Origin of the sequence: Microbacterium sp. NPDC086615, from assembly GCF_040686055.1 — a bacterium.
Lineage (GTDB): Bacteria > Actinomycetota > Actinomycetes > Actinomycetales > Microbacteriaceae > Microbacterium.
The window spans coordinates 54782-167005 of sequence record NZ_JBFBJJ010000009.1 but is presented as its reverse complement, the minus strand read 5'-3'; the positions used below and the strand labels follow the sequence as shown (position 1 = coordinate 167005).

Genomic DNA, 112224 nt, shown 5'->3' with positions numbered 1-112224 from the left:
AAGCAATTCACCCGCTGGAGCGTCAGACAACTCCCCGACGGAATCCTCGAATGGACCAGCCCCACCGGCCGCACCTACCGCGACGAACCCCTCCCATACTCACCCGCCGTGAGATTCCTCCCCGACGACCCACCCCCACCCGACCACGACCACGCCCCGTTCTAACCCAACTCCCGGCGGGGCGGTTGACCGCGCACCATCCCTCAACCCGACCTGGAGCACGGCCGCCAGGGACCCGCGCGCACGCACCCGCGGCGCCCACGCCTACTTGCGCCGCGCGCCCACGCCTACTCGTGCGGTGCACCACCCTGCGTCCGCGCCGGAAGCTCGCGCCCAGCCCGCCCGAACCGCAAAGCCTACGGCCCCACCGCCAGCCCGCGCCTAGGGTGTGTCTGACAGTGGGAGCACGCAGGTGTACGAACCGCGTCCGTCTGACGTCAGTCCTCCGCCCACCGAGCCGATCAGCGTCGCGATCTCTCAGCCGAGCGCCGAGCCAGCCCGGAACACCGCCTCACATCCGGGGCGGCGGACACGACAATCGTCGACTCCAGGCAATCACGCCGTGATTTACCGTGCTGCGATTGTCCTCAACGGGGTCGTCTCCTGGATTCACTTTCTCGAGGCTCGGCGCGGATCAGGCGAACAGAAAGTAGAACGACAGATGCAGCGCGAGGATCAGGTGCAAGGTCTTCAGCCCGACCCGCAGCGAAGCGAGCGTGACGCCGAGCGCAAGGATCGCCATACTCGGAAGCCAGTTTCCGAGTCCAAACCGTTCAGGGATGAACAGAACGTGTCCGAGCCAGAAGATCGCAGCGCTCAGCACGATCGCCGTCCAGGCGGGCAGTCGCTCACCCAGGTAGCTCTGCAGGAGTCCGAACGTCAGATAGTCCTGCCAGAACACGGACACCATCATCCACACCATGTACAGCAGCACGGGAAGGATCAGGTCGTAGTGGAACGGCAACGCGATCGCCAGCACCACCGGAAGTGCATACAGCCATAGCGACCACGACCGCGCGAACAGCACGCTATTGAAACGCCTGTGCGTGAGCAGGAGAGCAGCGACTACCGCCAGCGCCACCCCGGTTTCGATAGCGATGGCTCCGGCCAGATTGTCGGTGATGAGGTGACCGATCCCATTGCTCAGTAGTCCGGGAGTCAGCGCCCACAACCCGAACCAGGCAGCGATAGCTACCCCGACGTTCCACCACGGTCGACGAACACCCCCGTCAGCCGGTTCACGAGCTGACGACGGCGGAAGGTGCTGCGAGATACTCACTGGGAAAGTCTGGCATCGACGGACCCTTCGTCAGGCAGGCCCTAGTACCCCGCGCCGAAACGCCCAGCGCGCCCCTACCGCAACGCCCACAGCCACGGCCACGGCCACGGCCACGGCGCGTACGAGCACGCACCGCCGCGCTCGTACGCGCACCTGTATGCACGCGCGTGCCACCTTCTGTGGGGCACTCCCACGTCCGGCGCAGGACACGCCCCGCTCACTGAGCAATCGGCCGCACCGGCGGCCCCAGACGGCCACCCCCACCCTCATCACCCAGGCGATGCCGTAGCACGAACCTGCAGGCGATCGCCCAACGACGGACTCCGCATCGACGCCCATCGCTTCACCGCATGGTTTCGAGTCACCCGCCCGCGCGGCGCCTTCGAGACGCGCTGTTCGAGCGCCCGGCGCTCAGCCCGAGAGCCCTCGACGCTCGAGCAGAGGCTGGATCTCGGCATCCCGGCCCCGGAAGTCGCGGTAGGCGGCGAGCGGATCGGTCGAGCCGCCGACACCGAGGAGACGCTCGCGGAAGCGGTCGCCGTTCGCGCGTGACAGGCCACCGTTCTCGCGGAACCACTCGACCGTGTCGGCGTCGAGAACCTCGCTCCAGATGTACGAGTAGTACCCCGCGCTGTATCCGCCCGAGAACACGTGTGCGAAGTAGGTCGAGGCGTAGCGGGTGGGGACGGCGGGGTTGTCGAGGCCGATATCGGCGAGCGCCTCGGCTTCGAACGTCCGGACGTCGATCTCGGACGCCGCCTCTTCGACCGAGAGGCCGTGCCACGCCTGGTCGATCCAGGATGCCGCGAGGTACTCGCTCGTCGCGAAGCCCTGGTTGAAGGCTTCCGACGCGTGCAGCCGCTCGACGACGTCCGGGGGCAGAGGCTCATCGGTGTCGATGTGACGGGCGTAGTTCGTGAGGATCTCGGGCCAGAGGATCCACATCTCGTTGACCTGGCTCGGGAACTCGACGAAGTCGCGGTGGACCGCGGTGCCGGCGAAGTGCGGGTAGGTGACCGTGGCGAACAGCCCGTGCAGGGCGTGACCGAACTCGTGGAAGAGCGTCGTGACCTCATCGAGCGTCAGCAGAGTGGGCGTGCCCGGCGCCGGCTTGTTGACGTTCAGGTTGTTGACGACGACCGGAGCCGTTCCCCGCAGAGCCGACTGCGTCACGATCGAGTTCATCCAGGCACCGCCGCGCTTGGAATCCCGCGTGTACAGGTCGAGCAGGAACAGTCCGAGCTCGCTGCCGTCGGCGTTGTGCACCTCGAACACGCGGACGTCGGGGTGGTAGCCCTGCAGATCGTGACGTTCGGTGATCGTCACCCCGTACAGCTGCTCGGCCGCGAAGAAGACGCCGTCGCGGAGCACGCGCTCGGCCTCGAACCAGGGGCGCAGGGCCTCGCGATCGAGGTCGTACTCGGCCGCGCGCACCTTCTCGGTATAGAAGGCCCAGTCGTGGGCTTCGATCCGGATGCCGTCGGCGTCGGCGATGCGCTGGAGCGCCGCTTGCTCCGACCGAGCGTTCGCCGCGGCGGGCACGGCGAGGCGACGGAGGAGATCGTGCACGGCTTCAGGGGACCCGGCTGTCTGGTCGGCAAGGATCGCCGCCGCGTGAGACGGGTAGCCCAGGAGGGCGGCGCGCTCGGCGCGGAGGCGCACGATCTCGCGGAGGACCTCGCGGTTGTCGTGCGCGTTGCCACGCGTACCGCGGGCGCGCGAGGCTTCGAGGAGACGACGCCGGCTCTCGCGATTGGCGAGGGAGGCGAGGTACGGGTGACCGGTGTAAAGGGTGAGGGTGACGACATACCGACCGTCGAGCCCGCGAGCGGTGGCGGCCTGCGCAGCGGCCGACAGCTCGCCCTCGCTGAGACCGTCGAGCTCGGCGACATCGTCGAACACGACGGCGAGGTCGTTCGTGTCGGCGAGGAGGTTCTTCTCGAACGTCGTCGTGAGGACCGAGAGACGCTGGTTGAGGTCGGTGAGCCGTGCTTTCTGCGCGTCGTCGAGACCGGCACCCGCCAGGGACATCTCGCGGTGGTGACGCTCGACGAGGTAGCGGCTCTCGGCATCCAGACCCAGCTCGTCGAGCTGCGCGTGGAGGGCCGAGATGCGGGCGAAGAGGGTCGCGTCCAGCTGGATGGCGTCACTGTGGGCGGCCATGAGCGGCGCGAGCTCTTCCTCGACGGCCTGGATCTCGGCCGTGCCGTCCGCCGACGACACCGTGTAGAACGTGCGGGCGATGCGGTCGAGCAGCGCGCCGCTGCGCTCGAGGGCGACGAGAGTGTTCTCGAACGTCGGGGCGTCCTCCTGCGAGGTGATCGCCTCCACTTCGCGCCGATGCTCGGCGAAAGCCTCGCGGAACGCGGGCAGGTAGTGCTCGACGCGGATGCTACCGTACGGCGGCAGGTCGTAGGGGAGAGCGGGCGGTGAGAGGAGGGGATTGGTCACGGCATCCGTCATCCGTCCAGCGTAGTCACCCGCCTCGCGCGCGGATGCAAAGAAATGTTTGCATCGATAAAGTTGCAAAGGTATCTTTGCAGTATGAGCCCGGAGACACCCCGCGAACGCGTCCTCGACGCCTGCGCGCTGCGCGCCCTCGCCCACCCCCTGCGGGTGCGTCTGTTCGATCTGCTGAGCCAGTACGGCGCTCAGACGGCGAGCGGACTGGCCGCGCTCACGGGGGAGTCCACGGGGGCCACGAGCTACCACCTGCGCGCGCTCGCGCGTCACGACCTCATCCGCGAGGTCGAGGGGCGAGGGACGGCGCGCGAGCGGTGGTGGGAGCGGCCCGCAGGCTCCGTCACGTTGTCGGACCCCGAACTCGCGAAGACCCCCGCGGGTCGAGCCGTGCAGGAGGCCGTCGCGAGCGAGACGTTGACGCTGCGACAGGAGCAGCTCATGCAGTTCGTGCGCCACGGGTGGGAGGAGCCCTCGGAATGGCGGGACGCCACCCTGATCTCCACCGCCAGCGCGAGACTGACAGCCGAACAGATGGCCGAGCTCAGCGCTCGGCTGCAGACCGTGATCGACGAGACGATCGCCCAGTACCGAGACCAGACCGGAGAGGACGTCCGCGTGGTGTCGATGCGCGCCGACGTCTTCCCCCTGCCCGCTCAAGGAGCCGCATCATGACCACCCTGACGACCTCCCTGCCCACCACGCCCCGCGCGCTCGCGCCGACCGCTCTCGACCGCACGCTCATCGCGCTCTCGCGGGCGCTCGCACGAACGGCCGAGAACCGCATGCGGGCGCGCGAGGACCGAGCTGTCGCGGCTTGCGCACGCGACACCGCCCGTGATCGAGGGCGCTCGCTGACCGCGGAGGCGGAGTTCACGCTCCGCATCCGCTGACGTCGGCTCAGGCGAACTCGTCGCCCTCGTCGTAGCGCACGACGACCTCGCCGGCGGCATCCTGCGTCACGATGACGCCGGTGTCGAGCTCGGCGACCGGACGGCCTTCAAGGAAGGTCAGCGTCCACCGCGGCGCGGGGGCGCTGAGCCCGTCGGGGTTGAGAGCTTCCTCGACCGCGGCGATCTGCGCGTGGAGCACCTCGGGAACAGCCTTCGGCGGCTCTTCGCGGGCGGTCCAACGGGTTCCGAGCTGCATCAGTCCTCCTGGGGTGCGAACACGATGTCGGTGACGGCGGTGGTCTCACCTTCGGCGAAGGCGATCGTCTCGATGCGGCCCACCGCGCGCAGGTCGCCTTCGGCGAGGCGCAGGGCTTCGACGTGCGGGCCCGACACGGTCAGCGACGTCACCGGCGTCTTCTGCGAGGCCTTCGCCTCGGTCTTGGCGCGACGGATGCCGATGAGTGCAGCGCTCACAGCGGTCAGCACGGCCGGGTCGCCCTCGATGCCGAGCGGTTCGGGCCATGCGGCGGTGTGCACCGACCCCTCCTCGAACCACGACCACACCTCTTCGGACGCGAACGACAGCACGGGCGCGAACAGGCGCACGAGCGTCGACAGGGCCGTGCGCAGCGCGAGAGCCGCGGAGGCCTGCCCCACGTCGGTCTGGTCGTAGGCGCGCTCCTTCACGAGCTCGAGGTAGTCGTCGCAGAACGTCCAGAAGAACGACTCGGTGATCTCGAGAGCCCGCGCGTGGTCGTACGCTTCGAAGGCGGCGGTCGCGTCGCGCACCACGGTATCCAGGGTCGCGAGCATCGACGCGTCGAGCGCGTGCGTCACCTGAGCGCCCTCGGGCACGGGGAACGACAGCACGAACTTCGCCGCGTTCAGCAGCTTGATCGCGAGGCGACGGCCGATCTTCACCTGCGTCGGGTTCTGCGGGTCGAAGGCCGCGTCGGTGCCGAGGCGGCTGGATGCCGACCAGTAGCGCACGGCGTCGGAGCCGTGCTGCTTCAGGATGTCGGCGGGCGTGACCACGTTGCCCTTCGACTTCGACATCTTCTTGCGGTCGGGATCGACGATGAAGCCCGAGATCGCGGCATCCGTCCACGGGGCGCGGTCGTCTTCCAGGGCGCTGCGCAGCATCGTGGAGAAGAGCCACGTGCGGATGATGTCCTGACCCTGCGGGCGAAGGTCGAACGGCGCCACGAGGTTCCACAGCTCCTCGTCGCGCTGCCAGCCACCGGCCAGCTGCGGGGTCAGCGACGAGGTCGCCCACGTGTCGAGAATGTCGCGCTCGGCGTCGAAACCGCCCGGAACGCCGCGCTGGTCTTCGGTGTAGCCCGGGGGCACGTCGGTCGTCGGGTCGACGGGGAGCGAGGCGAGGTCGGGCGTCAGCACGCGCGCGTAGTCGCGCTCTCCGTTCTCGTCGAGGCCATACCAGACCGGGATCGGCACGCCGAAGAAGCGCTGGCGCGACACGAGCCAGTCGCCGGTGAGCCCGTTGGTCCAGTTCTCGAAGCGCACGCGCATGAAGTCCGGATGCCACGACATCTCGCGACCGAGAGAGATCAGACGCTCGCGCAGCTCGGCATCCCGAGCCCCGTTGCGGATGTACCACTGCCGCGTCGACACGATCTCGAGGGGCCGGTCGCCCTTCTCGAAGAACTTCACGGGGTGCGTGAAGGGCTTCGGGGCGCCCTCCATGGCGCCGGACTCCTGCAGCAGCTCGACGATGCGCTTCTTGGCGCTGAACACCGTCTTGCCCGCGAGCTCGTCGTAAGCCGCCTTCGCGGCATCCGTCACGATCACATCCGGAGCGTCGGCGACGATCCGGCCATCCTTGCCGATGATCGTGCGGTTGGGGAGGTCGAGCTCGCGCCACCAGATGATGTCGGTCACGTCGCCGAAGGTGCAGATCATGGCGATGCCCGACCCCTTGTCCTTCTGCGCGAGCGGGTGGGCGAGCACGGGCACCTCGACGTCGAACAGAGGGGTGCGCACGGTCGTGCCGAAGAGCGGCTGGTAGCGCTCGTCGTCGGGGTTGGCCACCAGCGCCACGCAGGCGGGGAGCAGCTCGGGGCGGGTGGTCTCGATGAACACGTCGCCCGAGCCGTCGGTCTTGGCGAAGCCCACGCGGTGGTAGGCGGCGGGCTGGTCGCGGTCCTCGAGCTCGGCCTGGGCGATCGCGGAGCGGAAGTCCACGTCCCACAGCGTCGGGGCGAGCGCCTGGTAGGCCTCGCCGCGCTCGATGTTGCGCAGGAACGCGAGCTGACTCGTGCGGATCGAGTCGTCGGAGATCGTGCGGTAGGTCTGCGTCCAGTCGACGCTCAGACCCAGTTCGCGGAAGAGGTCTTCGAACTGCTTCTCGTCTTCGACCGTCAGCTGCTCGCACAGCTCGATGAAGTTGCGGCGGCTGATGGGCACCTGGTCGGCGGCCTTGCTGCTCTTGTTGTCGCCGCCCGCGAACGGGGGCGTGAAGTCGGGGTCGTAGGGCAGCGAGGGGTCGCAGCGCACGCCGTAGTAGTTCTGCACGCGGCGCTCGGTGGGAAGGCCGTTGTCGTCCCAGCCCATCGGGTAGAACACAGTCTTGCCGCGCATGCGCTCGAAGCGCACCTTCACATCGGTGTGCGTGAACGAGAACACGTGGCCGATGTGGAGGCTTCCGGATGCCGTCGGCGGCGGGGTGTCGACCGAGTACACGCCCTGCCGGCCGAGTTCGGAGGCGCGGAGACGATCGAAAACGTACGTGCCGCGCTCATTCCATGCGGCGTCCCACTTCTGCTCGAGGCCTTCCAGGGCGGGCTTGTCAGGGATCGTGGCCATGGGGGTACTCCTCGAGCGATATGGGCGGCACTGTGTGAGCGTGCCTGATGGGTGTGGCATCCAGGATACCGGGGGTGTTCCACCGCCGCGCGCCGTGTCGCACGTTCGCAGAATCGGACGAGAGCGACGGATTCGGATGCCGAGGGGCTCGCCGCCCGATTCTGGTGCGCCGGTCCGAATCCGTTCGCCACCGGGGCGCTGCCCGTCCGCCGTCGGGGCGTGCGCAGTCGCCCGTACCGGGATTTCCGGCCCCGGTACAGGAACCCCGGTAAGCTGAAAGCCTTCCCACCAGAGATTCCGAGGTTTCTGCATGCCCTCTTCGCTCACGCGTCGCGTGCTCTCGGCCGTGGCCGTCGCCGCGGTCGCCGCTCTCTCCCTGTCGTCGTGCGCCGCATCGGACCCCGAGGCGTCCGGCGACGGCGAGCTCGTCTGGGCGATCGAGGGAGCCAACCTCTCGGCCGGGCACATGGACCCGCAGACCAGCCAGCTCGACGTGTCGGCGATGGTCCAGCGCGCGGTCCTCGACTCGCTCGTGTTCCAGGAGGCCGACGGGTCGTTCTCGCCGTGGCTCGCGACCTCGTGGGACGTCGAGGACGGCGGTGCGACCTACGTCTTCCACCTCCGTGACGACGTGACCTTCCACGACGGCACGCCGTTCGACGCCGCCGCGGTGAAGGCGAACTTCGATCGCATCGTCGACCCCGCGACCGCGTCGGCGCAGGCGGCCTCGATGCTGGGCGGCGACCTGTACGCGGGCACCGATGTCGTCGACGAGCACACCGTCCGCGTGCGCTTCTCGCAGCCCTACGCACCCTTCCTGCAGGCTGCGAGCACGGCTCTGCTCGGGTTCTACTCGCCCGCGGTGCTTTCGGCGAAGGCCGACCAGCTCAAGGCGGGCGGTCCCGGGGTGAACGTCGGCACCGGTCCCTTCGAGCTGACCGAGTACACGCCCGATCAGGACATCGTCTACACCCGCAACGACGACTACACGTGGGGCCCCGACGGCGGCGGAAAGCCGGCGTTCAAGACGCTCCGCGTCGACATCCTCCCCGAGGCCTCGGTGCGCCTCGGCGCGCTGTCGAGCGGCCAGGCCGACGTCGTCACGAACCTCCCGCCGAACCTCGTGTCGCAGGTTCCGGGCGATGACACCGTCGAGTCGATCGCCTACCCGGGCCTGCCGTACTCGCTGTACCTGAACGAGAAGTACGGCGTGTTCGCCGACCAGAACGTGCGCCAGGCCTTCAGCCGCGCGATCGACGTCGACACCGCCGTGCAGGAGATCTTCTTCGGGCAGTACCCGCGCGCCTGGAGCATCCTCGGCGCCACGACGCCCGGTTACGACGCGAGCCTCGAGAACTCCTGGCCCTTCGACCCCGCCGAGGCGAACGCGCTTCTGGACGCCTCCGGATGGACGGGACGGGATGCCGACGGCATCCGCACGAAGGACGGTCAGCGTCTCACCGCCCGGTGGATCGCGTGGACTCCGGTCCCGGACGACCGCGCGGCGCTCGCGAACGCGATCCAGAGCGACCTCAAGGCGGTCGGTTTCGACCTGCAGCGCGAGGTGCTGGAACCCGGCGCGTACAACGAGCAGTACGGTCCGAAGACGTTCGACCTGACCGATTGGGGCTTCTCGGGCGTCGACCCCGATCTGCTGCGGAGCCACCTCGCCACCGACGGTTTCCAGAACGCCTCGCAGGTCAGCGATCCCGCGCTCGACGCCCTGCTCGAGGAGGGCGCCTCGACGACCGATCAGGCCGCGCGGAACGCCATCTACGCGCAGGTGCAGCAGTGGAACGCGCAGCACGCCGCGATCGTCCCGCTGTACAGCCCCGCCCTGATCAGCGCCGTCACCCCGAAGGTGTCCGGCCTGACCTTCGACCTCTACGGTCGCCCGCTGTTCGCGACCGCCTCCGTCGGCTGATCGCCCGCACACCACGGACCACGGATGCCACGCCCTCGCTCGCGCGCGATCCTCTCGCGCCTCGCCGGGATCGTGGCATCCGTCGTCGTGGTGCTGTGGGGGGCGGCCACCGTCGCGTTCGTCGCGTTCCGGATCATCCCCGGCGATCCGGTCGAGGTCATGCTCGGCCCGCAGGCGCAGGTCAGCGACGCGGTCAAGGACGGCATCCGCACGGAGCTCGGACTCGACCGCCCGGTGCTCGAGCAGTACGGCGCGTTCCTCGGTCGACTCGCGCGCGGTGACCTGGGGGAGTCGTACCAGTTGCGACTGCCCGTGAGCGAGGTGATCGGTCGTCAGCTCGGCCCCACGCTGCAGCTCTCGGCCCTCGCGCTGGCCATCGCCGTGGTTCTCGCGCTGGCGTCGGTCCTCCTCGTGCGCGGACGGACCGGCCGGGCGGTGGCATCCGGGATCGAGCTCGTCGTGTTGTCGTCGCCGGTGTTCTGGACGGGACTGGTGCTGCTGAGCATCTTCTCGTTCCAGCTCGGCTGGTTCCCGGTGTCGGGCGCGCGCGATCCGTCGGCGATCGTGCTGCCGGCGGTGACGCTGGCCCTGCCGGTCGCGGCTCTGCTCGCGCAGGTTCTGCGCGACGGGGTGCAGGCGGCGGAACGCGAACCGTTCCTCGTCACCGTGCGAGCACGTGGAGCCTCCCCCCTTCGCGAGAGCGTGCACCACACCCTGCGTCACGCGAGCGTGGGCGCCGTGACGCTCGCGGCGTACCTCGTCGGCTCGCTCCTCGGGGGCGCCGTCCTCGTCGAGACGGTCTTCGCCCGACCGGGCATCGGGCGTGTGACGCTCACGGCGATCACCGACCGCGACCTGCCCGTCATCACGGGCGTGATCCTGCTGAGCGCTCTCGTCTTCGTGATCGTGAACACGGTCGTCGATCTCGTCGTGCCGCTGCTCGACCCCCGGCTCCGGGGCGCGTCCGCGGCGATCCGGGTGCGGGCGGGGGTGCCCGCATGACGGTGGTGGATGCGCCGAAGCGCACGCGTTCCGGCGGGCGGACCCTCGCGCTCGGCCTCGCCGGCGGGGTGCTCGCTGTCATCGCGTTCGCGGCTGTCGCCCCCGGCCTGCTCGCGACGCACGACCCGTTGGTCACCGACGTCCGTGCGGCTCTGCAGCCGCCGAGTGCGGCGCACTGGTTCGGCACGGATCAGAGCGGGCGCGATGTGTACTCGCGCGTCGTCTACGGGACGGGCCGTTCGGTCGGTACGGGTCTCCTCGCGACCGCGCTCGCTTTCGTCGTCGGGATCGTGGCCGGGTCCCTCGCCGCCGTCTCGCCGAGGATCGTGGATGCCGCCGCCATGCGCGTCGTCGATGTGCTGCTCGCGTTCCCCGAGTTCCTCGTCGCGCTCCTCGTCGTCGCGGTCCTGGGGCCGGGCCCGGTCAACGTCGCGGTGGCCGTGACGATCGCCGCCATTCCGGTCTACATCCGCCTCGCGCGCGCGCAGACGCGCACGCTCGCGGCCGCCGAGCACGTCGAGGCCGCACGGATCGTCGGCGTCTCCGCCGTCGTCGTGCACATCCGCCACGTGCTGCCTGGCGTCCTGGGCGCCGTGAGCGTGCTGGCCACGATCGGCATCGGCACGAGCATCCTCGCCGCGGCGGGGCTGAGCTTCCTCGGGCTGGGGCCGACCGAACCCACGCCGGAATGGGGGTTGATGCTCTCGGCCGGACGCAACCTGCTGCTGCAGGCGCCCTGGGTCGCCGTGTTCCCCGGGCTGGCGATCACCACGACCGTCATCAGCGTCAGCGTGATCGGGCGCATCCTGCGGGCCGGGGCCGAGGAGCGGGGCGCATGAGTGGGCTGAGGGTGCGTGACCTCCGGATCGCCGCGGGGCGAACGCCGCTCGTCCGTGGGCTCGACCTCGACGTGGTGCCGGGGGAGTGCCTGGCGATCGTCGGCGAATCCGGCACCGGCAAGTCGCTGACCGCCGCGGCGCTGCTCGGTCTGCTGCCGCGGACCCTGTCGTGGAGCGCCGCCGCCCTCGAGGTCGATGGTGTCGACGCACGCGGCCTCGACGAACGGCGGTGGCGCAGGCTCCGCGGGCGCCGGATCGCCCTCGTCTCGCAGGACGCCCTCGTCTCGCTCGACCCGCTGCGGCGCATCGGCGCCGAGGTGGCCGAGCCCCTGCGCATCCATGAACCCGCCGTCCGCGGGGAGGCGCTCCGCACGCGCGTCCGCGGGGTGCTGGAGCGCGTGGCGCTGCCCGAGCCCGACCGGCGCGCACGTCAGTATCCCCACGAGCTTTCGGGCGGACTTCGCCAGCGCGCGCTCCTCGCCTCGGCTCTCGCCGCCGACCCCGCGATCCTCATCGCCGACGAACCGACGACGGCCTTGGATGCCACGGTCCAGGCGCGCGTGCTCGACCAGTTGCGGCGTATTGCCGACGCCGGTGTCGCGGTGGTGTTCATCAGTCACGACCTCGCGGCCGTCCGCCGCGTGGCCGATCGCGTGATCGTCCTGCATGACGGTCGCGTGGTCGAGACCGGCGAGACTGCCCGGGTGCTCTCCGCCCCGCGCGATCCGCAGACCCGCGCGCTCGTCGAGGCGACGCACCACGAGCTCCTGCACCGTGCCCCGCGATTCGACGCACCGCTGATGGCCGGCAAGGGACTGCGCAAGAGCTTCGGCGACCGCGTCGCGGTCGACGACGTCAGCTTCACGCTGCACCGAGGACGGACCCTCGCGATCGTCGGCGAATCGGGATCGGGCAAGACGACGCTCGCCCGACTCATCGTCGGAGTGAGCGCCCCGGATGCCGGAAGCCTCACGTTCGACGGACGCCCCTGGTCGCCCCACGCGGCACGCGGTGCTGCTCGGCGCCGCGTACAACTCGTGCAGCAGAACCCCTGGGGTGCGCTCGATCCGCGCTGGAGCGTCGCCCGCACGGTGGGGGAGGCGGTCGCTGCGGCCGGGGTCCCACGTCCGCGCCGCCGCGCCGAGGTCGATGCGCTGCTGCACGAGGTCGGTCTGGGGGCCGGCTTCGGGCGACGACTGCCGGCGCAGCTGTCGGGCGGACAACGGCAGCGGGTCGCGATCGCTCGCGCGCTGGCGACGGATCCCGACCTCCTCGTCCTCGACGAGCCGGTCTCGGCGCTCGACGCCACCGTCCGCGCGCGTATCCTCGACCGCCTTCGAGTTCTCCAGCGTGAGCGCGATCTCGCGATGGTGTTCATCACGCATGACCTCGACGTCGTGGCGGGCATCGCCGACGACGTGCTCGTGATGAAGGACGGCCGCGTGGTCGAGTCGGGCCCCGTGCCGTGCGTCTTCGCCGAGCCCCGGCATCCCTTCACCCAAGAGCTCCTCGCCGCCTCCTCGTCCGCACCCGCCGCCCCGCCGACCGGGCGTTGAGTGTCCAGGAAACGCCGCAACTCTCTCCGGCATAACGGCGTTTCCTGGACACTCGACGGGGGCGCGGCGGGGCGCAGCGGGGAGCGGGACGAGCGCGTAGAATGGGGGGATCAGCACCGATCCGGCCATCACCGGGGAGCTCGCGGAAGAAACGGGTCATGGCCCGGACTAGAACCGCGCGGGGCAGGCCCGTCACAGCCGCAGTGAGAGCGGTGTCGGTCCCTGAGCCTGTCGAAGGGGGTCCCTGAGCCTGTCGAAGGGTCCGACACAACGCAGGGTGGTACCGCGGTCCCGACGGATCGTCCCGGCGAGGAGACCTCGACCCGCGGAGAGACATGACCTACCCTCGCCCCTCATCCTTCGGCCCCGCAGCTGACGCCAGCGCCGCGGGCACGGCATCCGTCGTTCCCAGCCCGCGCTTCCCGGACATCGAGCGCGACACCCTCGCGTTCTGGGCGGCCGACGACACCTTCCGCGCCTCGATCGCGAACCGCGAGGGCGCCGAGGAGTGGGTCTTCTACGACGGCCCGCCCTTCGCCAACGGCCTCCCGCACTACGGGCACCTGCTCACCGGGTACGCCAAGGACGTCTTCCCGCGCTTCCAGACGATGCGCGGCAAGAAGGTCGACCGCGTCTTCGGCTGGGACACCCACGGCCTCCCGGCCGAGCTCGAGGCCATGAAGCAGCTCGGGATCACCGAGAAGGACGAGATCGAGCGCATGGGCGTCGCGACCTTCAACGCGAAGGCCCGCGAGTCAGTGCTCGAGTACACGCGCGAGTGGCAGGACTATGTCACCCGTCAGGCCCGGTGGGTCGACTTCGAGCGCGGCTACAAGACGCTCGACACGACCTACATGGAGAGCGTCCTGTGGGCCTTCAAGACCCTGCACGACAAGGGCCTCGCGTACGAGGGGTACCGCGTGCTGCCGTATTGCTGGCGCGACGAGACGCCCCTGTCGACGCACGAGCTGCGCATGGACGACGACGTCTACAAGATGCGGCAGGACCCCTCCGTCACCGTGACGTTCCCGCTCGTCGGAGCGAAGGCCGAGGCGCTGGGTCTCACCGGCGTCCGTGCCCTCGCGTGGACGACGACCCCGTGGACCCTCCCGACGAACCTTGCCCTCGCGGTGGGTCCCGGCATCCGGTATGCCGTCATCGAGGGCGGCCCGAACGGCGCGGCCGACGTGCACACGACCCCCGACGGCACCCCCGACGAGGCGTTCGAGGCCGTCGCGCACCGCTACCTGCTCGCCGAGGATCTGCTGCCGAACTACGCGAAGGATCTCGGGTACGAGAGTGCGGATGCCGCCCGCGCGGCCGTGCAGACGACGGTCCTGGGCGCTGAGCTCGAGGGCGTCTCGTACGACCGCCTCTTCGACTACTACGCCGACGCGTCGGTGTGGGGCACGCAGGACGCCTGGAGAATCCTCGTCGACGACTACGTCACCGTCAGCGACGGCACGGGCATCGTGCACCAGGCTCCCGCCTACGGTGAGGACGACAAGCGCCTCGCGGATGCCGCGGGCCTGCCGACGATCATCTCGCTCGACGACGGCGGCCGGTTCCTGTCGGCCGTGACCGACGTCGCGGGGGAGCTGTGGATGGAGGCCAACCGGCCGCTCATCCGCCTGCTGAAGCAGGGTGGCCGCCTCTTGCGCGAGGCGTCGTACGAGCACTCGTACCCGCACTGCTGGCGCTGCCGGAACCCCCTCATCTACAAGGCCGTGTCGAGCTGGTTCGTGCGCGTGACCGAGTTCAAAGACGATCTGCTGGCGAACAACCAGCGCATCACCTGGGTGCCCGAGAACGTCAAGGAGGGCCAGTTCGGCAAGTGGCTCGAGGGGGCCCGCGACTGGTCCATCAGCCGCAACCGCTACTGGGGCTCGCCGATCCCGGTGTGGAAGAGCGACGACCCGAACTACCCGCGCGTCGACGTCTACGGCTCGCTCGCCGAGATGGAGGCCGACTTCGGCCGCCTGCCGGTGAACGCCGACGGCGAGGTCGACCTTCACCGTCCCTACATCGACGACCTCACGCGCCCGAACCCCGACGACCCGACGGGTAAGTCCACGATGCGCCGCATCGAGGACGTGCTCGACGTGTGGTTCGACTCGGGCTCGATGCCGTTCGCGCAGGTGCACTACCCGTTCGAGAACCACGAGTGGTTCGACGAGCACGCCCCCGCCGACTTCATCGTCGAGTACATCGGGCAGACCCGCGGTTGGTTCTACGTCATGCACGTGCTCTCGACCGCACTGTTCGACCGCCCGGCGTACACGGGCGTGTCGTGCCATGGCATCGTGCTCGGCAACGACGGGCAGAAGATGTCGAAGTCGCTGCGCAACTACCCCGACGTGCGCGAGGTCTTCGATCGCGACGGCTCGGACGCGATGCGGTGGTTCCTGATGTCTTCGAGCGTGTTGCGGGGTGGCAACCTCGTCGTGACCGAGGAGGGAATCCGCTCGGGCGTGCGTGAGTTCCTGCTGCCGCTGTGGAACGCGTGGTACTTCTTCGCGACCTACGCGAACGCTTCGACAGGCTCAGCGGGGGCTGCGTCAGCGGCGCCGGTGGCTGAGCCTGTCGAAGCCTCCGGCCCCGGGGCCGCGGGGGTACCGGGCCCTTCGACAAGCTCAGGGACCTCGGCCGTTGGCTACACCGCCGAGTGGCGCACCGACTCGACCGACGTGCTCGACCGGTACATCCTCGCGCTCACGGGCGACCTCGTGAAGAACGTGGCCGCCGACCTCGAAGGCCTCGACTCCACGACCGCGGCCGAGCGTCTACGCGACTTCGCGGAGGTGCTGACCAACTGGTACATCCGCCGCTCGCGCGACCGCTTCTGGGTGGGCGTGACCGACGACCCGACCAGCCGCGAGGCCTTCGACACGCTGTACACGGTGCTCGAGACCCTCACGCGCGTTGCCGCTCCGCTCATCCCGCTCGTCTCCGAGCGCGTCTGGCAGGGACTGACGGGCGGACGCAGCGTCCACCTGACCGACTGGCCCGACGCCTCGGCGTTCCCCGCGGCGGAAGACATCCGCACCGCGATGGACACCGTCCGCGAGGTCTCGAGCGTCGCCAACGCCCTGCGCAAGAAGGAGGGCAAGCGCGTGCGCCTGCCGCTCCCGCGTCTGACGGTGGTGACCCCGGATGCCGCCGGCCTGGCGCAGTTCGACGACATCCTCCGCGAGGAACTGAACGTCAAGAGCGTCGAGCAGGTCGCCCTCCAGGACGGCACGGCCGCCGAGTACGGCATCACGCACCGTCTGTCGGTCAACGCACGCGCCGCCGGACCCCGCCTCGGCAAGCAGGTGCAGCAGGCGATCAAGGCCGCCCGCGAGGGCGACTGGAGCGAGGTCGACGGGCAGGTCGTCGCCGGCGGCATCCCGCTGGAGCCCACGGAGTACGACCTCGTCGTCGAGACCGCCGGGCGTCCGGAGGGTGAAGCGCTCGCGGTGCTGACCTCGGGCGGCTTCGTCCTCCTCGACACCGTCACCACGCCCGAGCTCGAGGCCGAGGGCCTGGCGCGCGACATGATCCGCGGCATCCAGGACACCCGCAAGGCCGCCGGCTTCGACGTGAGCGACCGGATCTTCCTGTCGCTGACCTTCGTGGAGGACGCCGATGCACGGGCCGTCGCCGAGGCGTTCGACGTCGCGGGCGTGGCATCCGAGACCCTCGCAGAGGCGGTCGTCCTCGCCGGACCTGCGGGGCGACTCGTCGAGCGCGGCTCCGCCCTGCCCGCCGAGTACGAGACGCAGATCGCCGCCAAGACCTACGCGAACGTCGGTGCCGTCACGGTCGCCGTCGCGCGGATCGGAGCCCCCGCATGAGCGACCGCACCCGCGCCGATGCCGTCTACGCGGCTCTGCTGGAGCGCCAGGGTGAGCAGTGGGTACAGCCGCGCGTCGAGCGCACGCGTCGCGTGCTCGAGCTGCTCGACGACCCGCAGCGGACGTATCGCGTCATCCACGTCACCGGCACGAACGGCAAGACCTCGACGAGCCGCATGATCGAGAGCCTGCTGCGCGCGATGGGCCTGCGGACCGGCCTGTTCACCAGCCCGCACCTCGAGCGCTTCACCGAGCGCATCCTCATCGACGGCGAGCCGGTCGGGGACGCCGCGATCGCCGACGCGTGGGACGAGATCCAGCCGTTCGTCGACATGGTGGATGCCGAGCTCACGGCATCCGACGACGCTCCGCTGACCTTCTTCGAGCTGCTCACGGTGCTCGCGTTCGTCGTCGCCGCCGACGCGCCGATCGACGTGCTCGTGCTCGAGGTCGGCATGGGCGGTGAGTGGGACTCGACCAATACCGCCGACGGCGACGTCGCGGTGTTCACGCCGATCGACATCGACCACGTCGACCGACTCGGCTCGACCGTCGCGGAGATCGCCACGGTGAAGGCGGGCATCATCAAGCCCGGCGCGGCCGTCGTCTCGGCTCCGCAGCCTCCCGACGCGCTGCGCGCCATACGCCAACGCGCCGAGAAGGAGGGCGCGACGGTTTCGATCGCGGGTGACGGGTTCGCCCTCGAGGGGCAGACCCTCGCCGTCGGGGGACAGCAGCTCGACATCCGCGGCGTCGCGGGAATCTACCGCGAGGTCTACCTGCCGCTTTACGGCGCGCACCAGGGCGCCAACGCGGCCCTGGCGGTCGCGGCGGCCGAGTCGCTCATCGGCGGCGGGACCCAGGCCCTCGCCGCCGACGTGATCGCCGACGGTCTCGGCACCGCGACCTCGCCCGGACGCCTGCAGCTCATCGGCACGGCGCCCACGGTCTTCGTCGACGCCGCACACAACCCGCACGGCGCCCGCGCCCTGGTCACCGCCCTCGACGAGTCGTTCGACATCGACGAGTGGGGGGCGGTCATCGGCATCCTGGATGGAAAGGATGCCGTCGGCATCATGTCCGCACTCGTGCCGGCCGTCGCGCGTGTGTTCGCCACCGCTCCCGACAGCGACCGCGCCACCGATCCCGACACGATCGCCGACGTGGCCGAAGCGGCCGACCTGCCGGTCACCGTGCACCCGACGCTCGAGGACGCCGCCGACGCGGCACGGGCGTGGGCGGCCGAGTCCGACCGTCGCGCCGTCGTCATCGCGGGCTCCGTCGTCCTCGCGGGCGAAGCGCTGCGTTTGTCGGAGCTCGAGGACTGGAAGTCGGGGTGGCAGGCGTGAGTCCCCGGGAGCCTCGCGCGCGTCGCCAGCGCGGTGCCCTCGAATCGCTCGGTGCCGTCGTGCTCGGCTTCGAATCGATCATCGTCTTCCTCGGTGGTCTCGTCGTCTACGGGCTGAAGGTGCTGCCGTTCGGCATCGAACCGTGGTGGGGGATCGTGGGCGGCGTCGTGATGGCCGTCGCCATGGTCGCCGTCGCCGGCCTCCTTCGCCACCGGAAGGCCGTGTGGGTCGGCTGGGCTCTCCAGGTGCTCCTGCTCCTCGGCGGATTCCTCGTTCCGGCCCTCGCCGTCGTCGCCCTCATTTTCGGCGGCATGTGGGCGTATGCGACGATCAAGGGAGCGGCCCTCGACCGGCAGAACGCCCGGCGGGCCGCTTCCCCCGACCTCTCGAACGGAGAATGACCCATGGCCACCGAAGAGACCCTCGTCCTGGTCAAGCCCGACGGCGTCGCCCGCGGCCTGACCGGCGCGATCCTCGCCCGTATCGAGGCGAAGGGCTACGCCCTCGTCGACATCCGCCTGGTCGAGCCCGACCGTGAGCGCCTCGCCCAGCACTACGCCGAGCACGAGGGCAAGCCGTTCTACGAGCCGCTCCTCGAGTTCATGCTCTCCGGCCCCTCGGTCGCCATCCGTCTCGCGGGCAACCGCGTGATCGAGGGCTTCCGTTCGCTCGCCGGAACCACCGACCCCACCACCGCCGCGCCCGGCACGATCCGCGGCGACTTCGGCCGCGACTGGGGCCTGAAGGTGCAGCAGAACCTCGTCCACGGCAGCGACAGCGTCGAGTCCGCGGAGCGCGAGCTCGCGATCTGGTTCGCCTGATCCCGGATGCCGAGATGGCCGCCGCCCCGAGGGGTGGCGGCCATCACTGCGTCCCGGTCCCTTCGACGAGCTCAGGGACCTCGGCCCGCGCTCAGCGGCCTCGGGTCACGCCCGGAGGCCTCGGGCTCACGCTGAGGGAGGTGGCTGAGCCTGTCGAAGCCACCGTCACACGCCCCCGCCCGAGGGAGGTGGCTGAGCCTGTCGAAGCCACCGGCCCGCGCGCAACACCCTCAGGTTCGCGACAAGCCCGCCCGGCGCCCCGCGGCCAGCCACGACACCGGGCCGAGCACGGGAACGGCGAGGATCACGATCGCCCACATCAGCACCGCCGTCGACGACAGCCGCCCCGCGCTGCTGCACAGGCTGACGATGGCCCAGACGGCGAGACCGAGCACCACCACGGCCAGCCCCGACCACACCAGGTCGTATGCGGCAGGCATCAGCGGGTTCGTGGCATCCATTCCTCGAACCTAGGGCACGCGTCCCTTGCGCGCGAGAACCCGCGGGCACGAGAACCCGCGGGCACCGGGACACCGCGCGATGAGGTCAGAACTGCGCCAGGACGTTGAGTCGAGCCTGCGCGATGACGGCGATGACGACGAACGCCGCGAGTGTCATCAGCGGAACCCAGGGCATGAGGCGCTCGGCGACGTGCCGCACGCGCGGCGCGGGGATCACTCCCTCACGGAGCACGTGCAGCGTGACCACGAAGAACGAGGGGATCACGACCGACCACGTCACCATGCACCACGGGCAGAGGGTCGCGAGCACGAAGATGCTCTGCGAGATCAACCAGATGACGAACGTGATCGCGAAGGCGAATCCGAGCCAGAACAGCGCCCAGAACCAGCGCGCGAACCGCGCACCGGCCAGCAGCGCCATGCCCACGACGACCGGCGCCATCCACGCCGTGAGGCCGATGATCGGGTTCGGGAATCCGAACACGCTGCCCTGGGGCGACTGGAGGTTCGCCGAGCACTGGACCAGGACGCTGAAGTCGCAGGATGCCGCCTCCCCGGGGTTCTTCAACTGGGCGAAGCGCTCCATCGTCAGCGAGAACGCCGCCCACCACCCGACGATGCCGGCGAAGACGAGCCAGATCGCGACCACGACGGGGCGGCGAGGGGTGACGGTGTCGCTCATGGCTCGATTCTGTCACCGCGCACTTCGCTGTCCGCTGAGGATCGCTCGGTGTCGAAGCGCCCCCGTGCGGTGGTTTCCGGACGGACCGTGCGATAATGATGTTTCGATGTACCGCGGCCGCGCCGCAGGAGCATCACCAGAAGACTTCGGGCGATGATCGCCCTTCGCAGCACGAGCCGCCGGCCTGCTGCAGACCGAGTGAGTTCGCGGCCCCGCCGGGTGCGGCGCCGCACGAGATTTCGCCGGGCGACGCGCGGTGTCGCCCCGCCAGGGAGTACGCCACAATGGCAGACGCAAGCGACGAACAGATCCCCACTGAGCAGATCGCGCCCGACGCCGCAGTCGAGCAGGACGCTTCCTCCGACGCCACCGCGTCCCCCGAGGCGCTGACGGTCGACGAGGAAGAGGGCGCGGTCCAGGATGCCGAGAGCGCCGCGGCGCTCGACACGGCTCCTCCCGCGGTGCTCGACGAGACGCCCGCCGAAGAAGCGCCCGCCGACGCGGTGTCCGCCGAGGGCGTGCAGGACGCTGAGCCCGCCGTCGCCGACCCCGCGACGGACAGCGCGACGGAAGGCGCCGCCGACGCTGACGCTCCCGCGCCGGCGAACGAGACGTCCGCCGAGGCCGCCCCCGCGCCGGACACCGCTGACGAGACGTCCACCGCCGAGAAGCCCACCGCCGAGGTGCCCGAAGCGGAGAAGACGGCCGAGGTCGCGGCATCCGAAGCCCCCGCCGAAGAGACGCCCGCGCCGCAGAAGCCGGAACGCCCGACCGCCGTGTCGCTCGGACTTCTGCCCGAGGTGTTCGTGTCCGCGGTGTCGACGCAGCTGCACTTCTACGCGCCCGAGCCGCTTCCGACGGCCCTGCGCGACGACTCCGACGATCGTGGCTTCCGCGACGATCGTGACGACGAGGCTCCGGCGGAGCGCACCTCCGCGAATGCGCGACGACGCAACCGCCGTCGTGGTGGCGCGGCCGCCTCCAGCGCGGATGACCAGGACGACGCCCCCGCGGCCCCGCCGCGCCAGCGCGCCGTCGAGGTCGTCACCGAGCCGCAGCGCATCAAGGGCTCCACGCGCCTCGAGGCCAAGAAGCAGCGTCGCCGCGATGGTCGCGAGGCCGGCCGTCGCCGCCCCGTCGTGACCGAGGCCGAGTTCCTCGCGCGCCGCGAAGCCGTCGACCGCGTGATGGTCGTGCGGTCGAAGGCCGGCCGCATCCAGATCGCCGTCCTCGAGGACAACGTGCTGGTCGAGCACTACGTCGCCCGCAACCAGGACGCGTCGCTCATCGGCAACGTCTACCTCGGCCGTGTGCAGAACGTGCTCCCGAGCATGGAGGCCGCGTTCGTCGACATCGGTCGCGGGCGCAACGCGGTGCTGTACTCCGGCGAGGTCGACTGGGACGGCATCGACACCGGCAACCAGCCGCGCCGCATCGAGCTCGCGCTGAAGTCGGGCGACCGCGTCCTGGTCCAGGTGACCAAAGACCCGGTGGGCCACAAGGGTGCACGCCTCACGAGCCAGATCTCGCTCCCGGGACGCTACCTCGTCTACGTGCCGAACGGCACCATGAACGGGATCTCGCGCAAGCTGCCCGACACCGAGCGCGCCCGCCTCAAGAAGATCCTCAAAGAGGTCCTGCCCGAGTCGTCGGGCGTGATCGTCCGCACCGCGGCAGAGGGGGCCACCGAGGAGCAGTTGACGCGTGACGTCCAGCGCCTCACCTCGCAGTGGGAGCACGTCAGCAGCCAGCTGCAGACGATCCAGGCGCCCGCGCTGCTGCACTCCGAGCCCGACCTGCTCGTCAAGATCGTCCGCGACGTCTTCAACGAAGACTTCACGCGCATGCTGATCCAGGGCGACGAGGCGCTGCAGACGATCTCGAACTACCTCGCGGGGGTCGCCCCCGACCTGCTCGAGCGCGTCGAGAAGTACGAGGGCGAGCAGGACCCGTTCGATGCCTTCCGCGTGACGGAGCAGATCGAGAAGGCCCTCGACCGCAAGGTCTGGCTGCCCTCCGGCGGTTCGCTCGTGATCGACCGCACCGAGGCGATGACCGTCGTCGACGTCAACACCGGCAAGTTCGTCGGTTCGGGCGGAAACCTCGAAGAGACGGTCACGAAGAACAACCTCGAAGCGGCCGAAGAGATCGTGCGCCAGCTGCGACTGCGCGACATCGGCGGCATCATCGTCGTCGACTTCATTGACATGGTGCTCGAGTCCAACCGCGATCTCGTGCTGCGCCGCCTCATCGAGTGCCTGAGCCGCGACCGGACGAAGCACCAGGTCGCCGAGGTCACCTCGCTCGGCCTCGTGCAGATGACGCGAAAGAAGCTCGGCCTCGGCCTCCTCGAGACCTTCAGCGAGGCCTGCGAGGTCTGCGCCGGACGTGGCGTCGTCGTGCATCACGACCCCGTCGTCCGCCACCGCACCGGCACGAACGGCAACGGGAACGGCACCGGCGGCTCGAACAACCGTCGGACGCGCGGCGGAAACGGCAACGGAAACGCCTCCTCGAACGGCTCGAACAACGGCAACGGTGCTCCGGCCGGCAACGGGGGAGCAGCAGCGGCCGCCGGCGGCACGCACATGATCACCGAGGGCGTGAAGTCCGCGCTCGCTCAGATCGCGGCATCCACGATCCACCCCACCGTCGAGGACCCGGCGATCGTCGAAGCGGCCGTGGTCGCGTCGGTCGAAGCCGTCCTGGATGCCAAGGTCGAGGCGCCCGTGCGCGAGAAGCGTCCGCGCAAGAAGCGTGAGCCGAAGACCCCGCGTACCGAGAAGGACGCGCTGCTCGAGTCGGTGCTCGAAGCCCTCCCGGAGCCGAAGGCCCCCGGTCAGGGACGCTCGCGCCGCCGCGTCACCACGGCCGCCCTCACCGGGACCCCGGTCGACGCCCAGCCGTCGTCGGACTGATCGTTCTCACCCGTGAGGGGTCATGCCCTGTCGTCCGCGACGTGGGCATGACCCCTCACCCGCGTCCGCGGCGTTCGCGGGCGGTGATGCGTAGGCCCGAGGCGCGGAGACGACGGACGAGCTCGCGCCCGCCGACGTGTTCCGCGCCGGCGGCGACGAGATCGGCGTGGCGCTCGTCGGGAACGTCGTAGTGGTCGAGATCGAACGCACGGGCGGGAATCCCGGCGGCCGCGGCGAAGGCGTGCAGCTCGTCGAGATCGCTGTCGCTGACGAGGTGCGCCCATAGTCGTCCATGCGCGGGCCACTGCGGGTCGTCGATCAGGATCGCCATTCCGTGATCCTACGGTCGACACGCGGGTCGGATGCTTTTGCCGGATGCCCTCCCGTGAGCTAAACTTGACCCTTGGTGCGTCGTGTCCGCCCCTACCAGCGCGTGACACCCGCGAGCCGAGCTCGCCGGATCGTACCGAGATTTGGGTCGAGAGACCCTCTCGACGTCATCAGACAACCGGAGCCGTGCGCTCCCGAATGAAACAGGTGTGAAGTGGTCTACGCAGTTGTGCGCGCCGGCGGCCGGCAGGAAAAGGTGGAGGTCGGCACGATCGTCGTGCTCGACCGCCAGGCGGCGAAGATCGGCGAGAGCATCCAGCTGCCCGCCGTCCTGTTCGTCGACGGCGACGCCGTCACGACCGACGCCGACAAGCTCGCGAAGGTCTCGGTCACGGCCGAGGTCCTCGGTGAGGAGCGCGGTCCGAAGATCGTGATCCAGAAGTTCAAGAACAAGACCGGCTACAAGAAGCGCCAGGGCCACCGTCAGGACCTCACGCGCGTCAAGATCACCGGCATCAAGTAAGAGCCAGGAGACGCAGAGATGGCACACAAAAAGGGCGCAAGCTCCACCCGTAACGGTCGTGACTCCAACGCACAGCGCCTCGGCGTGAAGCGCTTCGGCGGCCAGGCCGTCAACGCCGGCGAGATCCTCGTCCGCCAGCGCGGCACGCACTTCCACCCCGGCGCCAACGTCGGCCGTGGAGGCGACGACACGCTCTTCGCTCTCGCCGCCGGTGCGGTCGAGTTCGGCAACAAGGGCGGCCGCAAGGTCGTCAACATCGTCGCCGCAGCGGAGTAATCCACAGCGCTCAGCGCGCGATAGAGGGGGTGGGCACAGCCCGCCCCCTCTTCTTTTCTTTCCGGCATCCCGGTCCCGTCCCGAAAGGACTCCCATGGTCACCTTCGTCGACCGCGTCACTCTGCACCTGCGTGCGGGCAAGGGCGGCAACGGCTGCGTGTCGGTGCGCCGCGAGAAGTTCAAGCCTCTGGCCGGTCCCGACGGCGGCAACGGCGGTCACGGCGGCGACGTCGTCCTCGTCGCCGACCCCCAGACGACCACCCTGCTCTCGTACCACCACTCGCCGCACCGCTCCGCGGGCAACGGCGGATTCGGGATGGGCGACCACCGCTCCGGCGCCATGGGCGAAGACCAGGAGCTCCCCGTCCCGCTCGGCACGGTCGTGAAAGACACCGACGGCACCGTTCTCGTCGACATGCTCACCCCCGGCATGCGCTTCGTCGTCGCGCCGGGTGGTCTGGGCGGGCTCGGCAACGCCGCGCTGGCCTCGCCCAAGCGCAAGGCGCCCGGCTTCGCGCTACTCGGGACACCGGGGTGGGAGGGCGATGTCGTCCTCGAGCTCAAGACCGTCGCCGACGTCGCCCTCGTCGGCTTCCCCTCGGCCGGAAAGTCGAGCCTCATCGCCGCCGTGTCGGCCGCGCGCCCCAAGATCGCCGACTACCCGTTCACGACGTTGCACCCGAACCTCGGCGTCGTGCAGGCGGGCGACGTGCGGTTCACGATCGCAGACGTACCCGGGCTCATCGAGGGTGCGAGCGAGGGCAAGGGCCTCGGCCTGGAGTTCCTGCGCCACGTCGAACGCTGCACCGCTCTCGTGCACGTCCTCGACTGCGCGACCCTCGACCCGGGTCGTGATCCGCTGAGCGACCTCGACGTGATCCTCGCCGAGCTGGGCGCCTATCCGGTCCCCGAGGGGCAGCTGCCGCTCCTGGAGCGCCCGCAGATCATCGCCCTGAACAAGGTCGATGTCCCCGAGGCTCACGAACTCGCCGACTTCGTCCGCCCTGACCTCGAAGCCCGTGGATTCCGCGTGTTCGAGATCTCCACGGTGAGCCGCGCCGGCCTGCGCGAGCTCACCTTCGCCCTCGCCGACATCGTCGAGCAGCACCGCGTGGCGACGATCGACGACGCCCCGGCTGAGCGCATCGTCATCCGTCCGAAGGGTGCCGAGAAGGACTTCGAGATCAAGGTCGAGGGCGGCACCTACGGTCCGGTCTACCGGATCCTCGGCGACAAGCCCGTCAAGTGGGTGCAGCAGACCGACTTCCAGAACGAAGAAGCCGTGGGCTATCTCGCCGACCGTCTCGCGCGCCTGGGCGTCGAGGACGGTCTGTTCCGCGCCGGCGCCGTCGCGGGTGCGACCGTCGTCATCGGCCCCGGCGACGGCATCGTGTTCGACTGGGAGCCCACGCTCACCTCGGCCGCCGAGCTCATGACCGCGCCCCGCGGCACCGACCCGCGTCTCGTGCAGAACCCGCGCCGAACGTCGTCCGAGCGTCGTGAGCAGTATCACGAGCGAATGGATGCCAAGGCCGAGGCGCGCGCCGAACTCGAAGCCGAGCGCCGGGCGGCGCGCGCCGCGGGGATCGACCCGGACGGCGACTCCTCGGCTCTCCTGGACGAGGCGGACGAACGGTGACGGCCGCGACTCGCGCCGATATCCCGCGCGCCGCGCGCGTCGTCGTCAAGGTCGGCTCGTCGTCCATCAGCGGTGACGGCGCGCATCGCATCGACACGATCGTCGAGGCCCTGTCTCGCGCTCATGCGGGTGGCGTCGAGGTCGTGCTGGTGTCGTCCGGCGCCATCGCCACAGCCCTGCCGTTGCTCGCCCTCGACGGCCGACCGAACGACCTCGCGACGCAGCAGGCGGCCGCCGCCGTGGGTCAGAACGTCCTGATGTGGCGCTACCAGACGTCTCTGGACCGTTTCGGGCTCCTCGCCGGCCAGGTCCTGCTCACGGCCGGCGACCTCGAGAACGCCACCCCACGATCCAACGCGCGTCGCGCCATGGAGCGGCTTCTGGGGCTCGGCATCCTGCCCATCGTCAACGAGAACGACACCGTCGCCACGCACGAGATCCGCTTCGGAGACAACGACCGGCTCGCCGCCCTCGTGGCACAGCTGATCGGGGCCGACGCGCTCGTGCTGCTGAGCGATATCGCGTGCCTGTACACCGCCCCGCCGAACGAACCCGGCGCTCGCCCCATCACCGACGTGGCCTGGGGTGATGACCTTTCCGCCTTCGAGTTCGGGGCGGGTGTTGTGAACGGGGTCGGCACCGGGGGAGCGGCGACCAAGGTCTCGGCGGCGAAGCTCGCGTCGACGGCCGGTGTCGGCGTCCTCGTGACCAGCGCCGATCTCGTCGCCGACGCCCTCGCCGGCGAGTCGGTGGGGACGTGGTTCGCTCCGAATCCGGATGCCGTCACCCTGTCGACCGGTCCGATCGGCGCCGTCGCCGCGACGGTAGACTGACGCGATGACCACGATCGCCGTCTCCGTCGAGGAGCGCCTGCGTCTGGCGAAGGACGCGGCGCGACAGATCGGCCTGCTCGACGCCGCCGCGAAGACGTCCCTCCTGAACGCGATCGCCGACGCCCTCGACGCCGCGACCGATGACATCGTGCTCGCGAACGCCGACGACCTCGAGCGTGGTCGGGCGAACGCGATCGGCGACGCCCTTCTGGACCGTTTGCGCCTCGACGCGGGCCGCGTCGCCGCGCTGGCCGCAGCCGTCCGCGACGTCGCCGTGCTGCCCGACCCGGTCGGGCGGGTCCTCGATCGCCGCACCCTTCCGAACGGGCTCGCACTCGAGAAGGTCGCCGTGCCGTTCGGCGTGGTCGGCTCGATCTACGAGGCCCGACCCAACGTCACGGTCGACATCGCCGCTCTCGCCCTTCGATCGGGCAACGCCGTGGTGCTCCGGGGTGGCTCGGCCGCGCAGAGCTCCAACGCGGCACTCGTGACGGTCATGCGCGGGGCGCTCGCCTCGCAGGGTGTCTCGCCCGAGGCCGTGCAGACCGTCGATGACTTCGGTCGTGACGGCGCGCGCGCTCTGATGAACGCCCGTGGGCTCGTCGACGTGCTCGTCCCGCGGGGGAGCGCGTCGCTCATCGAGACGGTCGTCACCGAGTCGACCGTCCCCGTCATCGAGACGGGCGCGGGCGTCGTCCACGTCTACCTCGATGAGACGGCGCGTGCCGACTGGGCGCGCGAGATCGTCCTGAACGCCAAGACCCAGCGACCGAGCGTCTGCAACTCCGTCGAGACGGTGCTGGTGCACCGCGCGGCGGCCGACCGTCTGCTGCCCGAGCTGCTGGTCTCGCTCGCCGAGGCCGGGGTCAGCGTGCACGGCGACTCGACCGTCGCGGGCTACGACCCGCGCGTCGTCGCGGCCACCGACGCCGACTGGGCGGCCGAGTACCTCAGCCTCGACCTGGCGGTGCGCGTCGTGGACGATCTCGACGCCGCCCTCGACCACATCCGGCGCTATTCGACCCATCACACCGAGTCGATAATCACCGACGACGACACCGCGGCGCAGCGCTTCCTCGCCGAGGTCGATTCGGCGGTGGTGCTCGTCAACGCGTCGACCCGCTTCACCGACGGCGGCGAGTTCGGTTTCGGTGCCGAGGTCGGGATCTCCACCCAGAAACTTCACGCGCGCGGCCCGATGGGTCTCGCCGAGCTCACGAGCACCAAGTGGCTCGGGCGCGGCGACGGACAGGTCCGCGTCTAACCGCCTAAAATGGCACTGCGCGCCGCGCAGACACCCGAAACGGAGCACTGATGACTTTCGCCTCACTTCTCGCCCATGCCGCCGAAGAGGCCGGTCACCACGGCGGCAACGTGCAGGCCCAGACCTTCTGGTTCGGCGCCCTCGCCTTCGTCGTGTTCGTGTCGCTCAGCCTCGTCACGCTGTCGTACCGCAACGTCTCGAACCGTCACGCGCACAAGGCCGAGGCCTACACGAAGAAGCACGGGACGCCGACGCCCGAGGCGCACGGCCACTGAGGCCCACCGTATGTCGGTGACGCGAGCCCCTCGCATCGGGGTCATGGGTGGGACGTTCGATCCCATCCATCACGGTCACCTGGTGGCGGCGAGCGAGGTCGCGCAGTCCTTCGACCTCGATGAGGTCGTCTTCGTGCCCACGGGTCGTCCGTGGCAGAAAGACGAGGTCACGGCGAGCGAGCACCGCTACCTCATGACGGTGATCGCGACCGCCTCGAACCCGCAGTTCACCGTGAGCCGGGTCGACATCGACCGCGACGGCCCGACGTACACGATCGACACGTTGCGCGATCTGAAGAGTCAGCGCCCGGGTGCCGACCTCTTCTTCATCACCGGAGCCGACGCGGTCGCGCAGATCCTCAGCTGGCGCAATCACCAGGAGCTGTGGGATCTGGCGCATTTCGTCGCGGTCTCCCGTCCAGGACACGTGCTGACCACCGAGGGATTGCCCACCGAAGACGTGAGCCAGCTCGAGATCCCGGCCCTGTCGATCTCATCCACAGACTGTCGCGCCCGTGTGCGCCGAGGACACCCGGTGTGGTACCTCGTGCCCGACGGTGTCGTGCAGTACATCGCGAAGCACCACCTCTACCGGAGTAACGCATGAGCACTTCCGAGAACAATGGAACCCCGCCGCTGACGCGGCGCCAGCTGCGCGAGATCCGCAACACCGGCGCGACGCCGATCATCCCGACGCCGCCGGTCGAGCCCGCCGTCGAGGCGGCGCCCGAGCCCCCGATCGCGAACGAGCCCGCGGTCGCGAACGAGCCCGCGGTCGCCGAGGACGCGCCGGTCGCGCACGACGAGCGCATCGCAGATGGACAGCCCGGGTCGCCCGACGAGCCCACGTCGCACGACGACCGCGCGACGCAGGAGCCGCCGGTGGAGCCCGACGCTCCCGCCTCCTCGACGCAGCCCGCGCAGCCCGTGACGACGCCGGAACCCGCCGTGATCGGCCTTCCGTCGTCGGCGGTCGACGACAATTCGGCGTACGCGCCGACCGGACTCACCCGGCGTCAGGTACGCGCCCAGGAGAAGATCCGAACGGCGTCGGTGCCTGTCATCTCGCCCGATCTCACCCCGGCCGTCCCCGGCCAGAGCACACCCACGGGAGACCTCCCGGCGATCTTCCGCCCGGCCGTCGCCGAGGAGCCGGAAGCCACCGAACCCGTCCCCGCGCCGCCGGTCTCATCGACGGTGAACCCCGAACTCGGATCCGACCTCCTCAACGGCGCGACGCCCGACATCTCGCTGCCGCCCTCTTTCGATCAGCTGATCGCGCGTAGCGGCGCCGCGACGGGGTCGGTCTCGACCCCGAACGCGCTGATCCTCTCGGACGCCCCCGTCGGCGGACCGCTGGTCGCTCCGGTGACGGCGACGGGCGAGGTCATGATCACGGGAACGTTCGAACTTCCCCAGGGCCTGGGGTCCGTCGGCCACGCCCCCGGCACCACCGACGGCCGCGAAGCGGACGCCGTCCTCCTCGACGGAGAGCTACCGGCCGCGTCGTCGCCCACGCCGATCGCCGCCAGCGCGGCGATCAGCACCGTCAAGCAGCCGGGCGACATCATCCGCCCGCCCGCGCCGGAGAAGGGCAGCAAGCTCGTCATCGGCCTCATCATCACCACCGGCGCTCTGGCGATCGCCGTGGCGGTGGCTCTCGCCATCGCCGTCACGACAGGAGTATTCGGATGACCGCGACCCAGAACGGCCGCGAGATGGCACAGATCGCCGCTCTCGCCGCCGACAGCAAGTCGGGCGAGGACCTCGTCGCCCTGGACGTCTCGGAGCCCCTGCCGCTCGTCGACATCTTCCTGCTCGTGACGGGCCGCAACGAGCGCAACGTCGCGGCCATCGCCGACGAGATCGAAGAGAAGCTCCTCGAGGCGGGTCACAAGCGCCTTCGGCGCGAGGGGCGCCAGGAGTCACGCTGGGTCCTGCTCGATTTCGGCGACCTCGTCGTGCACGTCTTCCACGAGGAGGAGCGCGTCTACTACGGCCTCGAGCGCCTCTGGAAGGACTGCCCCGTCATTCCTCTCGAGCTGCCGAGCCCGGCCACGGCGGACTGACCCGCGCCGACACGGCGAATGCCCCGCGCCTCTCGGCGCGGGGGCATTCGTGCGTCTTCGCGAGGAGCTTGTGGCTAGGAGCAGGTGTAGGTCACGCCGTTCACGTCGTGGGTTCCCGCCCCGAGATCGACACACGTGCCGATCAGGTTCGCGAAGACGACGATGAGGATGATCCCGACGATGATCGAACCGACGAGCAGCACCGAGCCGACGATGATGCCGATGAGGGCCGGGGTGTTCTTGTAGCCCGCCTTCTTCGATTGCGTGAACGCGACGATGGAGAGGATGAGCCCGATGAGGTTGGCCGGGAACGCGACGATGAGTCCGACGATTCCGAGCGTCTTTCCCGGGTAGCTCACTCCTGCGGGTTCGGGTTGCGGGGCGGTCACGATGGTCTCCTTCGTGTCGGAATGGACGGGTGGGTCAGCCCTCGAACAGGGGACCGAAGAAGCCCTTCTTCTTCGCCCAGCCGTTCTGTTCGAGGGAAGCGGTGAGCGGCTGCGAGTGTAGCCGCTCACCGCTCGGCGGGCGACCCCTGGCATCCTCTCGCCGGTCCTGATCGCCGCGTTCATCGGCCGAAGGTGTCGTCATCCGTAGCGCTGACGATATCGGCGTTCGGCCGCCGGGTGCAGGGCGAGGGGGAGGGTATCGATGAGGCTCGCCGGGGTCAGGTACTGGATGCCGAGAGCGCCAGGAGGCACGAGAGCGGCGGCGTCATCGATCAGCACGTCGACGAGTCGCTCGACCACGAGATCATCGAGATGCTCACGCGCGACGAGAAGATTCGCCACCCCGATCGCCGGGATGGGTGCCGACGCACCGTAGACCCCCGCCGGGATCGTCGTCGCGACATAGGCGTCGGGGGAGCGGCGACGCAGCCCAGGCAGCACCGCGGTGATGTCGAGGACGGCGATCGGCGTTCGCTCCGCGAGGTCGGCGATCTGGGGCGTCGGGATTCCCCCCGACCAGAACAGGGCGTCGATGCGGCCCTGGTCGAGGTCGGCCACGGCATCCCGGAAAGACCTCTCGACGGTGAGGGGCCCCCGATCGCCCGGGCCGAGGCCCGCGGCATCCAGAACCCGACGCGCCGTCGCAGCGGCTCCTGATCCGAGGGCGCCCAGCGAGACGACGCGCCCGGCGAGCTCCGGGAGCGAGCGGGGGCCGCCGTCTGCGCGGACCACGCATTGGAGGTAGTTCTGGTAGACACGCCCGATCGCGACGAAGGCATCCCGTCCGCGGGCCTTCACGGCGGCATCCGCCAGCGACAGCGCGAGGTCGATCTGCTGATCGCCGAGCAGGGCGAGGTTCTCGACGCTCCCCTGCGTGGCGAGCGCGGTGATCCCCACCTCGGCCCGGGCTGCCTCCCTCAGCAGCTCCCCGAACTGGAGGTAGCTGCCGCCCGCTTCACCGCAGCCGAGCCTGACGACCGGGATACCCGAGGGGGCGCATCCGGCGAGAGCGATCGCACCGAGTGCGGCACCGGCCCAGAGGAAGCCGCGCCGGCTGACCACCGTCACGACCGACTCCACACCAGGCGCGCCGACAGGCCGCCGAGCGGGGAACGCGCGAGTTCCATCCGCCCGCCGGCGGCTCGCAGGAGCTGCACCACGATCGCGAGGCCCAGCCCGGTACCGGCGCGCGACGAGTCCCGTCCCGCACGCCAGAACCGCGTGCCCATGCGGGACAGATCCTCGTCGTCGAGATTCTCGCCGGAGTCGTCGGTCGCGTCGCGCTGACCCGAACGGATCCGGATGCCGAGGCTCCCGGCATCCGGATCCCTGTCTGCCTCGCGACGGCGGTGCCCCGCACGCTCGTGCCCGACGCGTCGAGAAGGAGCCCCACGGTGCGAGCGGGGCGTGCGCGGAACCGGAGATCGCCACCGGATACGGATGCCGAACGCGAAACCGTCCGGATCCGTTGACGTTCTCCGGATCTGGCGCACCGGCGCGCGAGGGCGGTCCGATCGAACACCGTGATCGAACAGCCCGAAGGAACGAAGAAAGCCCCCGCCGAAGCGGAGGCTTTCTCTGGGTGGACCTGAGGGGACTCGAACCCCTGACCCCCTGCATGCCATGCAGGTGCGCTACCAGCTGCGCCACAGGCCCGTTTTTTGTTTTCCGCCCCGTTCGAGGCAGCTCCATGAGCCTACTACACGCGATCGAGTGGCAAGAAATCGGCGCCGCCGGGCGTGTCGCCTGTGGCTCCGACGGACGTCAGCACAGCGCGTCGAAGACCCTGCGCACGGTCGCTCAGGGCGCGCTGACGGGCGACGTACTGCGCCTTGCCCTCCGCCGTCTCGATGGCGACGGGCGAGTACCCCCAGGCGCGGAGGTCGTACGGGGATGCCTCCATATCGAGCGTCCGGATGTCACGCGCCAGTTCGAAAGCGTCGAGGAGGAGGGGCCCGGGGACGAGGGGTCCGAGCTTCACGGCCCACTTGTACACGTCCATTCCCGCGTGCAGGCAGCCGGGCTGTTCGCGATCCGTCTGGGTCTCGCGCGACAGTGGCTCGCGGTTGCGCGGCACGGCGTCGGGCGAGAAGAAGCGGAAGGCGTCGAAGTGGCTGCAGCGGAGATCGTGCGCGTCGACGACGGCATCCGTCCCGTCCCTCCCCAGTCGCAACGGGACGTCGTGGCGCACCTCGTCGACGCGGTACGCCATCGCCCATTCGTGAAGGCCGAAGCAGCCGAACTGCGCGGGCCGGTGCAGCGTCGCGCGGAGGAGGTTCACGATGCCGCGGTACAGCGATCCGCGCTCGATCCGGAAGGCCTCGGCATCCACCCGCACCCCGCTGCCCTCGCGGCGGTACCAGCGCCAGCCGACGCGCTCGTCGGCGTCGTCGAGCACGACCCCGTGGCCCGGGTGCCACCGCCGGAGGATCGCCGGCTTGTACGAGTAGTAGGTGAAGAGGAAGTCCTCGACGGGATGCTTCTGCGCGCGGCTCGCCCGCGCGCGGTGCTCCGCCGTCAGGGCATCGGCGCGAGCCGCGTGCGCCTCGGCCTCCGCCGTCCATTCGTCACGACCGAGGACCGTGTCGACGAGCAGCGCGGTCATTCGACCGGCTCGATGAGGGCGGGGGAGTCGTTGCGAACGTTGCCCACGGCCGGCGACACGACATGGTCGTCGAGCGTCTCGGCGACGTCGGGGGCCGCGTCGATCGCCGCATCGAGGATGTCACCGACGTTCTCGGTCGTCGGGTCGAGCCACGCGTCGGCGAAGTCGGGGTCCATGAACAGGGGCATCCGGTCGTGGATCGACCCCAGTCGGCCGATCGAATCGCGGGTGAGGATCGTGCAGCTGAGCACCCACCGCGCCGGATCGTCGTCGGCACGCGCGGGGTCCTTCCACCACTCGTAGAGGCCCGCGAAGAAGAGGGGCGAACCGTCGGCGGGGTGGATGTAGTGCGGCGTCTTGCCCTCGTCGGTCGTCTTCCACTCGTAGTACCCGGATGCCGGGATCACCGCGCGCCTCTTGATGAGGGCGTTGCGGAACATCGGCTTGTCTTCGATCTCTTCGGATCGCGCGTTGAAAGCGCGAGCGCCGATCTTGACGTCTTTGGCCCACCCGGGGACGAGTCCCCACCGCGCGACCTCCAGCCGACGGACCGGCGGCTCGGTCTTCACCGAATCGAGCACGATCGCCACCGACGACGTCGGCGCGATGTTGTACGAGGGCGGGGGCAGTTCATCGCTCTCGACATCGACGCGCAGGACACCCACCAGCTCCGACGCCACATTGGCCACGACGAATCGACCGCACATGCCTCCACCGTACGCGCCCCCTCCGACATCGGACGCGGGTGCGCGGCATCCGACGTCAGACGTCGTTCGTGATCACGCCGGCCTTCTCGAGACGGTCGAGGAGCGCGGCGCCATCCGAACCCGTCACCCACGGCACTTCGGACGCCGAGTGGTCGTCGACCACCGTTCGCCCACCGGCGAGCACCGCTTCGGCGGGGAGCAGTCGACGAATCGCCACGGCCGCGACGTTCTGCGGATGGTCGATCGCGAACTGCGTGTAGATCGCGTCGTCGTGTTGACCGTCGTCGCCGACGAGCAGCCACTTGACGTGGGGGAACTCGCTCGCGATCCGGCGGAGGTTCTGCTCCTTGTGGTCGCGGCCACTGCGGAACCAACGGTCGTGCGTCGGCCCCCAGTCGGTCAGCAGGAACGACCCCGCGGGGAACAGGTGTCGGCGCATGAAGCGCGTGAGCGTCGGGGCGACGTTCCAGGCTCCGGTGGACAGATAGATCACGGGGGTGCCGGGGTGCTCGCGCGTGAGCCGCTCCAGCATTACGGCCATGCCCGGCACGGGCTGGCGCGCGTGCTCGTCGAGCACGAACGAGTTCCAGGCGGCGAGGAGCGGGCGAGGGAGCGCCGTGACCATGACCGTGTCGTCGATGTCGCTCACGACGCCGAACCGCACGTCGGTGCCGACGATGAAGACACGGGTCTCGGCGGGCTGGCTCCCCTCCACCGACATGGTGATGGTCTGCCATCCCGGCGCGAGCGTCGCGGGCAGCCGCGCATCGATGACACCGCCGCGGTCGGCCGACACCTCGTGCGTCACTCCGTCGATGACGACGCTGACCCTCGCCATGCCGACGGGGACGGCCGCGAAGCTGCGCCAGCCCCGAAGGCTGGCGAACTCGCCCGTTGACGTCCGCTTGAGGGGAGGCGCGATGAGCACGCGGCCCAGGACGCGGATCCATTCCTCCGTGCCGTACCCCGGAAAGCCGGTGACGGCGGGACGCAGTCCACGCGCGCGGGCGCGCTTCTCGCGCCACCGATGGAAGCGGCGCTCCAGTCGGGCGAACCAGAGCACTTTGGCGCGGGGGGAACGAGGCATCCGCCTCAGTCTTTCACGTCACCGTCCACCGGTTCGAGGGGGTGCGCGTCGTCGGCGAGATGGCGACGCTCGATCCGCTCGATGACCTTCTTGCCCACGAACACCAGCACGAGGAAGACGACGAGGATGCCGACGAAGACATAGCCGGCGTAATGGATACGATCCGCGAGCTCGCGATACGTGCCCGCCGCCGTCGCCGCCACCGAGATGTACAAGGCCGACCAGATCGCGCACGCCGGGGCCGTCCACGCGAGGAATCGTCGGTAGCTGTACCCGCTCATCCCGACGGTCAGGGGGACGAGGGAGTGCAGCACCGGGAGGAACCGCGACAGGAAGATCGCCGGTCCGCCCCGTCGCCGCAGGTAGCGATCCGCGCGCTCCCAGTTGCGTTCACCGAGCTTCTGCCCCAGCTTCGACGCGCGGATGCGCGGGCCGAAGTACCGCCCCAGCCAGAACCCGCCGCTCTCGCCGAGCAGAGCGCCGACGACGACCGCCGAGGCGAGGATGACTCCTTCGAGCGGAGAGGCGATAGCCGTCCCGGCGACGATGACCATCGTGTCTCCGGGCACGATCAAACCGACCAGCACGCTCGTCTCGAGCATGACCGCGACACCGGCGAGGATCGTGCGCAGCACGGGGTCGACGTTCTGCACGACGTCGAGCAACCACGTGAGGATCTCGTTCACCTCCGTCAGCTTAGAGGCGACGCCGAGGCCTAGCCTGGGAGCGTGCCGCGTTCCGCCCCTCCGCTCGCCCTCCCGTGCTGGGTGGACCCGGAGACGGTCTTCACGAGCCTCTGGGCCGCCGAACCCGCGGCGTTCTGGCTCGACGGCGGTGTGGATGCCGAGACCGGCTGGAGCTGGATGGGGGCGGGGCACCGGGAGAGCGCGAACGACCCCCTTCACGTCATCGCGTCGAACGATTCCCGCGGCGCATTTCACGGCGGATGGGTCGGCTGGATCCCGTACGACGGCGACCCCGCGTGGATCCGCGTCGAGGCGGCGCTCGCGTTCGATCACGAGAAGCGGCGCGTGTGGGCGGTCGGGACGGATGCCAAGGCCCTGGCCGACCTCGCCGAGCGGGCGCTCGCCGTCGGGCCGGTCGCTGCCGTGGCTCCTGCGGAACCGCGAGGGGTGGCATCCGGTCGCCATGAAGCCGACGAGTACGCCGGACTCATCGCGGCGTGCCGCGAGCACATCCGCGAGGGGGACGCCTATCAGCTGTGTCTCACGACCCGATTCACCGTTCCGGGCCGATTTCTCGCCCTCGATGTGTTTCGGCGCCTCCGCGCGACGTCGTCGTCGCACCACGGCGGCTTCGTGCGGATCGGCGACACCGCCCTCGTGAGCGCGTCACCCGAGCGCTTCCTCGAGGTGCGCGGAGGGGCCGTGCACACGCACCCCATCAAGGGCACGCGCCCGCGCGCCACCGATCCCGTCGTCGACGAAGCGCTCGCTGCGGAGCTGCGGACGGATGCCAAAGAGCAGGCCGAGAACGTCATGATCGTCGATCTGATGCGCAACGACCTCTCGCGCGTCTGCGTGCCGTCGAGCGTCGGGGTCGACCGGCTGCTCGAGGTCGAGTCGTATCCGCACGTGCATCAGCTCGTCAGCGAGGTCTCGGGGCGGCTGCGTCCCGGAACGACGCTCGGTGCGCTCCTCGATGCCGCCTTCCCCGCCGGCAGCATGACCGGTGCACCGAAGGCCTCGGCGATGACGATCCTCGAGCGCCTCGAGGGCGCCCCCCGGGGCATCTACTCCGGGACGTTCGGATGGATCGGAGACGACGGGTCCGCGGATCTCGCGATGGTCATCCGCAGCATCGTCGTCGAGGCGGATGCCGCCCACGTCGGCGCCGGCGGAGGCATCACGTGGCGCTCGGTCGCGGCATCCGAAGTGGCCGAGGTGGGAATCAAGGCGCGCGCCCCGCTCGCCGCGCTCGGCGCCCAGGTGCCGCCGGGATGGTGACGGGCCGGGTCCGATAACCTGGACGCTGGCCCTCGGGCCTCCCGACCTCACGATTGGCTTCACCCGTGTCTGAGAACACCACACCCGTGCCCGGCGAGGGCGCCTTCGACGCCCACGCGATCCAGGCGAAGTGGCAGCGCGCGTGGGCGGACAAGGATCCGTTCCGCGCCGGTGGCGACGACGACAAGCGCCCACGCAAGTACGTGCTCGCGATGTTCCCGTACCCCTCCGGCGACCTCCACATGGGGCACGCCGAGAACTACCTCTACTCCGACATCGTGGCGCGATTCTGGCGCCACCGCGGCTACAACGTGCTCAACCCCATCGGCTGGGACTCGTTCGGCCTGCCCGCCGAGAACGCTGCCATCAAACGCGGGGCCGACCCCGTCGAGTGGACGTACGCGAACATCGCGCAGCAGAAGGAGAGCCTGAAGGACTACGGCGTCTCGTTCGACTGGAGCCGCGTGCTGCACACGAGCGACCCCGAGTACTACCGCTGGAACCAGTGGCTGTTCCAGAAGCTGTACGAGAAGGGCCTCGCGTACCGCAAGGACGCGCTGGTCAACTGGGACCCGGTGGATCAGACCGTGCTCGCGAACGAGCAAGTGCTGCCCGACGGCACCTCCGAGCGCAGCGGCGCCGTCGTGGTGAAGAAGAAGCTGACGCAGTGGTTCCTGCGCATCACCGACTACGCCGACCGCCTGCTCGACGACCTGAACCAGCTCGAGGGCTTCTGGCCGAGCAAGGTGATCCAGATGCAGCGCAACTGGATCGGCCGCTCCGTCGGTGCCGACATCACCTTCGAGATCGAGGGTCGTGACGAGAAGATCACGGTCTTCTCGACCCGCCCCGACACGCTGCACGGCGCGACCTTCTTCGTCGTGGCGCCCGAGTCCGACCTCGCGGCCGAACTCGCGGCATCCGCGGATCAGGGCGTGCGCGAGACGTTCGAGGCGTACCTCACCCAGGTGCAGCGCGCGACCGACATCGAGCGTCAGGCGACCGACCGTCCGAAGACCGGCGTCTTCCTCGGTCACTACGCGATCAACCCGATCAACGGCGAGAAGCTGCCGATCTGGGCGGCTGACTACGTGCTGGCCGACTACGGTCACGGCGCGGTCATGGCCGTACCCGCGCACGACCAGCGCGACCTCGACTTCGCCCGCGCCTTCGATCTGCCCGTCAAGGTCGTCGTGGACACGAATGCCCCGGTCACCGGCGCGATCCCCGTGATCGAGCTCGACGACGAGGGCGTGCCGATCGACCCGCTCGGCGACATCGAAGAAACCGACCCCGTCAAGACCGGGATCGCGCTCACCGGTGACGGCCGCATGATCAACTCCGGTTCTCTGAACGGACTGTCGAAGCGCAACGCGATCGCCCGTGTCATCGAGGAGCTCGAGGCCAAGGGTGTCGGCCGCGCCGCCAAGACCTATCGCCTGCGTGACTGGCTGATCTCACGTCAGCGCTACTGGGGCACGCCCATCCCGATGCTGCACGGAGAGGACGGCTCGATCACGCCCGTGCCCGCCGATCAGCTGCCGGTCGTCCTGCCGTCGGTGGAGGGGCTCGACCTCAAGCCCAAGGGCACCTCGCCGCTGGGCGCTGCCACCGAGTGGGTGCAGGTGACCGACCCCGAGACGGGCCAGACGCTGCTGCGCGACCCCGACACGATGGACACGTTCGTCGACAGCTCCTGGTACTACCTGCGGTTCCTGTCGCCGGGCGACGAGACGCAGCCCTTCTCGGGTCGCGAGGCGTCGAAGTGGGGTCCGGTCGATTTCTACATCGGCGGTGTCGAGCACGCGATCCTGCACCTGCTGTACGCGCGCTTCATCACGAAGGCGCTGTTCGACATGGGCCTGGTGGAGTTCACCGAGCCGTTCTCGAGCCTCATCAACCAGGGCATGGTCATCCTCGACGGCGCCAAGATGTCGAAGAGCAAGGGCAACCTGGTGCTCTTCCAGGAGGAGCTCGACGCCCACGGCGCCGACGCCCTGCGCGTGGCGCTGGCCTTCGCCGGTCCCGTGGAGGACGACAAGGACTGGAACGACGTCTCGACCACGGGAGCGGCGAAGTTCCTCGCCCGCGCGCTGCGCATCGCGCACGACGTCGACAGCGAGAAGGACGTCGTGTGGGCCGAGGGCGACCAGGCCCTGCGCCGCGTAACGCACCGCCTGCTGGCGGAAGCGCCCAACCTCATCGAGCAGACGAAGTTCAACGTCGTCGTCGCGCGCCTGATGGAACTGGTCAACGCGACCCGCAAGGCGATCGACGGCTCCGCCGGCACGAGCGACCCCGCCGTGCGAGAGGCCGCCGAGGTGATCGCGATGACCCTCGACCTCTTCGCCCCGCACACCGCGGAAGAGATGTGGCAGACGCTCGGCTACGACGGCTTCGTTGGCCTGGTCACCTGGCGCCAGGCCGACCCGACGCTGCTCGTCGAAGACAGCGTCACCGCCGTGGTGCAGATCGACGGCAAGGTGCGCGGCACCCTTGAGGTCTCAGCCAAGATCGGCGCCGACGAGCTCGAGAAGCTCGCGCGAGCGGACGAGAAGGTCCGCCGCGCCCTCGGTGAGCGCGAGATCGTGCGCGCGGTCGTGCGGCCGCCGAAGGTGGTCAGCTTCTCGACGAAGTAGGACCCGCGGATGCCGCGTCCCGAGCGCTCAGCAGAGCGGGAGGGGCGGGGCATCCGGCGTATCAGGCGCGGGAATAGACCGAGCCGTCGGCCGTACGCACGAGAAGACCGTGGTCGACGAAAGCGCGGCGAAGGCCGGCGACGTCGTCCGTCACCCCGGCGAGCCGCGCGTTGATCTCGGCCTCGGAGACGGTGTCGCCGGGCGCGAGCACGCGGGTCGCGAGATGCTCCAGGAGCGCTTGCCGGTCGGTCGCTCGCGCGGGCATGCCGACGACGCGGCCGTCCTCCAAGAAGCGCTCCACGCCCCCGCGCCGAGCGGGGCCACTCGCGGATGCCAGGGCCCGGGCGAACACGTCCGGGACGGCGACGAGCCCCTCTGCGGTGGCGGAGACGAGCCCCGCCGCCGTGAGCGACTCGGTGATGCGCTGCGCCTTCTTCGGGGGGATCGTGGCGAGGGCCTCGTCGATCGGCTGAGCGAGGACGATGCGGGCATAGATCTCGCGCGCGCGGTCATCGGCGAGAGCGGCGAGGATCGCGCGCCAGGCGTTCTGATGCATGGGATCGAGTCTCCTCGTGGAACGACGACCCGTGAAATCCCTGCGCCGTATTCCACCCCCGGTTGGTAGAGCGCCCCTCCACCCGAAACGTAGCGTCGGGACCAAGCTGCACAACCGACGGAAAGGCGGCGGGCGTCATGACCCTTTCGGTGAAGAACCTCAGCAAGCGATACGGGAAGACCTTCGCGGTGAAGAACGTCTCGTTCGAGATCGCGCCCGGAAAGGTCACCGGATTCCTCGGGCCCAACGGCGCGGGGAAGTCGACGACCCTGCGCTCGATCGTCGGTCTGGACTTCCCGACGTCCGGGGAGGCGTTGATCGACGGCCGGAGGTACGCGGAGCTGAAGGCGCCCTTGCACGAGGTCGGCACTCTGCTCGATGCGAAGGCCGCGCACCGCTCACGGCGCGCCGTCGACCACCTTCGATGGATCGCGGCCACCCACGGCATCCGGCGGGCACGGATCGACGAAGTGCTCGACATCGCGGGGCTCACGACGGTCGCGCGCAAGCGGGTCGGGGGGTTCTCGCTGGGAATGGCCCAGCGGCTCGGTATCGCCGCCGCGCTCCTCGGCGACCCCCACACGCTGATCCTCGACGAGCCGGTCAACGGTCTCGATCCGGACGGCGTGACATGGATCCGCGAGCTGCTTCGTGGTTTCGCCGCGGAGGGACGCACGGTCTTCCTCTCCTCGCACCTCCTGGGGGAGCTCTCGCTCATCGCGGAACACATCGTCGTCATCGGGCAGGGCCGGATCATCGCCGACGCCCCCTTGACCGCGCTCATCCAGACATCTCCCACCGTCCGCGTCCGCACGGCGGAGGCGGCACGGCTCGCGGAGCTCGTGGCGGGACCCGGCGTCGCAGCGACGATGCCCGCGCCGGACCGGCTCGAGATCGACGGGCTCCCCGTCGAGCAGATCGCCGAGATCGCCGCGCGCGAACGGATCGTGGTCTACGAGATGGGACAGCTCACGAGGACGCTGGAGGATGCATACAACGACCTCACCCGCGGAGCCGTCGAGTACGCGCCGCAGCAGGCGGGGGAGCCGCACCGTGTCTGAGACGGCGACCATGACCAGCGCGAAGCGCGCGACCTGGGTAGCCCCGGTCACGTTCCCTCGCGTCCTCCGCGCGGAGGCGATCAAGCTGGCCACGCTGCCGAGCTTCGTCTGGGCCTTCGTGATGGCCTACGCGGTCCTGGGCGGGTTCGGCATCCTCACGGCTCTCGCGCGGATCCTGCAGCGGGACGCCGCGACGCCGACCATTTCGGCGGGAGCGGGAACAGCGCTGACCGGTATTCAGGGCGCGCAACTGGTCATCGTCCTCGTCGCCGCGATCTTCGCGACCACCGAATTCGCGCACCAGACCGTGCAGCCCAGCTACCTGGCGGAACCTCGCCGGCTGCGTGTCCTGGCGAGCAAGGCCGTCCTCGTGGGCGCCCTCTCACTCGTGGTCGGCTCAGCGGGGGCGACGACGGCATTGCTCGCGGCAGCAGCGGTGGCGCGCAGCGCGGGGCTTCCCTTCGAGATCACGGGCACCTACGCGGCCCAGCTGATCGCGGGGGCGGCGATCTATCTGGCCGCGATCGGTGTGACGGGACTCGCGATCGGTGCGCTGCTGCGCAGCACCGTGGGGGCGATCATCGCCGGCCTCGTCCTGCTCAACGTCTTGCCGCTGCTGGTCGGTGCGGCGCCGGTCGAGAGCATCCGGGATGCCGCGGGATACCTGCCGTCCACCGCCGGCCTGATGATCCTGCAGGAGCACGTGCCCGCCGGGTTCATCGCGCCGTGGTTCGGAGTCCTCATCGCCTGCGCGTGGGCCGGCGTGCTCCTCGGCGCCGCCGCTCTCGTGACCAGGAGGACCGACGCATGACGACGGCGGCCCCCTCTCGCCCGACTGTGCATCGGAGGACCAGACCGTTCGGATCGAGCATCCGCGCCGAGAGCATCAAGTTCTGGTCGCTCCGATCGAACCGGATCCTCGTGACTCTGGCGATCCTGTTCGTCCCCCTCAACGCCGTGCTCCTGTCGGTCTCCCTGGGGCAGCGGGCGGAGAGCCCCGATCCGCGGATGCGCATCTCGTCCGTGGACGCCGTCGCCTACCTCGACAGCGTCCTCTGGCTGCAACTGCTCATCGCGGTGATCGCGGTGCTGGCCGCCACCGGCGAGAGCGGCGGCAGGATCGGAGCCTCCTTCCTGGCCGTTCCGACCCGGCTGCCCGTTCTCGGAGCGAAGGTGATCGTCGTGGGGCTCGTGTCCTTCGGCATCGGGGTCGTGGGGGCGACGGCCGGTCAGCTGCTGCCTCATCTGCTGCTGTCGGGGACGGGTGTGGCTTACGCGGCGGACCCGGCCGACGTCTTCCGGGGGGCGATCTCGTCGGGGGCGTATCTGGGTCTCATCGCCGCGATAAGTCTCGCCATCGCGGTCGTCGCCGGCAACCTCATCGTCGCTCTCCTCGTGCCGCTCGCGCTCTTCACGATCGTCCCCTCGGTGATCGCCTCGTTCGGGGGAGAGCTCGGGAGTCGGATCTCCGGGTACTTCCCCACGATCGCCGGACGTACGGCCCTCTCCGCGGCGGAGAACCCCGGCGGGCTCGACAGCACGACGGGCTTCCTCGTGATGCTCGCGTGGGCCGTCCTCGCGGTCGTCGGTGCGGGTCTGCGGTATCGATTCGCCGATGCGTGACCCGCTGCCCGAGGGGGCCGCTGAGTAGACTGCCCAGACACCTGAAGAGAGGGGCTCGCGATGATCGACGTCGACGCGAGCGTCCCCGGGCCTCACCGGCTCCGCGGCCTCGTGGACGTCGTCCTCGCGGTCGTGGCCATCCTCCCGGGACTCATCAGCATCCTCGTGGAAGGCTCCTCGCCCGCCCTCACGGTCGGCCTTCTCCTCCTCGCCGCCGTGACGCTCTGCGCACGACAGCGGGTGCCGTGGACGGTTCTCGCCGTCGTGGCCGTGCTCGCGGCGATCGGTGAGGGGCAATCCTTCACGTTGGCCCTCTGCCTGGCGGTTTACACCGTCGCACGGCGGTCGACGACCGGACGCGCGGCGCTCGGCTACCTGCTGGCCGTCGGAGTGCCGCTGCTGGGGACGACGGTCAAGATCATGCTGGGTGTCGCGGTCACCGCGACCGACGACATCATTCCCGCGATCGGGGTGGGCACGAGCGTCGTCGATCCGTACGTCGTCCTCGCTTGCGCGGCGGGGATCGTGGTGCAGAACACCCTGCAACGCCGCCGCGCGCAAGAAGCCCTCCTGCAGCAGAAGATCGACAGCGCTCGGGCGACGGAACGCACGAGGATCACGGCCGAGATGCATGACGTGGTCGGACACGCCCTGACGGTGATGATCTCTCTGGCGAACGGGGCGCGTTCGGCGTGGGACACGGACCCCGAACGCTCGCGTCAGGCACTCGCCCACCTGGGCGAGGTCGGGGCGACGGCGCTCGACGACATGCACCGGACTCTCCGCGTACTGCGCGACTCCGACGACCAGCTCGACGATGCGCTCCATCACTCCGGATACGACCTCCCCGACATCGGCAGCATGGTCGAGGTCTTCCACGCCGCGGGGATGCCCGTGCACCTGCGACAGCGCGGCGATGCCCTTCCGGAGAGCACGATGCTCAGGGCCGCGGTCCACCGCATCGTGCAGGAATGCCTCACGAACGTGCTCCGCTACGCGCAGGGGGCGACGTTCGTGCTCGTCACGATCGAGTGCTCCGCTCGGACGGGTATCGTCGCGATCGATGTCGAAGACGACGGCCGTTCGACCGGCGCCGGAAGCATCGGCACGGGGCGCGGTCTCATCGGTGTCTCGGAGCGAGCGGCGTCGTTCGGCGGCACCTGCGTCTATGGCCCGCGGACCCCCGGCGGATGGGCGGTGCGCACGACCCTGCGAACGGAGAAGTCCCGATGATCGACGTGCTCATCGTCGATGACCAGGCACTCGCACGACTCGGCAACTCGCTCGTCGTCGAGAGCGCGGCGGACCTTCACGTGATCGGAGAGGCCGCGACCGGGGAGCAGGGGGTCGCCCTCGCCCAGACCCTGCGCCCCGATGTCGTCCTGATGGACGTCCGGATGCCGGGAATGGGCGGCATCAGCGCCACCCACGCCATCACCTCGGCCAGCCCGACGACGCGAATCGTCGTCCTGACCTCGTTCGACCTGGATCAGTACGCGTTCGGAGCCCTCGAGTCCGGCGCGAGCGCCTTCCTCCTCAAGAGTGCTGCCCCTGAACGCCTGATCGATGCCATCCGGACCGTGCATCGCGGCGATGCGGTAGTCGAACCTCACATCACCCAGAAGTTGATCCATCGTGCCCTGAGATCGGATGACGGACAGGCGGCATCTCGTCCGATCGGCATGCCCGCCGAGCTCTCGGTCCTCAGCCCGCGCGAACAGGATGTGTTCCTGGCGATGGCGACGGGGATGACGAACGCGGAGATCAGCGAACGGCTGTTCTTGTCACCGGCCACGGTGAAGAGCCACATCAACAAGATCTTCAGCAAGCTCAAGCTTCGCGACCGTGTCCATGCCGTCATCCTCGCGCACCGTCTGAAGATCACGGGGGAGTGACCCCCCGCGTTGGCGGCTGAGATTCAACCCGTGGTTGGTGGTTGCCCGGCCCCGTCCGGCAATACGTTCCTCACAGAAGAGTCGCCGCCGGCCGTAAGGGATGTGAAGATGATCGGGATCGTTGTCGCGTCCCTACTGGTGCTGGTCGCAGGACTGCTGTCGCTCTGGTGGGCTCGTGCTTCCTGGCGAGGCACGCTGCCGCAGAACTGGCTCTTCGGGTATCGGACGCCGCTGACGCTGTCCGACAAGGATGCGTGGACGACGGTCAATCGCGCTCCCGCTCCTTTCGCCGCGGTCGGCGGCATCGGGACGAGCGCCGCCGCCGTCATTGCTCTTGTGCTCACGCTTCTCGGCCTCAGCAGCATCGCGCCGGCGTTCTTCGGGGCGGGGCTGGGGTGGCTGCTGCTGTGGACGGTTCTGGGGATCGTTCCCGCGCACCGAGCGGGGAGGAACTACAAGCGGATGCGCAGCTCGGCCTGAGATCGACGTCTCATCCGCTTCTGACCGCGGCGGCTCCGCGGTCTCATCATCTCGAGAACCCGCGCGCGTGATCGCTCGCCGTGGACCACGCTTCGTGACGGGGGATCACCGAGCGTGATGGCGGTGCCGCGCGCGCTCGTGACGAGCGACGACGCAGCCTTGCAACGGTCTCGAGTTCTGACCATCGACGCATCACCTGGGGGAGGTGATTATCCATGGACGACATCTACGAGGCGCCTTGTGCAGTGCTCGTCGCCGACTTCCGCCGCGACACGGCGTTGACCAGTCGCGGCGGCTGGCCCGACCTCTTGGGCTGGTGGTTCTGACGCCACGCCCGCCGGCCGGCGTACGACACGAGACACAGATCATTCGCAAGGAAAGTGAGCATTCATGAAGAACAGAGGCAAACCACTGCTGGTGGCGATCACCGCCGGAGCCCTTGTCCTGGCCGGGACGACGGCCGCTTCGGCGGACAGCTCGAGCCGAGACGGGTCGGTGTCAGCGGCCGCGAACGTCGCCACCGGTGACTACACCGATCGCGAGGTCGTCGAATTCCTGGCCTTCGGCGCCGGCACCATCGATGCCGAGCACCCGGGTCTGATCGCCGAGCTCGGCTATGACGGCGTCGCCGCCGAGGCACCGCCCGCGGAACTGGTGGACGAGATCGTCGCCGGGGTGACGCAGGTCAATCCGGCGTTTCACGCTCAGGTGACGGAGCCGCTGCAGAGCGGCGACCCGGTCGCTGTGGAAGCTGCGCTCACCGTCTACAACGACTCGATGATCGAGTACGTCAAGAGCTCGGACGACTGGACGGTCGGATCGGGCGACGACGGCTCGGCTACCGCCTACTGCCTGGTCTGGCCTCTCGCCCTCGCCGTGGCTCTCGTCGTCGCCGTGGTGTCGACACGCATCGTGGCCTACGTCGGGCCGAGCACGCCGTCGGCGACGCTCGCCTCGGACGACCGGCTCACCCGCCAAGAGGCATCAGCGGCGATCGCGTCGACCATCGCGCCGTGACCCCGACGGTGCCCGCCCACGCCGCCGTGCGCGGGCGGGCACCCCTCCCCTGGAAGGAGGCATGCCCATGGACGACTCTGTCGACGACATCGTCGCCGGTCGCGGTTCCATCGTGGCGTTCGTCCTCACGCTTGCCGTGATGCTCCCCATCCTGTTCGTGTCGGTGCTGGTCGCGGTCCCGCCGACCACGATCTCGCTCGGTATGGGACAGGACTTCCGCAACAACTACAGCGCGTTCGTCTCGCAGGGGTGGAACTTCTTCACGAAGGACCTCCAGGGGACTCAGTTCGGCGCGTACGCGACGGTGTCGGGCTCCGCGCCGGTCAGTCTGTTGACGACTCCGCAGACGCGCATCGAGAATGCGTGGGGTCTCACGCGGAACCAGCGGGCACAGGGACCGGAGCTCGCGAACCTGGCCAACGCCGTGACGCAGTGGCGGGAATGCTCGACCTTGCGAATCTCCTGCGCCATGGATCTCGATGCCGAGCCGATCGAGCTCGTCAACACGAGCCCCCTGCCGACGCTCTGCGGGTCGGTGATCCTCACGCAGGAACGGCAGAGTCCCTGGAGCTACCGCACCTTCCCCTCGGCCGACGAGCAGATCGTCGACAAGGTCGCGCCGGTCGATGTCGTCTGCCCCGCGAACGGAGGAGGATCATGAGCCTGCTCTCCACGCTGTCGACGTTCGATCACCGTCGCCTCTGGTTCGGCGTCGCGCGCACCGTTCTCGCCTCGGGCCAGATCGTGCTCCTGGCCTTCACCGACCCGCGTGCGCTTCTCGTGCCCGTGGGGGATCAGCCCGCCGCTCCATACTGCGATGGCGTGAAGGCGATCAGCGCGTACTGCCTCGGAGGCGATGTCCTCGCCCCTTCGACGAGACACGCGATCATGCTGATCCTCCTGGTCGTCGTGGCATCCGGGTTCCTTCCCCGCGCGACCGGAATCCTGCACGCCTGGGTGACCTTCTCGATCGCCGGCAGCATCGCCCTGCCTGACGGGGGAGAACTGGCCGCCAAGGTCGTCACGCTGCTGCTCGTTCCGATGTGCCTGACCGACGACCGTTGGTGGCATTGGACGCGGCCGAGATCGTCCCTCAGCCCGTCGGCGCGCGGTGTCGCGTATGCGGCGCTGTGGGCCGTGCGCCTCCAGGTCGCGGGCATCTACCTGCACTCCGGTGTGGGCAAGTTCGCCAGTTCCGACTGGCTCTCGGGCACCGCGGAGTACTACGTCCTGCGCGACAACATGTTCGGCGCCGCCGGCTGGGTGCGCGACCTCGGGGTCGCCGTGATGTCGGTGCCGTCTTTCGCGTTCGCTGTGGCCTGGGGGTCGATCGCGCTCGAGATCGCCGTCGGTGTGATCATCCTGTGCGGAACAGACAGGCTCCGTCGCGTGGCGCTGGCCGCCGTGATCGTCTTCCATGTCGGGATCATCGTCACCATCGGACTCTGGACGTTCGCTCTCGTGATGATCGGCGCCGTCGCCGTCGCCTGTCTGCCCGCGACACCGCGTGGCAGCGGTCCCCACCACGTCCCCGCTGTCCTGCCGGCGCTGAGGCGCAGGCTCAGGCCCGACGGCGGTTCGCCCTCGCGCTCCGGCATCCCCGCCACCGTCCCGGTCGCCGACGAGGGCGCCGACGGCATCCCCTCCCCGCAACGCGCGGTGGTTCCCGAGCAGGGGAGGAGGTGAGACAGATGACCGAAACCTACGAGAAGCCTCAGGTGCTCGTCGTGGGCGACTTCCGCAAGGACACCGCCTTCACGTCCCAGGGCTACTGGACCGACGTCCTCGGCTGGTGGCTCTGACCCGCCGCTGCTCCCGGGTGGGAGCGGTCGCCTCGTGGCCGCTCCCACCCTCCCTTCCACAGATCTGAGTCGACACCATGCGCTTCCTGCTCTATCCCGACCGAGAGGTCATCGCGCCCGCCCCCTCCGCGGCGTTGCCGAAGTATGTTCCGCATATCTCCGGACGCCCGTGGATCGTCGGCGACTGGGACGACGCAGAGATCGTCCAGGCCTCGAACAAGGATTACCGAGTCGTTCTTCTCGGCACCGTTGGTAGCAGCGATGAGGAGCTCCGCTCGTGGCTCGACGCCGGCGGCCGAGAGCCGGACTTCACGACGATTCACCGCAGCATCGCCGGGGCGTTCTTCACCCTCGTCTCCACGTCCGCCGGAACCACGCGGGCTTTCGGGACGCTGTCGAGTTTCCGGCGCCTGTCCTTCTCCACCGACCCGGACGCCCCGCTCGCTTCCAATTCCCTCGCGCTGCTGATCGAGATGTTCCGCCCGCGTCTCCGCGAGGAGCGCGTGCCGCTCGCCCTCATCGCTCCGCGCGCACCCTGGCCCCTCGGCGACGCGAGCTACTGGCAGGGAATCGAGAACGTGCTGCCGACCCATCAACTGTGTGCGGATACGACGGGTCCCCTTCACGTGAGCGAACGGTGGGCTCTCCCTCGACGCCACGTGCCACAGGACGAGGTCACGCCGGCTCTGACCGCGGCGCTTCACGCCGCCATCGAGGCGCGGGCTCGACACGCCAGATCCACCCTGAGCACGGACCTCTCCGGAGGGATGGATTCGACCTCCCTCGCGTTCTTCGCGCGAGAACACGCGAGCGAGCTGACGACCATGCACCTCGGCATCAGCGTCGAGATGAACGACGACGCCGAGTGGGCGGATGCCGCGGCCCGGGCGCTTCGCAGCCGGCACATCCGCGTGTCGCACGACGAGTTCCCGCGCTGGTTCGCCGGATGGCACGTCACGAACGAGCGGTTCGCGGCGGAGCCCGAACCGTCCATCCGCACGGAGGGAATGCACCGCGCGATGGCCGAGCGTCTCAGCGAGCACGGCTGCACGATCCACCTCGCCGGCTCCGGAGGAGACGAGCTCTTCTACCCGGACGAATCCGTCCTCCCCGGCCTGCGACGCGAGGCACCCGCGGCGCTCTACGGGGCGATCCGGGGGATGGCGACGCTTCACCGCTGGCCCCTGGCGAAGACGGTTCGCGCCGCGCTCAACAGGGACGATCCACGTTCGTGGCTCGTGCGGGAGACCGCGTCGCTGGGCATGACGGAGCTCGAGCGGCCCTCACCCGCGTGGGACGTCGTGTTCTCGCTGTCCCCGTGGGCCACGGACACCGCGCTGTCGGCGGTCCAGGATCTGATCCTCGAGAACACCGCGGATGCACAACTCGATGCCGCATTCGCCAGCGACGCCGTCGCGTACGGAATGATCACGCGCAACGGTCAGATCCACCGCGCCCTCGATGAACAGACGCGTGAGGTCGGCGTCCGCTACGAGGCGCCTTTCCTCGATGACGCGGTCATCGAACTCGCGCTCCAGGTGCGCCTGGTCGATCGTCTGAACACCCGTCGCTTCAAGCCCGGCCTCGCCGCGGCCGCCGCAGGCGTCGTCCCCGATCTCTTTCTCGACCGACGGTCGAAAGGCGATTACATCTCGTTGATCTACACCGCGTTCAACGAGCACCGCAGATCCATCGCGGCCCAGGCCGACGACTTCCGCCTCGGCCGACGCGGACTGGTCGACGTCGAGCGCCTGAAAACGTATCTGCAGAGCATGCAACCCCAAGCGCAACACTTCTTCCCGTTCGAATTCCTCCTGGCCGCGGAGCGTTGGCTTCGGGCCGCGGATCGGATGACACTCGTGAACGAAAGGTGAGCACGATGCCACACACCTACCACCTCGCCGACGACGTCCGCTTCACGGAAGTGAACCACGGGGGCGTTCTGCTCAGCCGACGCTCCGGGCAGTACCGCCAGGTGAATGCCTCCGGAACGCGCATCCTCCGCCTCCTGGTCGACGGGGAGCCCGTGGACGGCATCGTCGAGCACCTCCAGAAGCTGTATCCGGATGTCGACGCCGCCCAGATCACGCGCGATCTCCACCAACTTCTCGATGACCTCGCCGCCGAAGGAGTACTCGTCCGTGTCTGACATCGTCGTTCCCCTCGAAGCCCGGCAACGTCTTTCGGCGAACGATCGGCTCCGCGCGTTCCTCGTGCTTCCCCTCGTCTTCTTCCTGGTGCGGCAACAGCCCGATCGACTCGAACGCCTGCTCACGACACTCGCGCGGGGGAGGCGAGCCGCCGATCGATCGCTGGTCGAGCGCGGTCTCGATGCCGTCGTCTCCGTCAGCCGGAGATGCGCGGGACGCTATTGTCTCGATCGCGCGACGGCGACCGCGCTGTTCTGCTGGACCTATGGCAGATGGCCCGAATGGCACGCCGGCGCCGCGATCGATCCCTTCCGTGCTCACGCCTGGATCTGCGTCGAGGGCGCACCCGTTCGCGAACCCACGTCCCTGATGAAGTACTTCGTGCCGTTCATCAGCGTGGGTCCGTCGACGAATCCCGATGCGCCCGCGACCTGAGACCGTCGCGGCGGGCCCGCTGGCGGAGTCCGGGACGCACACCCCTCGCCACGTCTGAGCTTCCGCTCCACAACGGATCCTCCCCAGTTCGGCCTCGAGGCTAACGATCCACGGATGACGCTCAGGTGCCCGCGCACCGTTCCTTCCTCTTCCTAGGGTTGCCGGGTGACCGAGGCCCTCGAATCCCCACCGGGTGCGCTCGCCGCGCGTCGGCGGCTGGGAGTCGGGGCCGTGATCGCTCTGGTCCTGATCGTCTTCGCGGTCACGATCGGCATCGGAATGCTGCGAGGCGTGTCCGGCACGCAAGAGGTGTCCGCCGCATCCCCACCGCTCGCGACCGCGCTCGCACCCCCGCAGGCCGGTCTGTACGTCCACGTCGCGGGTGCCGTGCGCGCCCCCGGCCTCTATCGCCTCGCCGCGGGGGACAGGGTCGCGGATGCCGTCGCCCGGGCAGGCGGCTTCACGGACGACGCGGAGCGCGCCGGGGTGAACCTTGCACGACCCGTCGCGGACGGGGAGCAGATCGTGGTGCCCGTTGTCGGAGCGTCACCCGACGACGGCACCGGTGCCGCCCACGGCACCGCCGCAGGAGGCCTCGTCGACCTGAACACGGCCACGCGCGAAGAGCTCGACGCACTGCCGCGGGTGGGACCGGCGATCGCCGACCGCATCATCGCGTGGCGGAAGGAGAACGGCCGCTTCACCAGCGTCGACGATCTCGGCTCCGTGCCGGGCATCGGCGACAAGATGCTCGACGGCCTCCGAGACCTGGTGCGGGTATGACGGCCCTGCAGGGCCGTGCGCTGCGACCCGCCGCCGTGGCGATCGCGACGTGGGCCGGTGCAGGATGGGCGACCTCGACGCCGGATCTGGCCGGGCTCATGGTCTCGATGGCGGTGGTCGCTGCCCTGTGCGCGGCGGCGTTCCTGAGGGTTCGGCATCCCGCCCTCGGTATCGCCGCGGTGGCGCTCGCGTGCGCGGCCGCGACCGGTGGCAGCGTCACGGCTGCGGCCCCGGCCCGTGCGCAGATCGCCGCCCTGCAGGTCGAAGGGGGTCGTCAGCTCGATGTCGAACTGACCGTCGTCGGACACGTGGCCGGGGCGAGCGACGGCGGCGCGTGGTTCGACGCGGTCGCCTCTCGCGTCACGGCGGGAACCGTCACGGTGACCGGTGCCATCCCGACCCGTGTCGGCGTGGATACGGGCGGTCGCGCCGAGGTCGCGGCATCCGGTCTTGGCAGCGTGATCCGCTTCACCGGACGAGCGGTCCCGCCGAGACCAGGGGAGAGGGCGATTCTCGTCCTCCGCGCGCAGGAGATCGTCGAAGCGCCTGCACCCGAGGGTATCTGGGCGTGGTTCGAAGCGCTGCGTGACGGCCTCGTCGCCTCGACCCGCGGACTCCCGCAGCCCGGGGCGGGTCTCGTGCCGGGACTCGCGGTGGGCGACACGTCGAGCCTCGATCCCGCGACGGATGCGGCCATGACCGCCTCCTCCCTCTCTCACCTCACGGCCGTCTCCGGTGCGAACTGCGCGCTCGTCGTGGGCGCCGCGTTCGTCCTCCTTGCAGCGGTGGGCGCCCCGCGCGCACTCCGCGTCGTCGGGGCGTCGGTTGTTCTGATCGGCTTCGTCGTGCTGGTGACACCCGAGCCGAGCGTGGTTCGCGCGGCGACCATGGCGGCAATCGCGCTGCTGGCCCTCGTCCTCGGCCGCCCCGCTGCGGGAGTGGCGGTGCTCTCCGCCGCGGTGACGGTGCTGATGATCGCCGATCCGTGGCTGTCCACCTCCCTCGGCTTCGCTCTGTCCGCTGCGGCCACCGCGGCCCTGCTCGTCCTCGCCCGCCCGATAGCGCGCGGTTTGGAGCGATGGATGCCGCGCGCCCTCGCCCTCGCGTTGGCCGTGCCGACGGCCGCTCAACTCGCCTGCGGACCGCTCATCGTCCTGATCGATCCCCACGTGCCGTTGCTGGGAATCGTGGCCAACCTCGTGGCAGACCCGGCGGCGGCACCGGCGACCATCGCGGGCGTCCTCGCCTGCATCGCTCCCTTTCCCTGGCTGCGCGACGGGCTTTCCGCTCTCGCCTGGATCCCCGCGGCCTGGATCGCGGCGGTGGCACACACCACGAGCGGTATCGGGGCGCAGAACCTGCCGTGGCCCGACGGCGCGTTCGGCGCGGCGCTGCTGACGGTCGTCAGCGCGTCGATGGCCGTCGCGCTCATCCGACCGACCCGGCTTCGACGAGCGACCGCCGTGGCGACCGCGGTCATCGCCGTCACCGTCGGTCTGATTGCGGGTCACACCACCCTGCGAACGGTCGCCGGGCCGCTCACGGTCCCGACGACGTGGGATGTGGCCATGTGCGATGTCGGACAGGGCGATGCGACGCTGTGGCGCTCAGGCAATGCCGTGGCGCTCGTCGACACCGGACCCGAACCGGAACCGCTCGCGCAATGCCTCCGAACCTTCGGTGTCGACCACCTCGACCTCGTCGTGCTCACGCACTTCGATCTCGACCACATCGGCGGATCCGCGGCCGTCGTCGGACGAGCCACACTCGTCGTCCACGGGCCCGTCGACGTCCCCGAGGATCAGCGGCTGCTCGACCGGTTCGCCGCGGCGGGCGCACAGCTGCAGCAGGCGACGACCGGGACGACGGGAAGGGTGGGGGAGACCCGCTGGCAGGCCCTCGGCCCGGCGCCGCGCGACGAGCCCGGCAACGGTGCCAGCGTCGCGCTCGACGTCGTCGGTGCGGACTTCCCCCGCACGGTGCTTCTCGGCGACCTGGGCAAAGACGCGCAGGCCGCCCTGCTCCGGCGGGTCGAGGTGCCGAGGGTCGATGTGGTGAAGGTGTCGCACCACGGCAGCGCCGACCAGGATCCGGAGCTCTACCGGCGCCTGCATCCTCTCGTCGGACTGATCGGCGTCGGAGCGGACAACCGGTACGGGCACCCCACCGCCACACTCCTGTCGACGATGACCGCGCTCGGCGTCGTGGTCGGGCGAACGGATACCGACGGAGACCTCGCGGTCAGCATGACTGACGGGCAGCTGACGCTGTGGCGTGCATGGCCGCCGGGGTAGCCAAGTGCTCGCTTCTCCGGCACGGAGGCCGGCGCGTCACCGCGTCGAAGCGCTCGAAGCCACCGTTGAGGCGGGGAGGTCAGACATGAGCCAGGTCCGACGAGTGAACACCTGGGCTTTAACTCGGCGGGACGGCGGCAAGAGCGTTGGCTCCCATTCTCCAGTCACCGTCCGTTCGGTAGCCGAACCGTTCGCAGAAGTGCTTGAAGCGTGTGCGCACATCTCGGCGGCGCCGGTCGAAGATCCAAGGAAGAAGCGGGTCGATACGACGGAGGCTCACGCCGTCTAGGGGGCCTTCCCCTCGCTTCCACTCATCAGACACACACAACCCGTGACGAGAGAAACGCGTGATTGCGCGAGCCTGCCACGACCATCGGGGCGCCTCCAGCCGGATCTCTGCGCCCGGGGACGCTGGCTCCGCATGCCAGGTGTACACGTCCGTGAGGCGAACCCGGACAAGAGGCACGCCAACGGCCGCGGCGAGCAACGACCGGTGGTTGCCGTTATCACCCACCGTCCCTACCCAGCCACCAGGTCGGTGCCACAGCGACCAATCCGCAGCTTCCAGTTCGCCCTCGGCTTCCGACCTCGACCACGTTCTCAGGTAATCAGCCGACTCCGGAATCGAGTGGTGGTAAGGGAAGTCTGGGTGCGTAGTGACAACATGGTCGTTCCGTAACCACGCCATGGCGCCGACCGAGATTCGGGACGACCCCGCCCATTTGAAGGAGGGAGAGACCTGGGGACGTCGCTGCGCGCAAACGCGGTCAAGCCGAAGACGAGCCTGGGCGAACGTCAATGCGGCATGCCTCTGCCACCAGTGATTCCATATCGCTCGTGCCGCAAGCGCCAGAGCAGAGCCGTCATCAAGGATGAACCCGCGGGTATCCAGCGCTTGTGCGACGGGATTGCGTGTTCCTGTCATGTGGCCTCTTTCAATTCGACGGGCGCCGCGGCTATACAAGCGGCCCCATTCTCCGCACACGAGGACGTCAGGTTCCGCGAGGCCTGCACACTAGCAAGCATCCTCGCGCGTCATCCCGCACCCCCAGAAGTCATCCCGACCGCAATGTCGGACCCGGTCGGTAGGCTGGAGGGGTGACCCCGGCTCCCCGACGCTCCGCTCCGGCGAAGGCCAAAACGGCCATCCCGCAGGTGTCGTGGCGTACGCCGCAGCCCGCGCCGATCGTTCTCGTCTCGGGGCCCGAAGAGGTCTGCGCGGAGCGCGCGACCGCGGGCATCCGGGAGTTCCTGAAGAGCGAAGACCCCAGCCTCGAGGTCACCGACGTACGCGCCGACGATTACGCTGCGGGAACGCTGTTGGCCGTCACCTCGCCATCCCTGTTCGGCGAGCCGCGTCTCGTCCGCGTCGGGGGCGTCGAGAAGTGCAGCGACACCTTCCTCAGCGAGGCCGTGTCGTACCTCGCTCAGCCGCAGGACGGCGCGACGGTCGTGCTCCGCCACACGGGGGCGAGCGTGCGCGGCAAGAAGCTGCTCGACGCGATTCGCGCGGGACAGGGGAGCGGCATCGAGATCGCGTGCCCCGCGATCAAGCGCGACTCCGATCGCTTCGACTTCGCCGTGGGCGAGTTCAAGGCCGCGGGCAAGCGCATCGCACCCGTCGCCCTGCGGGCACTCGTCTCGGCCTTCGCCGACGACCTCACCGAGCTCGCGGCCGCGTGCCAGCAGCTCATCGCCGACGTCCCGGGCGACATCGACGAACGCACCGTCGAGCGTTACTACGGCGGCCGCGTCGAGACCTCCGCGTTCACCGTCGCCGACACCGCGATCGCGGGGCAGTACGGCCCCGCCCTCCTCGCGCTGCGCCACGCTCTGGCATCCGGAGCCGATCCCGTCCCCCTTGTCGCCGCGGTCGCGATGAAGCTCCGCACCATGGCGCGTGTGGCCGGTACGCGCGAACCGTCGTCGCAGCTCGCCCAGCGTCTCGGTATGAAGGACTGGCAGATCGACCGCGCCCGCCGCGACCTCGTGGGCTGGACCGCCGCGAGCCTCGGCCGTGCAATCCACGCGACCGCGCGCGCCGACGCCGAGGTGAAGGGGGCGTCTCGCGACGCGGTGTTCGCGCTGGAGCGCATGATCACGATCATTGCAACGCGCGCGCCCTACGGCGACTGACCGACGCCGCGTCCTGCCTCCGCGGCCGGAGGCTCCGCGCGCACGGCCGCGCCACGAAAACAGGGGATGCCACCGAAACAGGCCGCTGCGGCCCACAACCTCCTGTTCTCGTCGCATCACCTGTTCTCGTCGCACCTCTTCCCGTGTGGCATCCCACCCCGGAAACGACAAAGCCCGCCCCGCGGATGCGGGACGGGCTGTCGAGGTACGGCGGCTCAGAGAGCGGCGACCGACTTCGCGATGGCCGACTTGCGGTTCGCGGCCTGGTTCGAGTGGATGACACCCTTGCTCACGGCCTTGTCGAGCTTCTTGGTCGCGGTGGCGAGCGCCTTCTCGGCGGCTTCCTTGTCACCGGCCAGGACGGCCTCGCGGGTGCGACGCACGTGCGTCTTCAGCTCGCTCTTGACGGCCTTGTTGCGCTCGCGCGCCTTCTCGTTGGTCTTGTTGCGCTTGATCTGCGACTTGATGTTCGCCACGTCGACGGTCTTTCGTTTGAGTGAGTGTTGGAAGTGCCGGGCGAGCGGTAGAGGGACGCTGCACCGGCGGTCGTGGAGGTCGGGAAAAACCCCACACGCAAGCCAAGCGCCAAGCTTATCAGGTCGACGCCTCGATCGTGGTGAGCGCCACCTCCAGCAGCGCGTTGAACACCCGCGGCCTCATCGCCGTCACGAGGTGCGTGGTCCGCGGCACCACGATCAGCTCCGCGTGCGGGGCGAGCGACACGAACAGCCTCTCGTTCACGCGCAGCTGATCCCACTGCCCGTTGATGAACCACAGCGGAACCCGGATCCGACGAACGGATGCCAACAGGTCGAGCACCGACAGAGACGCCAGGGCCGTGTCCTGCGCGTCGAACGCGTACCCGCCCGCGCCGAAGTCCGGCCGGGTCTCGGGCGGCAGCGTCCGATCGAGCACGCGGTTGGTGAGACCGAGACCCCGGTCCGGGAGGCTGTCGAACCGTCGCGCGAGGAAGCGGTACGCCGCGAGCCCCACACCGCGGGGGATCGAGGTGCAGGATGCCGCGATGAACGCCGCGACCGGCGGAGGGTCCTCCCGCCCGACGTACTCGATGGAGAGCAGCCCTCCCATCGAATGCCCGACGAGCAGCACGGGGCCGCGGGTCGCGGCATCCCGAACCGCCCGATCGATCGTGGCGAACGCCTCGTCGAGGGTGAACTCCTCGCCCCGCCGGGCGCCGTGCCCCGGCAAGTCGACGGCCGCCACGGGGTTGCCGCGATTCTCGAGGTATTCGACCTGCGCCCGCCACATCGTCGCCGACGTGCGGATGCCGTGCACGAGCACGACCTGGACCGTCATGGCATCCACTGTAAAAGCGACCGCGGACGGTGATGTCGGCGCACCCCCGTAGAATTGACGGAACATGTCACCGCGCGCCCTGAAGCCCCTCGAGCCGTCTGCCACCCCGCCGGAGCAGATCCGCAACTTCTGCATCATCGCTCACATCGACCACGGCAAGTCGACGTTGGCCGACCGCATGCTGCAGATCACCGGCGTCGTCGCCGACCGCGACATGCGCGCGCAGTACCTCGACCGCATGGACATCGAGCGCGAGCGCGGCATCACGATCAAGTCGCAAGCGGTCCGGATGCCGTGGGCCCTTCGACAGGCTCAGGGACCCGAGCAGACGTTCGCCCTGAACATGATCGACACGCCCGGGCACGTCGACTTCACCTACGAGGTCAGTCGCTCGCTCGCCGCGTGCGAGGGCGCGATCCTGCTCGTCGACGCGGCGCAGGGCATCGAGGCCCAGACGCTCGCCAACCTCTACCTCGCGCTCGAGAACGATCTGACGATCATCCCGGTGCTGAACAAGATCGATCTCCCGGCGGCCGACCCCGACAAGTACGCGGCCGAGCTGGCCGGACTCATCGGCGGCAAGCCCGAAGACGTGCTGCGCGTGAGCGGCAAGACCGGCATGGGCGTCGAGGACCTCCTCGACCTCATCGTCGAGAAGATCCCGGCACCGGTCGGCAAGGCCGACGCACCCGCTCGCGCGATGATCTTCGACTCCGTCTACGACGCGTACCGCGGCGTCGTCACCTACGTCCGCATGGTCGACGGTGCCCTGTCGCCGCGCGAGCGCATCCAGATGATGTCGACCACGGCGACACACGAACTCCTCGAGATCGGTGTCTCGAGCCCCGAGCCGATCCCGACCAAGGGTCTCGGGGTGGGCGAGGTGGGCTACCTCATCACGGGTGTGAAGGACGTCCGCCAGTCGAAGGTCGGCGACACGATCACCAACCAGCGCAAGCCCGCGACCGAAGCCCTGGCCGGCTACACCGACCCGAAGCCCATGGTGTTCTCGGGCATCTACCCGATCGACGGCAGTGACTACGCGGAGCTGCGCGAAGCGCTCGACAAGCTGAAACTCTCGGACGCCTCGCTGCAGTACGAGCCCGAGACCTCGGTCGCCCTCGGCTTCGGGTTCCGCTGCGGCTTCCTCGGCCTGCTCCACCTCGAGATCATCACCGAGCGCCTCTCGCGCGAGTTCGGTCTCGACCTCATCACCACGGCTCCCTCGGTCACGTACGAGGTGACCACCGACACCGGCGACACGGTCTCCGTCACGAACCCCAGCGAGTACCCCGACGGTCGCGTGGCCTCGGTGTCGGAGCCGATCGTCAAGGTCGGCATCCTGCTCCCGAAGGACTACGTCGGCACGGTCATGGAGCTCTGCCAGTCGCGCCGCGGAACCCTGCTCGGTATGGAGTACCTCAGCGAAGACCGCGTCGAGCTGCGCTACCACATGCCCCTCGGCGAGATCGTGTTCGACTTCTTCGATCACCTCAAGTCCCGCACGCAGGGCTACGCGAGCCTCGACTACGAACCGGCCGGTCAGCAGACCGCCGACCTCGTGAAGGTCGACATCCTGCTCCAGGGCGAGAAGGTCGACGCGTTCAGCTCGATCGTCCACCGCGAGAAGGCCTACGCGTACGGCACTCTCATGGCCGAGCGCCTGCGCAAGCTCATCCCGCGCCAGCAGTTCGAGGTGCCCATCCAGGCCGCGATCGGCGCGCGCATCATCGCGCGCGAGACGATCCGCGCCATCCGTAAAGACGTCCTCGCCAAGTGCTACGGCGGTGACATCACCCGAAAGCGCAAGCTCCTCGAAAAGCAGAAAGAGGGCAAGAAGCGCATGAAGATGGTGGGCCGGGTCGAGGTGCCGCAGGAGGCGTTCATCGCCGCCCTGTCGGGAGACGTCGAGGCCAAGAAGTAGAACGGGAGGCATCATGCGTCGGCAGAACTTCACCGATGACACGGTCGACTACGCCGCCGTCGGCGCCACCCAGGCGCACGACCTGATGCAGTACCCGCCGGAGCACTCGGTCCCCGCCGAAGACGCGTGGCGGATCGGCAGCGGCGAGGAGCGCTTCGCCGCGGCCAGCGAACTGCTGCTGTCGTGGGCTCCGCTGCGTTCGGGCGATCTGAGCATCAGCGATGTGCGTCCGGCATCCGGAGGCGGATACTCCGGCGTGGGGTTCGACGCCGACGGGGCACCCATCGCTCCGAGCAGCCTCGAGCCCGAGCAGCGCTTCGCCGCCGACGGCACGCCGTTCGTCAGCCCCGGTACGGGAGTACGCCTGCACGGCAAGGTCGACGGGCACCGCGCCGACGCCGAGCTGCGCGTCATCTCGGTCTTCGAAGAGCCCCGGCGCGTCGGCTTCATCCTCGGCACCGTCGGGCACTCGAACGTGAGCGGCGAGGAGCTTTTCATCGTCGAGTGGCGCGACAACGACGAGGTGTGGTTTGTGGTCCGCGCGTTCGACCGGCCGACCGTGCCCTCGTACCGTCTGTTCACGAGCCGCCTCCGCCGCCGTCGGCGGGCGCTCTTCACGCAGTACCTGCGCGCGATCTCTCCGCTGTACACGTCCTGATGGGCGGACCCCTTCCCCTCGGAGACCCCGCTCCCGCCGATGGGCGATTGCCCGACGACCTGACGATCGATCCGACGACGGACTTCGGCGTCTACCTGCACGTGCCGTTCTGCCGCGTTCGCTGCGGATACTGCGACTTCAACACCTACACCGCGAGCGAGCTCCGCGGAGCGCGGCAAGACGACTTCGCCGACACACTCGCGGCCGAGGTGCGCCTGGCGGGCAGGGTGATGGATGCCGCGGGCCCCCGCCGCATGGCATCCACGGTGTTCTTCGGGGGAGGCACGCCGACCCTGCTGCCGCCCGGCGACCTCGCGCGGATGCTCGACGCGGTACGCACGGAGTTCGGCATCACCGACGGCGCCGAGATCACCGTGGAGGCCAACCCCGACACGGTCGACGATGCCGTGATGGAGACGCTGGCGGCCGCCGGAGTGACCCGCGTGTCGGTCGGAATGCAGTCGGCTCGACCGCACGTCCTGGCGGCTCTTGACCGGACGCACAACCCCGCGAATGTCGCGACCGCAGTCGCGTCCGCCCGCCGAGCCGGCCTCGATGTCTCGCTCGACCTCATCTACGGCGCACCGGGGGAGTCTCTCGACGATTGGCGCGCATCGCTCGAAGCGGCCTCGGTCCTCGAGCCCGACCACATCTCGGCCTACGCCCTCATCGTCGAAGACGGCACGAAGCTCGCGCGACAGATCCGCTCGGGCGCGGTCGCCATGCCGGATGACGACCTGCAGGCCGACATGTACGAGCTCGCCGACGAGGTGCTCGCCGCCGCCGGGTACGACTGGTACGAGGTGTCGAACTGGTCGCGGGGCGTCGCCCACCGTTCGCGGCACAATCTCGCGTACTGGCGGGGGACCGACTGGTGGGGCTTCGGCCCCGGTGCCCACAGCCACGTCGCGGGACTCCGCTGGTGGAACGTCAAGCACCCGGCCGCGTACGCGCAGCGTCTGGCCGCCGACGAGTCGCCCGCCGCTGCGCGAGAGCGGCCCGACGAAACGGCTCGGCGTCTCGAATCTGTGCTGCTGCGCAGCCGGATCCGCGAGGGTCTGGCGGTGTCGGAGCTGCACGGCGAGGGCCGCAAGGCCGTGGCCTCCCTCATCGCCGACGGTCTCGTCGAGGGTCCGGATGCCGTGCGCGGGCGCATCGTCCTCACCCGGCGCGGGCGCCTCCTCGCGGATGCCGTCGTACGGGCCCTCACCGCCTGACGCTGCCCGCAGTCGGGCCGAGTCCACGGCATCCGCGAGCCCCCGGCGACGACGCGCGCCGATCCCGTAGAATTGGCACTCACGACTTCGGAGTGCCAAACGGGAGGAGCAGCTCATGGTGTCGGAACGCGGCCTTCAGGTGCTCCGCGCGATCGTGCAGGACTACGTCGACACACGCGAGCCGGTCGGCAGCAAGGCCATCGTCGATCGTCACGCGTTCGGGGTGTCGGCCGCGACCATCCGCAACGACATGGCGCTGCTCGAAGACGAAGAGCTCATCGTCGCGCCGCACACCTCCTCGGGCCGCGTCCCCACGGACAAGGGGTATCGGGTCTTCGTCGACCACCTCGCCGAGCTGCGCCCGCTCTCGAGTGCCCAGCGCAGCGCGATCACCTCGTTCCTCGACCAGGCGGGCGACCTCGACGACCTGCTCGCGCGGACGGTGCGCGCACTGACGCAGTTGACCGGTCAGGTCGCGATCGTGCAGTACCCGTCGTTCGCGCGGGCGAACGTCACTCACGTCGAGCTCGTCGCGCTCGGCGGGCCGCGCGTGCTCGTCATCCTCGTCACCGACACCGGGCGCGTCTCGCAGCGGATCGCGCTCGTCCCGGCCGAACCCGCCGAGCCCGAGATCGTGCAGCTGCGCGCGCGGGTGGGTGCCGTGCTGGTCGGGCGGAGCGTCGCCGACAGCGTCCAGCGAGTGGCCGACGCCCTCGCCGACGGACCGCGCCCGGGCGTCGCCATCGACGCGATCGCCGACGCGGTACTGCGCGTGGTGGGCGAAGAGCTCGAGGAGTTCCGCCAGGATCGCCTCGTGATGGCGGGAGCGGCGACCCTCGCCAAGCGCGAGCAGGACTTCCGTGGCAGCATCTACCCGCTGCTCGAGGCCATCGAGGAGCAGGTGACGCTCCTGCGCCTCATGAGCGAGATGGTCGCGGACGACAAGGGCCTCTCGGCCAGCATCGGCCGCGAGAACGAGCCGTTCGGTCTCATCGAGGCGTCCGTCCTCGCGAGCCGGTACGACGGCTCCGCCGGCGGCGCGCGGGTGGGTCTGCTCGGCCCCACCCGCATGGACTACTCCTCCAACCTCGCGGCGGTCCGCGCCGTCGCGCACTATCTGACCCGGATGCTCGAAGACGACGACAGTTCCCGCTGACGACGAGCGCGACGAACCCCCCGCGACGAGCACCCCACCGAGAACGATCCCGCGCAAGCGGGCAGGAAGGCGACTGTGGCTGACCACTACGAGGTCCTGGGCGTCGAGCGCGACGCCAGCCCCGAAGACATCAAGAAGGCGTACCGACGCCTGGCGCGCCAACTGCACCCCGACGTGAACCCCGGAGAAGACGCGTCCGAGCGCTTCAAGCTCGTCACGCACGCTTACGACGTGCTCAGCGACCCCGAGCAGCGCCGTCGCTACGACATGGGCGGCGACCAGAACCCCTTCGGCGGCGGGGGAGCGGGCGGCTTCGGCGGTTTCAGCGACATCTTCGAGACCTTCTTCGGCGGAGCTCAGGGCGGCGGGGGCCGCGGGCCGAGGCCCCGTTCACGGCGTGAGCGCGGTCAGGACGCGCTCGTGCGCGTGACCCTCAGCCTCGGCGATGTCGTGTTCGGCGTGCATCGCGACCTCGAGGTCGACACCGCCGTGCTGTGCGAGACGTGCCAGGGCGCGTGCACGGCTCCGGGCACGAGCGAGGTCACGTGCGACATCTGCCACGGCTCGGGCCACGTGCAGCGCACGGTCCGCAGCCTCCTCGGCAATGTCGTCACCAGCCAGCCCTGCAACGTCTGCCAGGGTCACGGCACGACCATTCCCTACCCGTGCAACACCTGCCAGGGCCAGGGACGCGTTCGCGCGCGCCGCACCGTCTCCGTCGACATCCCCGCCGGCGTCGAATCGGGTCTGCGTCTGCAGCTCCCGGGCTCGGGCGAGGTGGGTCCCGCCGGCGGCCCCAACGGCGACCTGTACATCGAGGTCACCGTCGAGGCGCACGAGGCCTTCAGCCGCGAGGGTGACGACCTGCTCGCCACGCTTGAGGTCTCGATGCCGGACGCCATCCTCGGCACGACCACGACGATCGAGTCGCTCGACGGGACCGTCGACCTCGAAGTGCGTCCCGGCGTCCAGTCGGGCGACGTGCTGACGATCAAGAACCGCGGCATCACCCCGCTGCGCGGAAGCCAGCGCGGCGACCTCAAGGTGGGCGTGCAGGTGGTCACCCCGACGCGCCTCGATCACAAGGAGCGCGCCCTCATCGAGGAGTTCGCGAAGCGGACGAGGGCCCCGAAGCCCCGCCTGGCCGAGCACCAGCAGGGCATGTTCGCGAAGTTCCGCGATCGTTTCCGGCACTGACCGTGGCTCTGCATTTCGTCACCGACGAGGCGGCATCCGCTCAGCTCGGTGACATCGTCGAACTCACCGGCTCTGAGGCGCACCACGCGGCCGCGGTGCGTCGGGTGCGCGTCGACGAAGCCGTGACGCTGGGGGATGGGCGGGGGACGTGGCTCTCGGGCCTCGTGACCGGGGCGTCGCCGAAGCAGGTCGACGTCCGGGTCACCGGCCGCGACGAGGTGCCCGCGCCGAGTCCGCGCTTCGTCCTCGTCCAGGCGCTCGCCAAGGGCGACCGCGACGAGCTCGCGGTCCAGGCGGCCACCGAACTCGGCGTCGACGCCATCGTGCCCTGGCAGGCCTCTCGGAGCGTGTCGCGCTGGGATGCCAAGGCCGAAAAGGGCCTCGCCCGCTGGCGGACCATTGTGCGTGAGGCCGCGAAGCAGGCGCATCGCGCCTGGATCCCCGAGGTCGAGGGCGTGGCGCGCACAGCGGATCTCGTCCGGCTCGCCGCGACGTCGCAGGTGCTGGTGCTCGAGCCGTCGGCATCCGCTCGCCTCACCGCCGCCGCGACGGAGGCGTCGGACGGTCGCGACGTCGTGCTCGTGGTCGGCCCCGAGGGCGGGATTGCCCCCGAGGAGCTCTCGGCGCTCGCGGACGCCGGCGCACGGCTCGTGCGGCTCGGCGACACGGTCTTGCGCACCTCCACCGCGGGGGCCGCGGCGATCTCGGTGCTCTCGGCGGCGCACGGTCGCTGGTGAGCGGGGCGCGTCCCTGGTTTGGGGCGCGTTCTTCCGTTTGGGGCGCGGTAGTTCACGCCCCAAACGGTGAAATGCGCCCCAAACGCCGGAAGCCGGTCGCGCGCCGTGGGGAGGTGGGATCGGTCCGCCCCGGTGTCGGAGGCCGTCGATAGACTGGATGCCATGAGCGAACCCTCCGTTTTCACGCGCATCCTGCAGGGCGAGATCCCGGCCGAGATCGTGGCCGAGACGGAGAACGTCTTCGCGATCCGCGATATCGCTCCGCAGGCGCCGGTGCATCTGCTCGTCATCCCGAAGACCGCCGAATACCGGAACGTGGTCGAGCTCGCGGCGGGCGACCCCGACCTCCTGAGCGAAGTCATCGGGCTGGCCAACACGGTGGCCGCCGAGCACGCCGACGGAGATTTCCGTCTCATCTTCAACACCGGCGAGGGTGCCGGTCAGACCGTCTTCCATGTGCACGCCCACGTCCTCGCGGGCGGCCTGAACGAAAAGAGCCTGGGTGGCTGATTCCCCCGAAGAACACGTCGTCGACCGCATCGAGGTCGATGGCGTCGCCATGGTGCAACTCCTCGGCCCGCAGGATCGTCTCCTGCGCGTGGTCGAGAAAGAGCACCCCGACGTCGACGTGCACGTGCGCGGCAACGAGGTCACGCTGTCCGGGGCTCCGGGCGCCGTGCGCGCGGCGCGCGGCCTCGTCGACGAGCTGCTCGCGATGACGCGCTCCGGCCAGGGGCTCGACCCGGCCGACGTGTCGAGTTCGAACCGCATGCTGCGCTCCGACGGCGGTCCCCGTCCGTCCGAGGTGATGGGCGAGGCGATCCTGTCGTCGCGCGGCAAGGTCATCCGCCCGAAGACCGCCGGGCAGAAGGCCTACGTCGACGCGATCGAAGAGAACACCATCGTGTTCGGCATCGGTCCCGCCGGGACGGGCAAGACCTACCTCGCGATGGCGAAGGCCGTGCAGGCGCTGCAGCGCAAAGAGGTCAGCCGCATCATCCTCACCCGCCCGGCCGTCGAGGCGGGGGAGCGTCTGGGCTTTCTGCCGGGGACGCTGACCGACAAGATCGACCCCTATCTCCGGCCGCTCTACGACGCACTCAACGAGATGATGGACCCCGACATCGTCCCCAAGCTCATGGCGACGGGCACCATAGAGGTCGCGCCGCTGGCGTACATGCGCGGGCGCACCCTGAACGACTCGTTCGTGGTGCTCGACGAGGCGCAGAACACCACGCCCGAGCAGATGAAGATGTTCCTCACGCGTCTCGGCTTCGGCACGCGCATGGTCGTCACGGGTGACATCACCCAGATCGACCTCCCGCAGGGGGCCTCGGGTCTGCGCCTGGTGACGCGGGTGCTGAGCAACATCGACGACATCCACTTCGCTTACCTGACGAGCGACGACGTCGTGCGTCACACGCTCGTGGGTCGCATCGTCGACGCGTACAGCGAGTACGACGAGAAGAGGCTGGTCGCGCGACGCGAGCGCGACGAGGCCACCGAGTTCGCCAACCGTGCGGAGCGACGCGGCCCCCGGGCCGCGGGTCCCCGCGATCACCTCCCGAGACGAAACCGTTCATGACGATCGAGATCAACAACGAATCCGGCTACGACATCGACGAGCAGGTCCTTCTGCGTCTGATGGAGTACAACCTCGCCGAGCTCCACGTGAGCGCCGACGCCGACGTCGCCATCGTGCTCGTCGACGAGGGCGCGATGGAGTCGCTGCACGTGCAGTGGATGGACGAACCCGGCCCCACCGACGTCCTGAGCTTCCCGATGGACGAGCTCCGGCCCGGCTCAGAAGACGCCCCGACCCCGGCCGGCCTGCTCGGCGACATCGTCCTGTGCCCGTCGGTGGCCGAGGCGCAGGCTGTGACGGCCAAGCACTCCACCCAGGACGAACTGATCCTGCTCACCACGCACGGCCTGCTCCACCTGCTCGGTTTCGATCACGCCGAGCCCGACGAGGAGCGCGAGATGTTCGGCCTGCAGCGCGAGCTCATCAGCGGTTTCCAGGCCGTCGAGCGCCGCCGCCACGCATGACCGAGGCCCTCCTTCTCGTCGCTGCGCTGCTTCTCGTCGCCTTCGGCGGCTTGATGGCGGCGTCCGAGGCAGCCCTCGGCGTCACCTCGCGTACCGATCTCCTGGAGCTGGGCGCGTCCGGCCGAAACGCCCGGGCCCTGCAGCGCATCGCCGACGACACGAGTGCGCACATCACCGCCGTCGGGTTCATCCGGGTGCTCGCCGAGACCACCGCGGCGGTGCTCGTGACTGCGGCCTTCATGCTGCTTCTCGACAACATCTGGCTGGCGGTCGCCGCGGCCGCGGTGCTGATGACCGGCATCTCGTTCGTGGCGGTCGGCGCGAGCCCCCGCTCGGTGGGCCGGCAGCACGCACGCGGTCTGCTGACCGGCGGAGCCCCGCTCATCCGGGGGATGCGCATCATCCTCGGTCCCCTCGCGCACGGCCTGGTGTCGGTCAGCAACCGGGTCACGCCGGGTCTGTCGCAGTCGACCTCGTTCGCGTCCGAGGAGCAGCTGCTCAGCATCATCGACGAGGCCGCCGAGAACGAGCTCATCGAAGAAGACGACCGCGAGCTGATCCACTCGGTGTTCGACTTCACCGACCGCTACGTCCGCGAGGTGATGGTGCCGCGGACCGACATGGTGACCGTCGATGCCGCGGCCACCTCGCGCGAAGCCCTGGCCCTGTTCCTCGAGAAGGGCGTGTCCCGCGTTCCCCTCGCCGATGACGAGGCCGACGACGTCGTGGGCATGCTGTACCTGAAAGACCTGGTGCAGTTCGGCTTCCGCGACGAGGCGGGCTGGCGTGACGCCCCGATCCGACGCATCGCCCGCCCGGCCGTGTTCGTGCCCGAGTCGATGAAGGCAGAGACGCTCCTGCAGCAGATGAAGCGCGACGCCGTCCACGTGTGTCTCGCCGTCGACGAGTACGGCGGGATCTCCGGCCTCGTCACCCTCGAAGACCTCATCGAAGAGCTCGTGGGCGAGATCTCCGACGAGTACGACGCCCCGTCGACCGAGGTCGTCCCCCTCGAAGACGGCCGCTACCGTGTGAACGCACGGCTCGGACTCGACGAGGTCGGCGACTTGTTCGGCCTCGAGCTCGACGACGAAGACGTCGACTCGATCGGCGGTCTGCTGGGCAAGGCGCTCGGCCGCATCCCGCAGCCCGGCGCAACCGCCGAGCACTCGGGCCTCGTGATGACCGGGGGAGCCTCGCGCGGACGCAACCGCGGCATCGCCACGGTCATCGTGGAGCGAGCCGAAACCCCGGACGACGACACCGACGCGGACACCGCGCGCGAGAGGAACGACAGATGAGCGACACCCGATCCGGCTTCGTGACGTTCGTGGGGCGACCCAACGTCGGCAAGTCGACGCTGACCAATGCCCTGGTCGGCGAGAAGGTCGCCATCACCAGCGACAAGCCGCAGACAACCCGGCGGGCGATCCGCGGGATCGTGAACCGTCCCGGCGGTCAGCTCGTGGTCGTCGACACCCCTGGCATCCACCGCCCTCGCACCCTTCTGGGCCAGCGCCTGAACGATCTCGTCGAACAGGTGCTGGGCGACGTCGACGTCATCGCGTTCTGCGCGCCCGCGACCGAGAAGGTCGGCCCCGGCGACCGACGGATCGCGGAGTCTCTGTCGGGCTATCCGCGCGCGAAGAAGGTCGCGTTGGTCACCAAGACGGATGCCGCGACGCGCGACCAGATCACCGAGCGCCTCGTCGAGGTGGATTCGCTCCGCGAGGACTGGGCCGCGGTGATCCCTCTGTCGGCGGTCACGAACGATCAGCTCGACGTGCTGAGCGACGAACTGCTCGCCCTCATGCCCGAAGGCCCTGCCCTCTACGACGACGACATCACGACGGATGAGACCCTCGAGGACCGCATCGCCGAGATCATCCGCGAGGCGGCCCTGCACGGTGTGCGCGACGAGCTGCCCCACTCGATCGCTGTGACGATCGACGATGTCGCTCCCCGTGAGGGCAGCGATCTCACCGACGTGTGGGCCAACATCATCGTCGAGCGCGACAGCCAGAAGGCGATCATCATCGGCCGCAAGGGCACGCGTCTCGCCGACGTCGGCGCCCGGGCACGGGCGGGCATCGAACCGCTCGTCGGCGGCCGCGTCTACCTGTCGCTGCACGTGCGGGTCGCGAAAGAGTGGCAGCGCGACGCGAAGCAGCTCGGCCGACTCGGTTTCTGAGTCCGCCGACATCCACGACGAAAGGCGCGATCATGGCGAGAAGGTGGACGGCTTCGGCTCCGGGACCGATCGACACGTGGAGCTTCGACGAGGTCGACGTGGCCCCGCCCGGCCCCGGCGAGGTGACCCTTCGGGTGCACGCTGCCGGCGTCAATCCCGCGGATGCCAAGCACGTCGCGCACGCGCGTCCCGGAACGACGTTCCCGGTTCCGATCGGATACGAACTCTCGGGTGAGGTCCTCGCGATCGGTCCCGACGCCCTCGGCGGTTCCGGTGAGCTCGCCGTCGGCGACGAGGTCGTCGCGTTCCGTGTTCAGGGCGCGTACGCGACGGAGATCACCGTGCCGGCGCGCGATGTGTTCGCGAAGCCGTCGACCCTCTCACACCCCGAAGCCGCGAATCTGCTGCTCGCCGGAACCACCGCCGCCGAGATGATCCAGGTGACCCAGGTCGTGACCGGCGACACGGTGCTGCTGCACGCCGCCTCGGGTGCCGTGGGCGTGAGCCTGCTCCAGCAGGCGCGCGATCTCGGCGTGCACGTGATCGGGACGGTGGGTCCGGATGCCGCCGACTCGGCCGAGCGCGTCCGTCGGTACGGCGGTATCCCCGTCGCGTACGGCGACGGGTTGCGCGCGCGCGTGGAAGACGCCGCGGGCGGGGCGCCCATCGTGGCGGCGTGGGACGCGGTCGGCACCGACGAAGCGATCGACGTCTCTCTCGCCCTCGTCGCCGAGCGCGACCGGATCGTCACGATCGTCAACCCCGAACGAGCGAAGAGCGACGGCTTTCTCTGGATCGCCGGAGCGCGGCCCGAGAGTGCCCGGTTCCGCGACATCGCTCGCGCGCGGGTTCTGGAGCTCGCGGCATCCGGTGCCCTGGAAGTGCCCCTCGCGCGCACGTACCCGCTCGCCGACGCCGTCGAGGCCGTCCGATTCGTCATGACGGGTCACCCGGGCGGCAAGGTGGCGCTGATCCCGTGACCGGGTCGCCGTTCGTCCTGCCCCCGGCGCCCGAGCGACTCGAGGTCGTGCGTGAGCGGGTGCGGTTGCGACCGGTCGTCGACGGCGACCTCGAGGCGATGGTGCGCTACCGCGGGGACGCGGACGTGTGCCGCTTCCTGCCCTTCGAGCCGCAGACGGCGGAGGACATCCGCGGACGGATCGGCCACCTCTTCGGGGGAACCAGTCTCGAAGGTGAACGCGGCGGGGTCGTCCTCGCGATCGAACACGTCGCCGATGGTACGGTCATCGGCGATCTCGTGATCTTCCACCTCGACCTTGAAGCCGGGTCGGCCGAAATCGGCTGGGTCGTGAGCCCGGCGGCATCCGGTCGAGGCCTCGCGACCGAGGCGGTGCGAGCCCTGATCGACATCGCTTTCGGGGTCTACGGGCTTCGCCGCCTGGTCGCCCGCATCGACGCCGACAATGCGCGCTCGCTCGCCCTCGCGGAGCGCGTGGGAATGCGTCGCGAGGCCCACCTCGTCGAGAACGAGTGGTTCAAGGGCCGATGGAGCGATGAAGTGGACTTCGGCATCCTGTCGCGCGAATGGGCGACGGGGGAGTGAACGGCCCCGCGCCGGGCTGGTACGATCGCAGAATGCGCTTCGGTGGTCTGCTTCTTCTTAGCTGCCGCGACGAGTCCTCGATCTAGGGCCATCCTCGTCGCGGAGCTCGTCGTCGGCCCCTCCTGATGCCCTTCCCGGGCGGGAACCACGAACAAGAGAAGCGACACACCATGAAGAACACCCAGAAGCCCACGTCCGCTCCGGTGCACAAGTACCGTCCGTTCCACGAGCAGATCGCGGTCGACCTGCCCGACCGCACGTGGCCGAGCAAGCGCATCGAGGTGGCGCCGCGCTGGTGCGCGGTCGACCTGCGCGACGGCAACCAGGCCCTCATCGACCCGATGAGCCCCGAGCGCAAGCGCGTCATGTTCGACCTGCTCGTGAAGATGGGCTACAAGGAGATCGAGGTCGGTTTCCCGAGCGCGAGCCAGACCGACTTCGACTTCGTCCGTCAGCTGATCGACGAGAACCTCATCCCCGATGACGTCACGATCCAGGTGCTGACGCAGGCGCGCGAGCACCTGATCGCCCGCACGTACGAAGCGATCGCCGGCGCGAAGCAGGCCATCGTCCACCTGTACAACTCCACGTCCGTACTGCAGCGCGAGGTGGTCTTCCGCACCGACCAGCAGGGCATCATCGACATCGCCCTCGAGGGCGCGCGCCTGTGCAAGAAGTACGAGGCGACGATCCCCGAGACCGAGGTGTACTACGAGTACTCGCCCGAGAGCTACACGGGCACCGAACTCGAGTTCGCGCTGCGCATCTGCAACGAGGTGCTCGAGGTCTTCCAGCCCACTCCCGACCGCAAGGTCATCCTGAACCTGCCCGCGACGGTCGAGATGGCGACCCCCAACGTCTACGCCGACTCGATCGAGTGGATGTCGCGGAACCTGAACCACCGCGAGAACGTCATCCTGTCGCTGCACCCGCACAACGACCGCGGCACCGCCGTGGCCGCCGCGGAGCTGGGCTACATGGCCGGCGCCGACCGCATCGAGGGCTGCCTGTTCGGCAACGGTGAGCGCACCGGCAATGTCGACCTGGTCGCCCTGGGCGTCAACCTGCTGACGCAGGGCATCGACCCCCAGATCGACTTCAGCGACATCGACCAGGTCAAGCGCACGGTCGAGTACTGCAACCAGCTGCCCGTGCCCGAGCGCAGCCCGTGGGCCGGCGACCTGGTCTTCACCGCGTTCAGCGGTTCGCATCAGGATGCCATCAAGAAGGGCTTCGAGGCGATGGAGGCCCGCGCGGCCGCCGAGGGTAAGCACATCGACGAGATCGAGTGGGCCGTGCCGTACCTGCCCATCGACCCGAAGGACCTGGGCCGCTCGTACGAGGCCGTCATCCGCGTGAACTCGCAGTCCGGTAAGGGTGGCGTCGCGTACCTGCTGAAGGCCGACCACGCGATCGACCTGCCGCGCAAGCTGCAGATCGAGTTCTCGGGCGTCGTCCAGGCCCGCACCGACGCCGAGGGCGGCGAGGTGTCGAGCGACCAGATCTGGGACATCTTCACCGACGAGTACCTGCCCTCGAAGGATGACGACCAGCGCTGGGGTCGCTTCGAACTGCTGTCGACGCGCTCGTCGAGCGACATGTCCGGCGACGTGCACCTCGACGTCACGCTGCGCGACGGCGATTCGGCTCAGCCGGCGTCCGCCGTGGGCAACGGTCCCGTGGCGGCGTTCCTCGAGATCGTCCGCGCCCAGGGGTTCGACGTCACGCTCTACGACTACGTCGAGCACGCGCTGAGCTCGGGCGGCGACGCACAGGCAGCGGCGTACATCGAGCTGCAGGTCGACGACCAGCGCCTGTGGGGCGTCGGAATCGACAACGACATCTCGACGGCGTCGCTCAAGGCGATCGTCTCGGGCGTGAATCGCGCGATCCGCACGCGTCAGACCAGCGGCGAGCTGGCCGGCGTCTGACGCCGAGCGCGAGAGACACGGCCGTGGCCTACGCCCACGGACACCACGAGAGCGTGCTGCGTTCCCACGCGGTACGGACCGTCGCCGATTCGGCGGCCTACCTGGTGTCCTCGCTGTTCGCCGGCGCTCGCATCCTGGATGTGGGGGCCGGCCCCGGCACCATCACCGTCGACCTCGCCGACCGGATCTTCCCGGGTCAGGTGGTCGGAGTGGATGCCGCCCCCGACGTCGTCGCGATCGCGCGCGCCGCGATCGGGGAGCGCACGAACGTCGAGTTCCGCGTCGACGACGCGTACGCGCTCGACGCCCCCGATGCCTCCTTCGATATCGTGCACGCGCACCAGACGCTTCAGCACCTCGAGCGCCCCGTGGACGCTCTGCGCGAGTTCCGTCGCGTCGCCGGGCCCGACGGCCTGGTGGCCGTGCGTGACGTGGATTACGGCGGGGTGATCTGGCATCCGCTGATCCCCGCTCTGGATGAGTGGCTCGAGATCTATCACGGCGTGCACCGCGGAGTGTCGGGGGAGCCCGACGCGGGCCGGCGGCTCAAGACGTGGGCCCGCGAAGCCGGGTTCTCCCGCATCGAGGCGAGCGCGAGTGTCTGGGTCTTCGACACCGAAGACAAGCGCGCCTGGTGGGGCGGGATGTGGGCCGACCGCGTGCTCGCCTCGGCGTTCGCCGGGCACGCGCGCCGACTCGGCCTCGCCGACGACGCGCAGCTCGAGCGCATCTCGGACGCGTGGCGTGAGTGGGCCGCCCATCCCGACGGGTGGTTCCTGATGCCGCACGGCGAGGTGCTCGCCCGCGCCTGAGCGGGAGCGGGACAGGGTGCGAGGATGGGATCGTGCCCCACGTCGCCGCCCTGTACCGCTATCCCGTCAAAGGCTTCACCCCAGAGCGTCGCCCGCACCTGGTGATCCAGGACGACGGACGCGTCCAGGGCGACCGTGCTCTCGTGTTCCGGTTCGCCGACGCCGTCGAGCCGGAGGACGCGACGTTCCCGAAGAGCCGCGGACTCGCGCTCATGACGTTCCCCACGCTCGCACGCATCGCCCTCACCTACGACGACGGACAGCAGACGCTGCGCCTCCAGGTCGACGACATCGACATCGAGAGCGACCTCAGCCCGCAGGGGCGCGCCCGGCTCGTGGATGCCGTCACGACCTACCTGCGCTCGACCTCGGATGCCCGGCTCCTCGACGCCGAGGGCGTTCTGCCGCTCGCGCTCATCGGCGACGGTCGGACCGCGCGTTTCCAGGACCGCCCGCAGGGATACATCTCCCTTCACGGGGAGGCATCTGTCGCAGAACTGGATGCCGCGGTGTCGGCCCCCGTCGACGATCGCCGTTTCCGATCCAACATCGTCGTCTCGGGCGCGCCGGCCTGGGCGGAACTGGGGTGGCAGGGACGCATCCGCATCGGCGAGGTCGTCTTCGACGTCCAGAAGCCGATCGAGCGCTGCGCCGCGATCACCGCCAACCCCGACTCCGGCGTTCGGGACGCGCGACTGCTCCGCGTGTTGACGACCGAGTTCGAGCAGGACGCCCCGACGCTCGGCATCCTGCTCCTCCCCGCCGAGGGCGGCGGCGTGATCCGCGAGGGTGACGAGGTTCGCGACGAGAGCGACTGAGCGCTTACTCAGCTCGGATCCGCCGCGCGGAACGCCGGGATACCCGTCAGGTGCGCCCCGAGCACCAGCGTGTGGATCTCGTCGGTGCCCTCATAGGTCCGCACCGACTCGAGGTTGGCCGCGTGCCGCATCGGCGAGTACTCCGCGGTCACGCCGTTGCCGCCGAGGATCGTCCGCGCCTTCCGGACGACCGCGATCGCGGCGCGGGTGTTCGCGAGCTTCGCGACCGAGATCTGATGCGGCTGGAGACGACCGGCATCCTTCAAGCGTCCCAGCCGGAGGGCGACGAGCTGGGCCTTCTCGATCTCGAGCGCCATATCGACGAGCTTCTGCTGCGTCAGCTGGAACGCCGCGATCGGCTGCCCGAACTGCCGCCGCTCGCCCGCGTAGGCGAGCGCGGTGGCGTAGCTGTCGCGCGCAGCGCCGACGACGCCCCAGCCGATGCCGTAGCGCGCATTGTTCAAACACGCGAACGCGGCACCGAGCCCCCGGGCGAGGGGGAGTTCGGCATCGAGGGGCAGCCGCACGTCCGTGAGCGCGATGTCGCACTGGATCGATGCGCGCATCGACATCTTCGGCGCGATCGGGGTCGCGGCGAAGCCGGGAGTGTCGGTCGGGACGAGGAAACCGCGGACGCCCTCGTCGGTGCGCGCCCAGATCACGGCGATGTCGGCGATGGATGCCAGTCCGATCCACCTCTTCGCGCCGTCGAGCACCCACGCGTCACCGTCCCTGCGTGCTCGCGTCGTCATGCTCGCGGGGTCGGACCCCGAGCCCGGTTCGGTCAGTCCGAAGCATCCGATGGCCTCACCGCGCGCCATGCGGGGGAGCCAGGCCTGCTTCTGCTCTTCGCTGCCGTGGAGGTGGATGGCCGTCATCGCGAGCGAGCCCTGCACCGACACGAGAGTACGGAGGCCGGAGTCGCCCGCCTCGAGCTCCATCGCGGCGAGTCCGTATTCCACGGCGGTTCGACCGGGGCAGCCGTACCCCGACAGATGCATGCCGAAGACGCCCAGCCCCGCGAGTCCGGGGATCACCTCGACGGGGAAGTGCGCGCGGTCGTACCAGTCGGCGATGAACGGTCGCACGTGCTCGGCGACGAACGCACGCACGCGATCCCGCGTCTCACGCTCCTCGGCGGACAGCATCTCGTCGAAGTCGAGCAGATCGGGCACGGTGTTCATGGGCACTCCTCGGGTGTGTCGTCGAGCCACGAGAGCACCTCGGCGGTGTTCTCTCCCAGGCGCGGGGGAGCGGTAGCGGTGCTTCGGTAGGGCGGCGTCCAGGTGATCGGCGGCCGCACCTGACGAGAGACGCGACCGTCGGCACCGACGGTCTCGACGACGGGATGCAGCCCGAGCTCTTCGGCCAGCGTGAGCCCCTCGCCGATCGAGTTGACGACGCCCGCCGCAACGCCCACCGCGTTGAGCCGGGATGCCCAGCTCGCCGCCGACTCCCCGGCCAGCCGGCCCTCGAGCAACGTCGCGAGGATTTCGCGGTTGCGCACCCGATCGGCGTTGGTGACGAAGCGCGGGTCCTCGGCGAGCCGGTCGATCCCGAGGACCTCGGTCAGCCGCGCGAACTGCGCATCGTTGCCGCAGGCCACCGCTAGCGGCGCGTCGGCGCACCGCAGTGCTTCATAGGGGGCGATCGAGGGATGCCGATTACCCAAGCGCCCCGGCTCGACCCCGGTGCCGAGGTGCGCAGCAGCCTGGTTCGCGAGCGCGCCCTGCAGACTCGACAGGAGGTTGACCTCGACGAGCGACCCGCGGCCCGTCACCTCCCGCCGACGGAGCGCGGCGAGGACGCCGATCACGGCGTCCTTCCCGGTCAGGACGTCGACGAGGGCGACGCCGACCTTCATGGCATCCCCGTCCTGCTCGCCGGTCACGTGCATGAGGCCCCCGACGGCCTGCGCGACGAAGTCGTATCCGGGCAGATCCGCCCCCGCGGCGGATCCGAAGCCGCTGATCGAGACGATGATGAGCCCGGGATGCCGATCTCGCAAGGACTTTGCGTCGAAACCCAAGCGAGCGAACTCGCCGGGGCGGAAGTTCTCGATGACGACGTCGCTGCGGGCGATGAGCTTAGCGGCACGCGCGTGGTCGATCGGGTCGCGCAGGTCGAGCACCACGGAACTCTTGCCGCGATTGACGGACTCGAAGTACGTCGTCATTCCCGACGGCGCGTACGGCGGACCCCACGCGCGCGTGTCGTCGCCACTGTGCGGGCGCTCGACCTTGATCACCCGGGCGCCGAGATCGGCGAGGGTCATCGTCGCGAGCGGACCCGCCAGAACGCGCGAGAAGTCGGCCACGACGATCCCGTCGAGGGGCGCCGTCACCACGGCGGTCCCGCGATCGGTGGCATCATCGCGCAGCCGTGCATGGCGGCGATTCTATCGAGGCGTGTCGTCGTCGGGACGGATGATCGGAATACCGGTGGTCTCGACCGCGACCTTGCGGCGGTAGAGCTTCCGCTGCTCGGGGAGCGACAGATCGAAGATCACGGCCAGCACGCGGATGATCGTGGTCACCACCAACCCCACCACCGCGGCGACCGGGAGGGGAACGCCGAAGGCGGCCGCCGTCGCCACGACCGCGCACCCGCCCCCGGCCGCAACGGCATAGAGCGAGCCGACGTGCATGATCGCGACGGGGAGGCCCATAAGCACGTCGCGCAGGACGCTGCCGCCGACGGCCGCGAGCACGCCGACGAACACCGCCGGAACGGCCGGCAGCCCCAGGGCGAGCGCTTTACTCGTGCCGAACACACCGAACAGACCGATGACGACCGCGTCGAGCATGACGATCGCGCGGTTCAGTCTCTGGAACAGCCCCGACAGGAGCATTCCGACGAGAGCCGCGACGGTCGCGGTGATCAGGTACCAGTTGTTCTGCAGAGTCGCGGGGGTGAGACCGAGCAGCAGGTCTCGAATGAGACCACCGCCCATTCCGAGCAGGATGCCGATGATCGCGACGCCCAGAAGGTCGAGTCGTCGCTGGCCCTGGAAGCCCGAGGCGAACAGGGCGCCCTGCACTCCGCCCAGTGCGACCGCGGTGAGGTCGGCCCACAGCGGGATGATGAAGACGGGCGGGTTCACGGCATCCATTCTCCGCGACCCGACGAAAAGAACCGGCTCGCGGCCACCCGTGTCGTGGGGGCGCGAGCCGGTTCTTACGCGAGGCGTCTCGCGTCGCGGTGGGGGAGGCTCAGGAGCCGCCACCCGCCGAGAAGATGTTCTGCGAGATGGAGTTGAGCTGCGTGCGCAGCTCTTCGAGCTCCTGCTTGGCCTTGTCGAGCGCAGCCTTGGTCTCGGGCCAGGTGGAGCCGCGGAACTGGGCGGCGAGGGGGCCGTCCCAGACGTTCGGGTCCGACAGGATGCGACCCTGGGCGTCGAGCTGCGAGATCTGGTCGGTGAAGCCCCCGTTCACGATCGACTGGATCTGCTGAATGGCCGACTTGGCCTGCTCGGTAGAAAGAACGCGCGACATCATTTCCCCTTTTGCTTCGCGCGGCGCACCCACTGCACGCCGTTCATGACGACACGACGATAAACAACGTCGCGGGAGGTGTCCAGGTGTTGACGAGCGGCGGCGGAGGCGGTTATTGGGACGGAACGGCTCCTCGATCTGGGTTTATGAGGGACGCATGAGAACCTGCCACAAGACCCTGATGCTTCGACGAACCCGGGGCTAAGCTCTTGCGGTCGTGAGCGGTCGCCGCGTTCTCTGGGCGACCGCCGAACCAGTGGGGGGTTTCGATGAGCGATGTCGATCTCGAGGTGTACGGGGCACCGGATCTGACCTACGACTTCGGTCTGGCGGACGCGGTGGGCTCCGCCGCGAACGCGGCGGCGGCCGCCGTGGAAGGCCAGACGGCGTCACGCGCGTCGTACGTCGCCACCGCGAAGGAAGACTTCCAGGGCGCCTTCAGCGAGCTCTTCGCGACCAACGCGACGACCGCCGCGAGCGACGCCCGCGAGCTCGCGGCGCGGCTGCGGGACGTGTCGTCGTTCATCGGACGGTTGAGCGACGCGGCGCGCGAGGAGAACGCTCGCCGCAGGCGCGCACGCGAGTGGAAGGCCCGGGTCGAGGCGCGGCGGTCGAACTGGCTGGACGCGACGTGGGACGACATCTTCGGTGAAGAGCCGCCGCCGCAGGGCGGCGAGATCGAACCGCCGGTCTTCAACGCTTCTGCGGTGCCGACCTCACCGCGGCAGACGCCGGCCTCCGGTGGGGGCGGCGGTGGCGGAACGTCCTCTGCCCGACCCGAGAACCTCCGGACCTTCGCCACGGGAAATTCCAACCTGGATGCGGAGCTCTCCGCTCACCCCGGACGAGTGTCGTCGGCTGCGAGCCAGTTCATGGCGACGTGCGATTTCGGGGGGATCGACGTCGGTCCCGTGGTGTCAGGTTTCCAGGCCTGGTTGAGCGCGAATGCGAATGACACGGCGTGGGCGAACACGATCGCTCAAGCGTTCGAGGACGCCGGGACCAATGGCGGGATCGGGACGGTGTCGGATGCCGCGTTGGCGGCGTCTCTGGCGGCGGCGGGGGTGTCCGCGACCCGTCAGGATCTGACCATCGATCCGCCGACGGCGTGGGGTGGCGCCCCGACGACGGGGTTCGTGAACGACCCGGTCAACTCCGCCACCGGAAACTTCCTCGAGCCGGAGAACGACCTGCCGTTCCCCGCGGCGACGGCGCTTGTGTCGCTGACGCGGATGTACAACTCCCTCAACGACGGGGCCGGGGTGTTCGGCCTCGGATGGTCCTCGATCCTAGACACCATGCTGCTGCTGGGTGAGGACGATGCCCGGTTCGTGAGGGCGGACGGGCGGCAGATCGTGTTCGGCGTCGACGGGCGCGACTGGGCCCGCGGCACGGGGGAGAACTACTGGCTCAACCGCGCCAGCGCGGCGGAGCTCGCGGCTCGGGGGCTGACCGCGCCCGACGGGCTGCTCGTCACCGACAACGCGGGGGCGTGGTGGGCGTTCACCACCGGCGGCGACTGGCTCGGTGCGGGTGCCGGGGCGGGCAACACCGTTACCGTCCACCGGGATGCCGCGGGCGCGATCGTCGCGCTCGAGCACTCCCGCAACCGGCGCGTGGACGTGGAGTACGTCGATGGGCTCGTGGCATCCGTCACCTCCTCCGACGGTCGCCGCGTCGAGTACCTCTACGACGAACACCGACGCCTGACCGCGGTGTCGGGGCCGGCGGGGACGCGGACGTACCGATGGAACGACGACGACCTCATCGACCAGGTGGTCTCGGCCGCCGGGGTGATCGAGTGCACGAACGTGTACGACGCGCAGCGGCGGGTGCGGGAGCAGGTCACGGAGTTCGGGCGTCACACCCGCTTCACGTACCTGTCGGGTCGGGTGACGGAGGTTGCCGACAGCGACGGGGCGAACGCGAACACGTGGATCGCCGACCGTAAGGGCCGGCTCGTCGGGGTCATCGACACGGACGGCAACCGCCAGTCGATGGCGTACGACCCGGCCGGGAACCTCGTCTCGGTCACCGACCGTGAGGGACGTATCACCGTCCACGCGTACGACGACCGGGGACGGAAGACCCGTACGGTCACCCCTGACGGTGCCGACATCACCTACGGCTACGACGACCACGACCGCGTCACCACCGTCGTCACCGCCGACGGCGGCATCGTCACCTACGACTACCCCACCGACCTCGAACGCAACCCCTCCCGCATCACCGACCCCGGCGGCGGTGTCACCGAACTCGACTGGGCCGACGGACTCCTCCGCCGGGTCGAAGACCCCGAAGGCGTGATCCTCCGCTTCGACTACGACGCGCACGGGGAACTCATCGCCACCCGCAACGCCGACGGCGCCACCGCTGCCCTCGTCCGCGACAGCGCGGGCCGCGTCACCCAGGCCATCACGCCGCTGGGCGCGATCACCCGATACACCTACAGCCCCGAGGGTTCGCTGCTGAGCCGAGAGGACCCGGACGGTGCTGTCTGGCGTTACGAGCACGACCCCGGCGGGGTGGTCACCGCGATCGTCGACCCGCTGGGTGGGCGCACGGAGCTGGAGTACGGCCCCCACGGCCGCCTGACCCGCACCATTGATCCCCTCGGCCGCGCGATCGACCGGTCGTTCGATGAGTTCGGCAACGTCACCGGCGTCACCCTCCCGGATGGTGCCGCCTGGGGCTTCACGCACGATGCCCTCTCGCGGCTGCGGGAGATCACCGACCCCGCCGGCGGCGTCTGGACCCGCGAGTACGACGCGGTCGGCGAGCTGACGCGGGCGACGGATCCGACCGGTGTGTCGGCCGAGGTGTCCCGGATCGACACGACCCGCACGGTCCAGACGGCGTTCGAGCAGACCTCGGTCCGTTACGACTCGTTCGGTCGTCCGGAGAAGATCCAGGATGCCGCGGGCGACGCGTCGCTGATCACCTACGACCCCTGTGGTCGTCCGGTGGAGGTGGTGAACGCGGACGGCGGGCTCACTCGCCTCGAACGCGACCGCGCGGGCCGTGTCACCGCCGTCACGACCCCGGCCGGTCGCACGACCCGGTATGAGTACGACTCGTGCGGGCGCCCGGTCGCCGCCATCGACGGCAACCACGCCCGCACCACCCTCGAGTACGACGCTGATTCCCGCGTGATCGCCCGGGTCCTCCCCACGGGGGAGCGGGTGGAGATCGAGTACGACGAGGTCGGTCGGGTGGTGCGTGAGCGCGTCCCGGGCGCGGGTGTCTCGCGTTTCGGTTACGACAAGGTGGGGCGCCTGACGTTCTCGCAGGATGCGCGGTTCGGCATCCGTCGCTTCTCCTATGACGCCGCCGGTCAGCTCGTCGCCGCGACCAATGGGATCGGTGGGGTGACCCGGTACGCGTACGACGAGCGGGGGCGGGTGGTGTCGATCACCGACCCCGCGGGTGGGGTCACCACCCGCACGTACACGCCGTTGGACAAGGTCGCCTCGCAGACCGACCCGCTCGGGCGGGTCACCACCGCCGACTACGACGCGGCGGGTCGCCAGATCCGGCAGACCAGCCCCGACGGGACCGTCACGGAGTGGTCGTACGACGCCGGCCTGGAGTCCGGGCTGAGCGTGAACGGGCGGAAGGTGACGGAGATCCGTCGCGACGCGCGAGCCCGCACGGCGACGATCATCGATCACACCACTGACGAGCCCACCACCCACACCCTCCGGTTCACGCGGCTGGACCGTCTCGCCGAGCGCACCACGCACGGCCCCACCGGGCAGCGCTCTACGCGGTGGGAGTACGACGCCGACGGCACCCGCACCCGCCTCACCACCCTCGACGGGGTGACGGTCGATTACACGCGGGATGCCGCCGGGCACCTCACCCGCATCGACCACTCCCGTCTGGGTGCGGTGCACTACACAAGGGATGCGTTCGGGCGGATCCTCGAAGCCCGCGCCGGCGACAGCCTCCAGACATGGGAGTACCAGGACGGGTACCCGGTCGCTCACACCCGCACCGACGCCGACGGCGCCACCGTCACCCGCATCACCCGCGACGACGACGGCCGCATCACCGCCGTCGACGGGCCCGACGGCACCACCCGCTACACCCACGACGACGCCGGGCAACTCCGTTCCGCCGTCAGCGACACACACGCCAACGCCTGGGAGTACGACACCGCCGGCCGCCTCATCCGCGAAACCGGGGATGACGTGGAGCGGGCGTTCGCGTACGACCTCGCCGGGCAACTTCTCACCCTCACCGCACCCGAGGGTGACACGACCTACGCGTACGACGGGCAGGGGCGCCGCACCCGCGAGACCACCCCGACCGGGTCGACGGAGTACGGGTGGGACGACCGCGGGTGGATCCGCGCGATCACCGCGCACACCCCCGACGGAGAGCGTCGCACCGACCTGCACGTGAACGCGCTCGGCGAGCTCGCCGAGGTCGACGGCATCCCCCTGACCTGGGATGCCGGGTCCTACGCCACCACCCCCCTCACGGTCGGGGACACCGACGTGTTCCACGCACCCGGCGCGATCACCGGCATCGGCGACACCTGGACCACCGGCGGATGGCGCGGCACCCGCACCACCACCACCGACGACCCCTGGCAGGCCCTCACCACCGCCAACGCCCTCGGCGGCGGAGCCGTCGGGATTAGCCCCGCCGGGGGTCTCGCGGTCGCGGGACTGGAATGGATGGGCGCCCGCGCCTACGACCCCGCCACCCGCGGATTCCTCAGCACCGACCCCCTCACCGCACCCGCCGGCGCCGCCTGGTCAGCGAACCCGTACTCGTACGCCGGTAACGACCCCCTCCACGCCACCGACCCCCTCGGCCTGCAACCCGTCACCGACGAACAACTCACCGCCTACGCCAACGCCCACCAAGGTGCCCTCGCCACCGCCGGCAACGCCATCGGCGAATGGTGGAACGACAACTGGGAATACGTCGCCGGCGGCGCCATGGTCATCGCCGGAGGCGTCATGATCGCCACCGGCGTCGGCGGCCCGGTGGGGGCCATGCTCATCGGCGCCGGCGCCGACACCATCATCCAAAAAGCCACCACCGGCGACGTCAACTGGGGCCAAGTCGCCCTCAGCGGAGCATTCGGCCTCATCCCCGGCGCCGGAGCCGCCGGCGGCCTCCTCGCCCGCACCGGCGTCAACGCCGCCGAAGGTGCCGTAGAAAACACCGCCCAATACCTCATCAGCGGGCAACCCATCACCCCCGGCGGACTCCTCTCCACCGCCGCCACCGGCGCGACCATGTCCGCCGTCACCGCCGGAGCCCTCAACCGCATCCCCGCCAGCAACGCGGTCGCCAAACTTGATGAGGTTCCCGTTCGACCGTCGGTCACTGACACGACAGTGATTCCGTCCAGCGGCACGACTTTCGTTGCGACTCCCCAAGGCACCATCTACGACGTACCTTCCGGATGGGCGTTCAGGGAAGCCGACAACGGGAAGGGTCTGGTCGCGCAGGATCCGGATATGGTCGGTGTCATCAACGCGGGCAACAACATGGACTCCAACACCATCCGAATCATGGACCCAACGGACCGATATCCAAACGGGTACTCGCGATACAGCAACGACGTCGGGCAATGGCTGGACCCCACAACGGGCAAGCCAGGCTCGAAGCCAGCGAGCCATATACCTGCCGACTACGAGGGGATTTATCTCCAATGGCCCCAATAGATCCCACAGCACTGATTACTATCTCCGAAAGTAGCACGGTCGATTTCATCGGTGTCGACCATCGTCTCACTCTTCGCTTCTCCGGGAGGGAGGTTGTCACCATAGAGACAGATTTCTTTTTGCTCAGGCACGGGGATCCCGAGCAGCGGTTCGACCCGGACGGTGATAAGAAGACCCTTGGCGAATTCCTCGACCTTTTCGGTCGCACGGTCACAAGTGTTTTCATTGTCGACGGAGAGTTGCAAATTAAGTTCGATAATCATCTGCTGCTACGGGTGCCGCCTAGCGAAGATTATGAGGCGTGGAGCTACTCTGGCGCCGAGAAGCCTCCGACAAAAATCATCTCGATGCCGGGTGGCGAGTTAGCGATTTGGAGCTCCTGATCCCGCGCTTCGCCCTCCAGGGGTACCCCCGCTCCCGCAAGGATTGCAATTCCGCCTCTCAGAACCTGGCGGTACAAAACAAAGTGGACCGTCTCACTCAGTTGCGAGCAGGAGACATTCGTATCAACCAGCAGCAAGTCAACTACGACGGTGTCCGTGTCGGCGTGAACCGTCCGGACCTGCAGTACTTTCTCGACCGACAGTGACACTATGTGGAGTGGGACCGGACCAGATCGAACAGAGGCCCCCTTCACGAAGAGAGTATGTTGGCAACCGATCTCTCGGGATCGTCCATCTTCACACTCTCGACTGATGAGCGGACTTATGCAGAGCTTGTTCGGAGACACCTTCTATCCCGCGACGAAGAGTATGGGATTCATCCGCAGCTCACCCGAATCTCTCGTTCATGCATACAGCGAGTGGTTCGATCGGCTCGGTCACACCTGCCGCATTCAGGTTCATGAAGCACCCCTGCGAACCGTCATGCCGCTCCTGGAACCTCTCACAGGCGACTCGACACGGATCATCGTCGCCGCGACACGGAGCGCAGAATGGTCGGCAATCTTCGACAACCTCGCGACAGGGGGAGACCCGGTCAGCGACATCGCGGTCCTGACGAAAGCACGACGTACGGATGGCGTACTTGTCGGCTACTCTCCCGACGAAAGGGAGACGCCCGACGGCAAGCTCGGGCGGCTCGGCGCCCGAGTCTTCCGCTACACCGAGTACGACCCTGGCAGTCAGCGGTCTATAGCGCCCCCGACCTGGAGCATCTACCTGGCGCGTCAATCGGGTTCGAAGTGGCTCTTCGAAGCGAAGGGCGAGCCACTGAGCTTCGAGGACCTCAACGTCTACGAGCAGCGCCGGGTGAAAGACCGATTCACGCCCGAGATGTTGGAGCGGTACTGCCGTGAGCTCGGTATCGACCCCTTCGACGAAGACTTCTATCCCGGACCCTGCTATCTGGTGGAGAAGCACGTTGATCCCAGCGCGCTCGGCACCATCACCACCTTCGAAGAACAGCAGCGGAAGTGGCAGATCGTTCCGGGTTCCTGATCCCGTCGCACCAACAGGAAACGGCGGAGAGCAGAGAAGTGAGGCCACACATGCCAGACATCGAAACTGTCAAGTTCAGATATGCACCCCCAGGGGGCCCTCGGTGGCTCCCGTCACGGTTGCGACGACGTCGGCTTGAGATCATAGAGGATTGTCCGCCGAACTCCATCGTCGACTTCTACGGCCTGGCTCAACGCTGTCTGGGCGGTGGTACTGATTTTCAGATGTGCCTCACACTTGCCGGGCGGCTCGCTGACGCCCACGACTCACGATGGGTGGGCTTTCCATTCGCCGCCCCCACGGACGACTAGGACGCGCAAGACCAGCAGTCTTCAGTGGACCCGTACGAGGGCAGAAAATGTTCACATCCGTAAGATTTCGGCGAACCGCCGGTGTCGGTCCTCAGTGGATGCCAGAGCGCTTCAGATCCCGGCGGTATGAGGTTAAAGGGGAGGCGACCGAGCCTCGGATCGTGGACCTCGAGGAGCTTTCCGAACTCTGTGATGGCGGACGCAATACAGATCTCCAGCAATGTCTCTCTCTGGCGACGAGGCTCGCCATCGCGGGCGACCCGCGCTGGGTTTCCTATCCCTCCATCGCAGTGGTCGACGAGTAGTCGGCTCCTTCGATGATCAATCAAAGACATGGAGCGTGAGGAGTTCGAATTGGCAAAGAGCAGCCCGGTATACGCCATTCGCGAGGGCGACATCTTCACAATAGGCATCGACGATCGGCACGTGTACGTGGGGCACGTCATCTGCGAGTACCTGCATGCGTGGTTCGTTGTCATCTTCGACGAATGCAGGACAGCATCCGAAGCTCGCGCGAACCCGACCCACGCACTCGCCTCGCGGCCCCTTTTCGGGGCGATCGTGTTCGACGCGAGGTTCCGCCCGGGAATGTGGGAGCTGATCGGGCATTCCGACTCCCAGCCGGAACGATTCGCCCCCGCGTACAGGACAGGAGATCCTCGCGCCAGAGGCATGAAAATCCTGAACTTCCGGGGTACCAAGATGCGCGCGGCCGCCCCAGAGGAAGCCGAGATCTTCCCTCGCAGGACGTACAACTCGCCGTTGGTGTTGGAGAAGGCCGTCCGAGCCCACGCAGGTCGAGAACGTTGGCTACCGGCGTTCGATGATCTTCTTGTAGCTAACCAGCCAAAATCCGTGGATGTTTTCGGAACATTGTGAGTCGAACATGAGCGCACATCATTCTGCACCCGAGATGTTCTCGAACGGCGGCGACCTCGAGTTCATCGGCGTCGACCACCGCCTCACCCTTCGCTTCTCCGAAGGCGATGTCGTCACCATCGAGACGGAGTTCGCACTGACCCGTCCAGGCTCAACGGAGGTGCTCCTGGATCCTGACGGAGACAAGAAGGCCCTGGGCGAGGTCTTGGCTCTGTTCGGGCGACGCGTCACCGGAGCCGAGATCGTGAGCCACGAATTGCGGATCGCGTTCGACGACTCGACCGTGCTGCGAATCCCTCCCGATCCCGACTACGAGGCGTGGAGTTACTCTGGGCCGGGGAATCCGCGGACGCTCGTCATATCGATGCCGGGCGGCGACTTGACAATATGGACCAGCTGATAGGGAAGGAGCATCTCCGTGCGATCCGTCACTTACGGCCAGATCTTCTTCGCCCACTCGTTGTCTGTCCGTCGAATAGACCGAGCTGCGGTCAACCACGTTCCCCCTCGCAAGTTGTGCGGATGAGGCTCCCCTCCGCGCACCTGTGTCGCGTCTGCGGGTACTTCTCAGACGACCCTCCGTGGGGACTCGATGGCCGCTGCCCGACCTACGAGTACTGTCCCTGCTGCGGCGTCGAGTGGGGCTACCAGGACTCCCTGCTGACGTCCACCGAACGATTTCGATCGGAATGGGTGCAGCGCGGTGGGATATGGACGGACCGCACCGTCCCCGCCGACGGCCTCACGACGAACGAGCGCCTCCAACGCCTCGACACCCACCGGGAAGAAACACCGATGACAGACCTCGCGGGCGAGATCATCTTCCATCCGCGGAGCGCGGGCGGCCGCCGCTCGGGTCCGCCGACCGGCGAGAGCTACTTTCCGACGGCCGCCGTTCTCGCGGCCGCCACGTCGGAACGCGACGCGTTCGGCATCCGCGTGCACCTTGCCCACGTGCCGTCGGCAGCGCGATGGACGCCCTGCAGCGTCGGCGTGCTCGTCCCGGGCGCGCCGTTCTCTGAAGCAATGATCCCCGGCGCTCACCTGCTCGTCTACGGAGGCCCGCACGTGGTGGGACAGCTCCGTCTCCTCGGGTCTGCGGACGAGACGAACGCCCACGCGCCGGGAATCGCGCGATGGGCGAGCGCGGAGATCACGTCCCTCTGCGGGGACCTCAGCGGCATCCTGGATCCGGCAGTGCTGCGCGACGTCACCGACCTGGCCGACCATGCGGAGCCCGGAATCGCGCTGGACCTGCTCTGCGACAAGATTCTCGACGCGGACGCTCCGCTCAATGCCGCGCAGCGCAACCGCCTCCTCACCGTCGGACGGGCGATGGGCCTCGACGAGACCGTCGCCTTCCTCGGTGACGCGCCTGCGGAAGGATGACCGACATGGATCGACAGCTCTGCGTCACCCCGCTCAACGCGCAGGTCGCGATTTTCTCCCCGGGCGCGCCCGAGTTCCCGGAGTGGGAGACCGGCGACGAACCGGCCGTGGCGACGACGACGGCAATCCTGATCGCCACCCGAGACGACCTGGCGGGGGAGGTCACGCTCCGCGTCCGCATCGACGCAGCGCCCGTCGACGGTTTCGCCGAGGTCCTCACCGCAACGCTTCTCCTCTCCGACGGCGTCGTCGCGTTCGGGTCCTTCCTGTCCGGAGAGATCGAACGGATGCCACTTCCCACCGCCGGCGCCCACCTCGCGACCGTGTCCGTCGACGTCCCGGGCGAAGCGAGCAGCGTTCTCGTCACCCTGACGCCCGCGTCCTGAGGCGCGGCGCACCGCCGCCTCTCGGCATCCGGGTCCGATAATGGACTGTGCCCACCTACCGCGACGAGGTCGTGGTCCTGCGTACCCACAAGCTCGGGGAGGCGGACCGCATCCTCACCCTCCTCAGCCGCCGCAACGGCAAGATCCGCGCGGTCGCGAAGGGCGTGCGCCGCACGTCGTCGAAGTTCGGGTCGCGCCTGGAGCCCTTCATGGTCGCCGACGTGCAGCTGTTCAAGGGGCGCAACCTCGACATCGTGCAGCAGGCCGAGTCGCTCGGCTCGTACGGAGCCGACATCGTCGTCAACTACGACCGATACACCACCGCCAGCGCGATGGTCGAGACCGCCGACCGACTGAACGAGGCGGAGGCCACCCCGCAGCAGTACCTTCTGCTCGTGGGCGGTCTGCGCTCCCTCGCGCGCGGCGATCACTCGGAGCGCAGCGTCCTCGATTCCTATCTGCTCCGCGCCATGGCCCTCTCGGGCTGGGCGCCGGGGCTGACCGAGTGCGCGCGCTGCGGCACGGTCGGCGACCACCCGTACTTCCTCGCCCAGCTCGGCGGCGTCGTGTGCTCGACGTGCGCTCCCGCGGGCTCGCCCCGGGTCGCGCGTGAGACGGTCGACATGCTCCGCGCCCTCATGGCGGGGGAGTGGGAGACCATCGACGCCGCCCCCGGACGCACGATCTCGGCGGCCTCGGGTCTCGTGGCCGCGTACGCGCAGTTCCATCTGGAGCGTGGCATCCGTTCCCTCTCGCACCTGGAGACGCACCGATGACGCCCAAGCCGTTCACGCACCGCGACGCCGTGCCGTACCGCCCCCTCGACTGGACGGGGGAGTACCCGCCCGCGTACCCGAAAGGGTCGGTTCCCGAGCACGTCGCGATCGTCATGGACGGCAACGGCCGCTGGGCCAACCGTCAGGGGCTCACGCGCATCGAAGGGCACCGGCAGGGCGAGGCCGCGTTGCTGGACGTCGTGGCCGGGGCGATCCAGGCCGGGGTGAAGCACCTGTCGGTGTATGCGTTCTCGACCGAGAACTGGTCGCGCTCACCCGAGGAAGTGCGCTTTCTCATGGGCTTCAACCGCGAGGTGCTGCACCGCCGCCGCGATCAGCTGAACGAGTGGGACGTGCGCATCCGCTGGTCAGGTCGCAAGCCGCGCCTCTGGGGCTCGGTCATCAAGGAGCTCCAGCACGCGGAACGCCTCACCGAGGGCAACTCGACCCTGACGCTGACGATGTGCGTCAACTACGGCGGGCGGGTGGAGATCGTGGATGCCATGCGCCGCATCGGCGACGACATCGCCGCCGGCAAGCTCAAGCCGTCCGCCGTGACCGAGAAGCTGATCCGCAAGCACCTGTACCAGCCCGACATGCCCGACGTCGACCTCTTCGTGCGGTCGAGCGGCGAACAGCGCACCTCGAACTTCCTGCTGTGGGAGTCGGCGTACGCCGAGATGGTCTTCCTCGACACGCTGTGGCCCGACTTCCGCCGCACGCACCTGTGGGAAGCCATCGGGCTGTACCTCTCGCGCGATCGACGGTTCGGCGGCGCGATCGACACCCCCACCGGGAAATGAATACCGCGATCGGAATAGATCGCTCACCTGAAGGGTTGTGCCCGATATGACGGATGCCATCAAGATCGACGTGTGGAGTGACATCGCCTGCCCCTGGTGCTACATCGGCAAGCGGAACCTCGAGAACGGCCTGGCCGCCACGGCCGACGACGACGACGCCCCGGTCGTCGAGATCGAGTACCACTCGTTCGAGCTCTCGCCCGACACCCCCGAGGACTTCCACGGCGGCGAGGTCGACTACCTCTCGCAGCACAAGGGCATCTCTCCAGACCAGGCACGCGAGATGCTCGATCGCGTCACCGGCGTCGCCGCCGAGGCGGGACTGGCGTACCGCTTCGACATCCTCCAGCACACCAACACCGTCAAAGCCCACGAGCTGCTGCACTTCGCGAAGGAGAACGGCAAGCAGCTGGAGCTGGCCGAGGTCCTCATGTCGGCGTACTTCCTCGAGGGCAAGCACGTGGGTCGCGACGACGACCTCGTCGCTCTGGCGGTGGAGGTCGGTCTCGACGAGGATGCCGCCCGTGAGGCCCTCGCATCGCAGCGCTACCGTGCCGCGGTCCGCGCCGACCAGGAGCAGGCGCAGCAGTTCGGGATCACGGGCGTGCCGTTCTTCGTGATCGACGGCAAGTACGGGGTGAGTGGAGCGCAGCCGGTCGAGGCGTTCAGCCAGATCGCCCGTCAGGTGTGGGGCGAGCGCCGCGAGGCATCCGCGACCGCCGACGCCTGACTTTTCCTCCACAGCGGTGTCCGCACCCGGCTTCGGCCGGAGCGGGCACCGCTGTCGCACGACGTCTGGGAGAATGAGACAGTGAACACGGCATTGGCTCCGGCGCGGACGCTCCGCATCGGCAACATCGAGCTCGACGCCCCCGTCGTCCTCGCTCCGATGGCCGGCATCACGAACACGGCGTTCCGTCGCCTGTGTCGCGAGTACGGTGCCGGGCTGTACGTGAGCGAGATGATCACGACGCGCGCCCTCGTCGAGCGCAACGACACGACCATGCGGCTGATCCGCCACCACGAGTCCGAGACCCCGCGTTCGATCCAGCTCTACGGCGTCGACCCGGCGACGGTCGAAGCGGCCGTGCGCATCATCGTCGACGAAGACCACGCTGACCACATCGACCTCAACTTCGGCTGCCCCGTTCCGAAGGTCACCCGGCGCGGCGGCGGTGCCGCCCTCCCGTGGAAGACGTCCCTGTTCCGTGAGATCGTCGAACGGGCGGTCCGCGCGGCGGGCGACAAGCCCCTCACGATCAAGATGCGCAAGGGCATCGACGCCGATCACCTGACCTACCTCGAGGCCGGGCGCATCGCCGAAGGAGCGGGAGTGGCATCCATCGCCCTGCACGCGCGCACCGCGAGCGAGTTCTACTCGGGCCACGCCGACTGGTCGGCGATCACGAAGCTGAAAGAGACCGTCACGAGCGTGCCGGTCCTCGGCAACGGCGACATCTGGTCGGCCGACGACGCCGCGCGCATAATGGCCGAGACCGGCTGCGACGGCGTCGTGGTCGGTCGCGGATGCCTCGGGCGCCCGTGGCTCTTCGGCGACCTCGCCCGGGCGCTGGGCCAGCCGGGCGCCGCCCACTGCGAGCCCGTCGACGCGACCCTGGGATTCGTCGCGAGAGCCTTCCGTCGCCACGCCGAACTCCTCGTCGAGTTCTTCGAAGACGAAGGGCGCGGATGCCGCGACATCCGCAAGCACGTCGCCTGGTACTTCAAGGGGTACCCCGTCGGCGGGGAGCTGCGGGCGAGCCTCGCGACCGCGTCGACCCTCGACGAGATCGACGAGCTACTCGCGACCATGGAGCTCGACGCCCCCTACCCGGGGGCAGCGGCCGAGGGCCAGCGCGGTCGCGCGGGCACGCCGAAGCGTCCCGCGCTGCCGGACGGCTGGCTCGACTCGCGCGAGATCGGCGACGCCGCCGGCCGCGAACTCGCCGAAGCGGAGCTGCACCACAGTGGCGGCTGAGGTGACGGTGGCCTCCGCCCGCCCCCTCGGGTACGCGGATGCCGATGCCGCCCGGTTCCACGAAGAGAAGCACCGCTCGCAGCGCGACGACTTCGCGCGCGATCGTGCCCGCGTGCTGCACTCCGCGGCACTCCGGCGTCTCGCGGCGAAGACGCAGGTGCTGAGCCCCGCGAGCCCGGCCGACTTCGCGCGCAATCGCCTCACGCACTCGCTCGAGGTCGCGCAGGTCGGGCGCGAGCTCGCCACCGCGCTGCAGCTCTCACCCGACGTCGTCGACACGGCCTGCCTCAGCCACGACCTCGGTCACCCCCCGTTCGGCCACAACGGCGAGCGGGCGCTGAACGACTGGGCGTCCGACATCGGCGGCTTCGAGGGCAACGCGCAAACCCTGCGCATCCTCACGCGCCTCGAGCCCAAGGTGTTCGGCGCCGAAGGGGAGCCGTTCGGTCTCAACCTGACGCGCGCCAGCCTCGACGCCACCTGCAAATACCCGTGGACGGTCGACGAGCCCGTGCCCGACCCGGGCGGGCGTCTGAAGTTCGGCGTCTACCCCGACGACGAACCGGTCTTCCACTGGATGCGCGGGGGAGCCCCCGCCCGACAGCGCTGCATCGAGGCAGAGGTCATGGACCTCTCCGACGACATCGCGTACTCGGTGCACGATTTCGAAGACGCCGTCGTCAACCGGTACGTCGATCCCGCCCGGCTGGCATCCCGGGTCGGTCGTGAGGGGCTGCTCGACGCGATCCAGCGCTGGGTCGGGTACGACTTCGTGCGCGACGACCTCGCGCAGGCGCTCGACCGGCTCATGGCCATGCCCGAGTGGATCCACTCCTTCGACGGCACGCGCCCCGCTCTCGCCCGGCTGAAGAACCTCACCTCCGACCTCATCGGACGCTTCGCGCGCGCCGCGACCGCGGCCACGCGCGAGGCCTACCCGGCCGACGAGCTCACGCGCTACCGCGCGCGCGTCATCGTCCCCGCCGAGGTCGAGACCGAGATGGCCGTGCTGAAGGGCATCATCGGCGCGACCGTGGTCTCGATCGACGGCCGCAAGGTTCTGTACCGCGAGCAGCGGAACGTGCTCAAGCGCTTGGCATCCGCCCTCTGGGAGAACCCGGGAGCCCTCGACGCGTTGCACGCCCCCGATTTCGCCGCCGCGGCGGACGACACCGCTCGCCGCCGGGTCGTCGTCGACCAGGTCGCGAGCCTGACCGACCAACTCGCGATCGCCTGGCACAACCGGTTGGTCGGAGAAGTCGATGCCGCCGAGCTCGGCGTCTGGGCCCCCGGCTCCCGTGCGCCCCGCGGGGCGGATGCCTGATGGCCCGAATCCGCCAGTCCGACATCGACGAGGTCAAAGCGCGGGTCAACATCGCGGACGTCGTCGGTGAGCGCGTCGCGCTGAAGTCGGCGGGCGTCGGCTCGATGAAGGGGCTCTGTCCCTTCCACGACGAGCGCAGTCCGAGTTTCCACGTGCGACCGCAGGTCGGCTACTACCACTGCTTCGGGTGTGGCGAGTCGGGAGACGTCTACTCGTTCCTGCGAGCGATGGATCACGTCTCGTTCACCGAGGCCGTCGAGCGGATGGCCGCGCGCGTGGGCTACACGCTGCACTACGAAGACGGCGGCCCCGCCCCCGAGACGACCGGGCGCTCGCGCCTGTACGCCGCGAACGCCGCGGCCGCCGAGTTCTTCCGCGCGCAGCTCATGACGCCCGAGGCCGAGACCGGCCGGCGCTTCCTCGGCGACCGCGGCTTCGACGCCGGCGCCGCGGCGCACTTCGGCGTCGGTTATGCACCGAAAGGCTGGTCGCACCTCATGGACCACCTCCTCGCGCAGAAGTTCACGCGCGAGGAGCTGTTGCAGGCGGGCCTCGTGTCGCAAGGCCAGCGCGGGGTTTACGACCGATTCCGCGGCCGGCTCGTGTGGCCCATCCGCGATGTGACCGGCCAGGTCATCGGCTTCGGCGCGCGCAAGCTGTACGACGACGACCAGGGACCGAAATACCTCAACACCCCCGAGACGCCGATCTACAAGAAGGCGCAGGTGCTCTACGGCCTCGACCTCGCGAAGCGCGACATCTCGCGCTCGCATCGGGTCGTCGTGGTCGAGGGCTACACCGACGTCATGGCGTGCCACCTCGCGGGCGTCACCACCGCGATCGCGTCGTGCGGAACCGCGTTCGGCAGCGACCACATCACCGTGCTCCGCCGCGTGATGGGCGACGACAGCTCGTCGGGCGAGGTGGTCTTCACCTTCGATCCGGATGCCGCCGGCCAGAAGGCGGCGCTGCGCGCCTTCGCCGACGAGAAGCGCTTCGCGGCCCAGACCTACGTCGCCGTGGCTCCCGAGGGTCTCGACCCGTGCGATCTGCGCCTCCAGCGCGGAGACGGCGCCGTGCGGGCCCTCATGGACACCAAAGCGCCGATGTTCGAGTTCGTCATCGACCAGCGGCTGAAGGACTTCGACCTCGGGAGCGTCGAAGGTCGCGCGGGGGCGCTTCGCGCGGCCGCCCCGATCGTCGCCGACATCCGCGATCCCGCGCTACGCCCCGGCTACGTCCGGGTGCTCGCCCGCCGCCTCGGTCTCGACATGCCCGAGGTGCAGGCCGCGGTCGAACGGGCGGCGCGCGGCGCCGATCGGGCCGAGAAACGTCACGCGCAGAAGGGGCAGGATTCAGCTCCGGTGGCGATCTCGGTCACCCTAGCCTCGCTTCCCAACACCCGTGACGTCGCCCTCGAGCGCGGCGCGATGATGGCGTTCCTGCAGTACGGGCACCGGATCGAGCCCGAGCTCTTCCTCCGCGCGCTGCAGACGCCGTTCGGCCATCCCGCCCTCGAGGCCGTGCGCAGCGCCCTGGCATCCACCGATCTGTCGCAACCCGGCTGGGCCGTGACCGCCGTCGAGTCGGTTCGCGAGCCGTTCCGCTCGCTCGCCGCCGAACTGCTGACGGCCGAGTTCCCCGCTCGCACCGAGGAAGGCGCGGTCGTCGCGGCCAACGACCTCTCGCGTCGACTCCTCGTCCGAGAGATCGAACGGGAGAAGGCCGAACTCGTACGCGAGGTGCAGCGCGTGCCCGCCGACACCGACGAAGGGCGGCGCCTCGGCATGAGACTGCGCGACCTCGAAGCGGACCGCCAGCGGCTCATCGCGTCCTGACCGTCCCCTCCAACGGCACGCGCTACCGCACCGGCGTGTCGAGAGGGAAGCCCGATGCGTCCGCGCGGCTCTTCAGGGAGGATGAGGGAATGCCCCGGACCCTCGACACCGACGTCGCCATCCGCGCCGACGATCTCTCGCTTGCCCGTGGGGGCACCCGGGTGATCGACGGCATCACCCTGAAGCTGCCCTTCGCGCAGACGCTCGTCGTGAGAGGCGCGACGGGATCCGGCAAGACCTCCCTGGTGTCGATGCTCGCGGGCCGCCCCGACGAAGGGCTCAGCGTCGTCGGGGGGGAGGCGTACGTCCACGGCATCTCGGCCCGGCGTCCGGGTCGCGCGCACCGCGAGTGGACGTTCCACACGGGCTACCTGCCGCAAGGAGCCGGCGCGTCGTTGCCCTCGCGTCTGACGGTGCAGGACGTCATCGCCGAGCCCATCACGAGCCGCGACCGCCGCGTCAACAGCCGCGCGCTCGCCGTGCGCGTCGCGACGCTCCTCGACGAGATGGAGCTCCCACTCGGCACCGCACCGAAGTATCCCTACGAGCTCAGCGCGGGCATGCGTCAGCGGGTGGCCCTCGCCCGGGCGTTCGTGCTCGAGCCGCGCCTCTTCGTGGCCGACGACCTCTACGCCAACCTCGACGTCGAAGTGCGCGCGGCCGCTCGCGCGTCGATCGTGCGCCGACGCGACGAGCGCGGCATGGCGTCGCTCGTCGTGACGAACGATGCCGATGCGCCCACCGACCTCGATGCCGACGTTCTGGTGCTGCACGGCGGGCACGCCGTCGCTCTCGGTCATGGCTCGGACGAACTGCAGTGGACCCCGGGCGGCGCGCCCGACCGACGCGTTTCGACGGCCTGATTTTTCGACTACCCCGCGGTGCTGTTAGTATCGTGTGGTTGCCCGCCGCAAGGCGCGCATGATCCTCGGTAGCTCAATTGGCAGAGCAATCGGCTGTTAACCGATAGGTTCTTGGTTCGAGTCCAAGCCGGGGAGCGAGAGACCCACGCCCATCTAGCGTGGCTCTCACCCTAGGCCCGGGCTTCCACCCCGGGCCTTACCTTTTGTCCGCACGTCGCGGCTCACACGCGACCCGCGGGGCGGGGATGCCTGCGAGGCTGGGGGAGTGACCCCCGCACTCGACCCCGCCCGCTACGACCTCGACTCCCTGCGAACGCGCCTTCTTCCTGAGCGCGGGGGAGAGGTGGATGACAGCATTCCCCAGCTCGCGGAGGCCGATCCCGACCTCTGTGCGCTCGCCCTCGCCCTTCCGGACGGCACCGTGCGACGCAGTCGCGACGCCGACGTGGCGTTCAGCATTCAATCGGCGGTGAAGCCGTTCCTCTTCGCCCTGGCGCTGCGGGACACCAACGGCGACGCCCTCGACCGGGTCGGGATCGAGCCGACGGGGGAGTCCTTCGACGCGATCAAACTCGAAAGCGGAACGGGCCGACCCCCGAACCCGATGGTGAACGCGGGCGCCCTGCTGACAGCGTCGCTCGTGGACGGTGGAAACGCCGAGGAGCGCAGTGCCCGCATCGCGCGTGGGCTCGCGGCCTTCGCGGGCCGCGAGCTCGACGTGGACGAGGACGTCGCGCACAACGAACACCTCCTCGGCGACCGGAACCACGCCCTCGCGCACCTCATGCGGGCGGAGGGCACGCTCGCCGTGTCCGCCGACGACGCCGTCGCGGTCTACGCCCGCGCCTGCGCGACGCTCGTGGATGCCGAGACCCTCGCGATCATGGGAGCAACCCTGGCGCTCGGCGGCGTCAATCCGTGCACCGGCGACCGGGTGATCCCGGAGCGCGTCGCACGCGACGTCGTCTCGGTGATGGCGACGTGCGGTGTCTACGACGGTTCCGGTCGATGGATGCGAGCCGTCGGCATCCCGGCGAAGTCCAGCGTGTCGGGGGCGATCGTCCTGTCGGCACCCGGCCGCCTCGGTGCGGCCGTCGTCAGCCCGCCCCTCGACGCTCAGGGCACGAGCGTGCGCGGACACCGCGCGAGCGAGGTGCTCAGTGAAGAACTCGACCTGCACTCCTTCGCAACCCGCCACGGCTGACCCTCGGGTCGTCGCGGGTGTGAGAGCATCGGCGAGGACGCGGCTCCGTGGCGTCCACGAAGGAGTTCCGATGCCACCCACCGCACGCCGCCGCGCCTCTCGCAGCGTGACGATCGGGGTCGTCGCGGCCCTCGCCGCATCTCTCACCGGGTGCGGTCAGGGCACCAACGTCTCGGAGGACTACGCGCAGATCTGCCGCGACAACGCGACCGAGAAACGCCTCCCCGACGACGACTGCAACAACCACGGCGGAACGGCCCACTGGTACTACCTGCCGCTGGGCTCCAGCGGGCGGAACGTGCCCGCCGTCGGACAGCCCGCGACGGGAGGCACCGACGCGCTGCCGTCGGGCAAGACCGCCGCGAAGGGCATCTCCGGCGACGGCGCCAGCGTCTCCCGCGGTGGCTTCGGCGGCTCGGGATCCGACGGAAGCCACGGCGGCTGATGCGCCGCATCGAACTGGCGCCCCGGCCGGACTGGGAGCGGACCATCAAGCAGTCCGGTCTCATCTACTCGCGATCGCTGCGCGACGACGGGTCTGCGGTCGAGTACTGGAACGATGGCGCGGCGTACGTGTTCACGCTTCCCGAGGTCGAAGCGCTCGAGAAGCAGACCGAAGAGCTGCACCGCATTAGCCGCGAGGCCGCCCGGTACATGGCATCCGGAGAACTCGGCCACCTCGGACTCACCCCTCAGGCGTTCGAGTTCGCGCAGTGGTCGCTCGAGCAGGACGAGCCCGACGTGTACGCGCGGTTCGACCTCGCGTACGCCGGCGACGGTTCCCCGGCGAAGATGCTCGAGTACAACGCCGACACCCCCACCGGGCTGATCGAAGCGTCGCTGACGCAGTGGTTCTGGCTGCAGGACCGGATCAAGAGCGGCGCGCTCCCCGCCGACACCGACCAGTGGAACGGGCTGCACGAAGCGCTCGTCGAGCGTTGGCGCGTTCTTCTGCACCGATCGCTCCGCGAGGGCGAGGGCGGGCGCCTGTTCGTCGCGCACTCGGATGCCGACATCTACGGCGAGGACTGGGACACCGTCGCCTACATGCGCGACCTCGCGGGCGAGGCGGGCTGGGAGCACACCGGCATCGAGATGAAGGACATCGGCTGGCACCACGGCGCGCGCCAGTTCGTGGGCGTGCCGGAACCGTGGGGCTCGTCGCGCAGCGTCAACGCACTGCCCGGCGACGCTCCGGGTACGCAGTACCCGGTGATCCGCAACCTCTTCAAGCTCTACCCCTGGGAGGACGTGGTCTCAGGCGACGACCGGGTCGTCGGCGACCAGGAGTTCGGGTCGCTGCTCATCGCCGGTCGCGGCCTGTTCGGACGCTGGTTCGAGCCCGCGTGGAAGATGTTCCTCTCGAACAAGCTGCTGCTCGTCGCGCTGTGGCGCCTCTACCCCGACCACCCGAACCTGCTGCCGGCGTACGCTGACGGACCGAACGGCATGACCGACTACGTCGTCAAACCCGTCTTCGGCCGCGAGGGCGACGGCATCCGGGTCCACCGCGCCGACGGGAGCGTGACCACGAACGGTCAGGAGTACCGCCGCGAAGGAACGGGACGCGAGCGTGTCTGGCAGCAGTACCACGAGCTGCCCGACTTCCCCGGGTCGAACGGGAGCAACCACCCCGTGCTCGGGTCGTGGGTCGTGAGCGACGAGGCGTTCGGGGTCGGCATCCGCGAATCCGACGGGCCGATCACCGACTACTTCTGCCGCTTAGCGCCGAACATCATCGAGAGCTGAGCTCTCGCGGGGCCCCACACGCGTCGATGCTCACGCGTCGATGTCGTCGACTCCCGGCATCCACGACGCACCAGGCTTACCCCACTTGCGCTTCTTCGCGATCTTCGCGACCACCCGGCTGTCCTCGTCGTCGAGGCGATCGACGTACAGGATGCCGTCGAGGTGATCGAACTCGTGCTGGAGGATGCGCGCACGCCAACCGGTGACCTCGATGCGGACGGGCTGCCCGTCGAGGTCGACGCCCGTGAGCAGCGCCGCGTCGGAGCGGCGGAGGGGGAAGCGCTCGCCCGGGAACGACAGGCACCCCTCGGACTCGTCGTCGGGATCGGGGTAACCGGGTTCGAGCGGGCGGATCCACAGCTCCGGGTTGATGACGACGCCCCGCCACGGCAGGCCCTCGTCGTCTTCGTACGTGTACGTGAAGATGCGCAGTCCCACTCCCACCTGGGGTGCGGCGAGACCGACGCCGGGGGCGGCATCCATCGTCTCGAACATATCGGCGACGAGGGTGCGCACCTCTTCGGTGATCTCGTCGACGCGGGCGGCGGGAGCGTGCAGCACGGGATCACCCATGATGCGAATCGGGAGAACGGCCACGTCACCAGCCTAATCGCGGAGGCGGCGGCTATCGTCGGAGGGTGATCCCGCTCGATGTCTCCCTCAGCGACGGAATCGACCAACTCGTCGGTGTCTTCCGCGACCCCCGCATCCTCCTCGGCATCCCGCTCGCCCTTCTCGGGGCGGTGTTCATGTCGTTCGGGGCGCAGTACCAGCACCGCGGGGTGCAGAAGGTCGAGCGCCTCTCGGGCAAGACCACCGGCGGACTCTCTCGCAAGCAGCTGACCTCGCTCCTCACGCGTCCGTCGTGGGTGGCGGGCACGGTCATGCTCGGCCTCGCGATCGTGTGCCAGCTCGCGGCCCTCTCGGTCGCGCCGCTGATCCTCGTGCAGCCGCTCGGGGCGATCGCACTCGTCATCACGACGGTGCTGAACGCTCGGGTGTCACGGCACAAGCCGACGCGTCAGTCGCTCGTCGCGATCGCGCTGTGTGTCGGCGGCATTCTCGTCTTCGTCACGATCGCGGCGTTCTTCGCCACCGAGCACGTGGTCACCGAGCGCGAGCTACTGATCATCCTCGGCATCCTGGCCGTGGTCGTCGTCGTCTTCGGGGTGTTCTGGATCCTCGTCCGCCGCAAGGCCCAGGCGCTGTTCTACATCATGGCCGCCGGCGTCATCTACGGCTTCGTCGCCACCCTCGCGAAGGTCGTCATCAGCCGCGCGCAGGCCGGCGACTTCGAGTGGCTGACCCTGCTGTGCCTGGTGGCGTTGCTCGCCGCTGTCGCCGTGGGCGCGTACTTCGTGCAGACGGCGTACTCGGTCGGCCCGCCCGACCTCGTGATCGCGGGACTCACCGTGATCGACCCGATCGTGGCCGTGCTCATCGGCCTGCTCGTGCTCGGCGAGGCCTCGACGGCCCCCGCGTGGGCGCTCATCGGTTTCGTCATCGCCGGCGCGATCGCCACCTGGGGTGTGATCCAGCTGACCAAGCATCACCCGCAGGTGACCGCCGACGGCAAGCCCAAGCAGCCGCGCGTCCACTGACTCGGCGGGACCTTTCGCGTCGATAGCCGGTCGACGGGAGTTTCGGCGGCGAGCCGCGTCGACCGTCGGCGAGGAACAACGGATGCCGGTAGGCTCGTCGTCGCTGGGGGCGGTGGCCAAGCTGGTCAAGGCAGCGGGCTCATAACCCGACGATCGTGGGTTCAAGTCCCACCCGCCCTACCCATTTGCCTCACCCGGGCCCGTCGGCGTGACGCACGGAGGGCCGGGGACGAGCGGAGGGCCGGGGACCCGGCATCCCTCCGCCTCTCGTCCCCGGCCCTCCCGCCGTCACCCCGCGTCGCGCGTCAGACCAGCACCGGCGCAGACACCTCATCGCGGACGATCGCGGCGCCCGCCGACAGCGCGCTCATCTTCTCGAGCGCCACGCGGCGCGGCAGGGGAGCCATGCCGCAGTTGGTCGAGGGGATGAGCTTGTCGGCGTCGACGAACTGCAGGGCGCGACGCAGCGTCTCGGCGACCTCTCCGGGCGTCTCGATCGATTCGGTCGAGACGTCGATCGCGCCGAGCATGACCTTCTTGCCGCGGATGAGCTCGATGAGGTCGATCGGCACGTGGGAGTGGTGGCTCTCGAGCGAGACAGCGTCGATCGTGGATCGCTGCAGGAGGGGGAACGACTCCTCGTACTGGCGCCACTCGGAGCCGAGCGTCGCCTTCCAGTCGTTGTTCGCCTTGATGCCGTAGCCGTAGCAGATGTGCACGACGGTCTCGGCGCGAAGCCCCTCGGCGGCGCGCTCGAGGGCCGCGACGCCCCAGTCCTTCATCTCGTCGAAGAACACGTTGAACGCCGGCTCGTCGAACTGGATGATGTCGACCCCTGCCGCTTCGAGCTCACGCGCCTCCTGGTTGAGGATCGTCGCAAACTCCCACGCGAGCTTCTCGCGACTGCGGTAGTGGCGGTCGGAGAGCGTGTCGATCATCGTCATGGGTCCGGGAAGGGCCCACTTGATCGGGCGGTCGGTCTGAGCGCGGAGGAAAGCGGCATCCTGAACGAACACCGGCTGACGCCGACTGACCGCTCCGACGACTGTCGGAACGCTCGCGTCGTAACGATTCCGGATGCGGACGGTCTCGCGGTTCTCGAAATCGACGCCGTCGAGGTGCTCGATGAACGTCGTCACGAAGTGCTGGCGCGTCTGCTCGCCGTCGCTGATGATGTCGATGCCGCGGCGCTCCTGCTCGTGGACGGCGGCGCGGAGGGCGTCGTGCTTCCCCTCGACGAGCTCGGCGCCCTCGAGCTCCCACGGCGCCCAGAGAACTTCAGGCCGCGCGAGCCACGCGGGCTTGGGGAGGCTGCCGACGAGAGCAGTGGGAAGAAGAGCCGAGGTCATCGCAGCACCGCCCCGAAGTTCGCAGCCCACGCGTCGAGAGCGGCGCGGTGCGGCTTCACGAAATGCTCCTCGGCGTAGCGTCCCTGCACCACGGCGAGCTGGCTGCGCTCCTCGCGGTCGTAGTCGATGTCGGTGCGCACGAAGTCGGGCTGGTCGAGGGTCGGGCGGTATTCCTCGCCGGCGGGGGTGATGGCGTTGTAGATCTCGGGTCGGTAGATCTTCTGGAACGTCTCCATCGTGGCAATCGTGCCCGCCAACTGCAGGTCGGTGTAGTCCGCGAGGAGGTCACCGCGGAAGTAGAACGCGAGAGGAGCGACACTGCCGCGCGGCATGAAGTACCGCACCCGCAGGCCCATCTTCGCGAAGTACTCGTCGGTGAGCGAGAACGCGTCCTGTTCGTACTCGACGCCGAGCACGGGGTGCACGACGCCGGTGCGGTGGTACGTGCGGCTGGTCGAGACGCTGATGCAGATCACCGGCGAGGACGGGAACCGCTCGCGGTACGCCGAGGAGTCGAGGAAGTACTGGAAGAGCTTGCCGTGGAGGTCGCCGAAGTCGTCGGGCACCGTGAACGCGCCCGCAGCCGCCTTGGCGGCCGGGAGGACCACGCTGAAGTCGTAATCGCGCAGGTACGACGAGAAGTTGTTGCCGACGATGCCCTGGTGCCGCTCGCCGGTCTCGGTGTCGACGATATGGACGTCGAGGACTTCGATGACGGGGAACTCCTCGTCGTCGGCGCCGTCGGCGAACGCGAGTTGCACCGACACGATGTCGAGCTCGACGCGATACCGGGCGTCGGCGGACAGCAGCTCGTTGAGTCGGCGATCCATCATCGACAGGGCGTTTCGGAGGTTCTGTCGGCGACCCTCGCCGCGAGCGAGGTTCGCGAAGTTGGTCGTGACGCGCGAGTTCTCCGCCGGGGCGTAGTCCTCGTCGAAACGGGTGGTGGTGATGCTGAACGTGATGTCGTTCGTCATGACGTGCCAATCAGAAGGGGTCGGATGCCGCTCCCTCATGGTGCTCGCACGGATCAGGCATCGGGTAATTCCACGCAACTATGCGTTGGTATAGCCTCAAGCTATGGCCCGTCGTCCGAGCGGCATCACGCTGCAGCAGCTCCAGTACTTCATCGAGGTCGCCGCCGAAGGGTCGATCAGTGCGGCGGCCGACCTGCTCTACGTCGCGCAGCCGACGATGTCGGCCGCGATGCGCGACCTCGAGAGTCGCGTCGGGCGGGACCTCCTCGCGCGCTCGGCCCGCGGAGTCACGCTCACCAATGACGGCGTGGAGTTCCTGGGGTACGCCCGTCAGGTCGTCGAGCAGGCGGAGCTGCTCGAACAGCGCTACCTGGGCCGGCCTCCGTCGCGCCGTCTCCTGGGCGTGTCGGCGCAGCACTACTCGTTCGTCGTCGACGCCTTCGTGCGGATGGTGCGAGCGACGGATGCCGCCGAGTACGAGTTCTCGCTCCGAGAGACGCGGACCTGGGACATCATCGAAGACGTCCGGACGCTGCGCAGCGAGCTCGGCATCCTGTTCCGCAACGACTTCAACCGCAACGTCATCGACAAGCTGCTGCGCGACTCGGGACTGGCGTTCCACCCGCTCTTCGTCGCCGACCCACACATCTTCGTGTCGCGGCGGAACCCGCTCGCGTCGCGTGAGCGGGCGACCCTCGACGACCTCGTGGCCCTGCCCCGTCTGACGTTCGACCAGGGTGCCAACAACTCGTTCTACTTCGCCGAGGAGATCCTCTCGACGCTCTCGAGCGCCCAGGAGATCCGCGTCTCGGATCGCGCCACGATCTTCAACCTCATGATCGGCCTCGACGGCTACACGATCTCAACGGGCATCATCAGCGACGACCTCGACCCCGAGATCGTCGCGGTGCCCCTCGACGTCGACGAGAAGATCGAGATCGGCTGGATCGGTCGCACGGCCATTCCCCTGACCGAGCAGGCCCAGCGCTACCTCGCCGAGGTGCGGACGGTCGTCGTCGAGGCGGGTGTCGCCCTGAGCGACCCCGCCGCGTAGGGCGGAGCGCGCGAGATACTCTCGGTCGAGATGGACACCACCGCTTCTCGCCCCATCGCCCTCGGCCGGCTGTACTTCGCCGCGCAGGCGCTCGCCGGCGCGGCATGGTGGGTCTTCGTCTTCGCCGCTCCGTTCGTCCGCACCGCGACCCTCGGCGACCTCGACCCCGCGCTCGTCGCGATGCTCGACATCCCCCTGTTCGTCGTGGCATCCGCGCTCGCGGTCCTCCCCGGCCGCGCGGGCCGCATCGCCGCTCTCGTCGCGACCGCGTGGACACTGCTCGTGACCTCGGCCCTCGCCGTGTACGCCACCGTCACGGGTCTGGCCGGGTGGGGAGTGGTCGCGATGTTCGCCGCCACCACGTGCTCGGTCCTCGCACTGTTCCTGCTCTGGCTCGGCCGCGTTCCCACGAACTGGCTGCTCGTCGGACCGTTCGCCTTTCGCCGAGCACGCCCGCGCCGGACGCCGATCGCCCACGTCGTCGCCACGACCGCTCAGATCGTCGTGTTCTGGGGGCTGTTCCTCGTCGTATTCCCCCTCGTGATCTGGGTCCTCGAGAAGCGGTGGGGTCTCGCGGCCCCCGTGCCCGCGTGGGTGACCCTGGTCGGTGCCGCAGTGGTGCTCGCCGCCAGCGCCCTCGGCCTCGCGTCGGCCGCCGCGATCACGGTGAAGGGCGACGGAACGCCGCTGCCGTCCGCGATGCCGAATCGTCTCGTGATCGCCGGTCCCTACCGGTGGGTGCGCAATCCGATGGCTCTCGCGGGAATCGCTCAGGGCGTCGGTGTCGGGCTCATCCTGCAGTCGTGGCTCGTCGTGGTCTACGCGCTGGCGGGGTCGCTGGTCTGGAACTACGCGATCCGTCCGCACGAGGAGGCCGACCTCGAGGCGAGCTTCGGAGACGACTACCGCCGGTATCGCGACGAGGTGCGCTGCTGGATTCCCGGTCGCCGCCGACACACGGCGAAGGCCCCGCTCGCACGCACGTGAGAACGGGGCCTTCGCGAACGATCACCGCGTGACGTCGACGAGTTCGCCGGGCCCCGGCAGGATCTCGCGCAAAAGGTCGTCGAGCGTGACGACGCCCACGAGCCGGTCGCCGTCCACGACGGTGGCCAGCTGCACCCGGCCGCGACGCATCCTCGCCAGGGCGTCGTACGCCGAGGCCTCCGGCTCCAGCACGAGCGGCTCTCGCGCGATGTCGAGCGCCGGGGTCGCGGGGTCGACGGTCAGCGTGTCTCGCACGTGGGCGACCCGCGACGACGCTCCCGCACCGACGAGGATCCGCAGGTGCGTCGACGCGGCCGCGACCGCCTGGATGTCGGCGACCGTGGCATCCGTCGGCACACTCGTGGGGGAGCGGTCCGTCCGGACGATGTCGCCCACCGTCAGGGTGCCGAGCGCGATCGCCTGCGCGATCGGCTCCGAGTACTGCTCCTCGAGCGTGCCGGCCTGGCGCGAATGCGCGACGAGCTCGCGGATCGTATCGGCGTCCTGACCGCCCGCGGCCGCCTTGTCGACCGGCTCGACACCCGACGCCTTCACGAGGCGGTTCGCGATGTGGTTGATCCACAACAGGAACGGGCGCAGCGGCCAGGTCAGCGCACGGGCCAGGATGCCGGTGGCCTTCGCCGCGGTCTCGGGATGCGCGATCGCCCACGACTTCGGGGCCATCTCGCCGATCACGAGGTGAAGGAACGTGACGACGATCAGCGCGAGCATGAACGCGATGATGTCGGCGAGGACGTAGGGGAGACCCCAGGTCTCGAACACCGGGGCGAGGGCGTAGTCGATCGCCGGCTTCGTGATCGCCCCGAGCAGGAAGGTGCAGGCCGTGATGCCGAGCTGCGCGAAAGCGAGCATGACGGTGAGCTCGTTGACGCCACGCAGGGCCGCGCGGGCGGAGGCGCTCGTGGCGGCCTCCTCTTCGAGGCGATGTCGGCGGGCGGCGAGGAGGGCGAACTCCACGATCACGAAGAACGCACTCGCGATGATCAGCAGTGCCGTGATGAGGGCAACGATCCAGCCGTTCATCGGGCCACCTCCTCATCGACGCTCGGCGCTTCGTCGGCGGGCTCGGCATCCCGATCCACCTCATGCAGGCGGACCGCGAGCTGCGAGGGCACGTGCCGGTCGACCTCGACGACCTCCACGGTCAGCCAGCGCTCGATCTCGAGGCCCTGAACTGTTTCGGACGGTTTCTCGGGCAGGTCGACGCGCACCACCGCGCCGATCGCGGGGAGGTCGCCGTGGGTCTCGATGACCAGACCCGCAGCCGTCTCGGCGTCCGTCTCGGCCAGGTCGTGGCCGATCACGCGCTCGAGCTCGTCGAGGTGCAGATCTCCGGGCACGTTCCACGCGTCGTCGCCCACGACGGCGACCTCGGACGTCTCGATATCGTGCTCGTCGGAGAGCTCGCCGATCACCTCTTCGGTGAGGTCTTCGATCGTCAGGATGCCGTCGAAGTTGCCGTACTCGTCGACCACGCACGCGAGCTCGTTGCGGGTCCTGCGCATGCGGTCGAGGGCGACCGGCAGCATCATCGAGGTCGGGAGGACGACGGCGGGCCGCATGACCGTCGACACGAGGGCGTCGTCCGCCGGCTGCTCGCGCAGCAGGTCGATCAACTCGACGACGCCGACGGGGGAGTCCTCGTCGCCGATGACGGGGTAGCGCGTGTGTCCGGATGCCATGAGGGCACGCACCTCACCGACCGTCGTCTCGGGGGTCACCGAGTCGATCTGCGAGCGCGGGATCATGGCGTGCTCGACGTCGCGCTGGGGGAAGTCGAGGATGCGGTCGATGATGATCGACAGATCGTCGGGGAGGTCACCGCTCTGGCGGGACTCCTCGATGATCGCCTCGAGGTCGCGTGCCGTCGCGCTCTCGTCGACGTCCTCGAGAGGTTCGATGCGCAGCAGACGCAGGAGCGCGTTGGCCGCGACATCGAAGAAGGTGATGAGCCACCCGAAGAGCAGGAGGTAGATGCGCGTCGGGACGGCGAGGGCGCGCGCCAACGGCTCGGGGCTCGCGATCGCGAGGTTCTTCGGATAGAGCTCTCCGAAGATCATCGTCACGACGGTGGCGAGCAGTAGGGCACCGACGGTGCCGATGAGGATCGAGACGCCCGGGTCGATACCCACGCCGCCGAGCAGCGTGCCCAGTGATACACCGATGAGCGGTTCGGCGACGTAACCGATCAACAGACCGGTCACCGTGATGCCCAACTGCGCGCCGGAGAGCATGAACGACGTGCGCTTCGTGATGGCGAGCACGCGCTTGGCCTGCGCGTCGCCCTTCTCCGCCAGCGCCGCCATGCGCGAACGGTCGACCGACATGTACGCGAACTCCTGCGCGACGAAGAAGCCGCAGGCGACGATGATCGCCAGAGTCACGATGACGCCCAACAGAAGAGTCAGGACCGCAGCCAGCATCAGATTTCACCCCCTCTCGAAACGAGGGGGCTCGAAGATCGGCCCTCCTGGTCGGGGGAGGTTCGGTGATGGCTCACGGGGTTTCTCTCTCGTGGGTCGGTTGATCGAAGATCGTCCTCAACTGTATCGAGGCGACGACACGCCCGGCTGGGGATTGACCGCGTAAAAGGGGCCGGACCGCGGCGCGGTCCGGCCCCCTTTCCCGCGCGATTACGGAGTCGCGCGACGCAGGGTGAGGAACGACGAGGACGCGAGGGCGGCGATCAGCACCAGCCCCCAGAGCGCCATCCCGAAGGCCCCGAGCGCAGCCCCGCCCTCGACAACGGCGGGCCACGACCGGGTGAGTGTGATGAGCGCGATGATCGCGACCAGGAGGAGCCCCACACCGACCAGGGTGACGGTGAGGACGAGCGTTCCGAAGCGCTTGAAGATCGTCGCCGCCCAGAATCCGATGACGAAGAAGAACATCGCGACGGCGAAGGAGGTCACTCCGGCCGCGACGGGACCAGCCTCCCAGAGCCAGGGCATGTAGAAGAAGTACCCGTTCATGCCGTACCCACCCGTCGCCTGCTCGACGAGGCCGCCGATGACGGAGATCGTCGAGAGCACGACAGCCGTGATCCCCGCTGTCAGCAGGGTCCCCGTGAAGAACTCACGACGCGTGACGCTCATCGCCTGGGAGAAGGGGAACGTGCGGGTCAGCGCCTGGGCGCCGACCACGCCGAAGTACCACAGCGGGGCCTGGGCGCCGCCGCTGATCTTGACGCCGTCGACGCCCGCCGCGGCGATGATCCCGTACACCAGGAGGCTCAGCCCCAAGGCTCCGAACAGGATGATCAACGGCAGCCAGAGGAACGTCTGACGGTTGATCAGCTGCAGACGGACCACGTTCAGCGTGCGGTTCATCGCAGCGCTCCTTCCGGGAGGGAGGCGCCGACCGTGGCGGCGGCGCGTGGGCTGGTGTTCTGCGTGCGACGCACGATGAGTTGCTGCAGCGATACCGGGGCGACCTCGAGCCGCGCCTCGACGAGCGCCCGGCGGTCCGCCGGGGTGAGCTCGCCGACGACGGTGACGGATGCCACGCCGCCGAGGCTCTCGCGATGGATGACCTCGCGCCCCAGGCAGAAGGCGTCCACCGCGATCGAGTCACCGACGATCGTCACGGCACTGTGGCGCACGGCATCCGTGTCCTCGTCCATGACGATGCGTCCACCGTCGAGCACGATGACCTTCTCGAGGAGGTTGGCGACCTCGTCGATCAGGTGGCTCGACAGGATGATCGTGCGCGGATGCTCGGCGTAGTCCTCGAGCAAGCGGTCGTAGAAGATCTGTCGGGCGACCGCGTCGAGGCCGAGGTACGGCTCGTCGAAGAAGGTGATCTCGGAGCGGGAGGCGAGGCCGATGATGACGCCGACCGCCGAGAGCTGTCCGCGCGAGAGCTTCTTGATCGTCCGCTTCAGCGGAAGCTGGAACTCCTCGACAAGACGGTCGGCGAATGCCTGATCCCAGTCCGGGAAGAACAGACGGGCGGCCCGGAAGGCGTGGGCGGGCTGAGCGTCATCGGGATACTTCTGGCTTTCGCGGACGAAGCACATGCGCGAGAGGACGCGCGGGTTCTCGTACGGGTCCTCGCCGAAGACGCGGGCCTGCCCGCTCGACGCGAAGTTCTGCGCGGTGAGGATGGACATGAGGGTGGTCTTGCCGGCACCGTTGCGGCCGAGCAGACCGTAGATGGAGTCCTTCTCGATCCGGAACGACACGTCGTTGAGGGCGAGTCCGCCCCGGTAACGCTTGGTGAGGCCCGTGGCCTCGATCACGGCGGTCATCGTGCGACTCCTTCGGTGCGGGGGGAGGGGATGGCGGAGGCGAGCTGCGCGCGCTCGCGGATGAGATCGGCGAGGTCGTCCGGACCGAGACCGAGAGTGCGGGCTTCGGCGAGGAGGGGTTCGACGAAGCGGTCGGCGAAGGCCGTGCGGCGCTCGCGAAGCAGGGTGTCACGCGCGCCCGAGGCGACGAACATGCCGATGCCTCGCCGTTTGTAGAGGACGCCCTTGTCGACGAGCACGGTGATTCCTTTCGCGGCGGTGGCGGGGTTGATGCGGTGGAACGCGGCGAGTTCGTTCGTGGAGGGCGCACGTGTCTCCTCGGCGAGCGAGCCATCGACGATGGCGTCTTCGACGCTCTCGGCGATCTGGAGGAACAGCGCCCTGCCGTCGTCGATCATGCGATCTCCGTCCATTGGTTCATTACTTGACTAAGTAACCATGCAACGCGTGGCCGAGCCGTGTCAAGACCGGAGATACTTCGCGGCGTGAGATACTAAGTGCACCCCGCATTGCTGCGCTTCCCGGCGCGGTCCCGCCCCTTGCATCACAGGACTCTTCATCGCGCCAGAAAAGGACCAGCCGTGGGACGCCTCATCTACCGTGATCGCGCATCGTTCGACATCGACGACCGCATCCTTGCCCACCTTCGCATCGTCATCATGAACAAGTTGCGCCGCAACGAGGGGTTCATGCTGCAGCTTCCCGTCAACGAGGGAGTCCGCCAGGCCAGCATCTGGGTGCACGCCTCGAACGCCCTCGTGCTGCAGTTCTACGGCGGCCGCGAGCCGTCGATCGACCGCGAACTCGTGGATCAGATGATGCACGACGCCAGCAGCGCCGATGGGCTCACGCTCCTCTCGACGGGCCCGGTCATCGCGGCCGCCCCGCCGTCGCGCGTCGCACGCTGACGCGCGCACTGCACGACGCGCTGCGTCGAACGCGCCCCGCATGGGCGAGCGCGCCGCGCCGACTCAACCCCGGCGCTCGCCGCGGAGGAGGGTGACGACGAAGAGCGCCCCTCCCTCGTTCGGCAGGCAGCGGACGTCACCACCATGTGCACGCGCGATCCCACGCGCAATGGGCAGGCCGAGACCCACGCCCGTCGCAGAGCGCGCGGGATCCAGGCGCACGAGTCGGTCGAAGATGCGCTCACGGTCCTCGGGGGCGACCCCGGGCCCGTCGTCGGCCACCGTCAGCGTGACCTCCGTCGCGCCCTCCTCCACGCCGACACGCACCGATCCGCGACCGCCCGTCGCACGAGCGGCGTTCTCGATGAGGTTCGACAGCACCTGGCCGATGCGGTCCACGTCGACGGATGCCACGACAGGGGCGTCCGGAACCGTCGCCCGCAGGTCGAGATGGGGGTAGAGCAGCGGTGCCCGCTCCGCCTCCGCCCGCACGAGACCCCGAAGGTCGACGTCGGCTCGGGTGAGTTCGAGGCCCCGGTCGACCCGGGCCATCATCAACAGGTCATCGACGAGGCGCGAGGCGCGAGCGGCCTCTCGAGCCACCTGCGCGGCGAGCACCTCGCGATCGGGTCCGTCGAGATCGGCGCGTACGAGGGTGTCGGCGGCGGCGCGGATGCCCGCGACCGGCGTCCGCAGCTCGTGCGCCGCGTCCGAGAGGAAGGCGCGCAATCGCCGTTCGGCGTCGCGCGCGGCCTCCTCGGCACCGACGACATCGTCGAGCATGTCGTCGAGAGCGGTCGCGACGCGGCCGATCTCGGTGTCCGGCCGCGTCGGCCGCAACCGGCGGCCGCGCTCGCCCGCACCGATCGAGCGCGCGACCTCCGACACCTGGTCCAGCGGCCGGAGCGTCGCGCGCACGATGACGATCACCGCTCCAGCAGCGATGGCCAGAACGACAGCGGACGCGATCGCCATGATCCACCGGACCTGGACAAGGGTGTCCTCGATCCCGACCGCGGATGCCGTGAGCGTGATCGTGGACCCATCGCTCAGCGTCGAGCTCAACGTGACGAGATCGTCGTCGCCGCCGATCGTCGAGGCGACGATCGTGACGGCCGACTCGCTCGCCGTCGGCTGGGGCGCCGATCGCGAGCCCGGTCCCGGTCCACCCGGCCCCGGCGGTCCCTCGCGTAGTTGATCGGGACTGGGACCCGCGACGACCGAGCCGCCCGTCGCGCTGTCGATGCGCACGGCGAGGCCCTGATCCGACAGACGCTCGGCCAGATCGGTGTCATCGACGGTGCCGACGAGCGAGGCGGCGGCTGCCGCGCGGTCGCGCAGCCGCTCTTCGATCTGCCCCCGCAGGCGCGCACCCAGCGCGACATCGACGACGACCGAGAGCACGACGAGCAACACGGCGACCAGCGCGAGGACGGCGACGATCGTGCGGCGCCGGAGCGAACCCGACCGCAGGGCCGGCGATGGCATCATGGCGTGACGCTCAATCGGTAGCCCAGACCCCGGACGGTGTGGATGAGACGCGGTCCGCGCGTCTCCATCTTGCGTCGCAGAGCGCTGAGGTGCACCTCGACGAGGTTCGGGTCGTAGTCGTCGTACCCCCACACCTGGGTGAGGATCTGCCCCTTCGACAGGGTGCGGCCGCGGCTCTCCGCGAACAACTGCAGCAGGCGGAACTCGGTCGCCGTGAGATCGAGCGCCCCACCGGCGCGGTGGGCGATCGCCGCGTCCGGGTCGACGACCAGATCCCCGACCGCGATGGTCTGGGGAAGGCGCCCCCGACGGCGCAGCACCGCACCCACGCGTGCCACGAGCTCGGCCACGGTGAACGGCTTGGTCACGTAGTCGTCCGCGCCCTCGGCGAAGCCCCGCAGGCGATCGTCGACCTCGTCGCGCGCCGTGAGCATGATCACGGCGGTGTCGCCCTCGGCATGGATCACCGGGAGCAGCCGGATGCCGGCGGGCCCCGGCATCATCCAGTCCAGCACCACGAGGTCGGGGCGGAACGCACGCAGACGCGCCGTCAGATCACCGCCGTCGGGTGCCCCCTCCGCGACGAAGCCCTCCGCGCGCAGCGCGGTGACGACGCTGATGCGGATGGTCTCGTCGTCGTCGAGGACGAGGACGCGGGCAGGGGTGGGCACCCCGTCACGGTACGACCGCGCCCTGTGCGCTTCTTATGCGTTGGCTATGGCATCCAGTGCCGTGAGCAAGCTTCAGGTTCGCTTCAGTCCTGCCTCCAAGGCTGGGCTTACCGCCGGGAATCCTCCGGCCCAGGAAGGAACATCATGACCGACGACGACAACCCGACACTCCCTCTGCCGCGCACCGAGGAGCAGCCCGAACCGCAGCGGCGCCGTTGGACGCGACCCGCGCTGATCGCCGGTGCCGTGGTCGTGGCGCTCGGCCTCGCCGGAGGCTCCGCCGCGATCGCCTCGCAGTCCGGTGCTCCCCTCGCCCTCGCGGGGGGCTCGACGACGTCCGCCCCGAGCGCTGACGGCGGCAGCGGGCCGGGCACCGCACCGATGCCGGGCGCCACCCCGACCGATGCCCCCACCCCCGGCGCCGATGTCCCGACTCCTGGCGCCGAGGCCACGCCTCCCGCCACGCCGGGCGACGGTGCCGGACCGGGCGCGTGCGAGCCGGGCGCGAAGGGTCCCGGGGGACCGGGTGCCGGGGGCCCGGGTGCCGCCACGCCTCCCGCGGACGGACAGGCGCCCACTCCTCCCGCCCCGCCCGCGGACGGGCAGGCGCCGACCCCACCCGCGCCTCCCGCCGACGGACAGGCCCCCACCCCGCCCACCGGTGGGCAGGCGCCGACCACGCCCCCGACTCCGGGCAGCTGATGACCGACCCGCGCTGACCGCCGCGCCGCACGTTCGACGTGCAGGCCGCGGTCAGCGCGGTGAGGCACGATCGATGCATGACCACACGGCGATCTCCGGCCCGCCGCGTCGCCTCTTCGCGCCGGACACCTGCGCGCCGGACACCTCCGCGCCGGACGCCTCGGAGCCGCGCGCGGCGCCGCTCCCGCGCGGCGACGCTGCGTCGCCGCCGCCTCGCCGTCGGCATCCTCGTCGCGATCGGCGCCCTCTCCATCGTCGGGCTCCTCGTCGCAGCCTTCATCCCCCTGCTCAGCCTCGGTGCCGCGTGGAACACCGAGATGAAGGACGAGGTGAAGAAGGAGAGCATGGACCTCTCAACCTTCGACCCCGGCCGCCTGATCGACGATGCGGACTTCTACGACGGCGACGCGATGACCGCCGACGAGATCCAGCGATTCCTCGACGAGAAGGTGGGGGAGTGCCGGACCGACACCTGCCTCAACGTCCTGCGGACGACCCTCCCCGGCCGCGACAGGCTCGTCTCGGATGCCACGGGCGAGACCATCTGCGAAGCGATCGACGGGGGCGAACTCACGGCCGCGGAGATCATCGATCGGGTGCAGCGCGCGTGCGGCATCTCCGCGAAGGTCCTGCTCGTGACACTCCAGAAGGAGCAGAGTCTCGTGTCGGGCCGCACGGCTCGAGCGCCCGACGACGCAGCGCTCGGGGCCGCGATGGGCGCGCGCTGCCCCGATACCGCTCCGTGCGATCCCGGTCTCGCCGGGTTCGCCTCGCAGGTCGTGCAG

109 protein-coding genes, 3 tRNA genes and 1 pseudogene (1 of these 113 running past the window's edge) are annotated in these 112224 nt (G+C 69.3%); 80 read left to right on the top strand and 33 right to left on the bottom strand.

The genetic code is table 11. The features are described 5' to 3' along the window. Positions 1–165, top strand: a pseudogene (locus AB0O24_RS11130) (HNH endonuclease); the annotation flags it as partial. 469 nt (positions 166–634) lie between these two features. Here AB0O24_RS11130 and AB0O24_RS11125 read toward each other — a convergent pair. Next, on the bottom strand, positions 635–1279 hold the full coding sequence (locus AB0O24_RS11125) for a hypothetical protein (RefSeq protein WP_363374863.1): 645 nt from the start codon (positions 1277–1279) through the stop codon (positions 635–637). Positions 1280–1690: 411 nt separating this feature from the next. Continuing rightward, the gene (locus AB0O24_RS11120) at positions 1691–3742 is read right to left on the bottom strand and encodes a M3 family metallopeptidase (protein ID WP_363374860.1); all 2052 of its coding nucleotides are present in this window, start codon (positions 3740–3742) and stop codon (positions 1691–1693) included. An 81-nt stretch (positions 3743–3823) separates the two neighbouring features. Here AB0O24_RS11120 and AB0O24_RS11115 point away from each other — a divergent pair, with 81 nt between their 5' ends. Both AB0O24_RS11115 and AB0O24_RS11110 read left to right on the top strand, forming a co-directional pair. Continuing rightward, positions 3824–4414 (top strand): helix-turn-helix domain-containing protein, encoded by a 591-nt coding sequence (locus AB0O24_RS11115; protein ID WP_363374857.1) that lies wholly within the window; start codon positions 3824–3826, stop codon positions 4412–4414. Further along, positions 4411–4632: a hypothetical protein gene (locus tag AB0O24_RS11110; protein ID WP_275797890.1), complete on the top strand. Its 222-nt coding sequence runs from the start codon at positions 4411–4413 to the stop codon at positions 4630–4632. Before AB0O24_RS11115 ends, AB0O24_RS11110 begins: the two co-directional genes overlap by 4 nt. A 7-nt stretch (positions 4633–4639) precedes the next feature. Here AB0O24_RS11110 and AB0O24_RS11105 read toward each other — a convergent pair whose 3' ends face one another. Beyond that, complete coding sequence (locus AB0O24_RS11105; RefSeq protein WP_058626675.1) at positions 4640–4888, bottom strand: hypothetical protein; 249 nt, start codon at positions 4886–4888, stop codon at positions 4640–4642. Further along, on the bottom strand, positions 4888–7455 hold the full coding sequence (valS, locus tag AB0O24_RS11100; RefSeq protein ID WP_363374854.1) for a valine--tRNA ligase: 2568 nt from the start codon (positions 7453–7455) through the stop codon (positions 4888–4890). Before valS ends, AB0O24_RS11105 begins: the two co-directional genes overlap by 1 nt. Positions 7456–7765: 310 nt before the next feature. Here valS and AB0O24_RS11095 point away from each other — a divergent pair, with 310 nt between their 5' ends. The 8 genes from AB0O24_RS11095 (at position 7766) to ndk (ending at position 18782) form a co-directional block, all read left to right on the top strand. Beyond that, positions 7766–9379 carry an ABC transporter substrate-binding protein gene (locus AB0O24_RS11095; protein ID WP_363374851.1) on the top strand — a complete coding sequence of 538 codons (1614 nt, stop codon included), beginning with the start codon at positions 7766–7768 and terminating at the stop codon, positions 9377–9379. 24 nt (positions 9380–9403) lie between these two features. After that, positions 9404–10381 carry an ABC transporter permease gene (locus AB0O24_RS11090; RefSeq protein ID WP_363374849.1) on the top strand — a complete coding sequence of 326 codons (978 nt, stop codon included), beginning with the start codon at positions 9404–9406 and terminating at the stop codon, positions 10379–10381. Next, the gene (locus AB0O24_RS11085) at positions 10378–11220 is read left to right on the top strand and encodes an ABC transporter permease (protein ID WP_363374846.1); all 843 of its coding nucleotides are present in this window, start codon (positions 10378–10380) and stop codon (positions 11218–11220) included. The genes AB0O24_RS11090 and AB0O24_RS11085 overlap by 4 nt, the downstream gene beginning before the upstream one ends. Further along, positions 11217–12776, top strand: coding sequence for an ABC transporter ATP-binding protein (locus tag AB0O24_RS11080; protein WP_363374844.1), 1560 nt, complete (start codon positions 11217–11219; stop codon positions 12774–12776). Before AB0O24_RS11085 ends, AB0O24_RS11080 begins: the two co-directional genes overlap by 4 nt. A 335-nt stretch (positions 12777–13111) precedes the next feature. Next, entirely contained in the window at positions 13112–16612 is a 3501-nt protein-coding gene (ileS, locus tag AB0O24_RS11075) for an isoleucine--tRNA ligase (RefSeq protein WP_363374841.1), read from the top strand. After that, positions 16609–17961, top strand: coding sequence for a folylpolyglutamate synthase/dihydrofolate synthase family protein (locus tag AB0O24_RS11070; protein WP_363374838.1), 1353 nt, complete (start codon positions 16609–16611; stop codon positions 17959–17961). The genes ileS and AB0O24_RS11070 overlap by 4 nt, the downstream gene beginning before the upstream one ends. Continuing rightward, a complete protein-coding gene (locus AB0O24_RS11065) occupies positions 17949–18362 on the top strand; it encodes a DUF4233 domain-containing protein (protein ID WP_081317308.1) in 414 nt (137 codons plus the stop codon). Before AB0O24_RS11070 ends, AB0O24_RS11065 begins: the two co-directional genes overlap by 13 nt. Positions 18363–18365: 3 nt before the next feature. After that, a complete protein-coding gene (ndk, locus tag AB0O24_RS11060) occupies positions 18366–18782 on the top strand; it encodes a nucleoside-diphosphate kinase (RefSeq protein ID WP_058596268.1) in 417 nt (138 codons plus the stop codon). Between the two features lie 230 nt (positions 18783–19012). On the opposite strand, the gene AB0O24_RS11055 is transcribed toward ndk, so the two are convergent. After that, entirely contained in the window at positions 19013–19243 is a 231-nt protein-coding gene (locus AB0O24_RS11055) for a PLD nuclease N-terminal domain-containing protein (RefSeq protein WP_275797606.1), read from the bottom strand. Positions 19244–19328: 85 nt separating this feature from the next. Continuing rightward, positions 19329–19925, bottom strand: a complete 597-nt coding sequence (locus AB0O24_RS11050; RefSeq protein ID WP_275797604.1) for a vitamin K epoxide reductase family protein — start codon at positions 19923–19925, stop codon at positions 19329–19331. A gap of 284 nt (positions 19926–20209) precedes the next feature. Here AB0O24_RS11050 and AB0O24_RS11045 point away from each other — a divergent pair, with 284 nt between their 5' ends. Next, a complete protein-coding gene (locus AB0O24_RS11045) occupies positions 20210–22843 on the top strand; it encodes an Rne/Rng family ribonuclease (RefSeq protein ID WP_363374836.1) in 2634 nt (877 codons plus the stop codon). Positions 22844–22898: 55 nt separating this feature from the next. Here the strand turns inward: AB0O24_RS11045 and AB0O24_RS11040 are convergent, their stop codons facing one another. Further along, on the bottom strand, positions 22899–23174 hold the full coding sequence (locus AB0O24_RS11040; protein WP_275797600.1) for a DUF4031 domain-containing protein: 276 nt from the start codon (positions 23172–23174) through the stop codon (positions 22899–22901). 213 nt (positions 23175–23387) lie between these two features. Here AB0O24_RS11040 and rplU point away from each other — a divergent pair, with 213 nt between their 5' ends. The 9 genes from rplU (at position 23388) to rsfS (ending at position 30052) form a co-directional block, all read left to right on the top strand. Beyond that, positions 23388–23696: a 50S ribosomal protein L21 gene (rplU, locus tag AB0O24_RS11035; protein ID WP_081317309.1), complete on the top strand. Its 309-nt coding sequence runs from the start codon at positions 23388–23390 to the stop codon at positions 23694–23696. Positions 23697–23714: 18 nt separating this feature from the next. Continuing rightward, positions 23715–23972: a 50S ribosomal protein L27 gene (rpmA, locus tag AB0O24_RS11030; protein WP_058596273.1), complete on the top strand. Its 258-nt coding sequence runs from the start codon at positions 23715–23717 to the stop codon at positions 23970–23972. Between the two features lie 94 nt (positions 23973–24066). Beyond that, positions 24067–25611 carry a GTPase ObgE gene (gene obgE / locus AB0O24_RS11025; RefSeq protein ID WP_058596274.1) on the top strand — a complete coding sequence of 515 codons (1545 nt, stop codon included), beginning with the start codon at positions 24067–24069 and terminating at the stop codon, positions 25609–25611. Beyond that, positions 25608–26444, top strand: coding sequence for a glutamate 5-kinase (gene proB / locus AB0O24_RS11020; protein ID WP_275797596.1), 837 nt, complete (start codon positions 25608–25610; stop codon positions 26442–26444). The genes obgE and proB overlap by 4 nt, the downstream gene beginning before the upstream one ends. A 4-nt stretch (positions 26445–26448) precedes the next feature. After that, positions 26449–27708 (top strand): glutamate-5-semialdehyde dehydrogenase, encoded by a 1260-nt coding sequence (locus AB0O24_RS11015; RefSeq protein WP_275797595.1) that lies wholly within the window; start codon positions 26449–26451, stop codon positions 27706–27708. Positions 27709–27758: 50 nt separating this feature from the next. Further along, on the top strand, positions 27759–27983 hold the full coding sequence (locus tag AB0O24_RS11010; RefSeq protein ID WP_275797594.1) for a hypothetical protein: 225 nt from the start codon (positions 27759–27761) through the stop codon (positions 27981–27983). A gap of 10 nt (positions 27984–27993) precedes the next feature. Then, complete coding sequence (nadD, locus tag AB0O24_RS11005; RefSeq protein ID WP_058596277.1) at positions 27994–28590, top strand: nicotinate-nucleotide adenylyltransferase; 597 nt, start codon at positions 27994–27996, stop codon at positions 28588–28590. After that, positions 28587–29678 (top strand): hypothetical protein, encoded by a 1092-nt coding sequence (locus tag AB0O24_RS11000; RefSeq protein WP_275797593.1) that lies wholly within the window; start codon positions 28587–28589, stop codon positions 29676–29678. Before nadD ends, AB0O24_RS11000 begins: the two co-directional genes overlap by 4 nt. Further along, positions 29675–30052 carry a ribosome silencing factor gene (gene rsfS / locus AB0O24_RS10995; protein ID WP_058596279.1) on the top strand — a complete coding sequence of 126 codons (378 nt, stop codon included), beginning with the start codon at positions 29675–29677 and terminating at the stop codon, positions 30050–30052. Before AB0O24_RS11000 ends, rsfS begins: the two co-directional genes overlap by 4 nt. A gap of 74 nt (positions 30053–30126) precedes the next feature. On the opposite strand, the gene AB0O24_RS10990 is transcribed toward rsfS, so the two are convergent. The 9 genes from AB0O24_RS10990 to AB0O24_RS10950 all read right to left on the bottom strand — a co-directional run bounded on the left by AB0O24_RS10990 (position 30127) and on the right by AB0O24_RS10950 (position 35586). After that, a complete protein-coding gene (locus tag AB0O24_RS10990; RefSeq protein ID WP_275797592.1) occupies positions 30127–30441 on the bottom strand; it encodes a hypothetical protein in 315 nt (104 codons plus the stop codon). A 34-nt stretch (positions 30442–30475) separates the two neighbouring features. Continuing rightward, a complete protein-coding gene (locus AB0O24_RS10985) occupies positions 30476–30643 on the bottom strand; it encodes a hypothetical protein (RefSeq protein WP_363374832.1) in 168 nt (55 codons plus the stop codon). Continuing rightward, positions 30640–31569 (bottom strand): TAXI family TRAP transporter solute-binding subunit, encoded by a 930-nt coding sequence (locus AB0O24_RS10980; RefSeq protein ID WP_275797590.1) that lies wholly within the window; start codon positions 31567–31569, stop codon positions 30640–30642. The genes AB0O24_RS10985 and AB0O24_RS10980 overlap by 4 nt, the downstream gene beginning before the upstream one ends. Continuing rightward, positions 31566–32126 (bottom strand): ATP-binding protein, encoded by a 561-nt coding sequence (locus AB0O24_RS10975; RefSeq protein ID WP_275797608.1) that lies wholly within the window; start codon positions 32124–32126, stop codon positions 31566–31568. The genes AB0O24_RS10980 and AB0O24_RS10975 overlap by 4 nt, the downstream gene beginning before the upstream one ends. Continuing rightward, positions 32085–32157 (bottom strand) — tRNA-Ala (locus AB0O24_RS10970). The genes AB0O24_RS10975 and AB0O24_RS10970 overlap by 42 nt, the downstream gene beginning before the upstream one ends. A gap of 43 nt (positions 32158–32200) precedes the next feature. Then, positions 32201–33106: a 3-methyladenine DNA glycosylase gene (locus AB0O24_RS10965; RefSeq protein WP_275797589.1), complete on the bottom strand. Its 906-nt coding sequence runs from the start codon at positions 33104–33106 to the stop codon at positions 32201–32203. Then, the gene (locus AB0O24_RS10960; RefSeq protein WP_058613086.1) at positions 33103–33813 is read right to left on the bottom strand and encodes an SOS response-associated peptidase; all 711 of its coding nucleotides are present in this window, start codon (positions 33811–33813) and stop codon (positions 33103–33105) included. The genes AB0O24_RS10965 and AB0O24_RS10960 overlap by 4 nt, the downstream gene beginning before the upstream one ends. 55 nt (positions 33814–33868) lie before the next feature. Then, positions 33869–34900 (bottom strand): phosphatase domain-containing protein, encoded by a 1032-nt coding sequence (locus tag AB0O24_RS10955; protein ID WP_363374828.1) that lies wholly within the window; start codon positions 34898–34900, stop codon positions 33869–33871. 5 nt (positions 34901–34905) lie between these two features. Beyond that, positions 34906–35586 carry a DedA family protein gene (locus tag AB0O24_RS10950; RefSeq protein ID WP_275797587.1) on the bottom strand — a complete coding sequence of 227 codons (681 nt, stop codon included), beginning with the start codon at positions 35584–35586 and terminating at the stop codon, positions 34906–34908. Between the two features lie 42 nt (positions 35587–35628). Here AB0O24_RS10950 and AB0O24_RS10945 point away from each other — a divergent pair, with 42 nt between their 5' ends. Beyond that, entirely contained in the window at positions 35629–36867 is a 1239-nt protein-coding gene (locus AB0O24_RS10945) for an anthranilate synthase component I family protein (protein ID WP_363374826.1), read from the top strand. A 65-nt stretch (positions 36868–36932) separates the two neighbouring features. Then, the gene (gene leuS, locus AB0O24_RS10940) at positions 36933–39506 is read left to right on the top strand and encodes a leucine--tRNA ligase (RefSeq protein ID WP_153003301.1); all 2574 of its coding nucleotides are present in this window, start codon (positions 36933–36935) and stop codon (positions 39504–39506) included. A 61-nt stretch (positions 39507–39567) separates the two neighbouring features. Here leuS and AB0O24_RS10935 read toward each other — a convergent pair whose 3' ends face one another. Beyond that, a complete protein-coding gene (locus tag AB0O24_RS10935; RefSeq protein WP_363374823.1) occupies positions 39568–40062 on the bottom strand; it encodes a DUF2087 domain-containing protein in 495 nt (164 codons plus the stop codon). Between the two features lie 137 nt (positions 40063–40199). Here AB0O24_RS10935 and AB0O24_RS10930 point away from each other — a divergent pair, with 137 nt between their 5' ends. From AB0O24_RS10930 to holA, 16 genes are all read left to right on the top strand, one after another. Further along, entirely contained in the window at positions 40200–41123 is a 924-nt protein-coding gene (locus tag AB0O24_RS10930) for an ATP-binding cassette domain-containing protein (protein WP_058596290.1), read from the top strand. Positions 41124–41133: 10 nt separating this feature from the next. After that, positions 41134–41934 carry a hypothetical protein gene (locus tag AB0O24_RS10925; protein ID WP_363374819.1) on the top strand — a complete coding sequence of 267 codons (801 nt, stop codon included), beginning with the start codon at positions 41134–41136 and terminating at the stop codon, positions 41932–41934. Beyond that, complete coding sequence (locus AB0O24_RS10920; protein ID WP_058596292.1) at positions 41931–42746, top strand: ABC transporter permease; 816 nt, start codon at positions 41931–41933, stop codon at positions 42744–42746. Before AB0O24_RS10925 ends, AB0O24_RS10920 begins: the two co-directional genes overlap by 4 nt. Before the next feature lie 60 nt (positions 42747–42806). Continuing rightward, positions 42807–43979 (top strand): histidine kinase, encoded by a 1173-nt coding sequence (locus AB0O24_RS10915; RefSeq protein WP_363374816.1) that lies wholly within the window; start codon positions 42807–42809, stop codon positions 43977–43979. Beyond that, positions 43976–44641, top strand: coding sequence for a response regulator transcription factor (locus AB0O24_RS10910; protein ID WP_206542545.1), 666 nt, complete (start codon positions 43976–43978; stop codon positions 44639–44641). The genes AB0O24_RS10915 and AB0O24_RS10910 overlap by 4 nt, the downstream gene beginning before the upstream one ends. Before the next feature lie 108 nt (positions 44642–44749). Next, positions 44750–45121, top strand: a complete 372-nt coding sequence (locus AB0O24_RS10905) for an SdpI family protein (RefSeq protein ID WP_363374813.1) — start codon at positions 44750–44752, stop codon at positions 45119–45121. A 390-nt stretch (positions 45122–45511) separates the two neighbouring features. Continuing rightward, a complete protein-coding gene (locus AB0O24_RS10900; RefSeq protein WP_058629531.1) occupies positions 45512–46138 on the top strand; it encodes a hypothetical protein in 627 nt (208 codons plus the stop codon). Positions 46139–46205: 67 nt separating this feature from the next. Beyond that, the gene (locus AB0O24_RS10895; protein ID WP_363374811.1) at positions 46206–46799 is read left to right on the top strand and encodes an SdpA family antimicrobial peptide system protein; all 594 of its coding nucleotides are present in this window, start codon (positions 46206–46208) and stop codon (positions 46797–46799) included. Beyond that, a complete protein-coding gene (locus AB0O24_RS10890; RefSeq protein ID WP_363374808.1) occupies positions 46796–47824 on the top strand; it encodes a sporulation-delaying protein SdpB family protein in 1029 nt (342 codons plus the stop codon). The genes AB0O24_RS10895 and AB0O24_RS10890 overlap by 4 nt, the downstream gene beginning before the upstream one ends. Positions 47825–47829: 5 nt before the next feature. Beyond that, positions 47830–47940: a lasso RiPP family leader peptide-containing protein gene (locus AB0O24_RS10885; RefSeq protein ID WP_119863578.1), complete on the top strand. Its 111-nt coding sequence runs from the start codon at positions 47830–47832 to the stop codon at positions 47938–47940. Between the two features lie 77 nt (positions 47941–48017). Then, positions 48018–49814 (top strand): asparagine synthase-related protein, encoded by a 1797-nt coding sequence (locus AB0O24_RS10880; protein WP_363374805.1) that lies wholly within the window; start codon positions 48018–48020, stop codon positions 49812–49814. A 5-nt stretch (positions 49815–49819) separates the two neighbouring features. Beyond that, positions 49820–50089 (top strand): PqqD family peptide modification chaperone, encoded by a 270-nt coding sequence (locus tag AB0O24_RS10875; protein ID WP_153001381.1) that lies wholly within the window; start codon positions 49820–49822, stop codon positions 50087–50089. Next, positions 50082–50525 carry a lasso peptide biosynthesis B2 protein gene (locus AB0O24_RS10870; protein ID WP_058626652.1) on the top strand — a complete coding sequence of 148 codons (444 nt, stop codon included), beginning with the start codon at positions 50082–50084 and terminating at the stop codon, positions 50523–50525. Before AB0O24_RS10875 ends, AB0O24_RS10870 begins: the two co-directional genes overlap by 8 nt. A gap of 165 nt (positions 50526–50690) precedes the next feature. Beyond that, the gene (locus tag AB0O24_RS10865) at positions 50691–51308 is read left to right on the top strand and encodes a ComEA family DNA-binding protein (RefSeq protein ID WP_058629536.1); all 618 of its coding nucleotides are present in this window, start codon (positions 50691–50693) and stop codon (positions 51306–51308) included. Continuing rightward, complete coding sequence (locus AB0O24_RS10860) at positions 51305–53602, top strand: ComEC/Rec2 family competence protein (protein WP_363374801.1); 2298 nt, start codon at positions 51305–51307, stop codon at positions 53600–53602. The genes AB0O24_RS10865 and AB0O24_RS10860 overlap by 4 nt, the downstream gene beginning before the upstream one ends. A 1098-nt stretch (positions 53603–54700) precedes the next feature. Further along, positions 54701–55738 (top strand): DNA polymerase III subunit delta, encoded by a 1038-nt coding sequence (gene holA, locus AB0O24_RS10855; protein WP_363374798.1) that lies wholly within the window; start codon positions 54701–54703, stop codon positions 55736–55738. Between the two features lie 215 nt (positions 55739–55953). On the opposite strand, the gene rpsT is transcribed toward holA, so the two are convergent. Both rpsT and AB0O24_RS10845 read right to left on the bottom strand, forming a co-directional pair. Beyond that, positions 55954–56214 carry a 30S ribosomal protein S20 gene (gene rpsT, locus AB0O24_RS10850; RefSeq protein ID WP_058596304.1) on the bottom strand — a complete coding sequence of 87 codons (261 nt, stop codon included), beginning with the start codon at positions 56212–56214 and terminating at the stop codon, positions 55954–55956. Positions 56215–56332: 118 nt separating this feature from the next. Next, positions 56333–57055, bottom strand: a complete 723-nt coding sequence (locus AB0O24_RS10845) for an alpha/beta hydrolase (RefSeq protein ID WP_058596305.1) — start codon at positions 57053–57055, stop codon at positions 56333–56335. A gap of 64 nt (positions 57056–57119) precedes the next feature. On the opposite strand from AB0O24_RS10845, the gene lepA reads away from it, so the two are divergent. The 16 genes from lepA (at position 57120) to AB0O24_RS10765 (ending at position 73309) form a co-directional block, all read left to right on the top strand. After that, complete coding sequence (gene lepA, locus AB0O24_RS10840) at positions 57120–58979, top strand: translation elongation factor 4 (protein WP_307386222.1); 1860 nt, start codon at positions 57120–57122, stop codon at positions 58977–58979. 13 nt (positions 58980–58992) lie between these two features. Continuing rightward, entirely contained in the window at positions 58993–59637 is a 645-nt protein-coding gene (locus AB0O24_RS10835) for a DUF1990 family protein (RefSeq protein WP_307386224.1), read from the top strand. Then, positions 59637–60854, top strand: coding sequence for a radical SAM family heme chaperone HemW (hemW, locus tag AB0O24_RS10830; protein WP_363374793.1), 1218 nt, complete (start codon positions 59637–59639; stop codon positions 60852–60854). Before AB0O24_RS10835 ends, hemW begins: the two co-directional genes overlap by 1 nt. A 115-nt stretch (positions 60855–60969) precedes the next feature. Then, the gene (hrcA, locus tag AB0O24_RS10825) at positions 60970–62010 is read left to right on the top strand and encodes a heat-inducible transcriptional repressor HrcA (protein WP_275796596.1); all 1041 of its coding nucleotides are present in this window, start codon (positions 60970–60972) and stop codon (positions 62008–62010) included. Between the two features lie 75 nt (positions 62011–62085). After that, positions 62086–63207, top strand: a complete 1122-nt coding sequence (gene dnaJ / locus AB0O24_RS10820; protein ID WP_275796598.1) for a molecular chaperone DnaJ — start codon at positions 62086–62088, stop codon at positions 63205–63207. 2 nt (positions 63208–63209) lie between these two features. Next, positions 63210–63944: a 16S rRNA (uracil(1498)-N(3))-methyltransferase gene (locus tag AB0O24_RS10815; RefSeq protein ID WP_307386230.1), complete on the top strand. Its 735-nt coding sequence runs from the start codon at positions 63210–63212 to the stop codon at positions 63942–63944. Positions 63945–64106: 162 nt separating this feature from the next. Continuing rightward, positions 64107–64454 (top strand): HIT domain-containing protein, encoded by a 348-nt coding sequence (locus tag AB0O24_RS10810; RefSeq protein ID WP_307386232.1) that lies wholly within the window; start codon positions 64107–64109, stop codon positions 64452–64454. Positions 64455–64503: 49 nt separating this feature from the next. Further along, a complete protein-coding gene (locus tag AB0O24_RS10805; protein ID WP_307387158.1) occupies positions 64504–65529 on the top strand; it encodes a PhoH family protein in 1026 nt (341 codons plus the stop codon). Beyond that, complete coding sequence (gene ybeY / locus AB0O24_RS10800; protein ID WP_363374789.1) at positions 65526–65993, top strand: rRNA maturation RNase YbeY; 468 nt, start codon at positions 65526–65528, stop codon at positions 65991–65993. The genes AB0O24_RS10805 and ybeY overlap by 4 nt, the downstream gene beginning before the upstream one ends. Then, the gene (locus AB0O24_RS10795; RefSeq protein WP_363374788.1) at positions 65990–67294 is read left to right on the top strand and encodes a hemolysin family protein; all 1305 of its coding nucleotides are present in this window, start codon (positions 65990–65992) and stop codon (positions 67292–67294) included. Before ybeY ends, AB0O24_RS10795 begins: the two co-directional genes overlap by 4 nt. Then, positions 67291–68184, top strand: a complete 894-nt coding sequence (era, locus tag AB0O24_RS10790; RefSeq protein ID WP_363374785.1) for a GTPase Era — start codon at positions 67291–67293, stop codon at positions 68182–68184. Before AB0O24_RS10795 ends, era begins: the two co-directional genes overlap by 4 nt. Positions 68185–68216: 32 nt before the next feature. After that, positions 68217–69164, top strand: a complete 948-nt coding sequence (locus AB0O24_RS10785; RefSeq protein ID WP_363374783.1) for an NADP-dependent oxidoreductase — start codon at positions 68217–68219, stop codon at positions 69162–69164. Further along, entirely contained in the window at positions 69161–69748 is a 588-nt protein-coding gene (locus AB0O24_RS10780) for a GNAT family protein (protein WP_363374780.1), read from the top strand. Before AB0O24_RS10785 ends, AB0O24_RS10780 begins: the two co-directional genes overlap by 4 nt. Before the next feature lie 170 nt (positions 69749–69918). Continuing rightward, positions 69919–71679 (top strand): 2-isopropylmalate synthase, encoded by a 1761-nt coding sequence (gene leuA / locus AB0O24_RS10775; RefSeq protein ID WP_363374778.1) that lies wholly within the window; start codon positions 69919–69921, stop codon positions 71677–71679. Between the two features lie 23 nt (positions 71680–71702). After that, on the top strand, positions 71703–72491 hold the full coding sequence (locus tag AB0O24_RS10770; RefSeq protein WP_363374776.1) for a methyltransferase domain-containing protein: 789 nt from the start codon (positions 71703–71705) through the stop codon (positions 72489–72491). Between the two features lie 32 nt (positions 72492–72523). Further along, on the top strand, positions 72524–73309 hold the full coding sequence (locus AB0O24_RS10765; RefSeq protein ID WP_363374774.1) for an MOSC domain-containing protein: 786 nt from the start codon (positions 72524–72526) through the stop codon (positions 73307–73309). An 8-nt stretch (positions 73310–73317) separates the two neighbouring features. On the opposite strand, the gene AB0O24_RS10760 is transcribed toward AB0O24_RS10765, so the two are convergent. The 4 genes from AB0O24_RS10760 to AB0O24_RS10745 form a co-directional block, all read right to left on the bottom strand. Continuing rightward, positions 73318–74493, bottom strand: a complete 1176-nt coding sequence (locus tag AB0O24_RS10760) for an acyl-CoA dehydrogenase family protein (protein ID WP_363374771.1) — start codon at positions 74491–74493, stop codon at positions 73318–73320. Next, positions 74490–75653 (bottom strand): CoA transferase, encoded by a 1164-nt coding sequence (locus AB0O24_RS10755; RefSeq protein WP_363374768.1) that lies wholly within the window; start codon positions 75651–75653, stop codon positions 74490–74492. The genes AB0O24_RS10760 and AB0O24_RS10755 overlap by 4 nt, the downstream gene beginning before the upstream one ends. A 54-nt stretch (positions 75654–75707) precedes the next feature. Further along, on the bottom strand, positions 75708–76412 hold the full coding sequence (locus tag AB0O24_RS10750) for a TRIC cation channel family protein (RefSeq protein ID WP_363374765.1): 705 nt from the start codon (positions 76410–76412) through the stop codon (positions 75708–75710). Positions 76413–76521: 109 nt separating this feature from the next. Further along, a complete protein-coding gene (locus AB0O24_RS10745; RefSeq protein WP_081317249.1) occupies positions 76522–76803 on the bottom strand; it encodes a pyrophosphorylase in 282 nt (93 codons plus the stop codon). 269 nt (positions 76804–77072) lie between these two features. Here AB0O24_RS10745 and AB0O24_RS10740 point away from each other — a divergent pair, with 269 nt between their 5' ends. The 18 genes from AB0O24_RS10740 to AB0O24_RS10655 all read left to right on the top strand — a co-directional run bounded on the left by AB0O24_RS10740 (position 77073) and on the right by AB0O24_RS10655 (position 97429). Next, positions 77073–82490: a DUF6531 domain-containing protein gene (locus tag AB0O24_RS10740; RefSeq protein ID WP_363374762.1), complete on the top strand. Its 5418-nt coding sequence runs from the start codon at positions 77073–77075 to the stop codon at positions 82488–82490. After that, positions 82478–82873, top strand: coding sequence for a DUF6188 family protein (locus AB0O24_RS10735; protein ID WP_275800278.1), 396 nt, complete (start codon positions 82478–82480; stop codon positions 82871–82873). The genes AB0O24_RS10740 and AB0O24_RS10735 overlap by 13 nt, the downstream gene beginning before the upstream one ends. A 312-nt stretch (positions 82874–83185) precedes the next feature. After that, on the top strand, positions 83186–83929 hold the full coding sequence (locus AB0O24_RS10730) for a hypothetical protein (protein ID WP_275800279.1): 744 nt from the start codon (positions 83186–83188) through the stop codon (positions 83927–83929). Between the two features lie 644 nt (positions 83930–84573). Then, positions 84574–85119, top strand: coding sequence for an Imm26 family immunity protein (locus AB0O24_RS10725; RefSeq protein ID WP_363374758.1), 546 nt, complete (start codon positions 84574–84576; stop codon positions 85117–85119). 7 nt (positions 85120–85126) lie between these two features. Next, positions 85127–85519: a DUF6188 family protein gene (locus AB0O24_RS10720; protein WP_275800281.1), complete on the top strand. Its 393-nt coding sequence runs from the start codon at positions 85127–85129 to the stop codon at positions 85517–85519. A gap of 122 nt (positions 85520–85641) precedes the next feature. Further along, a complete protein-coding gene (locus tag AB0O24_RS10715) occupies positions 85642–86508 on the top strand; it encodes a MafI family immunity protein (RefSeq protein ID WP_275800282.1) in 867 nt (288 codons plus the stop codon). Positions 86509–86513: 5 nt separating this feature from the next. After that, the gene (locus AB0O24_RS10710) at positions 86514–86894 is read left to right on the top strand and encodes a hypothetical protein (RefSeq protein ID WP_275800283.1); all 381 of its coding nucleotides are present in this window, start codon (positions 86514–86516) and stop codon (positions 86892–86894) included. A 47-nt stretch (positions 86895–86941) separates the two neighbouring features. Next, entirely contained in the window at positions 86942–87670 is a 729-nt protein-coding gene (gene recO, locus AB0O24_RS10705; protein ID WP_058613112.1) for a DNA repair protein RecO, read from the top strand. After that, positions 87667–88473, top strand: a complete 807-nt coding sequence (locus AB0O24_RS10700; protein WP_275800286.1) for an isoprenyl transferase — start codon at positions 87667–87669, stop codon at positions 88471–88473. The genes recO and AB0O24_RS10700 overlap by 4 nt, the downstream gene beginning before the upstream one ends. A 46-nt stretch (positions 88474–88519) precedes the next feature. Continuing rightward, complete coding sequence (locus AB0O24_RS10695) at positions 88520–89203, top strand: DsbA family oxidoreductase (RefSeq protein ID WP_058595605.1); 684 nt, start codon at positions 88520–88522, stop codon at positions 89201–89203. An 81-nt stretch (positions 89204–89284) separates the two neighbouring features. After that, positions 89285–90451, top strand: a complete 1167-nt coding sequence (dusB, locus tag AB0O24_RS10690; protein WP_275800287.1) for a tRNA dihydrouridine synthase DusB — start codon at positions 89285–89287, stop codon at positions 90449–90451. 1 nt (position 90452) lies between these two features. After that, on the top strand, positions 90453–91775 hold the full coding sequence (locus AB0O24_RS10685; RefSeq protein ID WP_275800288.1) for a deoxyguanosinetriphosphate triphosphohydrolase: 1323 nt from the start codon (positions 90453–90455) through the stop codon (positions 91773–91775). After that, positions 91775–93613 carry a DNA primase gene (dnaG, locus tag AB0O24_RS10680; protein ID WP_275800290.1) on the top strand — a complete coding sequence of 613 codons (1839 nt, stop codon included), beginning with the start codon at positions 91775–91777 and terminating at the stop codon, positions 93611–93613. Before AB0O24_RS10685 ends, dnaG begins: the two co-directional genes overlap by 1 nt. Before the next feature lie 89 nt (positions 93614–93702). After that, complete coding sequence (locus AB0O24_RS10675) at positions 93703–94476, top strand: ATP-binding cassette domain-containing protein (RefSeq protein ID WP_275800291.1); 774 nt, start codon at positions 93703–93705, stop codon at positions 94474–94476. Positions 94477–94538: 62 nt separating this feature from the next. Then, positions 94539–94611: transfer RNA gene (locus AB0O24_RS10670), tRNA-Asn, on the top strand. A gap of 130 nt (positions 94612–94741) precedes the next feature. Continuing rightward, positions 94742–95680 carry a glutaminase A gene (gene glsA, locus AB0O24_RS10665; protein WP_363374750.1) on the top strand — a complete coding sequence of 313 codons (939 nt, stop codon included), beginning with the start codon at positions 94742–94744 and terminating at the stop codon, positions 95678–95680. A 70-nt stretch (positions 95681–95750) separates the two neighbouring features. After that, complete coding sequence (locus AB0O24_RS10660) at positions 95751–96125, top strand: hypothetical protein (RefSeq protein ID WP_058595611.1); 375 nt, start codon at positions 95751–95753, stop codon at positions 96123–96125. Then, on the top strand, positions 96125–97429 hold the full coding sequence (locus AB0O24_RS10655; RefSeq protein ID WP_363374747.1) for a glutathionylspermidine synthase family protein: 1305 nt from the start codon (positions 96125–96127) through the stop codon (positions 97427–97429). The genes AB0O24_RS10660 and AB0O24_RS10655 overlap by 1 nt, the downstream gene beginning before the upstream one ends. A 30-nt stretch (positions 97430–97459) precedes the next feature. On the opposite strand, the gene def is transcribed toward AB0O24_RS10655, so the two are convergent. Further along, on the bottom strand, positions 97460–98026 hold the full coding sequence (gene def, locus AB0O24_RS10650) for a peptide deformylase (protein WP_081317250.1): 567 nt from the start codon (positions 98024–98026) through the stop codon (positions 97460–97462). 41 nt (positions 98027–98067) lie between these two features. Between def and AB0O24_RS10645 the strand changes: the two genes are divergently transcribed. Next, on the top strand, positions 98068–99030 hold the full coding sequence (locus AB0O24_RS10645; protein ID WP_275800295.1) for a DMT family transporter: 963 nt from the start codon (positions 98068–98070) through the stop codon (positions 99028–99030). Between the two features lie 106 nt (positions 99031–99136). Then, positions 99137–99210, top strand: a tRNA-Ile gene (locus tag AB0O24_RS10640). A 125-nt stretch (positions 99211–99335) separates the two neighbouring features. On the opposite strand, the gene AB0O24_RS10635 is transcribed toward AB0O24_RS10640, so the two are convergent. Continuing rightward, the gene (locus tag AB0O24_RS10635) at positions 99336–100379 is read right to left on the bottom strand and encodes a methionine synthase (protein WP_275800297.1); all 1044 of its coding nucleotides are present in this window, start codon (positions 100377–100379) and stop codon (positions 99336–99338) included. Then, entirely contained in the window at positions 100376–101356 is a 981-nt protein-coding gene (locus AB0O24_RS10630) for a putative oxygenase MesX (RefSeq protein WP_363374744.1), read from the bottom strand. Before AB0O24_RS10630 ends, AB0O24_RS10635 begins: the two co-directional genes overlap by 4 nt. A 103-nt stretch (positions 101357–101459) precedes the next feature. Between AB0O24_RS10630 and AB0O24_RS10625 the strand changes: the two genes are divergently transcribed. Together AB0O24_RS10625 and AB0O24_RS10620 are read left to right on the top strand one after the other, a co-directional pair. After that, positions 101460–102410, top strand: coding sequence for a LysR family transcriptional regulator (locus AB0O24_RS10625; protein WP_058614453.1), 951 nt, complete (start codon positions 101460–101462; stop codon positions 102408–102410). 30 nt (positions 102411–102440) lie between these two features. After that, positions 102441–103397, top strand: coding sequence for an isoprenylcysteine carboxylmethyltransferase family protein (locus AB0O24_RS10620; RefSeq protein WP_363374741.1), 957 nt, complete (start codon positions 102441–102443; stop codon positions 103395–103397). Positions 103398–103418: 21 nt separating this feature from the next. Here the strand turns inward: AB0O24_RS10620 and AB0O24_RS10615 are convergent, their stop codons facing one another. From AB0O24_RS10615 to AB0O24_RS10595, 5 genes are all read right to left on the bottom strand, one after another. After that, a complete protein-coding gene (locus tag AB0O24_RS10615; RefSeq protein WP_058629326.1) occupies positions 103419–104441 on the bottom strand; it encodes a CNNM domain-containing protein in 1023 nt (340 codons plus the stop codon). Then, a complete protein-coding gene (locus tag AB0O24_RS10610; RefSeq protein WP_363374738.1) occupies positions 104438–105841 on the bottom strand; it encodes a hemolysin family protein in 1404 nt (467 codons plus the stop codon). Before AB0O24_RS10610 ends, AB0O24_RS10615 begins: the two co-directional genes overlap by 4 nt. A 210-nt stretch (positions 105842–106051) precedes the next feature. Continuing rightward, positions 106052–106747 carry a hypothetical protein gene (locus AB0O24_RS10605; protein ID WP_058626989.1) on the bottom strand — a complete coding sequence of 232 codons (696 nt, stop codon included), beginning with the start codon at positions 106745–106747 and terminating at the stop codon, positions 106052–106054. After that, entirely contained in the window at positions 106744–107667 is a 924-nt protein-coding gene (locus AB0O24_RS10600) for an ABC transporter ATP-binding protein (RefSeq protein WP_363374734.1), read from the bottom strand. Before AB0O24_RS10600 ends, AB0O24_RS10605 begins: the two co-directional genes overlap by 4 nt. After that, positions 107664–108065, bottom strand: a complete 402-nt coding sequence (locus AB0O24_RS10595) for a GntR family transcriptional regulator (RefSeq protein ID WP_363374731.1) — start codon at positions 108063–108065, stop codon at positions 107664–107666. The genes AB0O24_RS10600 and AB0O24_RS10595 overlap by 4 nt, the downstream gene beginning before the upstream one ends. Positions 108066–108248: 183 nt before the next feature. Between AB0O24_RS10595 and AB0O24_RS10590 the strand changes: the two genes are divergently transcribed. Beyond that, positions 108249–108575, top strand: coding sequence for a hypothetical protein (locus tag AB0O24_RS10590; protein WP_058595621.1), 327 nt, complete (start codon positions 108249–108251; stop codon positions 108573–108575). Between the two features lie 63 nt (positions 108576–108638). Here the strand turns inward: AB0O24_RS10590 and AB0O24_RS10585 are convergent, their stop codons facing one another. Both AB0O24_RS10585 and AB0O24_RS10580 read right to left on the bottom strand, forming a co-directional pair. Beyond that, entirely contained in the window at positions 108639–110066 is a 1428-nt protein-coding gene (locus AB0O24_RS10585; protein WP_363374728.1) for a HAMP domain-containing sensor histidine kinase, read from the bottom strand. Continuing rightward, complete coding sequence (locus AB0O24_RS10580; protein ID WP_058595623.1) at positions 110063–110737, bottom strand: response regulator transcription factor; 675 nt, start codon at positions 110735–110737, stop codon at positions 110063–110065. The genes AB0O24_RS10585 and AB0O24_RS10580 overlap by 4 nt, the downstream gene beginning before the upstream one ends. Positions 110738–110881: 144 nt before the next feature. Between AB0O24_RS10580 and AB0O24_RS10575 the strand changes: the two genes are divergently transcribed. Both AB0O24_RS10575 and AB0O24_RS10570 read left to right on the top strand, forming a co-directional pair. Next, positions 110882–111439 carry a hypothetical protein gene (locus AB0O24_RS10575; RefSeq protein WP_363374725.1) on the top strand — a complete coding sequence of 186 codons (558 nt, stop codon included), beginning with the start codon at positions 110882–110884 and terminating at the stop codon, positions 111437–111439. A gap of 77 nt (positions 111440–111516) precedes the next feature. Continuing rightward, positions 111517–112224 carry the 5' portion of a hypothetical protein gene (locus tag AB0O24_RS10570; protein WP_363374722.1) on the top strand. The gene runs 258 nt beyond the window's last position, so 708 of the gene's 966 nt are visible here — the first part of the coding sequence; its start codon is at positions 111517–111519; its stop codon lies beyond the right edge, outside the window.

Coding starts and splice junctions, on each gene's coding strand:
- AB0O24_RS11120 (WP_363374860.1), bottom strand. CDS start 3,742: ATGACGGATGCCGTGACCAATCCCCTCCTCTCACCGCCCGCTCTCCCC.
- AB0O24_RS11115 (WP_363374857.1), top strand. CDS start 3,824: ATGAGCCCGGAGACACCCCGCGAACGCGTCCTCGACGCCTGCGCGCTG.
- AB0O24_RS11110 (WP_275797890.1), top strand. CDS start 4,411: ATGACCACCCTGACGACCTCCCTGCCCACCACGCCCCGCGCGCTCGCG.
- AB0O24_RS11105 (WP_058626675.1), bottom strand. CDS start 4,888: ATGCAGCTCGGAACCCGTTGGACCGCCCGCGAAGAGCCGCCGAAGGCT.
- valS (WP_363374854.1), bottom strand. CDS start 7,455: ATGGCCACGATCCCTGACAAGCCCGCCCTGGAAGGCCTCGAGCAGAAG.
- AB0O24_RS11095 (WP_363374851.1), top strand. CDS start 7,766: ATGCCCTCTTCGCTCACGCGTCGCGTGCTCTCGGCCGTGGCCGTCGCC.
- AB0O24_RS11090 (WP_363374849.1), top strand. CDS start 9,404: ATGCCACGCCCTCGCTCGCGCGCGATCCTCTCGCGCCTCGCCGGGATC.
- AB0O24_RS11085 (WP_363374846.1), top strand. CDS start 10,378: ATGACGGTGGTGGATGCGCCGAAGCGCACGCGTTCCGGCGGGCGGACC.
- AB0O24_RS11080 (WP_363374844.1), top strand. CDS start 11,217: ATGAGTGGGCTGAGGGTGCGTGACCTCCGGATCGCCGCGGGGCGAACG.
- ileS (WP_363374841.1), top strand. CDS start 13,112: ATGACCTACCCTCGCCCCTCATCCTTCGGCCCCGCAGCTGACGCCAGC.
- AB0O24_RS11070 (WP_363374838.1), top strand. CDS start 16,609: ATGAGCGACCGCACCCGCGCCGATGCCGTCTACGCGGCTCTGCTGGAG.
- ndk (WP_058596268.1), top strand. CDS start 18,366: ATGGCCACCGAAGAGACCCTCGTCCTGGTCAAGCCCGACGGCGTCGCC.
- AB0O24_RS11055 (WP_275797606.1), bottom strand. CDS start 19,243: ATGGATGCCACGAACCCGCTGATGCCTGCCGCATACGACCTGGTGTGG.
- AB0O24_RS11050 (WP_275797604.1), bottom strand. CDS start 19,925: ATGAGCGACACCGTCACCCCTCGCCGCCCCGTCGTGGTCGCGATCTGG.
- AB0O24_RS11045 (WP_363374836.1), top strand. CDS start 20,210: ATGGCAGACGCAAGCGACGAACAGATCCCCACTGAGCAGATCGCGCCC.
- AB0O24_RS11040 (WP_275797600.1), bottom strand. CDS start 23,174: ATGGCGATCCTGATCGACGACCCGCAGTGGCCCGCGCATGGACGACTA.
- rpmA (WP_058596273.1), top strand. CDS start 23,715: ATGGCACACAAAAAGGGCGCAAGCTCCACCCGTAACGGTCGTGACTCC.
- obgE (WP_058596274.1), top strand. CDS start 24,067: ATGGTCACCTTCGTCGACCGCGTCACTCTGCACCTGCGTGCGGGCAAG.
- AB0O24_RS11015 (WP_275797595.1), top strand. CDS start 26,449: ATGACCACGATCGCCGTCTCCGTCGAGGAGCGCCTGCGTCTGGCGAAG.
- AB0O24_RS11010 (WP_275797594.1), top strand. CDS start 27,759: ATGACTTTCGCCTCACTTCTCGCCCATGCCGCCGAAGAGGCCGGTCAC.
- nadD (WP_058596277.1), top strand. CDS start 27,994: ATGTCGGTGACGCGAGCCCCTCGCATCGGGGTCATGGGTGGGACGTTC.
- AB0O24_RS11000 (WP_275797593.1), top strand. CDS start 28,587: ATGAGCACTTCCGAGAACAATGGAACCCCGCCGCTGACGCGGCGCCAG.
- rsfS (WP_058596279.1), top strand. CDS start 29,675: ATGACCGCGACCCAGAACGGCCGCGAGATGGCACAGATCGCCGCTCTC.
- AB0O24_RS10985 (WP_363374832.1), bottom strand. CDS start 30,643: ATGACGACACCTTCGGCCGATGAACGCGGCGATCAGGACCGGCGAGAG.
- AB0O24_RS10975 (WP_275797608.1), bottom strand. CDS start 32,126: ATGGCATGCAGGGGGTCAGGGGTTCGAGTCCCCTCAGGTCCACCCAGA.
- AB0O24_RS10965 (WP_275797589.1), bottom strand. CDS start 33,106: ATGACCGCGCTGCTCGTCGACACGGTCCTCGGTCGTGACGAATGGACG.
- AB0O24_RS10960 (WP_058613086.1), bottom strand. CDS start 33,813: ATGTGCGGTCGATTCGTCGTGGCCAATGTGGCGTCGGAGCTGGTGGGT.
- AB0O24_RS10955 (WP_363374828.1), bottom strand. CDS start 34,900: ATGCCTCGTTCCCCCCGCGCCAAAGTGCTCTGGTTCGCCCGACTGGAG.
- AB0O24_RS10935 (WP_363374823.1), bottom strand. CDS start 40,062: ATGCATCAGAACGCCTGGCGCGCGATCCTCGCCGCTCTCGCCGATGAC.
- AB0O24_RS10930 (WP_058596290.1), top strand. CDS start 40,200: ATGACCCTTTCGGTGAAGAACCTCAGCAAGCGATACGGGAAGACCTTC.
- AB0O24_RS10925 (WP_363374819.1), top strand. CDS start 41,134: ATGACCAGCGCGAAGCGCGCGACCTGGGTAGCCCCGGTCACGTTCCCT.
- AB0O24_RS10920 (WP_058596292.1), top strand. CDS start 41,931: ATGACGACGGCGGCCCCCTCTCGCCCGACTGTGCATCGGAGGACCAGA.
- AB0O24_RS10915 (WP_363374816.1), top strand. CDS start 42,807: ATGATCGACGTCGACGCGAGCGTCCCCGGGCCTCACCGGCTCCGCGGC.
- AB0O24_RS10910 (WP_206542545.1), top strand. CDS start 43,976: ATGATCGACGTGCTCATCGTCGATGACCAGGCACTCGCACGACTCGGC.
- AB0O24_RS10905 (WP_363374813.1), top strand. CDS start 44,750: ATGATCGGGATCGTTGTCGCGTCCCTACTGGTGCTGGTCGCAGGACTG.
- AB0O24_RS10900 (WP_058629531.1), top strand. CDS start 45,512: ATGAAGAACAGAGGCAAACCACTGCTGGTGGCGATCACCGCCGGAGCC.
- AB0O24_RS10895 (WP_363374811.1), top strand. CDS start 46,206: ATGGACGACTCTGTCGACGACATCGTCGCCGGTCGCGGTTCCATCGTG.
- AB0O24_RS10890 (WP_363374808.1), top strand. CDS start 46,796: ATGAGCCTGCTCTCCACGCTGTCGACGTTCGATCACCGTCGCCTCTGG.
- AB0O24_RS10885 (WP_119863578.1), top strand. CDS start 47,830: ATGACCGAAACCTACGAGAAGCCTCAGGTGCTCGTCGTGGGCGACTTC.
- AB0O24_RS10880 (WP_363374805.1), top strand. CDS start 48,018: ATGCGCTTCCTGCTCTATCCCGACCGAGAGGTCATCGCGCCCGCCCCC.
- AB0O24_RS10875 (WP_153001381.1), top strand. CDS start 49,820: ATGCCACACACCTACCACCTCGCCGACGACGTCCGCTTCACGGAAGTG.
- AB0O24_RS10860 (WP_363374801.1), top strand. CDS start 51,305: ATGACGGCCCTGCAGGGCCGTGCGCTGCGACCCGCCGCCGTGGCGATC.
- AB0O24_RS10845 (WP_058596305.1), bottom strand. CDS start 57,055: ATGACGGTCCAGGTCGTGCTCGTGCACGGCATCCGCACGTCGGCGACG.
- lepA (WP_307386222.1), top strand. CDS start 57,120: ATGTCACCGCGCGCCCTGAAGCCCCTCGAGCCGTCTGCCACCCCGCCG.
- AB0O24_RS10835 (WP_307386224.1), top strand. CDS start 58,993: ATGCGTCGGCAGAACTTCACCGATGACACGGTCGACTACGCCGCCGTC.
- hemW (WP_363374793.1), top strand. CDS start 59,637: ATGGGCGGACCCCTTCCCCTCGGAGACCCCGCTCCCGCCGATGGGCGA.
- hrcA (WP_275796596.1), top strand. CDS start 60,970: ATGGTGTCGGAACGCGGCCTTCAGGTGCTCCGCGCGATCGTGCAGGAC.
- AB0O24_RS10810 (WP_307386232.1), top strand. CDS start 64,107: ATGAGCGAACCCTCCGTTTTCACGCGCATCCTGCAGGGCGAGATCCCG.
- AB0O24_RS10805 (WP_307387158.1), top strand. CDS start 64,504: ATGGTGCAACTCCTCGGCCCGCAGGATCGTCTCCTGCGCGTGGTCGAG.
- ybeY (WP_363374789.1), top strand. CDS start 65,526: ATGACGATCGAGATCAACAACGAATCCGGCTACGACATCGACGAGCAG.
- AB0O24_RS10795 (WP_363374788.1), top strand. CDS start 65,990: ATGACCGAGGCCCTCCTTCTCGTCGCTGCGCTGCTTCTCGTCGCCTTC.
- era (WP_363374785.1), top strand. CDS start 67,291: ATGAGCGACACCCGATCCGGCTTCGTGACGTTCGTGGGGCGACCCAAC.
- AB0O24_RS10785 (WP_363374783.1), top strand. CDS start 68,217: ATGGCGAGAAGGTGGACGGCTTCGGCTCCGGGACCGATCGACACGTGG.
- leuA (WP_363374778.1), top strand. CDS start 69,919: ATGAAGAACACCCAGAAGCCCACGTCCGCTCCGGTGCACAAGTACCGT.
- AB0O24_RS10760 (WP_363374771.1), bottom strand. CDS start 74,493: ATGAACACCGTGCCCGATCTGCTCGACTTCGACGAGATGCTGTCCGCC.
- AB0O24_RS10745 (WP_081317249.1), bottom strand. CDS start 76,803: ATGTCGCGCGTTCTTTCTACCGAGCAGGCCAAGTCGGCCATTCAGCAG.
- AB0O24_RS10740 (WP_363374762.1), top strand. CDS start 77,073: ATGAGCGATGTCGATCTCGAGGTGTACGGGGCACCGGATCTGACCTAC.
- AB0O24_RS10735 (WP_275800278.1), top strand. CDS start 82,478: ATGGCCCCAATAGATCCCACAGCACTGATTACTATCTCCGAAAGTAGC.
- AB0O24_RS10730 (WP_275800279.1), top strand. CDS start 83,186: ATGAGCGGACTTATGCAGAGCTTGTTCGGAGACACCTTCTATCCCGCG.
- AB0O24_RS10725 (WP_363374758.1), top strand. CDS start 84,574: ATGGAGCGTGAGGAGTTCGAATTGGCAAAGAGCAGCCCGGTATACGCC.
- AB0O24_RS10720 (WP_275800281.1), top strand. CDS start 85,127: ATGAGCGCACATCATTCTGCACCCGAGATGTTCTCGAACGGCGGCGAC.
- AB0O24_RS10715 (WP_275800282.1), top strand. CDS start 85,642: ATGAGGCTCCCCTCCGCGCACCTGTGTCGCGTCTGCGGGTACTTCTCA.
- AB0O24_RS10710 (WP_275800283.1), top strand. CDS start 86,514: ATGGATCGACAGCTCTGCGTCACCCCGCTCAACGCGCAGGTCGCGATT.
- AB0O24_RS10700 (WP_275800286.1), top strand. CDS start 87,667: ATGACGCCCAAGCCGTTCACGCACCGCGACGCCGTGCCGTACCGCCCC.
- AB0O24_RS10695 (WP_058595605.1), top strand. CDS start 88,520: ATGACGGATGCCATCAAGATCGACGTGTGGAGTGACATCGCCTGCCCC.
- dnaG (WP_275800290.1), top strand. CDS start 91,775: ATGGCCCGAATCCGCCAGTCCGACATCGACGAGGTCAAAGCGCGGGTC.
- AB0O24_RS10675 (WP_275800291.1), top strand. CDS start 93,703: ATGCCCCGGACCCTCGACACCGACGTCGCCATCCGCGCCGACGATCTC.
- AB0O24_RS10660 (WP_058595611.1), top strand. CDS start 95,751: ATGCCACCCACCGCACGCCGCCGCGCCTCTCGCAGCGTGACGATCGGG.
- AB0O24_RS10655 (WP_363374747.1), top strand. CDS start 96,125: ATGCGCCGCATCGAACTGGCGCCCCGGCCGGACTGGGAGCGGACCATC.
- AB0O24_RS10635 (WP_275800297.1), bottom strand. CDS start 100,379: ATGACCTCGGCTCTTCTTCCCACTGCTCTCGTCGGCAGCCTCCCCAAG.
- AB0O24_RS10630 (WP_363374744.1), bottom strand. CDS start 101,356: ATGACGAACGACATCACGTTCAGCATCACCACCACCCGTTTCGACGAG.
- AB0O24_RS10625 (WP_058614453.1), top strand. CDS start 101,460: ATGGCCCGTCGTCCGAGCGGCATCACGCTGCAGCAGCTCCAGTACTTC.
- AB0O24_RS10620 (WP_363374741.1), top strand. CDS start 102,441: ATGGACACCACCGCTTCTCGCCCCATCGCCCTCGGCCGGCTGTACTTC.
- AB0O24_RS10615 (WP_058629326.1), bottom strand. CDS start 104,441: ATGAACGGCTGGATCGTTGCCCTCATCACGGCACTGCTGATCATCGCG.
- AB0O24_RS10610 (WP_363374738.1), bottom strand. CDS start 105,841: ATGCTGGCTGCGGTCCTGACTCTTCTGTTGGGCGTCATCGTGACTCTG.
- AB0O24_RS10605 (WP_058626989.1), bottom strand. CDS start 106,747: ATGAACCGCACGCTGAACGTGGTCCGTCTGCAGCTGATCAACCGTCAG.
- AB0O24_RS10600 (WP_363374734.1), bottom strand. CDS start 107,667: ATGACCGCCGTGATCGAGGCCACGGGCCTCACCAAGCGTTACCGGGGC.
- AB0O24_RS10595 (WP_363374731.1), bottom strand. CDS start 108,065: ATGATCGACGACGGCAGGGCGCTGTTCCTCCAGATCGCCGAGAGCGTC.
- AB0O24_RS10585 (WP_363374728.1), bottom strand. CDS start 110,066: ATGATGCCATCGCCGGCCCTGCGGTCGGGTTCGCTCCGGCGCCGCACG.
- AB0O24_RS10575 (WP_363374725.1), top strand. CDS start 110,882: ATGACCGACGACGACAACCCGACACTCCCTCTGCCGCGCACCGAGGAG.